This window comes from Neptunomonas sp. ABH4_499, from assembly GCF_056160565.1.
On record NZ_JBSWXK010000011.1, the window covers coordinates 1 to 112260 of the forward strand.

The 112260-nt window shown below is 50.0% G+C and carries 124 protein-coding genes, 5 tRNA genes and 1 pseudogene (1 of these 130 only partly in view); 114 read left to right on the forward strand and 16 right to left on the reverse strand.

Annotation, left to right across the window (positions count from 1 at the left end; genetic code table 11):
• Positions 1-170: 170 nt before the first annotated feature.
• The 4 genes from ACXAF9_RS12170 to ACXAF9_RS12185 all read left to right on the forward strand — a co-directional run bounded on the left by ACXAF9_RS12170 (position 171) and on the right by ACXAF9_RS12185 (position 4049).
• A complete protein-coding gene (locus ACXAF9_RS12170; protein WP_475074520.1) occupies positions 171-1571 on the forward strand; it encodes a hypothetical protein in 1401 nt (466 codons plus the stop codon).
• A complete protein-coding gene (locus ACXAF9_RS12175; RefSeq protein WP_475074522.1) occupies positions 1568-2545 on the forward strand; it encodes a hypothetical protein in 978 nt (325 codons plus the stop codon). Before ACXAF9_RS12170 ends, ACXAF9_RS12175 begins: the two co-directional genes overlap by 4 nt.
• A 14-nt stretch (positions 2546-2559) precedes the next feature.
• On the forward strand, positions 2560-3522 hold the full coding sequence (locus tag ACXAF9_RS12180) for a hypothetical protein (protein ID WP_475074525.1): 963 nt from the start codon (positions 2560-2562) through the stop codon (positions 3520-3522).
• A 119-nt stretch (positions 3523-3641) separates the two neighbouring features.
• Positions 3642-4049 (forward strand): CBS domain-containing protein, encoded by a 408-nt coding sequence (locus tag ACXAF9_RS12185; RefSeq protein WP_475074528.1) that lies wholly within the window; start codon positions 3642-3644, stop codon positions 4047-4049.
• A 3-nt stretch (positions 4050-4052) separates the two neighbouring features.
• Here the strand turns inward: ACXAF9_RS12185 and ACXAF9_RS12190 are convergent, their stop codons facing one another.
• Both ACXAF9_RS12190 and ACXAF9_RS12195 read right to left on the reverse strand, forming a co-directional pair.
• On the reverse strand, positions 4053-4592 hold the full coding sequence (locus ACXAF9_RS12190) for a DUF924 family protein (RefSeq protein WP_475074530.1): 540 nt from the start codon (positions 4590-4592) through the stop codon (positions 4053-4055).
• Between the two features lie 38 nt (positions 4593-4630).
• On the reverse strand, positions 4631-5284 hold the full coding sequence (locus ACXAF9_RS12195; protein ID WP_475074532.1) for a histidinol-phosphatase: 654 nt from the start codon (positions 5282-5284) through the stop codon (positions 4631-4633).
• A 146-nt stretch (positions 5285-5430) separates the two neighbouring features.
• Here ACXAF9_RS12195 and ACXAF9_RS12200 point away from each other — a divergent pair.
• The 13 genes and pseudogenes from ACXAF9_RS12200 to ACXAF9_RS12260 all read left to right on the forward strand — a co-directional run.
• Positions 5431-5910 (forward strand): annotated as a pseudogene (locus ACXAF9_RS12200) (RNA pyrophosphohydrolase); the annotation flags it as partial.
• Positions 5911-6032: 122 nt separating this feature from the next.
• On the forward strand, positions 6033-8309 hold the full coding sequence (gene ptsP, locus ACXAF9_RS12205) for a phosphoenolpyruvate--protein phosphotransferase (protein ID WP_475074534.1): 2277 nt from the start codon (positions 6033-6035) through the stop codon (positions 8307-8309).
• Between the two features lie 88 nt (positions 8310-8397).
• Positions 8398-9213, forward strand: a complete 816-nt coding sequence (locus ACXAF9_RS12210) for a sulfite exporter TauE/SafE family protein (protein ID WP_475074536.1) — start codon at positions 8398-8400, stop codon at positions 9211-9213.
• A gap of 26 nt (positions 9214-9239) precedes the next feature.
• Positions 9240-10055 carry a prolipoprotein diacylglyceryl transferase gene (lgt, locus tag ACXAF9_RS12215; protein ID WP_475074537.1) on the forward strand — a complete coding sequence of 272 codons (816 nt, stop codon included), beginning with the start codon at positions 9240-9242 and terminating at the stop codon, positions 10053-10055.
• Between the two features lie 3 nt (positions 10056-10058).
• Positions 10059-10910, forward strand: coding sequence for a thymidylate synthase (locus ACXAF9_RS12220; RefSeq protein ID WP_475074539.1), 852 nt, complete (start codon positions 10059-10061; stop codon positions 10908-10910).
• 50 nt (positions 10911-10960) lie between these two features.
• Complete coding sequence (locus tag ACXAF9_RS12225) at positions 10961-11362, forward strand: hypothetical protein (protein ID WP_475074541.1); 402 nt, start codon at positions 10961-10963, stop codon at positions 11360-11362.
• Between the two features lie 144 nt (positions 11363-11506).
• Positions 11507-11923, forward strand: a complete 417-nt coding sequence (locus ACXAF9_RS12230) for a DUF2169 domain-containing protein (RefSeq protein WP_475074543.1) — start codon at positions 11507-11509, stop codon at positions 11921-11923.
• Positions 11924-12209: 286 nt separating this feature from the next.
• Positions 12210-12404, forward strand: a complete 195-nt coding sequence (locus tag ACXAF9_RS12235) for a hypothetical protein (protein ID WP_475074544.1) — start codon at positions 12210-12212, stop codon at positions 12402-12404.
• A 49-nt stretch (positions 12405-12453) separates the two neighbouring features.
• Positions 12454-12915, forward strand: coding sequence for a hypothetical protein (locus ACXAF9_RS12240; RefSeq protein ID WP_475074545.1), 462 nt, complete (start codon positions 12454-12456; stop codon positions 12913-12915).
• Positions 12916-12941: 26 nt separating this feature from the next.
• Entirely contained in the window at positions 12942-13298 is a 357-nt protein-coding gene (locus tag ACXAF9_RS12245; protein ID WP_475074548.1) for a hypothetical protein, read from the forward strand.
• On the forward strand, positions 13274-13516 hold the full coding sequence (locus ACXAF9_RS12250; protein WP_475074551.1) for a hypothetical protein: 243 nt from the start codon (positions 13274-13276) through the stop codon (positions 13514-13516). Before ACXAF9_RS12245 ends, ACXAF9_RS12250 begins: the two co-directional genes overlap by 25 nt.
• Positions 13517-13530: 14 nt before the next feature.
• Positions 13531-13971: a hypothetical protein gene (locus ACXAF9_RS12255; protein ID WP_475074553.1), complete on the forward strand. Its 441-nt coding sequence runs from the start codon at positions 13531-13533 to the stop codon at positions 13969-13971.
• Positions 13972-14042: 71 nt separating this feature from the next.
• Positions 14043-14984 (forward strand): hypothetical protein, encoded by a 942-nt coding sequence (locus ACXAF9_RS12260; protein WP_475074555.1) that lies wholly within the window; start codon positions 14043-14045, stop codon positions 14982-14984.
• A 65-nt stretch (positions 14985-15049) separates the two neighbouring features.
• Here ACXAF9_RS12260 and hmuQ read toward each other — a convergent pair whose 3' ends face one another.
• Together hmuQ and ACXAF9_RS12270 are read right to left on the reverse strand one after the other, a co-directional pair.
• On the reverse strand, positions 15050-15352 hold the full coding sequence (gene hmuQ / locus ACXAF9_RS12265) for a heme-degrading protein HmuQ (RefSeq protein WP_475074557.1): 303 nt from the start codon (positions 15350-15352) through the stop codon (positions 15050-15052).
• A gap of 283 nt (positions 15353-15635) precedes the next feature.
• A complete protein-coding gene (locus ACXAF9_RS12270) occupies positions 15636-17810 on the reverse strand; it encodes a 4Fe-4S binding protein (RefSeq protein ID WP_475074558.1) in 2175 nt (724 codons plus the stop codon).
• 143 nt (positions 17811-17953) lie between these two features.
• Between ACXAF9_RS12270 and hypF the strand changes: the two genes are divergently transcribed.
• The 5 genes from hypF to ACXAF9_RS12295 all read left to right on the forward strand — a co-directional run bounded on the left by hypF (position 17954) and on the right by ACXAF9_RS12295 (position 24736).
• Positions 17954-20371, forward strand: coding sequence for a carbamoyltransferase HypF (hypF, locus tag ACXAF9_RS12275; RefSeq protein WP_475074560.1), 2418 nt, complete (start codon positions 17954-17956; stop codon positions 20369-20371).
• 222 nt (positions 20372-20593) lie between these two features.
• Positions 20594-21685, forward strand: coding sequence for a hydrogenase small subunit (locus ACXAF9_RS12280; protein ID WP_475074562.1), 1092 nt, complete (start codon positions 20594-20596; stop codon positions 21683-21685).
• Positions 21682-23496, forward strand: coding sequence for a nickel-dependent hydrogenase large subunit (locus ACXAF9_RS12285; RefSeq protein ID WP_475074563.1), 1815 nt, complete (start codon positions 21682-21684; stop codon positions 23494-23496). Before ACXAF9_RS12280 ends, ACXAF9_RS12285 begins: the two co-directional genes overlap by 4 nt.
• Before the next feature lie 60 nt (positions 23497-23556).
• The gene (gene cybH, locus ACXAF9_RS12290; protein ID WP_475074566.1) at positions 23557-24288 is read left to right on the forward strand and encodes a Ni/Fe-hydrogenase, b-type cytochrome subunit; all 732 of its coding nucleotides are present in this window, start codon (positions 23557-23559) and stop codon (positions 24286-24288) included.
• 106 nt (positions 24289-24394) lie between these two features.
• Positions 24395-24736 carry a HigA family addiction module antitoxin gene (locus tag ACXAF9_RS12295; RefSeq protein ID WP_475074570.1) on the forward strand — a complete coding sequence of 114 codons (342 nt, stop codon included), beginning with the start codon at positions 24395-24397 and terminating at the stop codon, positions 24734-24736.
• Here the strand turns inward: ACXAF9_RS12295 and ACXAF9_RS12300 are convergent.
• Positions 24733-25002 carry a ribbon-helix-helix domain-containing protein gene (locus ACXAF9_RS12300; protein WP_475074571.1) on the reverse strand — a complete coding sequence of 90 codons (270 nt, stop codon included), beginning with the start codon at positions 25000-25002 and terminating at the stop codon, positions 24733-24735. The two genes, ACXAF9_RS12295 and ACXAF9_RS12300, sit on opposite strands and share 4 nt — an antisense overlap.
• 122 nt (positions 25003-25124) lie before the next feature.
• A complete protein-coding gene (locus ACXAF9_RS12305) occupies positions 25125-25703 on the reverse strand; it encodes a DJ-1/PfpI family protein (RefSeq protein ID WP_475074572.1) in 579 nt (192 codons plus the stop codon).
• 262 nt (positions 25704-25965) lie between these two features.
• On the opposite strand from ACXAF9_RS12305, the gene ACXAF9_RS12310 reads away from it, so the two are divergent.
• The 65 genes from ACXAF9_RS12310 (at position 25966) to rplQ (ending at position 74700) form a co-directional block, all read left to right on the forward strand.
• Positions 25966-26604 (forward strand): HyaD/HybD family hydrogenase maturation endopeptidase, encoded by a 639-nt coding sequence (locus tag ACXAF9_RS12310; RefSeq protein WP_475074574.1) that lies wholly within the window; start codon positions 25966-25968, stop codon positions 26602-26604.
• Positions 26605-26606: 2 nt separating this feature from the next.
• Positions 26607-26963, forward strand: a complete 357-nt coding sequence (locus ACXAF9_RS12315; protein ID WP_475074576.1) for a HypC/HybG/HupF family hydrogenase formation chaperone — start codon at positions 26607-26609, stop codon at positions 26961-26963.
• 3 nt (positions 26964-26966) lie between these two features.
• Complete coding sequence (locus tag ACXAF9_RS12320; protein WP_475074580.1) at positions 26967-27401, forward strand: hypothetical protein; 435 nt, start codon at positions 26967-26969, stop codon at positions 27399-27401.
• A gap of 14 nt (positions 27402-27415) precedes the next feature.
• Positions 27416-28315, forward strand: a complete 900-nt coding sequence (locus tag ACXAF9_RS12325) for a hydrogenase expression/formation protein (protein WP_475074584.1) — start codon at positions 27416-27418, stop codon at positions 28313-28315.
• Positions 28312-28527 carry a rubredoxin gene (locus ACXAF9_RS12330; protein ID WP_475074587.1) on the forward strand — a complete coding sequence of 72 codons (216 nt, stop codon included), beginning with the start codon at positions 28312-28314 and terminating at the stop codon, positions 28525-28527. Before ACXAF9_RS12325 ends, ACXAF9_RS12330 begins: the two co-directional genes overlap by 4 nt.
• Complete coding sequence (hybE, locus tag ACXAF9_RS12335; RefSeq protein ID WP_475074591.1) at positions 28524-29000, forward strand: [NiFe]-hydrogenase assembly chaperone HybE; 477 nt, start codon at positions 28524-28526, stop codon at positions 28998-29000. The genes ACXAF9_RS12330 and hybE overlap by 4 nt, the downstream gene beginning before the upstream one ends.
• Positions 28997-30157, forward strand: a complete 1161-nt coding sequence (locus ACXAF9_RS12340) for a hypothetical protein (protein WP_475074595.1) — start codon at positions 28997-28999, stop codon at positions 30155-30157. The genes hybE and ACXAF9_RS12340 overlap by 4 nt, the downstream gene beginning before the upstream one ends.
• Positions 30150-30491 (forward strand): hydrogenase maturation nickel metallochaperone HypA, encoded by a 342-nt coding sequence (gene hypA / locus ACXAF9_RS12345; RefSeq protein WP_475074597.1) that lies wholly within the window; start codon positions 30150-30152, stop codon positions 30489-30491. The genes ACXAF9_RS12340 and hypA overlap by 8 nt, the downstream gene beginning before the upstream one ends.
• On the forward strand, positions 30491-31393 hold the full coding sequence (hypB, locus tag ACXAF9_RS12350) for a hydrogenase nickel incorporation protein HypB (RefSeq protein ID WP_475074599.1): 903 nt from the start codon (positions 30491-30493) through the stop codon (positions 31391-31393). The genes hypA and hypB overlap by 1 nt, the downstream gene beginning before the upstream one ends.
• Positions 31394-31420: 27 nt before the next feature.
• Positions 31421-32899: a sigma-54-dependent transcriptional regulator gene (locus tag ACXAF9_RS12355; protein WP_475074601.1), complete on the forward strand. Its 1479-nt coding sequence runs from the start codon at positions 31421-31423 to the stop codon at positions 32897-32899.
• 42 nt (positions 32900-32941) lie between these two features.
• Entirely contained in the window at positions 32942-33232 is a 291-nt protein-coding gene (locus ACXAF9_RS12360) for a HypC/HybG/HupF family hydrogenase formation chaperone (RefSeq protein WP_475074604.1), read from the forward strand.
• A complete protein-coding gene (gene hypD, locus ACXAF9_RS12365) occupies positions 33229-34389 on the forward strand; it encodes a hydrogenase formation protein HypD (protein WP_475074606.1) in 1161 nt (386 codons plus the stop codon). Before ACXAF9_RS12360 ends, hypD begins: the two co-directional genes overlap by 4 nt.
• On the forward strand, positions 34386-35429 hold the full coding sequence (gene hypE, locus ACXAF9_RS12370) for a hydrogenase expression/formation protein HypE (RefSeq protein WP_475074608.1): 1044 nt from the start codon (positions 34386-34388) through the stop codon (positions 35427-35429). Before hypD ends, hypE begins: the two co-directional genes overlap by 4 nt.
• A gap of 177 nt (positions 35430-35606) precedes the next feature.
• Positions 35607-37157 (forward strand): sensor histidine kinase, encoded by a 1551-nt coding sequence (locus tag ACXAF9_RS12375; RefSeq protein ID WP_475074609.1) that lies wholly within the window; start codon positions 35607-35609, stop codon positions 37155-37157.
• Positions 37157-38155 carry an NADH-quinone oxidoreductase subunit B family protein gene (locus tag ACXAF9_RS12380; protein ID WP_475074610.1) on the forward strand — a complete coding sequence of 333 codons (999 nt, stop codon included), beginning with the start codon at positions 37157-37159 and terminating at the stop codon, positions 38153-38155. Before ACXAF9_RS12375 ends, ACXAF9_RS12380 begins: the two co-directional genes overlap by 1 nt.
• A 42-nt stretch (positions 38156-38197) precedes the next feature.
• Positions 38198-39658: a nickel-dependent hydrogenase large subunit gene (locus ACXAF9_RS12385; protein WP_475074612.1), complete on the forward strand. Its 1461-nt coding sequence runs from the start codon at positions 38198-38200 to the stop codon at positions 39656-39658.
• Positions 39659-39779: 121 nt separating this feature from the next.
• A complete protein-coding gene (gene folA, locus ACXAF9_RS12390) occupies positions 39780-40283 on the forward strand; it encodes a type 3 dihydrofolate reductase (RefSeq protein ID WP_475074614.1) in 504 nt (167 codons plus the stop codon).
• 4 nt (positions 40284-40287) lie between these two features.
• Positions 40288-41268 (forward strand): bifunctional biotin--[acetyl-CoA-carboxylase] ligase/biotin operon repressor BirA, encoded by a 981-nt coding sequence (birA, locus tag ACXAF9_RS12395; protein WP_475074615.1) that lies wholly within the window; start codon positions 40288-40290, stop codon positions 41266-41268.
• Complete coding sequence (locus tag ACXAF9_RS12400; protein WP_475074617.1) at positions 41258-41977, forward strand: type III pantothenate kinase; 720 nt, start codon at positions 41258-41260, stop codon at positions 41975-41977. The genes birA and ACXAF9_RS12400 overlap by 11 nt, the downstream gene beginning before the upstream one ends.
• 483 nt (positions 41978-42460) lie before the next feature.
• Positions 42461-42536, forward strand: a tRNA-Thr gene (locus tag ACXAF9_RS12405).
• Positions 42537-42551: 15 nt separating this feature from the next.
• Positions 42552-42635 (forward strand) — tRNA-Tyr (locus tag ACXAF9_RS12410).
• 15 nt (positions 42636-42650) lie between these two features.
• A tRNA-Gly gene (locus ACXAF9_RS12415) sits at positions 42651-42725 on the forward strand.
• Between the two features lie 72 nt (positions 42726-42797).
• Positions 42798-42872, forward strand: a tRNA-Thr gene (locus ACXAF9_RS12420).
• 80 nt (positions 42873-42952) lie between these two features.
• Positions 42953-44176 carry an elongation factor Tu gene (gene tuf, locus ACXAF9_RS12425; protein WP_475074619.1) on the forward strand — a complete coding sequence of 408 codons (1224 nt, stop codon included), beginning with the start codon at positions 42953-42955 and terminating at the stop codon, positions 44174-44176.
• 73 nt (positions 44177-44249) lie between these two features.
• Positions 44250-44325: transfer RNA gene (locus ACXAF9_RS12430), tRNA-Trp, on the forward strand.
• 79 nt (positions 44326-44404) lie between these two features.
• Entirely contained in the window at positions 44405-44776 is a 372-nt protein-coding gene (secE, locus tag ACXAF9_RS12435) for a preprotein translocase subunit SecE (RefSeq protein ID WP_475074620.1), read from the forward strand.
• Between the two features lie 10 nt (positions 44777-44786).
• Positions 44787-45320, forward strand: a complete 534-nt coding sequence (gene nusG, locus ACXAF9_RS12440) for a transcription termination/antitermination protein NusG (RefSeq protein ID WP_475074622.1) — start codon at positions 44787-44789, stop codon at positions 45318-45320.
• Positions 45321-45427: 107 nt separating this feature from the next.
• The gene (rplK, locus tag ACXAF9_RS12445; RefSeq protein ID WP_475074624.1) at positions 45428-45862 is read left to right on the forward strand and encodes a 50S ribosomal protein L11; all 435 of its coding nucleotides are present in this window, start codon (positions 45428-45430) and stop codon (positions 45860-45862) included.
• Complete coding sequence (rplA, locus tag ACXAF9_RS12450) at positions 45862-46557, forward strand: 50S ribosomal protein L1 (protein ID WP_475074627.1); 696 nt, start codon at positions 45862-45864, stop codon at positions 46555-46557. The genes rplK and rplA overlap by 1 nt, the downstream gene beginning before the upstream one ends.
• A gap of 199 nt (positions 46558-46756) precedes the next feature.
• Positions 46757-47248, forward strand: a complete 492-nt coding sequence (gene rplJ / locus ACXAF9_RS12455) for a 50S ribosomal protein L10 (protein WP_475074629.1) — start codon at positions 46757-46759, stop codon at positions 47246-47248.
• Between the two features lie 68 nt (positions 47249-47316).
• Entirely contained in the window at positions 47317-47688 is a 372-nt protein-coding gene (gene rplL / locus ACXAF9_RS12460) for a 50S ribosomal protein L7/L12 (protein WP_475074630.1), read from the forward strand.
• 173 nt (positions 47689-47861) lie between these two features.
• Positions 47862-51959: a DNA-directed RNA polymerase subunit beta gene (gene rpoB / locus ACXAF9_RS12465; protein WP_475074633.1), complete on the forward strand. Its 4098-nt coding sequence runs from the start codon at positions 47862-47864 to the stop codon at positions 51957-51959.
• 63 nt (positions 51960-52022) lie between these two features.
• The gene (gene rpoC / locus ACXAF9_RS12470) at positions 52023-56243 is read left to right on the forward strand and encodes a DNA-directed RNA polymerase subunit beta' (protein WP_475074635.1); all 4221 of its coding nucleotides are present in this window, start codon (positions 52023-52025) and stop codon (positions 56241-56243) included.
• 146 nt (positions 56244-56389) lie between these two features.
• Complete coding sequence (gene rpsL, locus ACXAF9_RS12475) at positions 56390-56764, forward strand: 30S ribosomal protein S12 (RefSeq protein ID WP_475074638.1); 375 nt, start codon at positions 56390-56392, stop codon at positions 56762-56764.
• Positions 56765-56920: 156 nt separating this feature from the next.
• On the forward strand, positions 56921-57391 hold the full coding sequence (rpsG, locus tag ACXAF9_RS12480) for a 30S ribosomal protein S7 (RefSeq protein ID WP_475074641.1): 471 nt from the start codon (positions 56921-56923) through the stop codon (positions 57389-57391).
• Positions 57392-57407: 16 nt separating this feature from the next.
• Positions 57408-59501 (forward strand): elongation factor G, encoded by a 2094-nt coding sequence (fusA, locus tag ACXAF9_RS12485; protein ID WP_475074644.1) that lies wholly within the window; start codon positions 57408-57410, stop codon positions 59499-59501.
• Positions 59502-59530: 29 nt separating this feature from the next.
• Positions 59531-60754, forward strand: coding sequence for an elongation factor Tu (tuf, locus tag ACXAF9_RS12490; RefSeq protein WP_475074647.1), 1224 nt, complete (start codon positions 59531-59533; stop codon positions 60752-60754).
• A gap of 172 nt (positions 60755-60926) precedes the next feature.
• On the forward strand, positions 60927-61238 hold the full coding sequence (gene rpsJ / locus ACXAF9_RS12495; protein WP_475074650.1) for a 30S ribosomal protein S10: 312 nt from the start codon (positions 60927-60929) through the stop codon (positions 61236-61238).
• A gap of 113 nt (positions 61239-61351) precedes the next feature.
• Positions 61352-61990 carry a 50S ribosomal protein L3 gene (gene rplC / locus ACXAF9_RS12500; protein ID WP_475074653.1) on the forward strand — a complete coding sequence of 213 codons (639 nt, stop codon included), beginning with the start codon at positions 61352-61354 and terminating at the stop codon, positions 61988-61990.
• Between the two features lie 11 nt (positions 61991-62001).
• Positions 62002-62607: a 50S ribosomal protein L4 gene (rplD, locus tag ACXAF9_RS12505; protein WP_475074658.1), complete on the forward strand. Its 606-nt coding sequence runs from the start codon at positions 62002-62004 to the stop codon at positions 62605-62607.
• Positions 62604-62900: a 50S ribosomal protein L23 gene (gene rplW, locus ACXAF9_RS12510; protein ID WP_475074662.1), complete on the forward strand. Its 297-nt coding sequence runs from the start codon at positions 62604-62606 to the stop codon at positions 62898-62900. Before rplD ends, rplW begins: the two co-directional genes overlap by 4 nt.
• A 13-nt stretch (positions 62901-62913) precedes the next feature.
• Positions 62914-63738 carry a 50S ribosomal protein L2 gene (gene rplB, locus ACXAF9_RS12515; protein WP_475074665.1) on the forward strand — a complete coding sequence of 275 codons (825 nt, stop codon included), beginning with the start codon at positions 62914-62916 and terminating at the stop codon, positions 63736-63738.
• 19 nt (positions 63739-63757) lie between these two features.
• A complete protein-coding gene (rpsS, locus tag ACXAF9_RS12520) occupies positions 63758-64036 on the forward strand; it encodes a 30S ribosomal protein S19 (protein ID WP_475074668.1) in 279 nt (92 codons plus the stop codon).
• Between the two features lie 10 nt (positions 64037-64046).
• Positions 64047-64379 (forward strand): 50S ribosomal protein L22, encoded by a 333-nt coding sequence (gene rplV / locus ACXAF9_RS12525; RefSeq protein ID WP_475074672.1) that lies wholly within the window; start codon positions 64047-64049, stop codon positions 64377-64379.
• Between the two features lie 24 nt (positions 64380-64403).
• The gene (gene rpsC / locus ACXAF9_RS12530; protein WP_475074676.1) at positions 64404-65090 is read left to right on the forward strand and encodes a 30S ribosomal protein S3; all 687 of its coding nucleotides are present in this window, start codon (positions 64404-64406) and stop codon (positions 65088-65090) included.
• An 11-nt stretch (positions 65091-65101) separates the two neighbouring features.
• Positions 65102-65515: a 50S ribosomal protein L16 gene (gene rplP / locus ACXAF9_RS12535; RefSeq protein ID WP_475074679.1), complete on the forward strand. Its 414-nt coding sequence runs from the start codon at positions 65102-65104 to the stop codon at positions 65513-65515.
• Positions 65515-65709: a 50S ribosomal protein L29 gene (gene rpmC / locus ACXAF9_RS12540; RefSeq protein WP_475074681.1), complete on the forward strand. Its 195-nt coding sequence runs from the start codon at positions 65515-65517 to the stop codon at positions 65707-65709. The genes rplP and rpmC overlap by 1 nt, the downstream gene beginning before the upstream one ends.
• Positions 65706-65969 carry a 30S ribosomal protein S17 gene (gene rpsQ / locus ACXAF9_RS12545; RefSeq protein ID WP_475074685.1) on the forward strand — a complete coding sequence of 88 codons (264 nt, stop codon included), beginning with the start codon at positions 65706-65708 and terminating at the stop codon, positions 65967-65969. The genes rpmC and rpsQ overlap by 4 nt, the downstream gene beginning before the upstream one ends.
• A gap of 74 nt (positions 65970-66043) precedes the next feature.
• Positions 66044-66412, forward strand: coding sequence for a 50S ribosomal protein L14 (rplN, locus tag ACXAF9_RS12550; RefSeq protein WP_475074688.1), 369 nt, complete (start codon positions 66044-66046; stop codon positions 66410-66412).
• Between the two features lie 100 nt (positions 66413-66512).
• The gene (rplX, locus tag ACXAF9_RS12555) at positions 66513-66830 is read left to right on the forward strand and encodes a 50S ribosomal protein L24 (protein ID WP_475074690.1); all 318 of its coding nucleotides are present in this window, start codon (positions 66513-66515) and stop codon (positions 66828-66830) included.
• Positions 66831-66841: 11 nt separating this feature from the next.
• The gene (gene rplE, locus ACXAF9_RS12560; protein WP_475074693.1) at positions 66842-67381 is read left to right on the forward strand and encodes a 50S ribosomal protein L5; all 540 of its coding nucleotides are present in this window, start codon (positions 66842-66844) and stop codon (positions 67379-67381) included.
• A gap of 15 nt (positions 67382-67396) precedes the next feature.
• Positions 67397-67702, forward strand: a complete 306-nt coding sequence (rpsN, locus tag ACXAF9_RS12565; protein ID WP_475074695.1) for a 30S ribosomal protein S14 — start codon at positions 67397-67399, stop codon at positions 67700-67702.
• An 81-nt stretch (positions 67703-67783) separates the two neighbouring features.
• Positions 67784-68176, forward strand: coding sequence for a 30S ribosomal protein S8 (gene rpsH / locus ACXAF9_RS12570; protein ID WP_475074701.1), 393 nt, complete (start codon positions 67784-67786; stop codon positions 68174-68176).
• Between the two features lie 13 nt (positions 68177-68189).
• A complete protein-coding gene (rplF, locus tag ACXAF9_RS12575; protein WP_475074704.1) occupies positions 68190-68723 on the forward strand; it encodes a 50S ribosomal protein L6 in 534 nt (177 codons plus the stop codon).
• Between the two features lie 9 nt (positions 68724-68732).
• The gene (rplR, locus tag ACXAF9_RS12580; RefSeq protein WP_475074706.1) at positions 68733-69083 is read left to right on the forward strand and encodes a 50S ribosomal protein L18; all 351 of its coding nucleotides are present in this window, start codon (positions 68733-68735) and stop codon (positions 69081-69083) included.
• Between the two features lie 11 nt (positions 69084-69094).
• Positions 69095-69595, forward strand: a complete 501-nt coding sequence (gene rpsE, locus ACXAF9_RS12585) for a 30S ribosomal protein S5 (RefSeq protein ID WP_475074709.1) — start codon at positions 69095-69097, stop codon at positions 69593-69595.
• A 6-nt stretch (positions 69596-69601) separates the two neighbouring features.
• Complete coding sequence (rpmD, locus tag ACXAF9_RS12590) at positions 69602-69784, forward strand: 50S ribosomal protein L30 (protein ID WP_475074711.1); 183 nt, start codon at positions 69602-69604, stop codon at positions 69782-69784.
• Between the two features lie 13 nt (positions 69785-69797).
• On the forward strand, positions 69798-70232 hold the full coding sequence (gene rplO / locus ACXAF9_RS12595; protein ID WP_475074714.1) for a 50S ribosomal protein L15: 435 nt from the start codon (positions 69798-69800) through the stop codon (positions 70230-70232).
• Positions 70233-71561, forward strand: a complete 1329-nt coding sequence (secY, locus tag ACXAF9_RS12600) for a preprotein translocase subunit SecY (protein WP_475074716.1) — start codon at positions 70233-70235, stop codon at positions 71559-71561.
• An 18-nt stretch (positions 71562-71579) separates the two neighbouring features.
• Entirely contained in the window at positions 71580-71696 is a 117-nt protein-coding gene (rpmJ, locus tag ACXAF9_RS12605) for a 50S ribosomal protein L36 (RefSeq protein WP_007021200.1), read from the forward strand.
• Positions 71697-71829: 133 nt separating this feature from the next.
• Entirely contained in the window at positions 71830-72186 is a 357-nt protein-coding gene (gene rpsM, locus ACXAF9_RS12610) for a 30S ribosomal protein S13 (protein WP_475074720.1), read from the forward strand.
• Between the two features lie 25 nt (positions 72187-72211).
• Positions 72212-72601, forward strand: coding sequence for a 30S ribosomal protein S11 (rpsK, locus tag ACXAF9_RS12615; protein ID WP_127695129.1), 390 nt, complete (start codon positions 72212-72214; stop codon positions 72599-72601).
• 15 nt (positions 72602-72616) lie between these two features.
• Complete coding sequence (gene rpsD, locus ACXAF9_RS12620) at positions 72617-73237, forward strand: 30S ribosomal protein S4 (RefSeq protein ID WP_475074722.1); 621 nt, start codon at positions 72617-72619, stop codon at positions 73235-73237.
• A 26-nt stretch (positions 73238-73263) separates the two neighbouring features.
• Entirely contained in the window at positions 73264-74268 is a 1005-nt protein-coding gene (locus ACXAF9_RS12625; protein WP_475074726.1) for a DNA-directed RNA polymerase subunit alpha, read from the forward strand.
• Between the two features lie 39 nt (positions 74269-74307).
• Positions 74308-74700 carry a 50S ribosomal protein L17 gene (rplQ, locus tag ACXAF9_RS12630; protein ID WP_475074728.1) on the forward strand — a complete coding sequence of 131 codons (393 nt, stop codon included), beginning with the start codon at positions 74308-74310 and terminating at the stop codon, positions 74698-74700.
• 134 nt (positions 74701-74834) lie between these two features.
• On the opposite strand, the gene uvrA is transcribed toward rplQ, so the two are convergent.
• Entirely contained in the window at positions 74835-77657 is a 2823-nt protein-coding gene (gene uvrA / locus ACXAF9_RS12635) for an excinuclease ABC subunit UvrA (protein ID WP_475074732.1), read from the reverse strand.
• A gap of 257 nt (positions 77658-77914) precedes the next feature.
• Between uvrA and ssb the strand changes: the two genes are divergently transcribed.
• From ssb to ACXAF9_RS12670, 7 genes are all read left to right on the forward strand, one after another.
• Complete coding sequence (gene ssb, locus ACXAF9_RS12640; RefSeq protein WP_475074735.1) at positions 77915-78442, forward strand: single-stranded DNA-binding protein; 528 nt, start codon at positions 77915-77917, stop codon at positions 78440-78442.
• Between the two features lie 227 nt (positions 78443-78669).
• Complete coding sequence (gene rfbD, locus ACXAF9_RS12645; RefSeq protein WP_475074737.1) at positions 78670-79590, forward strand: dTDP-4-dehydrorhamnose reductase; 921 nt, start codon at positions 78670-78672, stop codon at positions 79588-79590.
• 23 nt (positions 79591-79613) lie between these two features.
• Positions 79614-80843 carry a molybdopterin molybdotransferase MoeA gene (locus ACXAF9_RS12650; RefSeq protein ID WP_475074740.1) on the forward strand — a complete coding sequence of 410 codons (1230 nt, stop codon included), beginning with the start codon at positions 79614-79616 and terminating at the stop codon, positions 80841-80843.
• 64 nt (positions 80844-80907) lie between these two features.
• The gene (locus ACXAF9_RS12655) at positions 80908-82065 is read left to right on the forward strand and encodes a 1-acyl-sn-glycerol-3-phosphate acyltransferase (protein ID WP_475074744.1); all 1158 of its coding nucleotides are present in this window, start codon (positions 80908-80910) and stop codon (positions 82063-82065) included.
• Positions 82062-82550, forward strand: coding sequence for a cyclic pyranopterin monophosphate synthase MoaC (moaC, locus tag ACXAF9_RS12660; RefSeq protein WP_475074748.1), 489 nt, complete (start codon positions 82062-82064; stop codon positions 82548-82550). The genes ACXAF9_RS12655 and moaC overlap by 4 nt, the downstream gene beginning before the upstream one ends.
• Positions 82543-82791 carry a MoaD/ThiS family protein gene (locus ACXAF9_RS12665; protein WP_475074752.1) on the forward strand — a complete coding sequence of 83 codons (249 nt, stop codon included), beginning with the start codon at positions 82543-82545 and terminating at the stop codon, positions 82789-82791. Before moaC ends, ACXAF9_RS12665 begins: the two co-directional genes overlap by 8 nt.
• A 5-nt stretch (positions 82792-82796) precedes the next feature.
• Complete coding sequence (locus tag ACXAF9_RS12670; RefSeq protein ID WP_475074754.1) at positions 82797-83540, forward strand: lysophospholipid acyltransferase family protein; 744 nt, start codon at positions 82797-82799, stop codon at positions 83538-83540.
• A 64-nt stretch (positions 83541-83604) separates the two neighbouring features.
• Here the strand turns inward: ACXAF9_RS12670 and fabB are convergent, their stop codons facing one another.
• The 3 genes from fabB to ispB all read right to left on the reverse strand — a co-directional run bounded on the left by fabB (position 83605) and on the right by ispB (position 86557).
• Positions 83605-84822: a beta-ketoacyl-ACP synthase I gene (gene fabB, locus ACXAF9_RS12675; protein WP_475074756.1), complete on the reverse strand. Its 1218-nt coding sequence runs from the start codon at positions 84820-84822 to the stop codon at positions 83605-83607.
• Positions 84823-84909: 87 nt separating this feature from the next.
• Complete coding sequence (gene fabA, locus ACXAF9_RS12680) at positions 84910-85425, reverse strand: bifunctional 3-hydroxydecanoyl-ACP dehydratase/trans-2-decenoyl-ACP isomerase (RefSeq protein WP_475074760.1); 516 nt, start codon at positions 85423-85425, stop codon at positions 84910-84912.
• A gap of 163 nt (positions 85426-85588) precedes the next feature.
• Positions 85589-86557, reverse strand: a complete 969-nt coding sequence (ispB, locus tag ACXAF9_RS12685; protein WP_475074763.1) for an octaprenyl diphosphate synthase — start codon at positions 86555-86557, stop codon at positions 85589-85591.
• A gap of 224 nt (positions 86558-86781) precedes the next feature.
• Between ispB and rplU the strand changes: the two genes are divergently transcribed.
• The 4 genes from rplU to proB all read left to right on the forward strand — a co-directional run bounded on the left by rplU (position 86782) and on the right by proB (position 89833).
• Positions 86782-87093: a 50S ribosomal protein L21 gene (gene rplU / locus ACXAF9_RS12690; protein ID WP_475074767.1), complete on the forward strand. Its 312-nt coding sequence runs from the start codon at positions 86782-86784 to the stop codon at positions 87091-87093.
• A 24-nt stretch (positions 87094-87117) separates the two neighbouring features.
• Positions 87118-87375: a 50S ribosomal protein L27 gene (gene rpmA, locus ACXAF9_RS12695; protein WP_475074770.1), complete on the forward strand. Its 258-nt coding sequence runs from the start codon at positions 87118-87120 to the stop codon at positions 87373-87375.
• A 100-nt stretch (positions 87376-87475) separates the two neighbouring features.
• The gene (gene cgtA / locus ACXAF9_RS12700; protein ID WP_475074772.1) at positions 87476-88684 is read left to right on the forward strand and encodes an Obg family GTPase CgtA; all 1209 of its coding nucleotides are present in this window, start codon (positions 87476-87478) and stop codon (positions 88682-88684) included.
• A 24-nt stretch (positions 88685-88708) separates the two neighbouring features.
• A complete protein-coding gene (gene proB / locus ACXAF9_RS12705; protein ID WP_475074774.1) occupies positions 88709-89833 on the forward strand; it encodes a glutamate 5-kinase in 1125 nt (374 codons plus the stop codon).
• Between the two features lie 125 nt (positions 89834-89958).
• On the opposite strand, the gene rpsT is transcribed toward proB, so the two are convergent.
• On the reverse strand, positions 89959-90222 hold the full coding sequence (rpsT, locus tag ACXAF9_RS12710; protein ID WP_475074777.1) for a 30S ribosomal protein S20: 264 nt from the start codon (positions 90220-90222) through the stop codon (positions 89959-89961).
• A 179-nt stretch (positions 90223-90401) separates the two neighbouring features.
• On the opposite strand from rpsT, the gene murJ reads away from it, so the two are divergent.
• From murJ to thiO, 13 genes are all read left to right on the forward strand, one after another.
• Positions 90402-92012, forward strand: coding sequence for a murein biosynthesis integral membrane protein MurJ (gene murJ / locus ACXAF9_RS12715; RefSeq protein ID WP_475074780.1), 1611 nt, complete (start codon positions 90402-90404; stop codon positions 92010-92012).
• A 74-nt stretch (positions 92013-92086) separates the two neighbouring features.
• The gene (ribF, locus tag ACXAF9_RS12720; protein WP_475074782.1) at positions 92087-93019 is read left to right on the forward strand and encodes a bifunctional riboflavin kinase/FAD synthetase; all 933 of its coding nucleotides are present in this window, start codon (positions 92087-92089) and stop codon (positions 93017-93019) included.
• 15 nt (positions 93020-93034) lie between these two features.
• Positions 93035-95863, forward strand: coding sequence for an isoleucine--tRNA ligase (gene ileS, locus ACXAF9_RS12725; protein WP_475074787.1), 2829 nt, complete (start codon positions 93035-93037; stop codon positions 95861-95863).
• A gap of 38 nt (positions 95864-95901) precedes the next feature.
• The gene (gene lspA, locus ACXAF9_RS12730; protein ID WP_475074890.1) at positions 95902-96420 is read left to right on the forward strand and encodes a signal peptidase II; all 519 of its coding nucleotides are present in this window, start codon (positions 95902-95904) and stop codon (positions 96418-96420) included.
• A gap of 4 nt (positions 96421-96424) precedes the next feature.
• Positions 96425-96856, forward strand: coding sequence for an FKBP-type peptidyl-prolyl cis-trans isomerase (locus ACXAF9_RS12735; protein WP_475074791.1), 432 nt, complete (start codon positions 96425-96427; stop codon positions 96854-96856).
• 206 nt (positions 96857-97062) lie between these two features.
• The gene (locus tag ACXAF9_RS12740) at positions 97063-97557 is read left to right on the forward strand and encodes a GspH/FimT family pseudopilin (protein ID WP_475074793.1); all 495 of its coding nucleotides are present in this window, start codon (positions 97063-97065) and stop codon (positions 97555-97557) included.
• 29 nt (positions 97558-97586) lie between these two features.
• Positions 97587-98090 carry a type IV pilus modification protein PilV gene (pilV, locus tag ACXAF9_RS12745; protein ID WP_475074796.1) on the forward strand — a complete coding sequence of 168 codons (504 nt, stop codon included), beginning with the start codon at positions 97587-97589 and terminating at the stop codon, positions 98088-98090.
• Positions 98090-98791, forward strand: coding sequence for a PilW family protein (locus tag ACXAF9_RS12750; RefSeq protein ID WP_475074800.1), 702 nt, complete (start codon positions 98090-98092; stop codon positions 98789-98791). The genes pilV and ACXAF9_RS12750 overlap by 1 nt, the downstream gene beginning before the upstream one ends.
• Positions 98792-98808: 17 nt before the next feature.
• Positions 98809-99447, forward strand: a complete 639-nt coding sequence (locus ACXAF9_RS12755) for a pilus assembly PilX family protein (RefSeq protein ID WP_475074804.1) — start codon at positions 98809-98811, stop codon at positions 99445-99447.
• A gap of 9 nt (positions 99448-99456) precedes the next feature.
• Positions 99457-102705, forward strand: a complete 3249-nt coding sequence (locus ACXAF9_RS12760; RefSeq protein WP_475074806.1) for a pilus assembly protein — start codon at positions 99457-99459, stop codon at positions 102703-102705.
• Positions 102706-102721: 16 nt separating this feature from the next.
• A complete protein-coding gene (locus ACXAF9_RS12765) occupies positions 102722-103123 on the forward strand; it encodes a type IV pilin protein (protein WP_475074809.1) in 402 nt (133 codons plus the stop codon).
• Positions 103124-103168: 45 nt separating this feature from the next.
• The gene (locus ACXAF9_RS12770) at positions 103169-103723 is read left to right on the forward strand and encodes a GspH/FimT family pseudopilin (RefSeq protein ID WP_475074811.1); all 555 of its coding nucleotides are present in this window, start codon (positions 103169-103171) and stop codon (positions 103721-103723) included.
• 81 nt (positions 103724-103804) lie between these two features.
• Positions 103805-104899, forward strand: a complete 1095-nt coding sequence (gene thiO, locus ACXAF9_RS12775) for a glycine oxidase ThiO (RefSeq protein ID WP_475074813.1) — start codon at positions 103805-103807, stop codon at positions 104897-104899.
• A gap of 48 nt (positions 104900-104947) precedes the next feature.
• Here thiO and nadE read toward each other — a convergent pair whose 3' ends face one another.
• A complete protein-coding gene (nadE, locus tag ACXAF9_RS12780; protein WP_475074814.1) occupies positions 104948-105781 on the reverse strand; it encodes an ammonia-dependent NAD(+) synthetase in 834 nt (277 codons plus the stop codon).
• A gap of 28 nt (positions 105782-105809) precedes the next feature.
• The gene (locus ACXAF9_RS12785) at positions 105810-106718 is read right to left on the reverse strand and encodes an outer membrane protein assembly factor BamD (protein WP_475074816.1); all 909 of its coding nucleotides are present in this window, start codon (positions 106716-106718) and stop codon (positions 105810-105812) included.
• A gap of 144 nt (positions 106719-106862) precedes the next feature.
• Between ACXAF9_RS12785 and rluD the strand changes: the two genes are divergently transcribed.
• Both rluD and pgeF read left to right on the forward strand, forming a co-directional pair.
• Complete coding sequence (gene rluD, locus ACXAF9_RS12790; protein ID WP_475074817.1) at positions 106863-107828, forward strand: 23S rRNA pseudouridine(1911/1915/1917) synthase RluD; 966 nt, start codon at positions 106863-106865, stop codon at positions 107826-107828.
• A gap of 15 nt (positions 107829-107843) precedes the next feature.
• The gene (gene pgeF, locus ACXAF9_RS12795; protein ID WP_475074819.1) at positions 107844-108575 is read left to right on the forward strand and encodes a peptidoglycan editing factor PgeF; all 732 of its coding nucleotides are present in this window, start codon (positions 107844-107846) and stop codon (positions 108573-108575) included.
• A gap of 96 nt (positions 108576-108671) precedes the next feature.
• Here the strand turns inward: pgeF and lhgO are convergent, their stop codons facing one another.
• Entirely contained in the window at positions 108672-109895 is a 1224-nt protein-coding gene (gene lhgO, locus ACXAF9_RS12800) for an L-2-hydroxyglutarate oxidase (protein ID WP_475074821.1), read from the reverse strand.
• 74 nt (positions 109896-109969) lie between these two features.
• On the reverse strand, positions 109970-110929 hold the full coding sequence (gene glaH / locus ACXAF9_RS12805) for a glutarate dioxygenase GlaH (RefSeq protein WP_475074824.1): 960 nt from the start codon (positions 110927-110929) through the stop codon (positions 109970-109972).
• A gap of 185 nt (positions 110930-111114) precedes the next feature.
• On the opposite strand from glaH, the gene csiR reads away from it, so the two are divergent.
• Positions 111115-111807 carry a DNA-binding transcriptional regulator CsiR gene (gene csiR, locus ACXAF9_RS12810; RefSeq protein ID WP_475074827.1) on the forward strand — a complete coding sequence of 231 codons (693 nt, stop codon included), beginning with the start codon at positions 111115-111117 and terminating at the stop codon, positions 111805-111807.
• An 80-nt stretch (positions 111808-111887) separates the two neighbouring features.
• Here the strand turns inward: csiR and ACXAF9_RS12815 are convergent, their stop codons facing one another.
• A protein-coding gene (locus tag ACXAF9_RS12815) for a TRAP transporter substrate-binding protein (protein WP_475074829.1) crosses the window boundary here: on the reverse strand, positions 111888-112260 show its end. 650 nt of this gene lie beyond the right edge of the window; the window shows 373 of its 1023 coding nt (coding positions 651-1023); the start codon falls outside the window, past its right edge; it ends in the stop codon at positions 111888-111890.

The following is a 112260-nucleotide window of genomic DNA, read 5'->3' on the forward strand; positions in this document are numbered from 1 at the left end:
GTATTTGATCGGGTTATTGGAAAGAAGAGAAATGAACGCACAGAGCCTGAGTTTGGTCCGTGCGTAAAGGGTGTTTTTCAGGGACGACTAATTACAATAAGAATCTTATAAGGAGTATAGGACGTTTTCTGTCGGTTTTTAAATACCCCTTTGTTCAGTCATACAACAACATGGATGCCGCGGTACATAAATTCGTAACTGTGTTTTTTAAAAGCGGTCCGGTAAAGGTTAATTATATAACAGATGTCAATAAGGCGTTTGCCGATATTTTTGCAAATGGTGACCTAAAAACCACTGAATATATCCTAAAAGCATGGCGTGAGGAGGCCGCTACCCGCAGTAAAACAGGTGCCTTTCGAGAAAACCCTTATGTGTTTGAAAAGCCCATAGATCTGCACGTTGTTAAACCGAATGTCGATTTAAACTCTAGAGGCGTTAATAACGTATCAAATATTCCGTTTGAGGAAATGTTTTCTCAAGCTGCTAATGGTTTTTGCTTTTTAGCCGCTTTGTTAACCATTGCAGATAGCGTTAATAGCTTCAATAAAGAAATGACGAGTGATAATGACTTCGTCAACGTTATGCTACACCCCGCAACGCAAATTTTAGGTGCCGGATTGGATATTGGATCTGCTGTAATTGGTATGCAGCAAAACAGTATGGCTCTAAATTTAAAAGGAAAAATAGTCGGGGAGTGGCTTGATAAAATAACAGCGGGAGCTATCGATACAACAGCAAAAAGTGGCCTCAGTAAAGTTGGTATCGCTATTGTAGGCTCGGCTGCATTGGCCACCATATTGATAGCGGGTGCCTCTTTAATCGATAGTGTCGATAAAAAAGACCGGGCTGGCATTATTGGCAACTCAATGTGGTTAGCATCCCCTATGTTAATCACAACAGCGATGTATAACTTAGGTAAAGAGCGAGTAGTACTAACACTGGCCGGTATGGCGTTACCTTGGGCGTGGGTCAATATATTTGGTTATATACTCTTGTTTGCGGGTTTTGTGGTGCTGTTCTTTCAACGGAACGATCTGCAAAATTGGGTTCGCGACGGTTTTTGGGGTACGAATGAGGATATATTGGATGATGAAGAACGACCTAAAAAGGCCAGTTTTATGATTGAGTGTTATGTTAATTATAATACAGAAGATCATTTTAATTTTATTAAAGATTATCAAGATAATTTTTATGATAAAGACGTAACTCGCCTTTATCAATTATCTTCCTATATTAAATTGGAAGATGATATTAAGTTGGATGGTAAGGTGGGTGTAGTATCCAATTTGATATATGAAGAGAAAAGTTTGGATCGTTTTTCAATTCTCTTAGAAGTGGCGGATGCCCCAGTTGGGGATATGATGGAATTTAGGCAAGTTGTTGAAGGTGGCGCTTTTTTAGAGTATCTCGATAAAGATAAAGCCTATCTTAAAGTGGATAAAGAAGTGTGTAAAAAAGTTGCTCGATTTGCTGGTAATCGTCGTATTTATGTACGGGTGAAGTTGTTTTATAAAGATGTGAACTTTTCGAATACCAGTGAATGGTTGTCTTTAGCGTTGAGTGATGTGTGATGCAAATTTTTTATATGAATGGAAAAAAACTCTACTCTGGTGATGCGCTTCTCAAATTTGATGAGTTTATTCAGTATTTTGGTTTAAAACGCAGCTTTCGATATGTAAATGGATGCGTTGTACTAGAGCCCTTTATGCAGATGTGGCTCAGGTCTATTTTTGTAATGCTGTTTATTGTCGGGATGACATTTCTGATATTAAGTGGATCTTTTGGGTCGCAACGTGGTTCTATTATTAATGAACTAAGATGGTATTATGATTTCGAAGACAGAGCATATGAAGAGTATATTAGATTTGATGGTGATTTTGATCCAAGAAAAGAGTCAGATTTGAGGCGATTTGATAGTGTAAAAGAAAACTATAAAACCCACAGTCATATTCCTTCCGAATTGGCCCCCCTTCTAATTGCTACTATTCCTTTACTCATCAGCTTCTTCCGCCGTCGAGAAGCTTTAGTGGTCTTCGATAAAGAGCGCCGTCTTATTTATACAGTGAAAGAGGGTAAGGTTTACTATCATAAAGTATACGACCTTAACTATCTTCCTTTTACAACAAATACGGGTGCTATATCGGCCAGTTCGCTGATCATTCCATTAAACGTAGGTTTATATCAGTGGCAAAACGAAAAATGCTTGATGCAGAAAGAGGTGTTCAGTACAGGTATCTTTTACCCCGACAGCAATTGCCAGCAGCAGTTTTTATGTATTTTGCTGAATGCTTATTTTAGTAACCAAAATAGAGGCAGCAATGATGAATGGCTTACCTCTATTCTAACTACTGGGCCTTCCAAAAATTTTTTAGAATACTTAGATAAGATTGTTCTGTTTAGCTTTAGAAAGCGAGAAGACCCATTCGCACCAGAAGTGCAAGCGGTTGTCGATCAGATCATGGATCAGTTTAAAGACTTAGAGGAGGGTGATATGGATTTTGAAGCGTTTGATTTTAGCTACCGCAAGCCGCTGGGTACGCAATGATCTCTATTTTCTACATGAATGGAAAAAAACTCTACTCTGGTGATGCGCTTCTCAAGTTTGATGAGTTTATTCAGTACTTTGGTTTAAAGCGCAGCTTTCGATATGTAAATGGATGCGTTGTACTAGAGCCCTTTATGCAGATGTGGCTCAGGTCTATTTTTGTAATGCTGTTTGCTGTTGGGATGACATTTCTGATATTAAGTGGATCTCTAGGGACGCAACGTGGTTCTATTATAAATGAATTGCGCTGGTATTACGATTTTGACGATCGTGCTTATGAGGAGCTTATGTATAAGCCATATATTGATTATGATTTAAATAATGATTTTCATGTTGAGATTTTTGAAAATAAAAAGCGTTCTTGGAAAAAGCATAGTCATATCCCTCCCAATCTAGCTCCTCTACTAATCGCTACCGTTCCTTTGCTTATCAGCTTCTTCCGCCGCCGAGAAGCTTTGGTGGTCTTCGATAAAGAGCGCCGTCTTATTTATACAGTGAAAGAGGGCAAGGTTTACTACCATAAAGTCTATGATCTTAACTATCTGCCTTTTACAACAAATACGGGAGCTATATCGGCCAGTTCGCTTATCATTCCATTAAACGTAGGTTTGTATCAGTGGAAAAACGAAAAATGCTTGATGCAGAAAGAGGTGTTCAGTACAGGTATCTTTTATCCCGATAGCAACTGCCAGCAGCAGTTTTTATGTATTTTGCTGAATGCTTATTTTAGTAACCAAAATAGAGGCAGCAATGATGAATGGCTTACCTCTATTCTAACTACTGGGCCTTCCAAAAATTTTTTAGAATACTTAGATAAGATTGTGCTTTTTAGCTTTAGAAAGCGAGAAGACCCATTCGCACCAGAAGTGCAAGCGGTTGTTGATCAGATCATGGATCAGTTTAAAGACCTAGAAGAGGGTGATATGGATTTTGAAGCGTTTGATTTTAGCTACCGCAAGCCATTGGGGACTAAGTAGCGATTTTTGAGGTTTTTTTAATAATCTTTGGCTATGACGCATATTGCTAATCGTCATTGGGAATGGCGTTTGTATCGCGCAATACTGGTTGCAACTAACCAACCCGTTCGAGGTGCACCATGCAAAAGGTCAAACAGATTATGGCAAAGAACGTCACACCACTGCGGGTATCCACTCCGCTGGTGGATGCGGTGGATCTATTGATCAAAAGCGGATACTTAGGCTTGCCAGTTGTCGATGACAAACGCCAACTGGTGGGGTTCCTCTCTGAGCAGGATTGCATCAAGGCCCTGATCAACGACTCTTATCACTGTGAGTCGCACATGGTCGTGTCCGACATCATGCACAAAAAGCCGTTGTTCGTATCCCCAGAGCTGTCGGTGCTGGAACTTGCCACCATCATGGGGCGCGATAAACCCAAGCTCTTCCCGGTGGTTGATGATATCCAGCGTGTTGTCGGCGTGGTCAGTCGTGCGCAGGTGATGAGTGCTTTGAATCAGTCACTTAAGGCGTGTCGGGTGGCCTAACCTTCAAAAACTCGAGTTAGGCTCTTTCAAAAAGGCGAGCTCTTCCTCTGTTGAGGTTCGCCCGAGTATCTCGTTTCGGTGTGGGTAGCGTCCAAAGCGGTCGATGATCGCTTTGTGGCGCAGCTCCGAATCGTAGAATGGCTTTTCGCCAAGCTCCTTGAATAGGCGTTCTGCCGTTTCGTGTATCTTTTTTGATTCGCTGTGCATAAACGGCATGTACATAAAGCAGCGTTGCATGGATGTCAGCGATTGGTCGGCGCTCTGTTGTAATGCCTCCTGAGCAAGAGCTAGCGCTTGGGCATCCTGAGCAAAGGCGGCAGGTGTGTCGCGGTGAAGGTTTCGAGAAAACTGATCCAACACGATGATTTCAGCAAGGCGACCTTCTGGGCTTTCACGCCAAAAGGCCAGCTCGTTCATGCAGGCCTTGTGGTGAAGATCGCCAAAGCGAGATTCGATGGTGCGATCGAGCGTTTCATCCTTAATAAACCATTGCTTGGGTTCGAGTTCCTGATACCAAAAGTTGAGTACGGTTTGTGGTGTCATGATCGCTCCTTAATCGTTGGATGAAACGCTGTGTCAGATCAACGCAAACTGATGACCGGCCAGCCGCGCTCGTTCGCGATCTGGGTCAGTGTTGGGTCGGCATCGACGGCCACTGGGTTTTCGACCACTTCGAGCAACGGAAGGTCATTACGGGAGTCGCTGTAAAAGTAGCTGCCTTCCAGTGCATGGTCGTTATCGGCTAACCAAGCGTGCAGGCGTTTGACTTTGCCCTCTTGGAAGCATGGGGTGCCGGCCACTTTACCGGTGTACAAGCCGTCGATCTGTTCTGGGTCGGTGGCGATGATCTCATCCACACCCAGGCGTGCTGCAATCGGGGCGGTTACAAAGCGGTTGGTGGCGGTGATGATCAGCAGATAATCGCCACGGGCTTTGTGGTCTTGCAGTAAGGCGAGCGCTTTATCGGTGATCATCGGCTCGATCTTGGTGGCCATAAACTCCTGATGTAAGGCATCCAGTTGATCGTTGGGGAACAGGGTCAGTGGCTTTAAGGCAAACTCCAGAAACTCATAGATATCGAGCGTGCCATCCACGTACTGTTGATAGAAGCGGTCATTGGCGTCTTTATACACAGTGCGGTCGACTATCCCTTTTTCGCACAAAAACTCGCCCCACGCGTGGTCGCTGTCACCGTGTAACAATGTGTTGTCCAGATCAAAAATTGCCAGGCTCACAAGCCGTCTCCTCAGGTATGCCGTGAGATCGTTCACCGATCATTGGAAGCGCTATTGTACCTGCCAGAGTCGGGCGCTTGGCAAGCTATTTGCGGTTTGACCGAAGTATGGAACAATAGGGTTAATTAAAGTTTAGGATAACTATTGTGATCGATTCAGACGGGTTCAGACCGAATGTAGGTATCATTCTGGCAAACTCTCTGGGTCAAGTGCTTTGGGCGCGACGAATCGGACAGGATGCCTGGCAGTTTCCGCAAGGTGGCATCAACGATGATGAAACCCCGGAACAAGCCATGTTCCGAGAACTAAAAGAGGAGATAGGCCTCTCAGCGAACGATGTTGAAATCATAGCTGTAACGCGCGGCTGGTTACGCTACCGGCTACCCAAGCGCATGATTCGGAGACACTCGCACCCCATCTGTGTGGGGCAAAAACAAAAATGGTTTTTACTGCGAATGCTCAGCCAGGATGATGCGGTGACCATCGACCATACCGACTCACCAGAATTTGACGGTTGGCGCTGGGTCAGTTATTGGTATCCCCTAGGACAGGTCGTTTCGTTTAAACGCGAGGTGTACCGTAAGGCAATGAAAGAATTATCGCCTAAACTGTCTAAGGTGGTCGAAACTGACTACGAAGAGTTTACGGTGACAGATCGACGGCGTTTCTCCAATAAACGCAGCAGTCGAGGTCGCCCCTCGCATGATCGACATTGACGATGCGAGATCAATTTAACTAAGGAATCGCCATGCTGGAATTGCTGCGAAAAATCGTTCAGGAGGTCGGATCGGCACAAGATGTCGATACAGCCCTTGATGTGATTGTTCGCCGCATTCAGCGTGGTCTTCGCACCGACGTCTGTTCGGTGTATCTGTTTGATCACCCCACTCAACGTTATGTTTTACGTGCCTCGCAAGGTTTGAACGCCAACGCGATTGGGCGCGCTTCGCTCTCCTCCTCGGAGGGGATTGTCGGATTGGTCGCACGTCGTGCTGAGCCGATCAACCTTGAAGATGCCGAAACCCACCCAGCTTACTGCTACCTACCCGAAACGGGTGAAGAGCAATACCACGCCTTTTTAGGGGTGCCGGTCATCCACCGCCGTCAGGTGTTAGGTGTCTTGGTGGTACAGCAGAAAGCGATGCGCCGTTACGACGAAAGTGAAGAAGCTTTCATGGTGACTGTATCAGCTCAGCTGGCGGGTTTGATTGCTCACGCAGAGGCCAGCGGTACGGCCGATGAAGAGATCCAATCGCCTAAGCGGGTGGTCAGTCGTCGGTTTGATGGGGTGGCCGCGTCCGCGGGTATCGCGATAGGTCAGGTATCGGTCATGGCGCCGCTTGCGAATTTGGATGCGGTGCCAGATAAACAAACCCAAGACATTCAAGGCGAGATCGATCGCTTCAAAAAAGCCTTGGAGCGAGTCCGTTGTGATATTCGCGGCGTGAGCCAGCGACTGGAAAAGAAGCTGCGCGATGATGAAAAAGCGTTGTTTGATGCCTATCTAAAGATGTTGGATGACAGCACCATTGCCGGTGAAGTGATCAAGCTGATCCAGGCAGGGCATTGGGCGCAAGGGGCGTTAAGCCAAGTCATCATCGCCAACGCGAATATTTTCAGCATGATGGATGACCCTTACTTAAGAGAGCGCGGAACCGATGTTCGCGATCTGGGTAGGCGAGTGCTTACTTACCTTCAGCAGGTTGATAATCCGGGTGATGTGGAGTTGCCGGATAACGCGATTCTGGTCACCGATGAGCTGACCGCCACCATGATGGGCGAAGTCTCCATGGATAAGGTCGCGGGGCTCGTTTCGGTGAATGGTTCGGGTAACTCCCATGCGGCGATCCTAGCGCGCTCGATGGGGATTCCTACCGTGATGGGGATTACCGATCTGCCGTTTAGGCGATTGGATGGCCGCTTTGTGGTGGTCGATGGCTATTCTGGCCGCTTATACGTCGAGCCATCGGAGGAGCTCTTATCCTCTTATCAAGAGATCGTTCGTGAACAGGCCGAAGTGGCCGCAGGGCTTGAGATGCTGCGCGATCTTCCGGCGATTACTAAAGACGGTCATCGAGTGCCTTTGTGGGTCAATACCGGTTTAACGGCGGATGTTGCACGCTCCCTTGAGCGCGGTGCCGAGGGGATTGGGCTGTACCGTACCGAGATTCCGTTTATGGTGCGGGATTTCTTCCCAAGCGAAATGGAACAGACCCAAACCTATCGAAAACAGCTCGAAGCCTTTGCGCCTAGCCCGGTTACGATGCGTACACTCGATATTGGTGGCGATAAAGCGCTGCCGTATTTTCCCATCAAGGAGGACAACCCCTTCTTAGGATGGCGTGGTATCCGAGTCACGTTGGACCACCCCGAGATCTTCCTTGTGCAGATACGTGCGATGCTGCGCGCGAACGAAGGGTTGAATAACCTACGCATCATGTTGCCGATGGTGACCAGTGTCTACGAGGTGGATGAAGCCAATAAGCTGATCGACCGAGCAGTGCGTGAGCTGCAAGAAGACGGTCATCAGGTCAGCCGTCCCCACGTTGGGGTGATGATCGAAGTCCCTGCCGCCGTCTACCAAGTGCGCTTGTTTGCTAAACGGGTGGATTTTATCTCGGTTGGCTCCAACGATTTGGCTCAATACCTGTTGGCGGTGGATCGAAACAATCCGCGAGTCTCTGGCTTGTACGCCATGTACCACCCGGCGGTACTCAAAGCGCTGGAGTACATTGCACGTGAAGCGCACAAAGAGAAAATCCAAGTTTCGATCTGTGGCGAGATGGCGGCGGAACCCGCGGGTGCTTTGCTGTTGATGGCGATGGGGTACGACGTGCTGTCGATGAACGCCAATAACTTGCCACGGGTGAAATCGGCCATCCGCGGTGTGCGCATTGAGCAAGCCCGAACCCTCTTTTACAAGATTCGTCGGATGGATGACACCGATCGCATCAAGGCGTATATGGAAGAGGCGATCCGCCGCTTAGGCCTTGGGCAGCTCAGTCAGCCAGAGTTGCCAAGCTAAGGTCAGTTTGATCAACATTCCGTTGACCCGTCGGTATCGATTGGTAACTCTGCTACACTAGCGTTTTTTCACGACGGCACTCCTTTTCATGTTTGACGCACACATGTTGTTCACGATCCTTATGTACCTCGCCCTTGGGGTAGGCGCCGGCATTACCGCAGGGCTTTTTGGTATTGGCGGTGGGTTGTTGATCGTTCCGGTTTTGGTCTTCAGTTTCGGTTTGCAAGGCATCTCGCCGGATGTCTTAACCCATGCTGCGGTTGCGACCTCGCTTGCGACCATCGTGTTTACCTCGATCAGTTCGATCAAAGCACACCACGATCGCGGTGCGGTGCGCTGGTTTGTTTTCAAACCACTCGCCGTAGGTATCGCCATCGGGGCGATTTTAGGGGCCTTTACCGCAGATCAGATCAAAGGGCCGCACCTACAAATCATTATTGGTGTGTTTGCCATCGTGATCGGACTGCAAATGTGGTTCAACATCAAACCCAAAGGCGGAACCGAACTGCCCGGCAAAGCGGGACTGACCGGGGCCGGTGGCGTGATCGGTTGGGCGTCTGCTATTTTTGGGATCGGTGGTGGCTCGTTATCGGTGCCTTTCCTAACATGGAAATCGATGCCGATGCAGCAAGCGGTGGCCACCTCGGCCGCGTGTGGTCTGCCCATCGCGCTTATGGGGGCGGTAACGAACATCTACACCGGATGGCAATCCCCAGAGATGCCTGAGTGGAGTCTTGGTTATATCTACCTACCGGCGTTTATCGGCATTGTCATGAGCAGCGCGTACTGTGCCCGCATTGGCGCAAAATGGGCGCACAGCTTACCGGGCGATAAACTCAAACGGATTTTTGCGGTCTTTTTATTTCTTGTGGGTGTTCGCTTCCTGTTAGCGAACCTGCTGTAACCCAATTAATCGATTAAGGAAGCAGTATGTGGGTGCATGACATAAACCCAATCGCCATTGATCTTGGCTTTTTCCAAATCCACTGGTACGGATTGATGTACCTGATCGGCTTTGGTGCCGCATGGGGGTTAGGTATTTATCGTGCTCGTCGCGCCAACTCCGGTTGGAGTGAAGAGATGGTCTCTGACCTCGTGTTTTGGGGCGCACTCGGCGTGGTCGTCGGTGGCCGCGTAGGTTATGTTCTGTTCTATAATTTTGATCAGTTTCTCGATAATCCGCTCTCTTTATTTGCGGTCTGGGAAGGCGGAATGTCTTTCCACGGTGGCTTGATCGGCGTCTTGGTGGTGCTGGCTGTCTTTGCGCATAAATATCAAAAGACCTTCTTCCAGATCGGTGATTTTGTAGCGCCGCTTGTGCCGATAGGCCTTGGCGCGGGACGTGTGGGTAACTTTATCGGCGGCGAGTTGTGGGGGCGTCCAACGGATGTCTCTTGGGCGGTGATCTTCCCACGCGCGGGTGATGGCCTTGCGCGACATCCGTCCCAGTTGTACGAAGCGTTTTTAGAGGGTGTGGTGATGTTCACCGTCCTCTGGTTCTACACCGCTAAGCCTAAACCACGGGCGGCGGCATCGGGGCTGTTTTTGATCTTATACGGTTGCTTCCGCTCGTTTGTTGAGTTCTTCCGTGAACCGGACGAGCACATCGGATTTATCGCCTGGGGATGGCTCACCAAAGGGCAGCTACTCTCGTTCCCGATGATCGCCATCGGTCTGGTGATGATGATTTGGGCGTACAAACGCAACTTGATGCCAAGCGCTGAAGGCAAAGCGGTAAAAGGGTAAACCATGAAACAATATTTAGATCTGTGCCAACGCATCATCAACGAAGGCGAGTGGATTGAAAACAATCGCACGGGTAAGCGTTGCCTGACCGTAATCAACGCCGGAATGACGTACGATGTCGGCAATAACAATTTCCCGATGGTAACCACACGGAAAACCTTCTGGAAGTCGGCGATTGCCGAGTTGATCGGTTACTTACGGGGTTACGATAACGCCGCGGATTTTCGAAAACTAGGTACCAAAACGTGGGATGCAAATGCGAACCTGAACGACGCCTGGTTGAATAATCCTTTCCGCACAGGCGAAGACGATATGGGGCGCGTGTACGGTGTTCAAGGTCGGCGCTGGGCGAAACCGGATGGCGGTCACATCGATCAGTTGCGAAAAATCGTGGACGATCTTTCCAAAGGAGTCGATGACCGTGGCGAGATCCTGACCTTTTACAACCCAGGCGAGTTCCACATGGGGTGTTTGCGCCCTTGTATGCACACCCACACGTTCTCGTTACTGAACGACACCCTGTACTTAACCTCTTATCAGCGCAGCTGCGATGTGCCGTTGGGCTTGGTGTTTAACCAGATTCAGGTCTTCACCTTGTTGGCGCTGGTGGCCCAAATTACTGGTCGCAAAGCGGGCTTGGCGTACCACAACATTGTGAATGCGCATATCTATGAAGATCAGGTGGAACTGATGCGCGATGTGCAACTCAAAAGAGAACCATTTGATCCGCCGAAGTTACATATTAATCCGGACATCAAATCCCTAGAGGATTTGGAAACATGGGTAACGATGGATGATTTTGAAGTCGAAGGCTATCAACACCACGACCCCATTCAATATCCGTTTTCGGTGTGATTGATCCCAGAGTTAAGGCCGCCTAAGCGGCCTTGTCACAGGAGTCATCTATGAAAACGCGTGCGTTATTGCTTGCCTTACCTTTGCTCTTCTCATCAGCTGTCATGGCGGATGAAGCGGCCGATACCGAAGCGGCTAAAAACTTAAGAGCGTATCAATACATTGCGATGGCCGGGGCTTTTGCCAGTCAGTGCCAAGCAGCAGAAGGGGCGGAACACGCGGCTTTTGCAACCAACCTAAATCACGCTAAAGCCGCGACACTCGAGAGCATCACAACGGCGCAACCGAGCGTGACCTCCGACCAAGCTCGGGGTGAACTGAACCGTTTAACCGATGCAGTTAATGCGAAAGCCAAAGACGTGATCGCCAAAGAAACCTGCGATGGTGAAATGGCAAAAGATATGATCACCGCTTACCACCAGTTGGCCCAGCAGGATTTCTCGGATTTATAACCCCACTTCGTAGGGTGCGTTTTATGAGCGCACTCTACAGACCGCATTCTTGATCAGAGAGTGTTCAATTATACGTTTGCTCTGAAGGTTCTCATTAATTAAAGAATATGATTAACTGATTCAAAAACGCATTCAAGGATTGATATGTCGGCCCCCGATACGGCGTTGGAAAATCCGCTTCCTAAAGCAGAGCTTCCTGAGGTTCTGAACCATACAGGTTCTCCCAGTCAGTATTTCCAAACCGTTGATCCACACTCGGATGTTTACCACATCATTGCCCTTAAAGTGAGCTATGACATCACACGTGTCAGCGAGAATGGACAGCTTTACAAGTCGGATGTTCAAGCGCCTCTCGCTACGCAAGATATGTTTGAGGCAGAGGTGGATAAAAGCGATCTTCTTTTCGAAAATGATTTGTCACCCTATAAGCCCAAATGCGATTTTTATCTCTCTAACGCCATTAGCTATGCACCTGACAGCCAACGACAGACAGATTGGGTTGCCGGGATTTCTTTGGGTGAATATAAAAGGTCATTCGGATCATTGGCCCGAGCTATTTAGAGCGGCACTTTCTTGGGTATAAAGCGGCGGCTATCGAGCCCATACAGCTTTTAAACCTTCACCCGACTTGCCCAAAAATTCGCTTTTATTTACCCGCGCATCAATTTCGCTGCCTTATCCGACTGAACAACGGTGTGATGATGTTTAAACCCTTTCAATTAGACACCGTTCGTATTGATATGAAAACGCTGCAGCTTCATGGCACCTATCGGGTCGCGGTTCCTGCGTCTATTAATGTTAGAGTTCTGGAAACGCATCAAGTACTCGCCTTTAAGGATCGGCTCTGATGGCTAAAAATACCGCCAGCATCGCGACTCGGTACGTTGGGACTTACAATTACGTCACGCCTACCACTAAACCCTCGTCATTAGAGTGGGGTAACGTCGGCGAGTGGATCGATTTCGGGGTGAAGGGTGCAGGGCATGTCATCACGGATGTGGTGCCGTATGGGCTTGGTGGTAATGTTCGAGGGCCAAATTAAGATGAAAGGGCGTTTACTGGCATTACTGATTATTGTGGGGAGTGTATGTATGGCGTCGGGATGTCAAAGTGCTGAGGTGATCCAATTGGTGAATGATTACTCTGATCGAGTTGAAGCAAGCCAATACAAATCCGATCAATTTGAAGCAAAGTTCAGCGTCAATGGTGTTTACCCGACCATTGTGATTAAGCAAAAAGATTACGATCACTACGTCGTTTGGTTGACCTTGTACAGTGAGTCGAGTGAGAAATCGATACAGGTCAGTGATCTTTGGGTCAGCAGCGATGTTAGATTTGAATCACCAATGGACGATGTATCTGAAGCTCTGATGGCGAAAAGCGGCTTGTATGAATCGGTGAGTGCATTAACGCTTCTGGACGTTGATTCCGTGAAAAATACGCCTGATAAAACCTTTGATGTTGCGTTTACCTTGACGGTTGATGGAGAGGTGCAGCGAATCAAATTTTCGGTTAACAAAGTCATTAAACAGTTTAGCGTGACGCCGACCTAATCGTCCTTGAAAGGTTATGGATAACCATGAGAAAACCACGTAAAGGACGAGTCCATCCCAACCAATATGGCAGTCCCGGTACCATGGGAAATACCACAGGCATGATTGTGCCTGTGGATTCACCCATGGCGCAAAAAGCGACCATTAAGCCTGAGACGCCTGCCGAAAAAAGCTGGTGGGACAGTTGGGGAGACTCGGTGCATCTTGGATTGGACGTTGTCGGTATGATCCCCATCGTGGGTGAGGTTGCGGATTTAGCCAATGCGGCTATTTACGCGGCCGAGGGGGATTACGTTAACGCATCGATCTCGGCGGCCTCAGCCGTACCGGGTGTGGGTAATGCTGCAACGGCCGCGAAATGGATCCTCAAGATCACCAATTAACCTCAAGCCACGGGACACAAGGTTTAGCAGGGCAACAATACCGCTCGAAAATTCAAGCTTTGATTGATTCTGGTAAATGGCGGGAAGCGATGGCGACCGAGATTTTCGATATACGGGAGTTGCAACGCGCCTTAGGTGATCCTAAAAAATACAATGAAGCCATGCTGGAAATGCTGGAGTATTTCAAATGCTTAGAACAGCATGAGCTACTAGGATAAGAAGTGGATAAATAATGGATAAGTTCAAAGTACTATCAGGCGTTTCAGTAGGTAATATCGTGTTCGATAGCGAAAAGGCAGCTCTGTTAACCGCGATGGGTTCGCCGAAAATTGATCTTAATCTACGGGGTATTAACAATATGGTTTATGAATCATGTGTTGTACTTCTTGAAAATGAGAAGGTGGTTGAGGTGAGTTTTAAAGACTTCTCTCTCATTGATCTGATGGGGATCGATTTTGAATCCATGACCCATAAAGAGACCCTTACTGCGCTCTATGCATTGGATAAAAATGTGTATGAAAGTCTGGGATTTTTCGTTTTCACCGATCTTTGTGTATCGTTGACCGGTTTTGAAGCTCAAAATGGGGATACCTCTGATAAAGCGATCAACTTTTTTGCAAAAGGTCGCTGGGATTCACAGTTAGATCAGATGACCAAACGCTACGGTTTCTAAAAGGCCTGCCTCCTAAGTTATTCTTTTTTCATTATTTGTTGGCTTCTCCTTATCGTCGTGGATCGTACTCTATGCTTACTTATCAACAACTATCGGAATACTTAGGACAAGCGGTAACGTCACCGCAGATCACCTCTTTTTTTACAGAGCTCAATATCCAAGAACAGCCCGAAGCTGACGTAAGTGCAGATCGTTATCATGATTGGGTACTGATCAGCGATCTTGGCTTGGAGTTAGGCTTTTCAGATGCTCATTGCTTCCACGCGAAGCCCTATTCTTGGTGGGGAGAGGGTGAATTATTGCTAACTCAGCTCTACTTTTATCAGGGTGTAGAAGATGAGATTGCGCCCTTTACCGGTGTGATGCCGTTCGATATCGAGTTTACGGACGACCGAAACGCGGTTAGACAAAAGCTCGTTGATCATGATCATTGCCGTCGATCCTATCTTTCCGACACATGGGAATGGCCAACAACCTATCTAAACGTTCAATACGATGATGAAGGATGCGTCGAGAAACTGGCTTATTGCTTAAAATCAGAGTCTTTTCCTCCACAGGATCGGCCTCTGATATTAAATGCTGAGTTTTTAATGGGTTGTCTAGGACACGAAATCAATGACGTAATGGCGCAGCCTCCGTTTATGGCGTTAAGCGAAGAAGATCGAGCCGAATGCTTTGATGATGAGGAGATCGATCTTCGTCATCGAAACGGCGCCGAGCTTTATTTCCTAACTCAAGAGAAAACCCTTTGCACATCGGTGCTGTTTTACGCCGACCGTATGCTGGATGCTACACAGTGGACGGGAACACTTCCTTTTGGTCTGAAGTTCAATATGACACCCAACGAGCTGATGGAGCACATCGCTGAGCCACCATTAGAGCAGCGTGATTATGCACTGGATGGCTTTGCTATATGGGAAAAAGAGGGTGTCCGTTTGCATGTGCTATACAGCACATTGATGAATCAGATTTTGCGAGTGAAAGTCAGCTTGTATCAACCATCAATTTCCTAAAACCATATTAAGGTAGAGATGCTGTTCGCACTTCAGTCCTTAGCTGTTTTACCAAGCAAGAAGATCTATAAAACCTGAGTAAACCCTTCAAAGTGCGGTGGCCCAAGATAGACATCTTTGGAGCTACCAGCATTAGCGTGCGCTTTTCGAAACGCTTCTGAGCGGGTCCAATCGTAAAAGGCTTGTTCCGACTCCCAAATCGAGTGGGAGGCAAACAAGGTGCATTCGTCTGTGGTTGGACCTTGTAGCAGATGAAACTCTTTAAAACCCGGTACGTCGCTTAAGTGACTGTCGCGGTTTTTCCAAATCTCGATGAATTCAGCTTCTTTTCCCAGCGCAATTTTAAAACGGTTCATCGCAACATACATGGCGGCGCGTCCTTTCTTAGAGTGTGTCTGTAAGTGATACCACAGGCAGGCCAAAGGGGTAAAGCGGCTCTGTCTCTTTTACCGGATCACAATGTAAAAACTGCCAATGAGCCTGTTTGGATGAAGTGCTGTTTTGTTTTAAGTTATTGATTTATAAATCAAAAATAAATTGGCATGCCAGTTACTATATTCCTATTAACGCCACAACAGAGATGTCGGTTGTGAACACGAAGTGGTTACGCCTTTGTGAACAGCTTTTTTGATGCAAGTGCCGTCGGGGTGCTTACGGCGTATAAGTTCGAACCGAAGGGATGCGCTGCTCGGTTGCTCGTTTGGCCTTCTTTGCTTTAATCAACTTGTCTGCGCACTGAGTCTCATCATGCAAGATCACAATGCACTCTAAACATTGAATGCACTCGTTATAGTCGATCTCCCCATCGCGCTTTATCGCTTTTATCTCGCATCGACGATGGCAGGTTTGACAGGGATTTCCGCAAAACTCGATGCGTTTAAGCCACTCGAACCGTCTGAGTAAACCAATCACAGCAAGCCCAGCCCCAAGTGGGCACAAATATCGGCAATAGAACTTGTGGATAAACATACCGACCACCAGCAACAGCACGGCATAGAGGACAAACGGCCATGTCCGATCAAACACTAAAGTGATGCTGGTTTTAAAGGGTTCGACTTCGGCGAGTTTCTCCGCCCATGTGAGGGAGTAAAAGGAGATGCCGACCAAGCTGATCAGGATCAGATATTTGATGTGGATAAGTCGGCGGTGCCAAGCATCGGAGATGCGAATCTGCTTCACGTTTAGCGTTTTACCCAGCCATGATGTCATCTCCTGAAGGGCACCAAACGGACAGAGCCAGCCACAGAATAACCCTCGTCCCCAAATGAATAAGCTAACAAAGGTCACGCACCATAAAATGAAGATTACGGGGTCGAGTAGGAAGAGCGTGATGTCAAAGCCGTCCACCAGCGCGTGCAAAAGCGTATAAATATTAACGACTGAGAGCTGCCCTTGGGCATAAAAGCCGATGAAAAAGAGGGTAAAGAACAGGTAGGCCCAGCGGAACCGGTGAAAGTGGGGCGAGCGGCTCCATCGGTCTTGGCGGATAAACATCACCAGTAATATCACCAAGCCCACCCCTAAAATGGCGATGGATAACCAGCGGTCTATCCAGAGTTTTGCCCAAAGCGGCAAGGGTTTTTCAGCGGCCTCTATTGTTTGGGTTTCCCATTCGCTGCTTGGGAGTTGATAGGTGGTTTTGAATCTTGCGGTATCGTGCACCAGATGATTTCTGGCCAAATTGGCATGCAGGGTTAACAACCATTCGGTGCCCGGGTCAAAACCGGCGCTGCCTTTAATCCTAAAGATATGACTCGTCCACTCATCATCCAACGTCAGTTTTTGTCGCAGCGCGTCCGCCAAATCGGGGCTGTTGATGTCCCGAATCTCCATCGAGAGCCCCGCTTGTTCTAATGAGATTCGAGCCGGCACCGTGGCGGGGGTATAGTCGTCGCTGGCGTGAGGGTATAAGCCCTTCGAGGCGATCCAGATGAGATGATCACCGTCCGGTAAGGTGGCCAGCCATTCGCTAAAACTTGCTTCTCCCAGTAAGTTAGCACCTACTTGCCTCGCGTTTAGATAGGCGATTTTTACTTGAGTAAAAGGGGCTTCGGTATCAAGTGGGCCGTCGAGCTCTGGAAATTGATCTAACGAGCGGCCTAATGCGCTTTCGGCGTCCTCTTGGCTGATGGTCCATGTTTGGATCAACCCAGCTTTAGATAACTGCTCGGGCGTTTGTACCTCGAGTGGGCGGTCAATCAAACGGGTTTGCGTTGGCAGAGCAAAGCCATCGAGTTTGGCTCTGGCGACTTGTAGCGCGGTGGTCAACACCACATCGTTGATGATCATCACCGACACGGTGGCTTTGGTGACGCCATCAAAGATGACGGTACTGTTATCGCTTTTGCTGAGTGAGTCGTTTTGGGCGCTGCCGACGATGATCTGATCTTTAACGGATCGGCCTTTGTATTGTGCCAAAAACTGATGCAGGGCGTCGTTACCTAAGCCGTGCAGAAACACCGGTTCGTGATGATCGATCACCGTCACATCCTGAAACTCGCCGTTGGGTTTTAAGCCAATGAGGAGTTTGATCGGTTTGCCCGCAAAACCCGGCAGGTCGTTGATCTCATCGGACAGCCACGCGTAGCCGATCAGCTCATCCAGCTGATAAATCGGGTACACAGGCGGTTTGGATTGTTTATCGCCTACGCGGGTTAATTTGGGGAATAAGCCGCGAAGCGGCAGGCCATCCACCCGCTCGGACTCGACGTAGTGCGGCGCCATCACCGCATCGTTGGCATCGCTTGGGGCTGCTTGCATCAATATAAGCAGCATCAACAGCCACGCGCACAACCCAAATGCTTTGGTAATCCTTGACGATTGCATGTTCAACGGTTCTTATTATTTTCGTTTTAGGGGCGGTTCTTAGACTTCACTGTGAACCTGCACCCAAGCGGATGCAATTAGACCGGTGGGTGAGTACCAAAGTACTGAACACCGTGTCGGTTACTGTTTAAGGTAGATCAGGTTTGGAAAAGAGTCAGCGCTGGGTCGTCACGGGTGTGGTCCAAGGGGTGGGGTTTCGCCCGTGGATCTGGCAAGTCGCGCATCAATTGGGTATCAAAGGGACGGTATGTAATACCGCCGTTGGCGCGCAGATTGATCTTTATCAGCCGACAAGCGCGCAGTGCGATGCGTTTAGGCTCGCGCTAAGCTCGACACCGCCTCTGTGTCGGATTGATTCGGTCACGGTTCATCCCATAATTTTGCCCGAAGCTGTCGGGTTTGAGATCCAAACCTCACAAATGGGCGACCCGCACGCAGGCGTGCCCGCCGATGCCGCTACCTGTCAAGCTTGCTTGGATGAGATGAACGACCCAACCAACCGCCGCTACCAATACCCCTTTATCAACTGCACACACTGTGGGCCGCGCTTATCGATCATTCAGTCCATCCCTTACGATCGCGCCTCAACCACCATGGCAGCGTTTGAACAGTGTGATGCGTGCCTAGCTGAATACACCAACCCAGCGGACCGACGCTTCCACGCACAACCCAATGCGTGCCCTGTGTGTGGGCCAACGGTCTGGATCTGTGATCAAGAAGGCGAGCCTGTATCAACTCAGGATTGGGTGAGCCTAATGGTCGATGCATTAGAGCAAGGCCAGATCGTGGCGATCAAGGGCGTAGGTGGCTTTCACCTGTGTTGTGATGCGACGCAAGCTGAAGCCATCAAGCGGCTTCGTGCACTGAAACATCGACCCGATAAACCCTTAGCGGTGATGTTTGCCTCCCGATCGGCTTTATCGGAAACACCTTCTGTTAAAGCACTTTCTCACGATGCACAGTCGTTGCTGTGGGCAACCTTACAAAGCCCCATCGCACCGGTTGTTTTGGTACCTTGGAAACCTACGAGTCAACACGATGGGCAGAACGCAAATGACATCGCCTTCAACGAGCTCGCCCCACGCCAGCACCGTTTGGGTGTGATCTTGCCCTACAGCCCAATCCATCACCTAGTGATGCAGGCTTTTCAGCGACCTTTGGTGATGACCAGCGGTAATCGATCCGGTTTTCCACAGGCGATCACCAACGATGCGGCGCTGACCCAGTTACGCGGCATTGCCGACTTTTTTGTCCTCAATAACCGAGATATCCACAACCGTGTTGATGATTCGGTATTGGCGCTGAATGTTGGACTTACCGAAAGCTGCACACCTTCGACCGAGGTGCTCCGCCGCGCTCGGGGCTTATCGCCTTGGATGTCGCCGCTGCCTAACGGGTTTGATACGCAGCACGAGTGTGTGGCCCTTGGAGCAGAGCTAAAAGCGGCGCAGTGTTGGATTAAAGCGGGGCAGTGGATTGTCAGCCAGTATCTGGGCGATATGGATAACCCCGCCAATCAAGATGCCTACCAGCAAACGGCGGCTTTGTACCAAGGCTTGTATCGTCACTCCAATCAACATTGGGTGGTGGATCAGCACCCGGGCTATCGCACGGTTCAGTGGGCAGAACAAGCGAAGCAGTCGGGTGGGATTCGAACGGTGACGCAGGTTCAACACCATCATGCGCATCTGGCCTCTTTGTTGGCGGATCATCATTTACCCAAAGACACCGAAGTACTTGCACTGTGTTTTGATGGCACAGGGCTGGGTGTGGATAACACCTTGTGGGGCGGTGAATGGCTTTTGGGTGGGTATCGATCCGTTAAGCGGGTCGCCTCGCTTGCGCCCTTCGCCTTGATCGGCGGCACGGCGGCCATTCAATCCCCTTGGCGTTCTTGGTTAGGGCAATGGTTAGCGGCTGGGCTTTCGGGAGCCCCCAACAGTGCCTTTGCCTCACTGAGCGACAAACCGGTCGAGCCGTTAAAAGCGATGGCCCAAAAGGGCTTAAACAGCCCGATCACAAGCTCCATTGGTCGTTTGTTTGATGCGGCAGCGGCGGCGTTGGGTGTTGCACCCGATAAAGTCACCTACGAAGGGCAAGCGGCGATAGAGCTGGAAGCCCTTGCCATGCAATCGACGTGGGTTAAACGCCCCTTTGATCAGCAGCTAGCGTTCTGTCAAAAGGTGAGCCAAGCGTGGCCAATAGATATTTTAGAAGATCGCTTAACTCTGAACCCTGCGCCTTGGTGGCAAGACATTCAAGAGGCTCACGGGTTGACAGCACCGGATTGGGCATGGCTTTTTCATCTTCGCTTGGCGATCAGCGCCGTTGAGTTAACCACTCGTGTGCTAAAGCTTGAGGAGGGCTTACCTTTAACCATCGCGCTCACGGGCGGTGTAATGCAAAACGCTTCACTTCGGGAGTTGATCACCCTAACGCTTACATCGGCTCATCCTGAGGCCGTGGTGCTGACCCATCAGCAACTGCCTGCGAACGATGGCGGTTTGTGTGTTGGTCAAGCGCTGGTGGCGCTGGCAAATCATGAAGTGGATGGAAACTAACCTCTCGGTTGAAAACGATGAGTGGATAGGTGGTGTTCGATCGCCTTTGGGTGGGTTTTTATTAACGTATTGAAAATAAAGGAAATAAAGGTTTGGCCTAAAGATTGCTCCTACGGTGTCTGATAGAGAAACAATAATAAGCTGACACGACCAACGGTGCTTTGCGAGCAAAGGAGCATCAGGGACGTGGCTCTGCAGCAGAGACCCGCTCGGAGAAACCCAATGCCTCATATAGAAACCTTTTACGAAGTGATGCGGCGTCAAGGCATCACTCGCCGTAGCTTCCTGAAATATTGCAGTCTAACCGCCGCCGCACTGGGTTTAGGCCCAACGTTTGCGCCGCGCATCGCACATGCGATGGAAACCAAAGAGCGTACGCCGGTTATCTGGTTACACGGTTTAGAGTGTACCTGTTGTTCGGAATCCTTTATTCGCTCGGCACATCCCTTGGTGAAGGATGTGGTCTTGTCGATGATCTCTTTGGACTACGACGATACCTTGATGGCCTCCGCTGGGCATCAGGCGGAAGCGATCCTTGAAGAGACCATCCAAAAATACAAAGGCAAATACATCCTCGCGGTGGAAGGTAACCCGCCGCTCAATGAAGATGGGATGTTCTGTATCGTCGGCGGTAAGCCGTTTTTGGATCAGTTAAAACACGCGGCCAAAGATGCGGCTGCGATCATCGCGTGGGGCTCGTGTGCTTCATGGGGCTGTGTCCAAGCGGCCCGTCCTAACCCAACCCAAGCGGTGCCGATCCATAAAGTGATCACCGATAAGCCGATCATCAAAGTGCCGGGTTGCCCGCCCATTGCGGAAGTCATGACCGGTGTGATCACCTACATGCTGACTTTTGGTCGCGTGCCTGAGCTTGACCGCCAAGGTCGTCCGAAGATGTTCTACTCGCAGCGGATTCACGATAAATGCTATCGCCGTCCACACTTTGATGCGGGCCAATTCGTTGAAGAGTGGGATGACGAAGGCGCGCGTAAAGGCTACTGCCTGTACAAGGTCGGCTGTAAAGGCCCTACCACTTACAACGCCTGTTCGACGGTGCGTTGGAACGAGGGCACCTCCTTCCCGATTCAGGCAGGTCATGGCTGTATTGGCTGCTCCGAAGATGGCTTCTGGGATAAAGGCTCGTTCTACGACCGTCTAACCGACATCCACCAATTTGGTATCGAGAAAAACGCCGATGAGATCGGCATGGCGGTGGCCGGCGGTGTGGGTGCAGCCATTGCGGCACACGCGGCGGTCAGCGCGGTAAAACGATCTAAAAAAACAGTGACGCATGAAGAGGGGCGTGACGCATGACAACCGAACTGAACAGCCGAAACTTGGATAACTCCGGCCGCCGTATCGTGGTGGACCCGGTGACTCGGATCGAAGGTCACATGCGTTGCGAGGTTAACGTGGATGAGAACAACATCATCCGCAACGCGGTCTCCACAGGCACCATGTGGCGTGGCCTTGAGGTGATTCTAAAAGGGCGTGATCCGCGTGATGCTTGGGCCTTTGTCGAGCGTATTTGTGGTGTGTGTACCGGTACGCACGCGCTGACCTCGGTTCGCGCCGTTGAAGATGCGCTTGGTATTCAGATCCCGCTGAACGCGCACTTGATCCGTCACTTGATGGATAAAACTCTGCAGATGCACGATCACATTGTGCACTTTTACCACCTGCACGCGCTGGATTGGGTTAACCCGGTTAATGCGTTAAAGGCGGATCCGAAAGCGACCTCCGAGTTTCAGCAGATGATCTCTCCGAATCATCCAAAATCGAGCCCGGGTTACTTTAAGGATATGCAAACCCGCTTGAAGAAGTTTGTTGAATCCGGGCAGTTGGGGCTTTTTGCCAACGGCTACTGGGATAACCCTGCCTACAAATTACCGCCAGAAGCGGACTTGATGGCGGTGACCCACTACATGGAAGCGCTGGAACTGCAAAAAGATCTGGTTAAAATCCACACCATCTTTGGCGGTAAAAACCCACACCCTAACTACATGGTGGGCGGCGTAGCGTGTGCGATCAATATGGATGGCACGGGCTCCTCCGGTGCGCCGGTCAACATGGTCAGTCTGAACTTTGTGCTAGAGCGCATCAAAGAAGCGCGCGACTTTACCAAAAACGTCTACGTGCCGGATGTGCTGGCGATTGCGGGCATCTACAAAGATTGGCTCTACGGTGGTGGTTTGGCCGCTGAAAACGTGATGGCCTACGGCACCTATCAAAAAGTACCGTACGATGACTCGACCTTCCTGTTACCGGGCGGTGCGATCATTGGCGGTAACTGGGATGAGATTCATCCAGTGGATGTGCGTGATCCTGAGCAAGTTCAGGAGTTTGTCGATCACTCTTGGTACACCTACGAAGGTGAGCAAGCCGGTAAAGGCTTACACCCGTGGGATGGTGTGACCGAGCCTAAGTTTGAGCTTGGCCCGAACTTTAAAGGCACCAAAACCAACATCGAAGCCTTGGATGAGGCGGCGAAATACTCGTGGATCAAAGCGCCACGCTGGCGTGGTCATGCGATGGAGGTTGGGCCGCTGTCGCGCTACATCATTGCGTATGCTTCTGGCAAAGAGTACGTCCAAGAACAGGTGGATAAATCCCTCTCGGCGTTTAACCAAAGCACGGGGTTGGATCTGGGACTTAAACAGTTCTTGCCATCGACCTTGGGTCGAACGCTGGCGCGCGCGCTGGAATGCGAGTTGTGTGCCGATTCCATGTTGGATGATTGGCATCAGCTGGTGGATAACATCAAAAACGGCGACAGCTCCACCGCCAACATCGAAAAATGGGATCCATCCACATGGCCAAAAGAGGCCAAAGGCGTTGGCATCAACGAAGCACCGCGCGGCGCATTGGGGCATTGGATCAAGATCAAAGACGGCAAAATCGAGAACTACCAAGCGGTCGTGCCAACGACGTGGAACGGCTCTCCTCGTGATGCTGCCGGTAATATCGGTGCCTTTGAAGCGTCCTTGCTGGATACCCCGATGGAGCGCCCCGATGAGCCGGTCGAGATTCTGCGTACCCTGCACAGCTTTGACCCCTGTCTTGCGTGTTCAACGCACGTGATGTCAGAAGATGGTCAGGAGCTTACGCGAGTCACGGTTCGTTAATTAACTGGCAGGCAGGGCGAAGGCTCTGCCTCTGTCCCCGTTTAGCAGGGAGGATAAGTGATGCAGAAACAGGATCCATCATTGCCAGAGCATGAAGCGGACGAGCGCCCGATTACGCGCCGTCAAACCGCGGTGTATGTTTATGAAGCACCGCTTCGGTTGTGGCACTGGATAACGGTGTTTTCAATTTTTACCTTGTGCGTCAGTGGCTACTTTATTGGTGCGCCGCTGCCGACTCAGCCAGGAGAGGCCAGCGATAATTACTTGATGGGGTATATCCGCTTTGCGCATTTTGCGGCGGGTTACATTGTCAGTATTGCGTTTATTGGTCGTATCTACTGGGCATTTGCCGGTAACAGTCACGCCAAAGAGTTGTTTATGCCGCGCATCCACGACCCGGATTTTTGGGAAGGGGTGTGGCATGAGATGCGTTGGTATCTGTTTTTGGAAAAGACCCCACGTAAATACATCGGCCATAACCCGATGGGCCAGTTGGCGATGTTCTTCTTCTTTGTGCTGGGGATGATCTTCATGATCATCACAGGCTTCGCGCTCTATGGGGAGGGGCTTGGGCAAGACAGTTGGGCGGATCAACTCTTTGGCTGGGTGATTCCGCTGTTTGGTCAAAGCCAAGATGTGCACACCTGGCACCATTTGGGCATGTGGTATTTGATTACCTTCATCATGATCCATGTGTACGTCGCGGTGCGCGAGGACATCATGTCCCGTCAAAGTTTGATCTCCACCATGATCGGTGGATGGCGCATGTTTAAGGACGACCGCCCTGATTAGGGCGGCGAAGATTCTCCGAGCAAGGATGCTTGATTGTTGTGTTTGTCACATGTTTTTGGGGGCGTAATGCCCCCGTTTTTCATCCATTTTCGGGTGTGTATAACCGATGGCACGCCCTTTAAAAAGAGCGCTCTCTCTCAACATGGTACATACGCAATCCAATCCGCAACCATCTCAACGATACCGGATGCGAAAGCCGGAGCACCCGGGCGCGTTTCTTGAACGTGCGTATCTTACTCCGTTGAATATCAGTCAAACCCAGTTGGCGAAAGAGTTGGGTATATCACGGCGGCGGGTTAATGAGATTGTGAACGGGCAGCGCGCTGTTTCGGCGGCAACGGCCATTCAGTTAGCGCGGTATTTTAAAACCACCCCTATGTTCTGGTTAGAGAAGCAGGTACTGTGGGAGTTGTACTGGGCTGGGCGTACATCGGAATCTTCGCGTTAAGCCGGCAGTGTTTGCTGTGCATGAACACTGCAAATCACCCGAAGCAGTGAACTAAAGTTATCCACTTGGCCTTTTTCCTCGATCACTTCACGATACAGCTCGCTGAGGAATTTAGGCGTTGAGCGGCCCTCCTCGTGGGCGATCTGATCCAGCGTCTGCCAAAAATGGTTCTCCAATCGAATGCTGGTCACCACCCCTTCAATGCGTACTGAGCGCGTAGTGGACTCGTACCATTTAGCGGGTGTTGATGTGAAGATATGGCACATAACAGGCTCCCTCCGTTGAGCGAGCCTTTGTTATACGCCGTGGCGTAACACGGATCAAGATGCGTTACGCCGCGGCGTTAGATCGATCTTTTTTAACGCTTATTCCTAAGGGTGATAAGTCATTACAGCGTAATCTTGGCGCCCAATACTGCTAAAAACTGTCGCAGCCACTCTGGATGGGCAGGCCATGCAGGCGCTGTGACGAGATTGCCATCCGTGTAGGCTTGATCCACCGGGATCTCTTGATAGTGACCACCGCCTAACGAGACTTCTGGCTTACACGCAGGGTAGGCCGATACCTGTTTTCCTTCAATCACGCCAGCGGCTGCCAGCACCTGAGCACCGTGACAAACGGCCGAAATTGGCTTATTGGCGGCGGCAAAGGCGCGGGTAATCTCTAAAACGCGTTCATTTAAACGAATGTACTCGGGGGCACGGCCACCTGGCACCACCAAGCCTGCGTAGTCTTCCGGTTGGATGCGCTCAAAATCGGCGTTCAGCGTAAATAGGTGGCCCGGTTTTTCGGTGTAGGTTTGGTCGCCTTCAAAATCGTGGATGGCGGTTTTGATCGTATCTCCCGCTTTTTTATCAGGGCAAGCCGCTTCAACGGTATAGCCCACCATGGCAAGTGCTTGGAAAGGCACCATCACCTCGTAATCTTCGACAAAATCACCGACCAAAAACAGAATCTTTTTACTCATTGTTGTGCTTCCTTTGCTGTCAGGCATCTGGTTGTTCAATGAGCGTACGCCTTGCAAGATACGTGGGGTAATACCGGGGTACTACATTGAAAAACTCAATGGAAAGAAGCCGTCCGATAATTCTGATCTGCTGGAAGGTTGGTTTCCAGTAAGTGTTTTTGGTACTGCTTGGTTTCCTTTAAAAACAAGGGTTTATCATCTTGGCATGGTAGTTGTAACGGAGGGTGTAACACTAAAAATAATGCACAGATAAGAACCCAACATGGCATCTCCACGCGTTTTAATCCTCGGCATCGGGAATATTCTCTGGGCCGATGAAGGCTTTGGCGTTCGTTGCGTCGAGCTTTTAAATCAACAATACCGCTTTGATGAGTCCGTCACCCTGCTGGATGGTGGCACCCAAGGCATCTATCTGGTTCAGCACGTACAAGACGCCGATATTTTGGTGGTGTTTGATGCGGTCGATTACGGCCTGCCTGCGGGTACCCTCAAATTGGTCGAAAACGACGAAGTCCCCAAATTTATGGGCGCAAAGCAGATGAGCCTTCATCAAACCGGTTTCCAAGAGGTACTGGCACTGGCGGAATTTACCGGCCACTACCCAGAGCATCTGTTATTGATCGGTTGTCAGCCGGTGGAGCTTGAAGATTTTGGCGGCAGTCTTCGGGAGCCTGTCAAAGCGCAGGTGCAGCCTGCCATCGAGATCGCGCTTGATTACCTCGCCAAGCACGGTGTGATACCAGAGGGCGATAGCCACACGGCTGACCCGCTGGCGCCCGAAGAGTTGATGATGGACCGCTATGAAGCTGAGCGCCCAAGCGAAGAGCAAGCCTTTCGTAAAGGGGATCTTCGTTATTTGGTCGGTGCGCGCGCCAAAACAGTGACCGGCGTTGAGGAATAGTCATGTGCATTGGTATTCCCATGAAGGTGGATCGCTTGGTCACCGAATACAGCGCCCACTGCATTGAGCAAAACGGCTCCATTCATCTGATCGATACTCGCTTAGTCGGTGAAGCCTCTGAAGGTGAATGGCTGTTGGTGTTTCACGATGCAGCACGGGAGCGATTAAGCGATGAGCGAGCCGATCAGATCAATAACGCACTGGCGGCGCTTTTTTTAGTGAACGCAGGTTCTGATGCGCTGGGAGCCTCGGAAGCGATCGATCACCTTTTTGCTGATCTTGTATCGCGTGAGCCGGCCTTACCATCGCACCTTCAATCCGCCCTTCAACAACAGAACGCTTCACCGCACGAGGATTAATCGATGTCATCCCCTCTGATCGACCGTTTAACCGATGATTTGGGTTACCCAAAACTGGATGCCGAAGGCTTTGAGGCCTTTATTCAAGCCACGCCTTTCTCTGTTCTCTTTTTTACGGAAAACGCCGCGCGCTTCCCAGAAAGTAATGACGTGGCGGTGATTCTGCCAGAGCTGGTTAAGCGCTTTCCGATGCTGTCCGCTGCTGTGATTGATACCGCCTTCGAGAAAACCCTGCAAGGTCGCTACAACTTTACGGTGTGGCCAACCTTGGTGTTTTTAAAAGAGGGTCGCTATCTCGGTGCCATTCCTAAGGTACAAAACTGGGATGATTACGTGCGCGAAATCGAGATTTTGCTGACGCTTGAACCCCGTCGTGATCCGGGCATTGGTATCCCTGTCGTGTCGGTGGGCAGTGAGCCCACAGGCTGTGCCGGTTAACAAGGAGAGAGTCTATGTTTGATGCAAGTATCCCTACGTTGAACCTCTCGATTGGGCCAGGTTCACAGTCCGAAGGCGACATGGTGTTGGATTACATGAAGATGCCATCGGAGATGAACACCTACGATGTGCCAGTGTTACCAGAAGCCCATGAGATGGCCAGCTGTCCGCACGCCATGAGTGTGTTGAACACGCTGCAAACCATGCTGGATCGCTACCGTGTGGGGCAAAATACCGAAGTGCTCCCCCTTAACGAGATGCCAGACGCGGACCTAGAGATGCTCAACCAGATTTTGGGCGAGGGCGAGGTCAGTGTGTTGCTGATGATGAGTCAGCAGCGCCAGATCCGTATTCAGGAAACCGTGATGGCGGGTGTGTGGCGACTGCGTGAAGTGATGGCGGATCAAACTGTGCGTGAATCACTGGAAGTGGCGGACATTCCCGCAGCGGTGCGTCAATTTGCGTTCATTGCGGCCGATAAAAAGATCGATCTTAGCGCCATCCCTAAAACCGTGCTCAATGCGCCCTCTGTTTTGGTGGAGTTAGCAGACGCGTCGGCCAGCTACTCGAAAAAGAAAGCGACGGATCTGTTGGTCAGCGAAACCAACGATTATCCGGTGGTGAATTTAACCCTGTTGCCGTTCTCGCCAGAGGATCACTCGGTGCTGAATGATCAGCTTGGGACCGGCTCTGTGATGATGCTCTCGCGTGGCTACGGTAACTGCCGTATCACCTCGACTCAGATTCCGGGCATTTGGCGTGTGCAGTACTTTAACAGCACCGATCAACTGATCTTAGACACCTTGGAGGTGATCGATATTCCACTGGTGGCGTGTGCTGCTCAGGAGGACATCGACGATTCAACCGAGCGTCTGAACGAGATTCGAGAGGTGTTTGTGGAGCCGCACGCATGAGCCAAGGGTTTGAAGGAAGCTATCTTGGGAACAACGAGCGCATTGCCGATGATGCGGTGTTGGAGTGCAAAATCTGCTGGCACCAATACAACCCTGCCGAAGGGGATGATGTCTGGCAAATAGCCCCCGGCACACCGTTCAGTCAGTTGCCGGATCATTGGCGCTGCCCTGAGTGCGATGGCGATAAAGATCAGTTTATGGTGGTGGCGTGAGCGACGGCGCAACCGAGTGGTCCGAGTTCGAAGCTTTCTACCGTGAAGTGGATGCTCGAATGCAGGACCTGCCCATCTATCACCCACAGATCGATGTCGAGCTGGTGGTGGATGAGCGTGCGCCGCACCTAGCCATCTTGATTACCCCTTGGTGCATCAATGCATTGTGGCGTAATCTCTCAGGAAGTTGGGGCGCAGAATCGGTGGGTGAGCCGGTCGATGTTGCGTTACCCACCGGCGAGTACACCTTCACACTCGGGTTTCAGGAGAGGTTGGGGGCGTATGCCAGCTTATCGCTGCTCTCGCCCTTATCGGAGATCGAAACGATGAAGGATGCACACACCACCGCGAATGATGTCTTGCATACCCTGCTGGAAGTACCGTCTAAGGTCAGTCCAAAGCAGGACGCTGCACAACCGGTCAGTCGACGCGGATTTCTGCGCCGACTCTCAGGCATGGGGGATGAGTTATGAACACGGCCAACCCCTTAACTCAGATGGGCAGCTTGTCCGGCGAAATTGAGATCACCTTGCTGGTGCGAAAGCGCAAAGTAGAAGGCGTCAGTGTGCACTCCAAACGGCCTCGTGCGTTGAACCGCTTACTGATGGGACAAACCAGCCAAGCCGCGCTGGAGCGCTTGGAGTGGGTATACGGACTGTGCAAAGTGGCGCACACCTCGGCGCTGACACTGGCGTGGGCGGCCTGCCACGGCGGAGATGATCAGATCAGTGCAGGCTCGTACATGCGTTTTCAGCTGCTACTGGAGTCTGCCCGTGAGCTGGGCCTTCGCTTAGGTAAAGAAGTGTTAAATCTCCCATCCCATGCGCTCGCCAAGCTGATTCAGATTTGCCAGTGCCAAACGCCGGCGCTCACTGATGCACAACGCGCGATCGACCCCGAAGCGGGGATGCGACAGCTCAGCGAACTGACCGAATGGGTGGATCAGTATGTAAGGGGTACTCGTGTGGACCTTGGGCGTGTAGGGATGGGGCTTACGTACCAAGCTTCAGGTCAGTTGCAGTGTTTATCGCGCTCCCACATCACTCGCTTTCTAGAGGTGATGGATCAGCAGTTACAAACCGATGCCCAAACCCTCTGCCAAGCACCCACCTATCTTGGACACACCATGGAAACCGGTGTGCTGGCCAGAGCGCTGACCAATGGGGTCGAATTGAACAACACCGTGACCGGATCGCCCAAAGAGCGCGTCGAGTGCTTAATCGCCGAGATGCACAGCGTGATTCACCGGATGCGGCATGTACTGGCCGATTGCCCGCCAGAACCGGATTGTTTGGATTTGGGTGAAGGGGTGGCGATGAAGTGCTCGGCGCACTCGGCTATCGCCTGCATTGAGACGGCACGCGGGCGCTTGGTCCACCACATCGAGTGGGATACCACACACGACGGCATTCATGCCTACCACATCGTGGCCCCGACCGAGTGGAACTTCCACCCGCACGGCGAGCTGCAGCAGATGCTTAAACACTTAACCGGCGATGCCGAGACGATTGAGCACCAAACGCGTGCACTGGCTCAGTTGTGGGACCCGTGCGTCCCGATTCGAATCAATATCGCAGAAGACACCCTGATCGGGCCGTTATTACGAGCAGGACAAAAACGCCATGCATGAGATGTCGATTGCTGAAAGCTTAGTTTCCATCCTTGAGGATGAGGCCGTTAAACAGCAATACCAGAAAGTGAAACAGGTGTGGTTGGTGGTTGGGCCGCTCTCGGCCATCGAGCCTGAAGCCTTGGCGTTTTGTTTTGAGGCGGTCACAAAAAACACCCTAGCAGAGGGTGCCAAGCTGCACATAGAAGCCACACCCGGCGAAGCCTTTTGCTTGATGTGTTTGGACACGGTGCCGGTGACGCAACGATTTGATCAGTGCCCTAAGTGCGGGTCATACCAATTACAAGTCACCCAAGGTGACGATTTACGAATTAAAGAACTGGAGGTCGAGTAATGTGTACGGTTTGTGGATGCAGTGACGGCAATGTCACCATTGAAGGACAACCGCACTCTCACTCAGAGGGGCACACGCATACCAATGCGCACGATCATCACGCTCATGATCATGACCATAAAGAGCACAGCGCCGGCACCATTCACTTTGGCCAAGGCCCCGCCGGTGCGCACGCCCCGGGATTGACCCAAGCGCGCATGGTGCAGATCGAGCAAGACATCTTAGGGAAAAACAACCGCTACGCAGAGCTCAACCGCGCGCGCTTTTTCCGCGATGCGATCTTTGCCATGAACCTAGTATCAAGCCCAGGTTCTGGCAAAACCACCTTGCTGACCGAAACCCTAAAGCGTTTGGAAGGCCGACGCAAAATGGCGGTCATCGAAGGGGATCAACAAACCGCCAACGATGCCGATCGAATCCGCGCAACAGGCGTCCCTGCCATCCAGATCAACACCGGCAAGGGCTGTCATCTGGATGCGCACATGATCGGCCATGCAATGGACGATCTGCCAGAGCTTAACGGTGGTCTGTTGTTTATCGAAAACGTCGGTAACTTGGTGTGCCCAGCGGCGTTTGATTTGGGCGAAGCGCACAAGGTGGCGATTTTATCCGTGACCGAAGGCGAAGATAAACCGATCAAATACCCGGATATGTTCCATGCAGCCGATGTGATGATCCTGAATAAAGTGGATCTGCTGCCGCATCTGGATTTTGATGTAGAGGCCTGCATCGAATACGCCCGCCGTGTGAACCCAACCATCGAGGTGCTTCAAGTTTCTGCGCGTTCAGGTGAGGGGATGGATACATGGCTTGAGTGGATCGAATCGCGCCGTACCGCACGCATTCAAGAGCGCATCGCGCACCTGAAAGCGGATATCCACGCTTTAGAACATTGCCTGTAGCCGTGTAACGGATAAGGAGTCTGGTTGATGAACGCGATGCAGCGCCCGACGGTATTGTGCGTTGATGATGAGGTGCGCTCTTTAGAGACACTTGAGCGTACCCTTGATGAAGAGTTTGATGTCTTGACCGCCGCTAATGCGGATCAGGCATTAAGCCTTCTTGAGGCGCACGAAGTGAATGTCATGCTGTGTGATCAGCGTATGCCGGATCGTACCGGTGTTGATCTCTTGACCGAAGTGCGCGAGCGCTGGCCGCACATCGCCCGACTGATCTTATCCGGTTACACCGACTCCAACGACATCATCAAAGGGCTGAACGAAGCTGGTATTTTGCAATACGTGACCAAGCCTTGGCACCCGGATAATTTATTGATGATCATCCGAAGTGCCAGCCGCATGGTCACGTTGCAGCAGCAAAATGATCAGCTCTCGATGGAGATGCGCCTGACTGAGACGCAAGCCGAACAAAGCGTCGTGCGGAAAAAGGAGCAGTTGAAAAAAGCCTTCCAGATAGAAGAGATCCAACGCGCGGTTAACAGCCCGCTTAATGCGGTGTGCGAGCAAGCCGGTCAAATCGCCCCGTACGATGTATCGGTGCTGATCACAGGCCCTTCAGGTGCCGGTAAAGAGCTGTTTGCCCGTGCCCTTCATTACAACAGCCTTCGAAAAGATCAGCCGTTTGTTGTGGAAAACTGCGGTGCCATGCCCGATGAACTGCTGGCCTCGGAGCTGTTTGGTCACAAAAAAGGCTCGTTTACGGGGGCGGTTACTGATCACCGCGGTTTGTTCGAACAAGCCGATGGCGGCACCATCTTTCTGGATGAGATCGGCGATATCTCGCCTGCGTTTCAAGTGAAGTTACTGCGCGTCCTTCAAGAGCGCGAGGTGCGCCGCCTGGGGGATCATCAACGCCGACCGGTGAATGTGCGCGTGGTGGCATCGACCAACCGTGACCTAGAAGCGGAGGTCCGCGCAGGGCGTTTCCGTCAGGATCTGTATTTCCGGTTAGCCGAAGTTACGTTAGAAATCCCCGCGTTGAATAAGCGTGCGGTGGATATCCCTGTACTGGCCAACGCGTTTTTAGCGCGTGCCTGTAGCGATTTTGATAAGCCGATTGAGCGCATCCACCGCGAGACCTTGCTGTGTATGCAGCGCTATCCGTGGCCCGGAAACGTCCGTGAACTGCAAAACGAAGTGCGCAAAATGGTGGTGATGGCCGACAGTGATGAGCTGACCTCTCATTTGCTGAGCCCTCGCATTTTGCGTGCTGAACCCACCGATGAAAGTGAGATCGTCGATGATCGCCTGTGTGATCTTGAGGGCTCCTTGAAAGATCGGGTCGAGTTACTGGAAAAGCGCATTCTGCGCGAGACCTTGATTCGTCACCGTTGGAACAAAAGCCGAGCCGCGCAAGAGCTTGGATTATCGCGCGTTGGACTTCGCTCAAAGTTAGAGCGATACGAACTAGAGCCTGTACTGGACTCAAGCCCAAGCCAAGCGCACTGAATCAATAAGAACCACGACAAGAACACACGGGAGTAGCAACAAATGTGTTTGGGAATCCCCGGCCAGATTGTAGAGCTGTCTTTATCCGACCCGGCTATGGCGATTGCAGAAGTCTCCGGCGTGCGCCGTGAAGTCAATATCACCTGCGTTGCGCCTGTGGATAAACCACTGCAGAGCCTAATTGGCAGCTGGGTGCTGATCCATGTCGGCTTTGCCATGAGCCAAATCGACGAGGCGGAAGCGGCACGCACCTTGGCGTTACTGCATGAGCTAAACGAGCTGGACGAAGAACTAGACGCCTTCGGTTCTGCGCCGACAGGAGTCACCGTATGAAGCCTTCGATGCGATACGTTGATGAGTTTCGCGACCCGGTCGCGGCCAAAGCCATCATCGAAAAGATCCACTCCGTGGTGGAATCGATCCCGCTTGCTAAAGAGCGCCCTCTGCAAATCATGGAGGTGTGCGGCGGTCATACCCACGCTATTTTCCGCTACGGCCTTGAGTCCTTGCTCCCGAAAGAGATCGAATGGGTGCATGGCCCGGGTTGCCCGGTGTGTGTATTGCCGATGGGGCGTGTGGATGATTGTGTAGCGATTGCTGAACAACCCAATGTGATCTTCACAACCTTTGGCGATGCGATGCGTGTGCCTGGCTCTCGTAAAAGCCTGTTACAGGCCAAAGCTGAAGGGGCGGACATCCGCATGGTCTACTCGCCGATGGATGCGCTGGCACTGGCACGGCAAAACCCCGATAAACGCGTGGTGTTCTTTGGATTGGGGTTTGAGACCACCATGCCAAGTACGGCACTGACCCTCCAGCAAGCCAAACGGGAAGGGATCAGTAACTTTTATCTTTTCTGTAACCACATCACCATCATCCCGACCTTGCAGGCGATCTTGGATGATCCGGATCTTAAAATCGACGGTTTCCTAGGCCCTGGGCACGTTAGCATGATCATTGGCGAGGCGCCTTATCGCTTCATTGCCGAGCGGTATCAGCGCCCATTGGTGATCGCAGGCTTTGAGCCATTGGATGTGCTGCAAGCCTTGTTGATGTTGCTGGAACAGATGCGCGATCAGCGCTGTACCATCGAAAACCAGTACACACGCATTGTTCAAAGCGGTGGCAATAACCCCGCACTGACCGCGGTTCAAGATGTGTTTGAGCTGCGTGAAACCTTTGAGTGGCGCGGCCTTGGTGAGATCGAGCACTCAGGCGTACAGATCACCCAAGCGTACGCAGCCTTTGATGCCGAGCGCGCCTTTGCTTATACCGCCGCGCATGTGGCCGACCCAGAAGCCTGCCACTGCGGCGAGGTGTTAAAAGGGCAGAAAAAACCGTGGCAGTGCGATGCGTTTGGTCAAACCTGCACACCGCAAACCCCCATCGGCGCGTTGATGGTCTCGGCCGAGGGGGCGTGTTCGGCGTACTACAACTACGGTAAACCGGAGCGTCGCAGCGTACAACGGATCGAGGCAACGGCACTATGAGCACACAACGTACCTTAAAAGAACAAACCATTACGCTTGCCCATGGGGCGGGTGGTAAAGCGATGCGGGATTTGATCGAATCCGTCTTTGTCGAAGCTTTTGATAACGAAGACCTCAACGCCCTAGAGGATCAAGCGCGATTCTCACTGGATGGCTTCAAACCTCAAGGGGATCGCTTGGCTTTCACCACCGACAGTTACGTGGTGGATCCGATTGAGTTCCCAGGGGGGGATATCGGCACCTTAGCGGTGAATGGCACGGTGAATGATCTGGCGGTCAGCGGTGCCATTCCCAAGTATTTAAGCTGCGCGATGATTTTAGAGGAAGGGCTGCAGGTGGATCAGCTTCGCCGCATCGTCGCCTCGATGAAACGTGCGGCCGATGAGGCGGGCGTTCGGATTGTTACGGGCGATACCAAGGTTGTCCCTGCAGGCAAGGGCGATAAGATCTTTATCAACACCACAGGCATTGGCGTGATTCCCAAAGGGGTCGAGATATCGGCGCACCGCTGTGAAGTCGGCGATCAAATCATAGTCAATGGCTGGATTGGTGATCACGGCGCGGCCATATTAAATGCCCGAGGGGATCTGGCCTTAGATGTTGCACTAGAAACCGACTGTCAGCCATTGCACGACTTGGTACAAAGCATGTTAGCCGAGTGTGAGGATGTTCACGCGATGCGCGATGCCTCCCGTGGGGGCGTAGCAACGGTGGTGAATGAGTTTGCTGAATCCTCCGGTGTATCGATCACTCTGTTTGAGGAGGCGGTGCCAGTACGGGAGTCGGTGCGCGGTGTGTGCGAAATTCTGGGGTTGGATGCGCTCTATTTTGCCAACGAAGGGAAGTTAGTGGCGGTAGTGCCAAAGTCCCATGCCAAAGCGGTATTAGCGGCCATGCACGCGCACCCAGCTGGGAAGGAAGCGGCCATCATCGGTGAAGTCACCGAAGGTGTCGCGGGTCGGGTTGTGATGCAAACCGCGTTTGGTAGCGAGCGCATCCTAGATACGTTGGTGGGCGAGCAGCTGCCCCGTATCTGTTAAGCCTACAGCGCGGTAAAAAAATGGCCGGGAAAGTCCCGGCCGAGGTGGGGTGATGTAGCCTGCGATACAGGCTTAGTGCTTGAACGCTTATCGAAAAAGGCCGAACGCTCGGCCTTTGGGATATTCATTGGGTGATTAAGCAAGACTCAGAGATAGCAAATGCGGTGCCATCGCGGTATGTTGTGGCGAAAACCGCACCGCACTAAGCGTAAGATCGGTGTCTTTGCTGTGCTGAACAGAACGCAATGGAAAGGGCGTAACCAGTTAGAGGGTCAGGTGAAAGATCAGTCTCCACTTCGTACACGTATCGCGCAATCGACCGACTCGGTGGATGAGTTGCGCGTGATCGAAGAGGACGCACAACCGATGGAGGATGAAGCTTGGCTGAGTGTCATCCAAAAATTGGACGAAGCGTACGCCGAGCTTGTGCAAAGTCAGGTCGAGATCGAAGAGAAAAACCAAGCCCTAGAAGACGCCACCCGCTTTACCGACAGCATTCGACACGCCATGCACGATGCCTTGCTCGCGGTGGATCTGTCCGGCCAGATAGAACAAGTCAACCGCGCCCTAGAAACCCTGTTGGGTGTGGAGCAAAGCGCCCTGATTGGTTCGCGCTTAGAGCATTGGATCATCCCAAGCGATATCGACCGGTTTACCACCTGCATCGAACAGGTCAAACGTGGCGTGCAGCGCGATGTCGAGGTGATGCTGCAAGGCGCAAAAGAGGTCGTGCCGCTCTCGTTCAATGTCTCTGCACGGCTGGATCACCGCCAGCGCCTGATCGGTTTAGTGCTGGTGGGCCGCCCACTGGGTGAGCTGCAAAAAGCCTATAAAGAACTCAACGATGCCCACGCCGAGCTAAAGCTTGCGCAAGAGCGCTTGATCCAAGCTGAGAAAATGGCGTCTTTGGGCCGCTTAGTGGCCGGTGTGGCACATGAACTGAACAATCCTATCAGCTTTGTCTACGGCAACATGCACGCGCTTGAGCGCTATACGACTCGACTGATTCACTACTTTGATGCGATCCAAGAAGGCCAATCACGAGAATCCCTGCGTGAGCTTAGGGAGTCCATGCGGCTGGATAAAGCCGTTCGCGATCTCAACTCCTTGGTTGAGGGCACCAAAGAAGGCGCGGATCGGGTGCGGGAGATCGTCAACGACCTTCGTCAATTCTCGTCCACTCAAGAGTCAGCCAAAGCGCCATTTGATGTGGTGCATGTCGTAAAAACAGCCCTGCACTGGATCGTCAAAGAATCCAAAGTCTCAATCCAAAAGGACCTCGACCTACCCGATCAGCTTTGGGCGGTGGGTCATGCGGGGCAAATCCATCAAGTCGTTGTTAATCTGATTCAAAATGCAGTGGATGCGATGCAGCAAAGTGCGCATCCCGCCTTAATCGTTAAGGTGTTCCACAGCGCAAAAGCCCCACAGGAAGATCAGCCCGACACCGCGCTCTTTGGTGGGGTGCACCTGTGCATCAAAGATACCGGCACGGGGGTGGATCAAGCCAATATGGATAAGCTTTTTGATCCCTTCTTCACCACCAAACCGGTGGGGCAAGGCACCGGTCTTGGGCTTTCGATCAGCTATGGGATTGTGGCGCAGCACCACGGCGTATTAACCATCAAAAACCGAGCGGAACACGAAGGCGAATCGGGTGTGGAAGCTTGTTTAATCATCCCCGCGGCAGCGCCAAACCTTAATCAGAGTCAAACGGGGGGCGCATAATGCGAGTGCTGTGGTTACAGTCGGGCGGTTGTGGTGGTTGCACCATGTCCCTCTTAAACGCCGAAGGGCCGGATCTACTCACGCATCTTGACGCGATGGGGATTGAGCTCCTATGGCACCCCTCCTTAAGTGAAGCCACAGGCTCCGAGGTAATTGAACTGCTGACCGCTATCGAGCAAGGTGAGCAGGCGCTGGATGTGCTCTGCATTGAGGGCTCCATGATGATGGGCCCCAATGGCACCGGGCGTTTTCATCTGTTGGGCGGCACAGGGCGTCCGATGATCGATTGGGTGCAAGCCCTTGCGGCAAAAGCACGTTACACGGTAGCGGTCGGGAGCTGCTCTGCGTATGGCGGAATGACAGCCGCAGGCCTTAATGAGGTGGAGGCTACCGGGCTTCAATACGATGGCGAGTTGCCAGGTGGCTTACTGGGCGATGGTTATCGCTCGCGAAGTGGAGATCAGGTCATTAACATTGCAGGCTGCCCAACGCATCCTGATTGGATCACCGAAACCTTGAGCACGCTGGCCATGGATGAGTGGCAGCCTAAATTGGCCGACCCGCTTGGTCGACCGCGCAGTTATGCCGATCACCTTGTGCATCACGGTTGTCATCGAAACGAATACTACGAGTACAAAGCCAGTGCCGAGCAACCCGGTGATCGCGGTTGTATGATGGAGCACATGGGCTGTTTAGGCACCCAAGCGCACGCCGACTGCAATGTGCGGGATTGGAACGGTTTTGGCTCGTGCACCAGTGGCGGCTATGCCTGTATCAACTGCACCGCCCCAGAGTTTGAAGAGCCCGGACACGCGTTTATGCAGACCCCGAAGATTGCGGGTATTCCGGTCGGGTTGCCAACCGATATGCCCAAGGCGTGGTTTGTCGCGCTGGCGTCCTTGTCCAAAGCGGCCACCCCCGAGCGTCTAAAACAAAATGCCGTATCGGAGCAGTTGATCTACCCGCCGACGCTCAAAAGTACGCGGCGCAAACGTTAATGGCACAATACGTCTTCTGATCGAAGTGGAGAGCAGTATCCGATGAGTCGCACTCTGTTAGGCCCGTTCAATCGAGTCGAGGGGGATCTTGAGATCACACTGGAATCTGAGCAGGATCAAGTGGTCTCCGCCCGTGTGAACTCGCCGTTGTACCGTGGGTTTGAGCGAATGCTGGTGGGCAAGTCAGCGATGGATGCGCTGGTATACACACCCCGCATCTGCGGTATCTGCTCAGTGAGTCAATCCACGGCTGCGGCCAAAGCCCTTGGTTCAGCGATGGGGATTACGCCAACCCCCAACGGTCAGCTGTGTCATAACTTGATGCTGGCCACCGAGAGTCTGACGGATCTACTCACACACTTTTACCTGTTTTTCATGCCGGACTTTGCCCGCGATGTGTACCAAAACGAGCCGTGGTTCTTGGGGGCGCAAGCGCGATTTAAGGCGATCAAAGGCAACGCAGCCAAAGAGGTTTTGCCGGCACGTGCAGAGTTTTTGCACCTTTTGGGCATCATGGCTGGGAAGTGGCCTCATACGTTGAGTCTGCAGCCCGGTGGCAGTGCTCGACCCATCGAAGCGCAAGAGCGCATTCGTTTGTTGACCATCGTGCGAAGCTTTAGGGCGTTTCTGGAGCGCACCTTATTTGGTGACTCGTTAGAGGCGATCTTAGCGATCGACTCTCGGGAAGCGTTAATGCAATGGCAGCACGCCGAAACCTCGGGGGATCTTCGTCAGTTTCTGCACATCGCCGATGCCTTGTCACTGTGCACCTTAGGCCGTGCTACCGACCGTTTTGTCAGCTACGGCAACTACGATAATCCGATCACGCAGCAGGCCTCATTCAAAGCAGGTTTTAGCGTTCAAGGTGAGCATTACCCGCTCTCGCCTGAGTCGATTACCGAAGAGATCGCCTTCACTTGGATGGACGGTGTTTCGTTACCTGTGCATCCATCCGACCCTCGCGCGCAGCTAGCGGCCCCGACGATTGATCAAACCGACGCCTACAGCTGGTGTAAGGCACCGCGTTTTGCGCATCAAGTGGTTGAGGTTGGCGCGATGGCGCGCTGGGTCAATCAAGGTCATCCTCTGGTGCTGGATCTGCTCCAGAAAGAGGGGGCGAACGTGCGCAGTCGAGTCGTCTCGCGTTTGTTGGAGTTGGCCTACATCGTACCTGAGATGGAAAACTGGATACGCCACCTTGATGTGAACGCCCCGTTTTGTGATCACGCGTCAGTTTGTGATGAAGGTGAGGGCGTTGCCATGATTGAAGCCGCGCGCGGTTCGTTAGGGCATTGGTTAAAGCTCAAGGGCGGAAAAATCACGCATTACCAGATTATAGCGCCTACCACGTGGAATTTTTCCCCGCGTGATGAGCAGGCCGTTCCTGGGGCGCTGGAGCAAGCTTTGGTGGGGGCACTGATCCGTCAAGGCGAAAAAGAGCCTATCTCAGTACAACACATCATTCGATCTTTTGACCCATGTATGGTCTGTACGGTGCACTGATCCACCGCTATGGTGTACACTTGCCATCCCCAGAATGACAGCTGGTTAATAAAACGACACATGTTTTGCGGCATTGTTTGGGTTTCGACAATGCTGCGTTTGCCAAAGAGAGATGCTCCCCATGAAGGTTTCTTTGATTGTGGCCCAAGCGCAAAATCGCGTCATAGGGCGCAACAATGCCCTGCCTTGGTACTTACCGAACGATCTTAAATACTTCAAAAAGGTCACGCTGGGGAAACCCATCATAATGGGGCGAAAGACCTACGAATCCATCGGTCGACCACTGCCCGGACGTCCAAACATCGTGATCAGTCGACAAGCCGAATACGCGCCAGAGGGTGTCGGTGTGGTGGCTTCTTTAGAGGAGGCGATCTCGCTTGCAGAAAGTCTGGTCGAGATTAATGGCGGCGACGAGGTCATGGTCATCGGTGGCGCACAAATTTACGCGTTGGCTCTGCCAAAAGCGGACCGACTCTACATCACCCAAGTACACGCTGAGGTAGAGGGCGACGCGCACTTCCCTGAGTTTTCGCTCGAACAGTGGCGCGAGCTTGGACGCGAAGATTACAGCGCGCAAGAGCCTAACCCTTACGACTACAGCTTCATCGTATACGAGCGAGGATAAGCGCATGCTGGATGAGCGTTTATTAACCGCGCTGGCCGATGGGCAATTCCATTCGGGTCAAGAGTTGGGTGCCTTGCTGGGTGTTAGCCGAAGTGCGGTCTGGAAGCAGATGAAAACCCTAGAGTCTTTGGGGGTCGAGGTGTACAGCATACGGGGGCGTGGTTATCGCATCCCGGGTGGTTTGGAGCTCTTATGCGAAGAGCGAATCGCCAACGCGTGCAGTCAATCGGTCGTGGGTGATCTTCAAAAAATTGAAGTGCACCGTGTATTGGACTCAACCAACCTCCAAGCGATGCGCGAACTTCAGGCTGGCGCAAGCTCTGGGCAACTGTATTTGGCCGAATATCAAACGGCCGGTAAAGGGCGTCGTGGTCGTACATGGGTTAGCCCGTTTGGGCGTAATCTGTACTTTTCCTTGGTTTGGTCTTTTGCCGCAGGTGCCGCTGGGCTTGAAGGGCTAAGTCTTGTGGTGGGTGTCGCGCTTCATCGTGCATTAACCGACCTTGGTTTGGATCAAGTTGCCCTCAAATGGCCGAATGACCTGTTAGCCAATCAAAAGAAACTGGCCGGTATTCTGCTCGAGATGCAAGGTGATGCGTCTGGCGAGTGTCAGGTCGTGATCGGTGTCGGTGTGAACGTTCAGATGCCTGATGAAGCAGAGGAGCATATCACACAACCGTGGACGGATCTCACCCGCTTAGTGGGCCGATCGGTCTCGCGTAATCAATTAATGGCAACTGTGCTTAATCACTTAGTCCCCACGTTAAAGTTGTTTGCCGAGCAAGGGTTTGCTCCTTTTAAAGGTGAATGGCAAAGCCTGCATGCTCACCAAGGTCAGACGGTGACGCTGAGCTCTGCTCAGCAGGAAATTACCGGGGTTTGTTTGGGTGTCGATGATCACGGTGCGCTTGTGATTGAACATGCCAACGGGAAAGAAGCGTTTTACGCCGGTGAGGTTAGTTTGCGAGGCACACATGCGGCTTGAGATTGATGCAGGCAATACCTTTATAAAATGGCGCTGGGTGGGGGATGGATACCAGTCCGCGACGCTTCGATTGCTGAAAGAAAAGTTTTTCGATGAGTGGATTCAGCTGGAATCCCAAAACTACCCAGAGACGCTGCGCGAAATTTGGATCGGCTCGGTCGCGGGGGATCAATTCAATGATGCCTTGGCAGAGCGCATCTTACGAAGCTTTGGAGTCACCCCTAAGTTTGCTAAAACCACGCAAGTGGCCTCAGGCGTCACCAACAGCTACTCCGACCCCGAGCGAATGGGCGTGGATCGTTGGCTGGCGATGCTTGCGGCACGGTGTCAGGATGAAGCGCCTGCTATCATTGTCGATTGTGGCAGTGCCATTACCGTGGATTATCTGGACAGCGTTGGGCGTCATGAAGGGGGGTATATTTTACCGGGCCTTCAAATGATGCGTGCCACACTGTTACGGAACACCGCTTATGTTCGCTACGACGAGACCGATCAGGAGCAGCTTAAACCTGGCAAAAGCACCGGCGCGTGTGTGAACAATGGCACGCGCTTCTTATTAAGTGCACTTGGGCATGAGTTGGCCGGCCAATCGGGATATCAAATTTACATTACCGGTGGTGATGGGGATCTACTGCACAAAGATATCCCAGGCTCTTTGCTGATCCCTGATTTGGTTTTAGATGGTCTTCTATGGGCAGAAAAACAATGACCAAGTGGATCATTGTTTTTCTCGCGCTTGCGAATGGGTTGCTCTTTTATGTGATCTCCGGGCAATCCGCATCGACCCAAAATGAAAATGCCGAGCAAAATGCCGCGATTCAGCGCATAAAGTTGGTCTCGGAGGTGGGCTTGACCGATCCGGACCAAGTTGTGGGTCGAACGGATGGGGCTTCTGGTAATAAGCAGGCTACAAAAAAGTCGTGCTGGCTATTAATAGGGATTGAGCGAGAGCAAGATCAACAAGCTTTATCGGATTTTTTGGTAGAGCAGGCGTTTCAGCCGATATTGCGTCTACCCAATGCCAAGCATAAGGACTATCAAATCGCTTTAGGGCATCGTTTTGATCAGAAAACGAACGATGCTGTTCATCGATTGATCAAAGAGCGCTATCCATCTGTAAAAATTGAAAAAAAGTGTGTGAAGGGGTTGCATACTGAAAGTTCGATCATTAATATGTGCGCCACTTCGTTAAGCCGGTATAGCTCAGTTGGTAGAGCAACTGACTTGTAATCAGTAGGTCCCGAGTTCGACTCTTGGTGCCGGCACCACGAAGTAACCGATGAGGTGGGGTTCCCGAGTGGCCAAAGGGATCAGACTGTAAATCTGACGCGCAAGCTTCGGTGGTTCGAATCCACCCCCCACCACCATCACTGCTCGGTAGTGCGGGTATGGTATAGTGGCTATTACCTCAGCCTTCCAAGCTGAAGAGGCGGGTTCGATTCCCGCTACCCGCTCCAGAGTGTGGTAGTTATCATGGATAAATCTTTGGTAGCGACTCTGAAAGTTTAAAGCTGAAAAGCTTATGTTATGCTCAAGTAGCTCAGGGGTAGAGCACACCCTTGGTAAGGGTGAGGTCGGCGGTTCAAATCCGCTCTTGAGCTCCAGTTTGTGAAGGGTAGATGTAGTAATATGTCTGCCCTTTGTTGTATTTGTGATTCACAAATGACCGTTTAGGAATTTAACGATGGCAAAATCATCTTTTGAACGTAATCTGCCGCACGTTAACGTAGGTACAATCGGCCACGTTGACCACGGTAAAACAACTCTGACAGCAGCTCTGACTCGCGTATGCGCTGAAGTATTCGGTGGTGAAGCGGTAGCTTTCGACGGTATCGATAAGGCACCTGAAGAGCGTGAGCGTGGTATCACAATCTCTACTTCACACGTAGAGTACGAATCAAACACTCGTCACTACGCGCACGTCGACTGCCCAGGGCACGCTGACTACGTTAAGAACATGATCACTGGTGCTGCTCAGATGGACGGCGCGATCCTGGTATGTGGTGCGACTGATGGTCCTATGCCGCAGACTCGTGAGCACATCCTGCTTTCTCGTCAGGTAGGTGTACCTTACATCGTAGTATTCTTGAACAAAGCTGACCTGCTGGCTGAAGATTGTGGCGGTGTTGACTCTGAAGAATACGCTGAGATGCGTGAGCTGGTAGAAATGGAAATCCGTGAGTTGCTAGACACTTACGACTTCCCAGGCGACGACACTCCAATCATCTGCGGTTCTGCTTTGATGGCACTGAACGGCGAAGACGAGAACGAGCTGGGTACAACAGCGGTTAAAGCGTTGGTTGAAGCTCTGGATTCTTACATCCCTGAGCCAGTACGTGCGATCGATCAGCCATTCCTGATGCCTATCGAGGACGTATTCTCTATCTCTGGCCGTGGTACTGTAGTAACGGGTCGTGTAGAGCGCGGTATCATCAAAGTTGGTGAAGAGATTGAAATCGTTGGTATCAAAGATACTACGAAGACAACTTGTACTGGTGTTGAGATGTTCCGTAAGCTGCTTGACGAAGGTCGTGCAGGTGAGAACGTTGGTGCGCTGCTGCGTGGTACTAAGCGTGACGACGTTGAGCGTGGTCAAGTATTGGCTAAGCCGGGTACTATCAATCCGCACACTAACTTCGAATGTGAAGTATACGTACTGAGCAAAGATGAAGGTGGTCGTCACACTCCATTCTTCAAAGGTTACCGTCCACAGTTCTACTTTCGTACAACTGACGTAACCGGTTCTTGCGAACTGCCAGAAGGCGTTGAAATGGTAATGCCGGGTGACAACGTTAAGATGGTTGTTACTTTGATCGCTCCGATCGCGATGGACGAAGGTCTGCGTTTCGCGATTCGTGAAGGTGGTCGTACCGTAGGTGCAGGTGTTGTATCTAAAATCATCGCGTAAGTGATGAAAGTATTGCAATAAGGTGTTGCAATCGAACAGGGGTGCTTATATAGTATGCATCCCTGATTTCTACAGGCCAGTGGCTCAATTGGCAGAGCAGCGGTCTCCAAAACCGCAGGTTGGGGGTTCGAGTCCCTCCTGGCCTGCCACTTTACAAATCGATTAGGTCGATCTCTCAAGTAAAGTGGCATTCAAAGCGAAAGCTTAGATAAGCCGAGGCTATTAAGCGTGAGTTCTAAAGTTACAACATCTGAAGGATCTAAGCTCGACGGTCTTAAATGGCTTGTCGTAGTACTGCTGGTAGCAGTTGGTGTCGTTGGTAACTCGCTGTACTCAGAAGAATCTTTGTTGTACCGAGTATTAGCCTTGTTGGCGTTGGCAGTTGTGGCGGGTTTTGTTGCGCTGCAGACGGCAAAAGGTAAGGCGTTCTTTACGCTTTTTAAAGAAGCGAAAAATGAGATCCGCCGTGTAGTATGGCCAACGCGTCAGGAAACGCTGCAGACAACGGGTATGGTTGTTGTGGTTGTTTTGCTTATTGGATTATTTCTCTGGGGATTGGATTCGCTGTTAGCGTGGATTGTCTCCAGCGTAATCGGTTAGGAGAAAGGGCATGTCTAAAAACTGGTACGTCATTCATGCTCACTCTAACTACGAGAAGCGTGTTAAGTCCTCTCTCGAAGAGCGCATTGTATTAAATGGTCTGGAAGATATGTTCGGCCAGATCCTGGTTCCAACCGAAGAAGTGGTTGAAATCAAAGACGGTAAGAAGCGTAAGTCTGAGCGTAAGTTTTACCCAGGTTACGTGTTTGTCGAAATGGAAATGAACGACGAAACGTGGCACTTGGTTAAGTATACCGATCGAGTGTTAGGCTTTATTGGCGGTACAGCTGATAAGCCAGCGCCAATGACGCCGCGTGAAGCAACAGATATGTTGTCTCGTGTTCAAAGCGTTGGTGATAAACCGAAGCCGAAGACGGTGTTTGAGCCGGGCGAAATGGTTCGTGTTGCTGATGGTCCATTTGCAGATTTTGATGGTGTGGTTGAAGAAGTTGATTATGAAAAGAGTCGCTTGAAGGTGGCTGTAATGATCTTCGGTCGATCAACGCCAGTCGAATTGGAGTTCAGTCAGGTTCAGAAAACCTGATAGGGCTTGAAAGAAAAGCATAAAACTCTGCTCATCACTGAGCGGAGTTTTTGCGTCTTTGAAAACGGGTAGCTTTTTATAAAGCGATGACCCACTAGGAGAAACTAATGGCTAAGAAAGTCCAAGCTTACATTAAGCTGCAGGTTAAAGCCGGTCAGGCGAACCCAAGTCCACCAGTTGGTCCAGCACTGGGTCAACACGGTGTAAACATCATGGAATTCTGTAAAGCGTTCAATGCTGAAACACAAAGCATGGAATCTGGTTTGCCGATCCCTGTTGTGATTACTGTTTACAGTGACCGTAGCTTCACATTCATTACTAAGACTCCTCCAGCTTCAATCCTGTTGAAAAAAGCAGCAGGCCTGAAAAGCGGTTCTGGTCGTCCAAACACTGAGAAAGTGGGTACGGTTACTCGCGCTCAACTGGAAGAGATCGCAACCACTAAAATGGCGGATCTGACAGCAGCGGATATGGATGCAGCTGTACGTACCATCGCGGGCAGCGCTCGTAGCATGGGTCTTCTTGTGGAGGGTGAAGAGTGATGGCTAAGCTGACTAAACGCCAAAAGGCAATTCGTGAAGTTGTTGAAGCTGGTAAAGCTTACTCAATCACTGAAGCAGTTGATGTGCTTGCAAAAGTATCTGCTGTTAAGTTCAAAGAAACCATCGAAGTATCTGTAAACTTGGGCGTTGATCCACGTAAATCAGACCAAGTAGTTCGTGGTTCTACTGTACTGCCAAACGGTACAGGTAAAGACGTTCGTGTAGCCGTTTTTGCTCAAGGCGATAACGCTGAGAAAGCAAAAGAAGCTGGCGCTGATGTTGTAGGTTTCGAAGACCTGGCAGAAGCGATGAAAGGCGGCGATCTGAACTTTGGTGTTGTTATTGCAACTCCAGATGCAATGCGTGTTGTTGGTCAACTTGGTCAAGTGTTGGGTCCACGTGGTCTGATGCCTAACCCTAAAGTTGGCACAGTAACAACTGACGTTGCTACAGCGGTTAAAAATGCGAAAGCAGGTCAGGTTCGTTTCCGTACTGACAAAAACGGCATCATCCATGCTGGTGTTGGTAAGATCGAATTTTCTGCAGACGCTATCCGTGAAAACATCGAAGCGTTGCTGGCTGATCTGAAAAAGCTGAAGCCTGCTTCTGCTAAAGGCGTATACGTACGCAAAGTGACCTTGTCCTCTACTATGGGCCCAGGTCTTGTGATCGATCAATCGTCACTGAACGCTTAATCAATCACTCAAAAACGGTTTTTTGAGGGTCTTCGAGACCTGTTTAGACAGAGACGAAGGCCGTCAAAGACCGCAGGTGATGCCAAGCGCATCTTAATGGTGAATCCAGCCTGCGCAGACGGTGAAATACCACCGCACACTCATGGCCTGCTTCGGCAGGTTAGGTAAATAGTCGAAAGACTCAATCCAGGAGTTAATTGTGGCATTAGGACTAGAAGACAAAAAAGCGATCGTCGCTGAAGTCCAAGAAGCTGCTCAAGGCGCTCTTTCTGCAGTAGTTGCTGACTCTCGCGGTGTTACCGTGACAGACATGACTGCTCTGCGTAAGAAAGCGCGTGAAAACGGCGTATGGCTGCGTGTTGTTCGTAACACACTGGCTCGTCGTGCAGTAACTGGCTCAGATTTCGAATGCTTGTCTGAATCTTTCGTTGGCCCAACTATCATCGCTTTCTCTAACGAGCACCCAGGTGCTGGCGCGCGTATTTTGAAAGAATTCGCAAAAGAGAACGATAAGTTTGAGCTGAAATCCGCAGCGTTTGAAGGCGCCGTTGTAGACGTGAACATGCTGGCAAGCTTGCCAACATACGAAGAAGGTCTGGCGAAGCTGATGAGCTGTATGAAAGAAGCAGCAGCTGGCAAGTTGGTTCGTACCATCGCTGCCGTTCGCGATCAGAAAGAACAGGCTGCGTAATCTTTTATACGCACTCTGGAACGATTTTAAACGAGCATACGCTCCACTAGTTTTATAGGAAATAAGTCATGTCTCTGACTAAAGAAGATATCATCAACGCTATCGCTGAAATGTCTGTAATGGACGTAGTTGAACTGGTTTCAGCAATGGAAGAAAAATTCGGCGTTTCTGCAGCAGCTGCTGTTGTAGCGGGCCCTGCTGGTGACGCTGGTGCGGCTGCAGCTGAGCAAACAGAATTCGACGTAGTTCTGACTGCTGCTGGCGATAAGAAAGTAAACGTAATCAAAGCCGTTCGTGGCGCTACAGGCCTGGGTCTGAAAGAAGCTAAAGAAATGGTTGATGGCGCTCCTTCTACTGTTAAAGAAGGCGTTAGCAAAGACGAAGCTGAAGAGCTTAAGAAAGCTCTGGAAGAAGCTGGCGCTTCTGTTGAGCTTAAGTAATCTGACTGATGCTCAGCAAGCAGCTTAAACTGCTTGACACGTCAATGGCTGGTGGCAATTTGCCACCGGCCTTTTTCCGTTATTTATAGACAGCAAATAAATAGCGGCAGCACAGACCGGAAGCTCTCTTTCTGGACTGCTTCTCAACTTGGTGCACATGCTGGGGAACACTGATGGCTTACTCATATACAGAAAAGAAACGCATCCGCAAAGATTTCAGCAAATTGCTGCAAGTCATGGATGTACCTTACCTGCTGGCAATCCAGCTGGACTCTTATCGCAAATTCCTTCAGGAAGGTGTAGATGCGGCGCAGCGTAGAGAAGAAGGTTTACACGCTGCATTCAAATCCGTATTTCCAATTGTTTCTTATTCCGGCAATGCTGCTCTGGAATATGTTGGCTATCGTTTGGGTGAACCAGTATTTGACGTTAAAGAATGTCAACTGCGTGGTGTGACTTACGCTGCCCCTCTGCGTGTGAAAGTACGCTTGGTGATTTACGATCGTGAATCATCGAACAAAGCGGTTAAAGATATTAAAGAACAAGAAGTCTACATGGGCGAAATGCCTTTGATGACTGAAAACGGTACATTCGTTGTTAACGGAACTGAGCGTGTTATCGTTTCTCAGTTGCACCGTTCTCCGGGTGTATTCTTCGATCACGACAAGGGTAAATCGCACTCGTCTGGTAAGTTGTTGTATTCTGCGCGAATCATTCCTTACCGTGGCTCTTGGTTGGACTTCGAGTTCGACCCAAAAGATGCCTTGTTCGTACGTATCGACCGTCGTCGTAAACTGCCAGCAACGATTCTGTTGCGTGCGCTGGGTTACGAGGCAAACGAAATTCTGGATACCTTCTTCACTACGACCAACTGGACGATCAGTGAAGCGGGCGTCAAGATGGAACTGGTTCCTGAGCGCCTGCGCGGTGAAACCATGTCCTTCGATATCAAAGACCCTGAAGGCAACGTAATCGTTGAGCCAGGTCGTCGTATTACGCCGCGTCACATCAAGAAGATGACGGACGCTGGTATGACTAAGCTGGAAGTACCAAACGAGTACTTGATGGGCAAAGTCATCGGTAAAGACTTGATGGATCCTGCAACGGGCGAATTGATCTGCCCATGCAACACCGAAGTTACTGAAGATCTGATCAAGAAGTTACTGGCGGCGAACATCAGTGCGTTGGAAACTTTGTACACCAACGACCTGGATTGCGGTCCGTTCATTTCAGATACATTGCGTATCGACCCTACGCGCAGCCAGTTGGAAGCATTGGTAGAAATCTACCGCATGATGCGTCCTGGCGAGCCGCCAACGAAAGAGTCTGCAGAAGCCCTGTTCGAAAACTTGTTCTTCACAGAAGAACGTTACGACTTGTCTGCTGTAGGTCGCATGAAGTTCAACCGTCGTTTAGGCCGTGAAGACGAAACCGGTTCGGGTGTGTTGGATAAAGAAGACATCCTGTCCGTGATGAAGACATTGATCGACATCCGTAACGGTAAAGGTATTGTCGACGATATCGACCACTTGGGTAACCGTCGTATCCGTTCTGTAGGTGAAATGGCAGAGAACCAATTCCGTGTTGGTTTGGTGCGTGTTGAGCGTGCGGTTCGTGAGCGTCTGTCTATGGCTGAATCAGACAATCTGATGCCTCAGGATCTGATCAACGCGAAACCCGTTGCTGCTGCCATTAAAGAGTTCTTTGGTTCTTCTCAGCTGTCTCAGTTTATGGACCAAAACAACCCGTTGTCAGAAGTTACGCACAAACGTCGTGTCTCTGCATTAGGCCCAGGTGGTCTGACGCGTGAGCGTGCAGGCTTTGAGGTTCGTGACGTACACCCAACGCACTACGGTCGTGTATGTCCAATCGAAACGCCGGAAGGTCCGAACATCGGTCTGATCAACTCGTTGGCTACCTTTGCTCGCACTAACGACTACGGCTTCTTAGAAACACCTTACCGTAAGGTAGTGGACGGTGTTGTTACTGACGATATCCAATACCTGTCAGCGATCGAAGAAAACAACTTCGTTATCGCTCAGGCATCTGCAACTATGGACGAAAACAACCGCCTGTTGGATGAGCTGGTAACCGTACGTCACTTAAACGAAACAACGGTAATGGGCCCAGATAAAGTCGACTACATGGACGTATCTCCACGTCAGGTAGTATCGATTGCGGCGTCTTTGATTCCGTTCTTGGAACACGATGACGCGAACCGCGCATTGATGGGTTCCAACATGCAACGTCAAGCTGTACCTACTCTGCGCGCTGATAAGCCGTTAGTGGGTACCGGTATGGAGCGTTACGTAGCACGTGACTCAGGTGTATGTATCACGGCCCGTCGTGGTGGTGTGATTGAGTCTGTTGATGCGGCGCGTATCGTTGTTCGCGTACGTGAAGAGGAAGTAGCAGGTGACGCAGGTGTAGACATCTACAACCTGACGAAGTACACACGTTCTAACCAAAACACCTGCATCAACCAGCGTTCTATCGTAAACCCAGGTGACATCGTTCAACGTGGCGACATCATGGCAGACGGTCCATCGGTTGATATGGGTGAGCTGGCTTTGGGTCAGAACATGCGCATCGCGTTCATGCCTTGGAACGGTTACAACTTCGAGGACTCCATCCTGATCTCTGAGCGTGTCGTTCAGGAAGATCGTTTCACCACTATCCACATTCAGGAACTGACCTGTGTGGCGCGTGATACTAAGTTGGGGCCTGAAGAGATCACCTCTGATATCCCGAACGTAGGTGAGTCTGCACTGGCGAAACTGGATGAGTCCGGTATCGTTCACATCGGTGCGGAAGTTGGTCCTGGAGATATTCTGGTTGGTAAGGTAACCCCTAAAGGTGAAACACAGCTGACACCAGAAGAAAAACTGCTGCGTGCGATCTTCGGTGAGAAAGCCTCCGACGTTAAAGATACTTCTTTGCGAGTTAAGGGCGGTACAACCGGTAAAGTTATCGACGTTCAAGTATTCACCCGTGACGGTGTGAAGAAAGATGACCGTGCTCTGTCGATCGAAAAAGCGGAAATGGACGCAATCCGTAAGGATTTGAACGAAGAGTTCCGCATCGTTGAGCAAGCAACGTTCGAACGTCTGACGCGCGCTCTGGTTGGTCAAGTCGCCGACGGTGGTGCTGGTCTTCGCAAAGGCGAAACCATTTCTGAAGAGTTCCTAAACGGTCTGAAGCACGGCGAGTGGTTCAAAATCCGTGTGGCTGACGAAGCTGCGGCTGAAGCGCTTGAACAAGCGAAAACTCAGCTAGAAGAGCGTCGCGAAGAGCTGGATAAGAAGTTCGAAAACAAAAAAGGCAAGCTGCAAACGGGTGATGATCTTGCCCCTGGCGTCCTGAAAATTGTCAAAGTGTATGTTGCGACGAAGCGTCGTGTACAACCGGGTGACAAGATGGCAGGTCGTCACGGTAACAAGGGTGTTATCTCGGTTATCATGCCAGTTGAAGACATGCCTTACGACGAGAACGGCGAACCGGTCGATATCGTACTGAACCCACTGGGTGTACCGTCTCGTATGAACGTAGGTCAGATCCTTGAGACGCACATGGGTGCGGCTGCTAAAGGCCTAGGTATCAAAATTAATTCCATGCTGGAAGTTGAGCGCGAGAAAGCACAAACCGTTAAAGAGGTTCGTGAATTCTTAGATCGCATTTACAACAGCGAGCTGGATGGTTGGACAACGTCTCGTCGTGAAGATCTTGAGAACTTCACCGATGAAGAGATCCTAGAACTTGCACGCAACTTGCGTGGCGGTGTGCCTCTGGCAACGCCTGCATTTGACGGTGCGAAAGAAGCTGAGATCAAAGAGCTGTTGCGTTTGGCGGATATGAATGACACCGGTCAGGTTACCCTGTTCGATGGACGTTCTGGTGAGTCCTTCTCGCGTCCTGTAACGGTAGGTTACATGTACATGCTGAAGTTGAACCACTTGGTAGACGACAAAATGCACGCTCGTTCGACAGGTTCTTACAGCTTGGTTACTCAGCAGCCGCTGGGTGGTAAAGCACAGTTCGGTGGTCAGCGTTTCGGTGAGATGGAGGTATGGGCACTGGAAGCATACGGTGCGGCTTACACGCTTCAAGAAATGCTTACCGTTAAGTCGGATGACGTTAACGGTCGTACGAAGATGTACAAAAACATCGTCGATGGCGATCACAGAATGGAACCGGGTATGCCGGAATCCTTCAACGTATTGATCAAAGAGATTCGCTCTCTGGGTATCGATATCGAGCTTGAAAACGAATAAGGCATTACCGATTCACCGGGCTGGCTGAGGTCAGCCCACAACTCCCGTGAGGAGCTTTAAGTAATGAAAGATTTGCTGAATCTATTAAAAGCACAAAGCCAGAGCGAAGAGTTTGACTCGATTAAGATTACTCTGGCGTCACCGGAGATGATCCGCTCTTGGTCTTTCGGCGAAGTTAAAAAGCCAGAGACGATTAACTACCGTACGTTCAAGCCTGAGCGTGACGGTCTGTTTTGTGCCAAGATCTTCGGTCCAGTAAAAGACTACGAGTGCTTGTGTGGTAAATACAAGCGCATGAAACACCGCGGTGTTATCTGTGAAAAATGTGGTGTTGAAGTTACATTGACCAAAGTGCGTCGTGAGCGCATGGGTCACATCGAGCTGGCTAGCCCAGTTGCACACATCTGGTTCTTGAAATCGCTGCCGTCCCGTATCGGTTTGATGCTGGATATGACGCTGCGTGACATCGAGCGTGTTCTGTACTTCGAATCATTTGTCGTGATCGAACCAGGCATGACTACGCTGGAGCGTGGTCAGCTGCTGAACGATGAACAGTACTTTGAAGCGTTGGAAGAGTTCGGTGACGAATTCGACGCACGCATGGGTGCTGAAGCGGTTCAAATGCTGATGGCGTCTATCGATCTTGAAGAAGAGATCGAGCGTCTGCGTGAAGAGATGCCACAAACCAACTCTGAGACTAAGCTCAAGAAGCTGTCTAAGCGTCTGAAACTGTGTGAATCTTTCTACAAATCCGGTAACAAGCCTGAGTGGATGGTAATGTCTGTTCTGCCAGTGCTGCCGCCTGATTTGCGTCCGTTGGTACCTCTGGATGGTGGTCGTTTCGCAACATCGGATCTGAACGATCTGTATCGCCGCGTTATCAACCGTAACAACCGTCTGAAGCGCCTACTGGATCTGAACGCACCAGACATCATCGTTCGTAACGAGAAGCGTATGCTTCAAGAAGCGGTTGATGCGCTGTTAGATAACGGTCGTCGTGGCCGTGCGATCACAGGTTCTAACAAACGTCCTCTGAAATCTTTGGCTGATATGATCAAAGGTAAACAAGGTCGTTTCCGTCAGAACCTTCTGGGTAAGCGTGTTGACTACTCCGGTCGTTCTGTAATCGTAGTAGGTCCATACTTGCGTTTGCACCAGTGTGGTCTGCCTAAGAAAATGGCACTTGAGCTGTTCAAGCCATTCATCTTCTCTAAGCTTGAGTTGCGTGGTTATGCGACCACCATCAAAGCGGCTAAGAAGATGGTTGAGCGCGAAGAGCCACTCGTATGGGATATCTTGGATGAAGTTATCCGTGAGCACCCAGTTCTTCTGAACCGTGCACCGACACTTCACCGTCTGGGTATCCAAGCGTTTGAGCCTGTTCTGATCGAAGGTAAAGCGATCCAACTGCACCCATTGGTGTGTGCGGCCTACAACGCTGACTTCGACGGTGACCAGATGGCGGTACACGTACCGTTGACGCTGGAAGCTCAGCTTGAAGCGCGTGCGTTAATGATGTCAACGAACAACATCCTGTCTCCAGCAAACGGCGAACCGATCATCGTTCCATCTCAGGACGTCGTACTGGGTCTGTACTTCATGACACGTGATCGCATCAATGCGAAAGGCGAAGGCATGGTGTTCGCAGACTTGGATGAAGTTGAGCGCGCTTACGGTGCTAAACAAGTCGACCTTCAAGCACGCATTAAAGTGCGTCTTCACGAACTGATTCGTGACATCGAAGGTAACGAAACCGAAGTAACCGAAGTCAAAGAGACGACGGTCGGTCGTGCGATGTTGTTCTCTATCGTGCCGAAAGGTCTGCCATTCTCGCTGGTCAACCAAGCGATGAAGAAGAAGGCGATCTCTAAGCTGTTGAACGAAGCATACCGTCGTTGCGGTCTGAAAGACTGTGTCATCTTTGCTGACCAGCTGATGTACATGGGCTTCCGTCAAGCAACGCTGTCGGGCTCTTCTATCGGTGTTAACGACTTCGTAATCCCTGCTGAAAAAGCCACCATCGTGGGCGAGGCCGATGCGGAAGTAAAAGACATCGAGCGTCAGTTCGCAGACGGTTTGGTAACGCAAGGCGAGAAATACAACAAGGTTATCGATATCTGGTCGCGTGCCAACGAATTGCTGGCGAAGCGCATGATGGAAAACCTGAAAACCGATACGGTTCTTGACCGTGAAGGTAACGAAGTTGAGCAAGAATCGTTCAACTCGGTTTACATGATGGCCGACTCCGGTGCCCGTGGTAGTGCTGCACAGATTCGTCAGTTGGCGGGTATGCGTGGTCTGATGGCGAAGCCGGATGGATCGATCATCGAAACGCCAATCGTTGCGAACTTCCGTGAAGGTCTGAACGTACTTCAGTACTTCATCTCGACTCACGGTGCTCGTAAAGGTCTGGCCGATACGGCACTGAAAACAGCGAACTCCGGTTACCTGACGCGTCGTTTGGTAGACGTTGCACAGGACGTTGTTATCACTGAAGGTGATTGCGGAACAGATCAAGGTCTGGTTATGCAGCCGATGATCGAAGGTGGCGACGTTGTTGTTGCGCTGGGTGATCGTGTTCTGGGTCGTGTGGTTGCGCGTGATGTACTGAATCCTGCTGACCAGGATGTACTGATCCCTAAAGGCACTCTGATCGACGAGACTTGGGTTGCGAAGCTGGAAAACGACGAGCAATACTCATCGATCGATGAGATCGTAGTTCGCTCTGCAATCACATGTGATACGCGCTTTGGTATCTGTGCGGCTTGTTACGGTCGTGACTTGGGTCGTGGTCACTTGGTTAACCCAGGTGAAGCTGTCGGTGTTATTGCTGCACAGTCGATCGGTGAGCCAGGTACACAGCTGACCATGCGTACGTTCCACATCGGTGGTGCGGCATCTCGAGCGGCGGCTGTCGACAGTATTCAGGTCAAAAACGGCGGTGAAATTCGTCTGCACAACCTGAAATCAGTTGAAACGCCAGAAGGCAAACTGGTTGCTACCTCTCGTTCCGGCGAGCTGGGTGTAACCGATGAGCACGGCCGTGAGCGTGAGCGCTACAAGCTACCATACGGTGCAGTACTGACCGTAAAAGATGGCGATAAAGTCGAATCTGGCCAAATCGTTGCTAACTGGGACCCACACACACACCCAATCGTGTCTGAAGTGTCTGGTCGCGTTGTCTTCTCCGGTATGGAAGATGGCATCACCGTTAAGCAAACGATTGATGAGCTGACAGGTCTGTCGACCACTGAAGTCTTGGAATTGAAAGACCGTCCAGCGGCCGGTAAAGACATTCGTCCGATGATTAAGTTGGTTGATAACGCTGGTAACGAAATTTTGCATGAAGGTACGGACTCTCCAGCTCAGTACTTGCTGCCAGCGAAAGCGATCATCAACTTGGCAGACGGTGCAACCGTATCTGTCGGTGAAGTGCTTGCACGTATCCCGCAAGAAGGCTCTGTGAACAAGGATATCACCGGTGGTCTGCCGCGTGTTGCTGACTTGTTCGAAGCGCGTAAGCCGAAAGAATCTGCGATTCTTGCGGAAATCACGGGTGTCATGAGCTTCGGTAAAGAGACAAAAGGTAAGAAGCGCTTGGTGATCACACCACGCGATGCTGATCCTTACGAGGTTATGATCCAGAAATGGCGTAACGTTAACGTCTTCGAAGGTGAAACAGTCGAGAAGGGTGAGGTCATCTCCGATGGTCCATCTAACCCGCACGATATCTTGCGAGTGCTTGGTGTTGAGCGTTTGGCTGAATACATCGTCAATGAAATCCAAGAGGTTTACCGCCTCCAGGGTGTAATCATTAACGATAAGCACATCGAAGTTATCGTTCGTCAAATGTTGCGCAAAGTTGAAGTAACGTCTGCTGGCGACTCAACTCTGATCCCAGGTGAACAGGTTGAATACTCGCAAGTTGTTACTGAAAACGAAGCGCTGGAAGCCGATGGTAAGATCCCTGCGAAGTTCGAACGCGTACTTCTGGGTATTACCAAAGCGTCCTTGGCAACTGAGTCGTTTATCTCAGCGGCATCCTTCCAGGAGACTACACGTGTCCTAACAGAAGGTGCGGTGACTGGTAAGCAAGACTTCTTGCGTGGTCTGAAAGAAAACGTTGTGGTAGGTCGTCTGATCCCAGCCGGTACCGGTCTGGCTTATCACTCTGAGCGTAAGCGTAAGCGTGCATTGACCCAAGGTACTGAAACTGTAAGTGCAGAAGAAGTACAAGAGGCTTTGACCGCCGCGCTGAATGCATCTTTGTCAGATGCTGATTAAAATCTGATCAGCGATTGACGAATACGGGTGGAATTGATTAAAATTCCGCCCCCTTAGTGCCGGATTCACAAGAATCCGGTTTTGGTGTTTATAAGTGACTTAACCACTTATAAGTTAAATAACGTGAAAACGTGGAGTTTGCTTAAATGGCAACTATTAACCAATTGGTTCGCTCGCCACGTAAGCGCAAAGTACAAAAGAGCGATGCTCAAGCCCTTCAGGCTTGCCCACAGCGTCGTGGTGTTTGTACTCGTGTTTACACTACTACTCCGAAGAAGCCTAACTCGGCTCTTCGTAAAGTATGCCGTGTTCGTTTGACGAACGGCTACGAAGTGACTTCCTACATCGGTGGTGAAGGTCACAACCTGCAAGAGCACAGTGTTGTATTGATCCGTGGCGGTCGTGTAAAAGACTTGCCAGGTGTTCGCTACCACACAGTACGTGGTGCTCTGGACTGTTCAGGTGTTAACGACCGTAAACAGGCTCGTTCTAAGTACGGTACTAAACGTCCTAAGTCTTAATCACCGTTTAATCACGGTGAGAGCTTTAATCTAGTAGTGGGTCAGTTTTAGAACCAATACTGTTTTTAGCTAGGCCGGAGACGGTAAGAGTAAGGTCAGGTAGCCGAAATCTACCTGAAGTTCCTGAAGACCTTTAATTAATTATGAGGGCTTATCATGCCTAGAAGACGCGTCGCTGCAAAGCGCGAAATTCTGCCAGATCCAAAATTCGGTAACATTACACTGGCAAAATTCATTAACCACGTTATGGTCAGCGGTAAAAAATCTGTTGCTGAGCGTATCGTGTACGGTGCACTGCAAAAAGTTGAAGAACGCACTAAAGCTGATCCGCTTGAAATGTTCGATAAAGCTCTGGAAAGCATCCAGCCTACCGTTGAGGTTAAGTCTCGCCGTGTAGGTGGTGCTACTTACCAAGTTCCTTGCGAAGTTCGTCCATCACGTCGTATGGCTTTGGCTATGCGTTGGTTGGTAGATGCTTCTCGTAAGCGTGGTGAAAAATCGATGGCTCTGCGCCTGGCTGGTGAAATGCTGGACGCTGCAGAAGGCCGTGGTGCTGCTGTTAAGAAACGTGAAGACGTGCACCGTATGGCTGAAGCTAACAAAGCTTTTGCACACTATCGCTTCTAATATTGAGGATTGAGTTGTGGCTCGTAAAACTCCTATCGCACGTTACCGTAACATCGGTATCTGTGCACACGTAGATGCTGGTAAAACCACCACCACTGAACGTGTACTGTTCTACACAGGTCTTTCTCACAAGATCGGTGAAGTACACGATGGCGCTGCTACCATGGACTGGATGGAGCAGGAGCAAGAACGTGGTATCACGATCACATCTGCTGCGACTACCTGTTTCTGGAAGGGTATGAACCAGCAGTTCGAAGAGCACCGTGTAAACATCATCGATACTCCTGGGCACGTTGACTTCACAATCGAAGTAGAACGTTCTTTGCGTGTATTGGATGGTGCAGTCGTTGTACTGTGTGCATCTTCTGGTGTTCAGCCTCAGACTGAAACTGTATGGCGTCAAGCGAACAAATACGAAGTTCCTCGTATGGTGTTCGTAAACAAGATGGACCGTGCAGGTGCAGACTTCTTCATGGTCGTTGAACAGCTGAAAAAGCGTCTGAACGCTAACGCTGTACCAATCAACTTCCCAATCGGCGCTGAAGACGAGTTCAAAGGCGTGGTTGACTTGATTCGCATGAAAGCCATCATGTGGAATGAAGCTGACCAAGGTATGACCTACGAGCTGGAAGACATCCCAGCTGATCTGCAAGACAAAGCTGACGAATTGCGTGAAGCAATGGTTGAAGCTGCGGCTGAGTCTTCAGAAGAGTTGATGGAAAAATACCTGGAAGAAGGTGAGCTGAGCGAAGACGAGATCAAACAAGGTCTGCGTGCGGGCACTCTGGCTAACGAAATCGTTCTGATGCAGGCTGGTTCTGCGTTCAAGAACAAAGGTGTTCAAGCGGTACTGGATGCTGTAATTGAATACTTGCCTTCTCCTGTTGAAGTTAAAGCGATCGAAGGTACGCTGGACGACAAAGATGAGACCGTTGCTACTCGTGAAGCAGACGACGATGCTCCATTCGCGGCGCTGGCATTTAAAATCGCAACTGACCCGTTCGTTGGTACTCTGACGTTCGTACGTGTTTACTCGGGTATCCTGAACTCTGGTGACAGCGTATACAACTCTGTTAAAGAGAAGAAAGAGCGTATCGGTCGTATGGTGCAAATGCACGCTAACAGCCGTGAAGAGATCAAAGAAGTTCGTGCAGGCGATATCGCTGCGATGATCGGTCTGAAAGACGTGACTACAGGTGACACTCTGTGTGATCTGAACAACAAGATCGTTCTTGAGCGTATGGAATTCCCGGATCCGGTAATTTCTGTTGCGGTTGAGCCTAAGTCGAAAGCTGACCAAGAGAAAATGGGTATTGCGCTGGGTAAACTGGCTCAAGAAGATCCATCTTTCCGTGTTGAAACTGACGAAGAATCAGGTCAAACCATCATCTCTGGTATGGGTGAGCTTCACCTTGAGATCATCGTTGACCGTATGAAGCGTGAGTTTAAGGTTGAAGCGAACATCGGTAAGCCTCAGGTTGCATACCGTGAGAAAATCCGTAAAGCCGTCGATGCAAACCACAAGTTTGCTCGTCAGTCTGGTGGTCGTGGTCAATACGGTCACGTTGTGGTTGAGTTTACTCCATCGGATGAAGAAGGCTTAGAGTTCATCAACGAGATCGTGGGTGGTGCGATTCCTAAGGAATACATCCCAGCGGTTCAGAAGGGCATCGAAGAGCAGATGAAAAACGGCGTTATCGCTGGTTATCCTCTGATCGGCCTGAAAGCCCGTCTGTATGATGGCTCGTTCCACGATGTTGACTCGAACGAAATGGCGTTTAAAATTGCTGCATCCCAAGCGTTGAAAAAATACGCAATGCAGGCGGACCCTGTTCTGCTGGAACCTATGATGAAAGTCGAGGTTGTTACTCCAGAAGAATACATGGGTGACGTGATGGGTGACCTTAACCGTCGTCGCGGTCTGATCCAAGGTATGGAAGACACGTCTTCAGGTAAGGTGATCAACGCTCAAGTTCCTCTGGGTGAAATGTTTGGTTATGCAACTGATCTGCGTTCTGCAACGCAGGGTCGTGCAACCTACTCAATGGAATTTGAAAACTACGCCGAAGCTCCGAACAACATCGCTGAAGCGGTGATGAAGGATAACTAATTTTCGCCAGAACAAAGAGGTAAATTCTCGTGGCAAAATCATCTTTTGAACGTAATCTGCCGCACGTCAACGTAGGTACTATCGGCCACGTTGACCACGGTAAAACAACTCTGACAGCAGCTCTGACTCGCGTATGCGCTGAAGTATTCGGTGGTGAAGCGGTAGCTTTCGACGGTATCGATAAGGCACCTGAAGAGCGTGAGCGTGGTATCACAATCTCTACTTCACACGTAGAGTACGAATCAAACACTCGTCACTACGCGCACGTCGACTGCCCAGGGCACGCTGACTACGTTAAGAACATGATCACTGGTGCTGCTCAGATGGACGGCGCGATCCTGGTATGTGGTGCGACTGATGGTCCTATGCCACAGACTCGTGAGCACATCCTGCTGTCTCGTCAGGTAGGTGTACCTTACATCGTAGTATTCTTGAACAAAGCTGACCTGCTGGCTGAAGACTGTGGCGGCGTTGACTCTGAAGAATACGCTGAGATGCGTGAGCTGGTAGAAATGGAAATCCGTGAGTTGCTAGACACTTACGACTTCCCAGGCGACGACACTCCAATTATCTGCGGTTCTGCTTTGATGGCACTGAACGGCGAAGACGACAACGAGCTGGGTACAACTGCGGTTAAAAACCTAGTTGAAGCTCTGGATACTTACATCCCTGAGCCAGTACGTGCGATCGATCAGCCATTCCTGATGCCTATCGAGGACGTATTCTCTATCTCTGGCCGTGGTACCGTAGTAACGGGTCGTGTAGAGCGCGGTATCATCAAGGTTGGTGAAGAGATTGAAATCGTTGGTATCAAAGATACTACGAAGACAACTTGTACTGGTGTTGAGATGTTCCGTAAGCTGCTTGACGAAGGTCGTGCAGGTGAGAACGTTGGTGCGCTGTTGCGTGGTACTAAGCGTGACGACGTTGAGCGTGGTCAAGTATTGGCTAAGCCAGGTACTATCAACCCGCACACTAACTTCGAATGTGAAGTATACGTACTGAGCAAAGATGAAGGTGGTCGTCACACTCCATTCTTCAAAGGTTACCGTCCACAGTTCTACTTCCGTACAACTGACGTAACCGGTTCTTGCGAGCTGCCAGAAGGCGTTGAAATGGTAATGCCAGGTGACAACGTTAAGATGGTTGTTACTTTGATCGCTCCGATCGCGATGGACGAAGGTCTGCGTTTCGCGATTCGTGAAGGTGGTCGTACCGTAGGTGCAGGTGTTGTATCTAAAATCATCGCGTAATCGATGATTTGAACTAAAAAAGCCCTCTTCGGAGGGCTTTTTTTATATCTGTTCAAAAAATAAGCGATTGTGCTTGACTGAAAAAAGTCGTCTGAGTAGAATTTGCGTCCCCTTGTATCAAGGGGTGGTCGGCATATGCCGTTAATAAACATTTTGAAAAAGTGTGATCAGAATGCAAAACCAGAAAATCAGAATTCGTCTGAAAGCGTTTGATCATCGCCTGATCGACTCTTCTACGCAAGAAATCGTTGAAACAGCGAAGCGTACTGGAGCTCAGGTGCGTGGTCCGATCCCGCTTCCAACACGCAAAGAGCGTTACACTGTACTGATTTCTCCGCACGTCAACAAAGACGCGCGTGATCAGTATGAAATTCGTACGCACAAGCGTGTTCTGGACATCGTTGAGCCAACTGAAAAAACAGTTGACGCATTGATGAAGCTGGATCTCGCAGCAGGTGTTGAAGTACAGATTAGCTTGGGCTGATTCTCGTACTGGCGTTTTTATTATTTAATGAAGCGCTGCTTGTGGAATGCTCCTGAAATGGGCAGCCGTAGTGGGTAACAGCCCCGTACACAACTGGCAAGAGGTGTTAACAAATGTCTGTAGGTTTAATCGGACGCAAAGCGGGTATGACTCGCATCTTCACAGAAGATGGCGTATCCGTGCCAGTCACGGTCATCGAGGTGGATCCGAACCGCGTTACGCAGGTTAAAACTGCTGAGAAGGATGGCTACACAGCTATCCAGGTGACTACTGGTTCTGTTAAGGCTAACCGCCTGACTAAGCCAGAAGCTGGACACTACGCGAAAGCAAGTGTTGAAGCAGGTCGTGGTTTGTGGGAGTTCCGTCTGTCGGGTGATGAAGAAATCAACGTAGGTGATTCACTTACAGTTGAGCGCTTCGAAGCAGGTCAGAAAGTAGACGTTACTGGTCAATCTAAAGGTAAGGGTTTCCAAGGCGGCGTTAAGCGCTGGAACTTCCGTACTCAAGATGCGACTCACGGTAACTCTCTGTCTCACCGTGCTCCGGGTTCTATCGGTCAGTGTCAGACTCCTGGTCGTGTTTGGAAAGGCAAGAAAATGGCAGGTCACATGGGTGCTGAGCGCGTTACTGTTCAGACTCTGGAAGTTGTGCGCGTAGACGCAGAACGCAACCTGTTGTTGATCAAAGGTGCTGTTCCAGGCGCAACTGGCGGTGACGTCATCGTTAAGCCAGCCGTTAAAGTTGGCGCGTAAGGGGGCCTGAAATGAATCTGAATCTCGTTGGAACCAAGGGATCGGTCGAAGTATCCGATCTAGCATTTGGTAAAGAATATAACGAAGCACTGGTTCACCAGGTAGTTACAGCTTACCTGGCTGGTGCTCGTCAAGGCACGAAAGCACAAAAGACTCGCTCTGAAGTAGCTGGCGGTGGCGCTAAGCCATTCCGTCAAAAGGGTACTGGTCGTGCTCGTGCAGGTACAATCAGCTCGCCAATCTGGCGTAGCGGTGGTGTTACTTTTGCTGCGAAGCCACGTAGCCATGCGCAAAAAGTAAACAAGAAAATGTACCGTGCAGCTCTGCGTTGCATCTTCTCTGAACTGGTTCGTCAAGAACGTCTGGTAGTGGTTGAGAGCTTCTCTATGGAGGCTCCAAAAACTAAGCAGTTCGTTGCAAAAATGAAAGAACTGGATCTGGCTAACGCTTTGATCGTTACAGAAGATGTGGAAGCAAACCTGTATCTGGCGGCTCGTAACGTACCACACGTTGATGTGCGTGATGTTGCAGGTGTTGATCCGGTAAGCCTTGTTGGTTTTGATAAGGTTGTAATTACAGTACCTGCTCTGAAGAAAATCGAGGAGGCGCTGGCATGAACCAGGAACGTCTGTACAAAGTTCTCTTAGGTCCTCATATCTCTGAGAAAGCGACTATCGTAGCTGATAACTCTCAGCAGGTAGTTTTCCGTGTGGCAAAAGATGCTACCAAACAGGAAGTTAAAGAAGCCGTTGAGAAACTGTTTAACGTCAAAGTTGATGGCGTAAACGTTCTTAATGCTAAAGGCAAGACCAAGCGCACTGCGCGTGGTATGGGTAAGCGTAGCGATGTTCGCAAAGCTTACGTACGTCTTGCTGAAGGCTCTGAAATTGACTTCCTAGGTGGCGAATAAGAGGGGTTAAATCATGGCAGTTACTAAAACAAAGCCAACCTCTGCTGGCCGTCGTCATGTTGTAAAGGTTTCTTCTTCTGATCTGCACAAAGGCAAGCCTTTTGCTGCTTTGCTGGAAAAGAAAAGCAAAAGCGGTGGTCGCAACAATAATGGTCGAATCACAACTCGACACATTGGTGGCGGTCACAAGCAACATTACCGACTGATCGATTTCCGTCGTAACAAAGATGGAATCCCTGCAGTTGTTGAGCGTTTGGAATACGATCCAAACCGTTCTGCTCACATCGCATTGGTGAAATACTCTGATGGTGAGCGTCGTTACATTATTGCACCTAAGGGTATCGCTGCTGGCGATAAAGTTATCTCTGGTGAAACAGCTGATATCAAAGTAGGTAACACTATGACACTGCGCAACATGCCAGTTGGTAGCGTTATCCACTGTATCGAACTGAAGCCGGGTAAGGGTGCTCAAATCGCTCGTTCTGCTGGTGCTTCTGCACAGCTGGTTGCTCGTGAAGGTGCGTACGCTACTCTGCGTCTGCGCTCTGGCGAAATGCGTAAAGTCCTCGTTGACTGTCGTGCAACTCTGGGTGAAGTCAGCAACAGCGAACACAGCCTGCGTCAACTGGGTAAAGCCGGTGCTAAGCGTTGGAAAGGTGTTCGTCCTACCGTTCGCGGTGTTGCAATGAACCCAGTAGATCACCCGCATGGTGGTGGTGAAGGCCGTACTTCTGGTGGTCGTCATCCGGTTACTCCATGGGGTATTCCGACTAAAGGTCATAAAACTCGTAAGAACAAGCGTACTGATAAATTAATCGTACGTCGTCGTTCCAAATAATTAGAGTGAGGATACAGCTGTGCCACGTTCACTGAAGAAAGGTCCATTTATCGACCTTCACCTGCTGAAAAAGGTAGAAGCTGCAATTGAGAAAGGCGATCGCAAACCAATCAAAACTTGGTCTCGTCGCTCTACTATCTTCCCACACTTCGTTGGGTTGACAATTGCAGTTCACAACGGCCGCCAGCACGTTCCAGTTTTCGTTACTGAAGACATGGTTGGCCATAAATTAGGCGAATTTTCTGCTACGCGTACTTATCGTGGTCACGCAGCGGATAAGAAAGCCAAAAAGCGCTAATAGGGGATAAATGATGGAAGTCGCTGCTAAATTAAAAGGCGCCCGCATTTCTGCTCAGAAGGCGCGTTTGGTTGCTGATCAAATACGCGGTAAGTCTGTAGCGGAAGCTTTGGACATTCTTGCATTCAGCCCTAAAAAAGGTGCTGAGCTGGTTAAGAAAGTACTTGAGTCTGCTATTGCTAACGCTGAGCACAACGACGGTGCTGAAATCGAAGAGTTGCGTGTGTCTGCTATCTTTGTTGATGAAGCTATGACCATGAAGCGTATCAAGCCGCGTGCTAAGGGTCGTGCTGACCGTATCCTTAAGCGCAACTCCCACATCACCGTTAAGGTGTCTGACTAAGGCTGAGTGCTAGGAGAGTTCGTTATGGGTCAGAAAGTACATCCGACCGGTATTCGACTTGGTATCGTTAAAGATCACACTTCTGTGTGGTACGCGGACAAGAACGAATACGCACAAAAATTGTTAAACGACCTGCAAGTACGTGAGTACCTGGAAGGTCAATTGAAGAACGCGTCTGTAAGCCGTATCGAAATCGAACGTCCGGCTCAAAACGCTAAAATCACCATCTTTACTGCACGTCCTGGTATCGTGATCGGTAAAAAAGGTGAAGATGTTGAGAAACTGCGCAACACTGTTTCAGAAATGATGGGTGTTCCTGTTCATATCAACATCGAAGAGATTCGCAAGCCTGAGCTGGATGCTCAATTGGTTGCTCAAAGCGTAGCTAACCAGTTGGAGCGTCGTGTTATGTTCCGTCGTGCTATGAAGCGTGCGGTACAGAACGCTATGCGTCTTGGTGCTAAAGGTATCAAGATTCAGGTTAGCGGTCGTTTGGGTGGCGCTGAAATCGCGCGTGCTGAGTGGTACCGTGAAGGTCGTGTACCTTTGCACACTCTGCGTGCAGATATCGATTACGCTACTTACGAAGCGCACACTACTTACGGTGTGATTGGCGTTAAAGTCTGGATCTTCAAAGGTGAAGTTCTTGGTGGTATCGAACAGGTACGTGCTGAGAAGAAAAGCCCACCTAAGAAGAAAAATTCTAAGTGAGGTAGACGTCAATGTTGCAACCTAAACGACTGAAATTCCGTAAAGTGCAAAAAGGCCGCAACCGTGGTCTGGCGCAGCGCGGTAGCAAGGTAAGCTTTGGTGAATATGGTCTGAAAGCAACGGGTCGTGGTCGTATCACAGCTCGTCAGATCGAAGCCGCTCGTCGTACCATGACTCGTCACGTTAAGCGTGGTGGTAAAATTTGGATCCGTATCTTCCCAGATAAGCCAATTACCACTAAGCCGCTTGAAGTACGTATGGGTAAAGGTAAGGGTAACGTTGAATACTGGGTAGCTCAGATTCAGCCAGGTCGTGTACTGTTCGAAATGAGCGGTGTACCTGAAGAATTGGCTACTGAAGCGTTCAACTTGGCTGCTGCTAAGCTGCCGATCTCTACAACTGTTGTAAAACGGACGGTGATGTAATGAAAGCTACTGAACTGCGTGAAAAGTCATCTGAAGAACTTCAGCAAGAATTGCTGAATCTTCTGAAAGACCAGTTCAATCTGCGTATGCAGAAAGCAACTGGTCAGCTGGCGCAGACTCACCTCCTGGGCCAAGTTCGTCGCGACATCGCTCGCGTTAAGACTGTACTAAATCAAAAGGCAGGTGAAAAATGAGCGCTGAAAAACGTACTCGTACTGTGACTGGTCGTGTTGTTAGCGACAAGATGGATAAAACCATCACAGTTCTGGTTGAGCGCAAAGAGAAGCACCCTATTTACGGTAAATTCGTAAAGCGCTCCTCCAAGCTCCACGCTCACGATGAGAAAAATGAGTGTAATGTAGGTGATCTGGTAACCGTTAAGGAAACCCGTCCTTACTCCAAGAGCAAAACTTGGGCACTTGTATCTATTGAAGAGCGTGCTGCGAAGGTGTAATATATGCGCCTTCGCTCCATTTGACGGTTTGCCCGTTAATAAAGACGGGCAGCTTATAAGTTTTGGAGTAGACCATGATTCAAACTGAAACTATGCTTGACGTTGCTGATAACAGCGGTGCTAAGCGTGTACAGTGTATTAAGGTCCTGGGTGGTTCCCACCGTCGTTACGCCGGTATCGGTGACGTTATTAAGGTGACTGTTAAGGAAGCAATTCCACGCGGTCGCGTTAAAAAAGGTCAGGTCCTTAAGGCTGTTGTAGTACGTACCCGTAAAGGTGTACGTCGTCCAGACGGTTCTGTAATCCGCTTTGATACAAACTCTGCGGTATTGCTGAACGCAAACGATGCCCCAATGGGTACTCGTATTTTTGGCCCAGTAACTCGTGAACTTCGCTCTGAGAAGTTTATGAAAATCATTTCCCTGGCGCCTGAAGTGCTGTAAGACCTTAATTCTTAAGAATTTTTGTCTTAAAAACGCCACTCCCGAAAGGGTTTGGCGTTTTTCAGCATGAGAGGGTAGTAGGAAAGGATATAGGTATAACATGCGTAAGATTAAACGTGACGACGAAGTAATCGTCATCGCTGGTAAAGATAAAGGCAAGCGCGGCACTGTTCTGCGTGTCCTGAATGATGATCGCCTGATCGTTTCTGGCATCAACATGGTGAAGAAACACACTAAGCCTAACCCTTATCAGGGTAAGCCAGGTGGTATCGTAGAGAAGGAAGCAGGTATCGCTACCTCTAACGTTGCTATCTTTAACCCAGCAACGGGTAAAGGCGATCGTGTAGGCTTCAAGACGCTTGAAGACGGTACAAAGGTTCGCTTCTTTAAATCTAACGGCGAAGTCGTCGGTAAATAAGGAGCAGAATCATGTCAAGATTGAAAGCGCTTTACGCAAACGAAGTTAAGCAAAAGCTCAAAGAAGAGTTGAACAGTCCTAACATCATGGCGGTTCCACGTGTCACTAAAATCACCCTGAATATGGGTGTTGGTGAAGCTCTGGGCGACAAAAAACAGCTGGAAAATGCAGTAAATGATTTGACTGCAATTGCAGGTCAAAAGCCAGTTGTAACGAAAGCTCGTAAGTCAATCGCAGGCTTTAAAGTCCGTGAAGGTTGGCCGATCGGTTGTAAAGTAACTCTGCGCGGCGAGCGTATGTGGGACTTCTTGGATCGTTTGGTAGATGTTTCTATCCCACGTATCCGTGACTTCCGTGGTCTGAATCCTAAGTCTTTTGACGGTCGCGGTAACTACAGCATGGGTGTTAAAGAGCAGATCATCTTCCCTGAGATCGAATACGATAAAGTTGATAAGCTGCGTGGTCTGGATATTACTATCACAACTACCGCTCAGACTAACGAAGAGGGTCGTGCTCTGTTGGCTGCCCTGGACTTTCCTTTCAAGAAATAAGGCAGGGATCAAAGAATGGCTAAGACATCCATGAAGGCGCGTGAAGACAAGCGTGCAAAACTGGTTGCAAAGTTCGCTGAGAAGCGTGCTGCACTGAAAGAAATCATCCGCAACCCTAACTCTTCAGAAGAAGAGCGTTGGGATGCACAGGTTGCGTTGCAAAAATTGCCACGTGACGCTAGCCCATCACGTCAGCAACGTCGTTGTCAGCTGACTGGTCGTCCACATGCGGTTTACCGTAAGTTCGGCCTAAGCCGTATCAAGCTGCGTGAAGCGGCAATGCGCGGTGACGTACCGGGTTTGAAGAAGGCAAGCTGGTAATAGCTTGTTAAACGGTAAGCGCAGTGGCCAGGGCTAAATTTTAGCTACCGCACTGCGCTGCACAATGAGGAAGTAAAAAGCATGAGCATGCAAGATACTCTTGCGGATATGTTTACTCGTATCCGTAATGGTCATATGGCTGGTAAAACAGCTGTTTCTATGCCGTCTTCCAAAATGAAAGTTTCAGTTGCTGAAGTACTGAAGAACGAAGGTTTCATCACTGCCTACTCTGTAGAAGGTGATGCGAAACCCGTTCTGAGTGTAGAACTGAAATATTTCGAAGGTAAGCCGGTTATCGAAGAGATTAAACGTGTTAGCCGTCCAGGTCTGCGTATTTATAAAGGCGCAGGTGATTTGCCATCTGTAGCTGGCGGTCTGGGTGTTGCTATTGTCTCTACCTCCAAAGGTGTGATGACTGATCGTGCTGCACGCGCTGCCGGTATCGGCGGTGAAGTCGTTGCAACGGTATTCTAAGGGGATTTTTACTATGTCACGTATTGCTAAAAATCCTGTTGTTGTACCGGCTGGTGTAGAACTGAAACTTGACGGCAACTCTGTAAGCGTTAAGGGTAAAAATGGTCAGCTTGCTATCGACCTGCACCCATCCGTTGAAATTTCACAAGACGGTGGCGAAGTTAAATTCGCTGCACGTGACGGTTCTAAGCTGGCGCGCGCTATGTCGGGTACAGCTCGTTCCCTGGTTAACAACATGGTTGTTGGTGTTAGCACAGGTTTTGAAAAAACGTTGTTGCTGCAAGGTGTTGGTTACCGTGTTGCTGCTAAAGGCAACGTATTGAGCCTGACACTGGGTTTCTCACACCCAATCGATTATGAATTGCCTGAAGGCGTAACAGCTGAGACTCCTAACCAAACAACAATCGTTGTTCGTGGTGCTGATAAGCAGCGCATCGGTCAGGTAGCCGCTGAGATTCGTGCATTCCGTCCACCAGAGCCTTACAAAGGTAAAGGTGTTCGTTACGCTGACGAATATGTTCGTCGTAAAGAGGCTAAGAAGAAGTAAGGCAGGGTTATGAACGCTAAGAAACAAGCTCGTATTCGTCGCTCACGCCGTGCTCGCCTGAAAATGCGCGAACTGGGTGTGGCTCGTTTGTGCGTCAATCGCACTCCTCGTCACATTTACGCTCAGCTGATTTCAGCTGACGGTGGCAAGGTTCTGGCTTCTGCATCAACCGTAGAACAAGCACTGCGTGCTAACGCTACTGGTAACGTTGAAGCGGCTGGCAAAGTTGGTCAGTTGATTGCTGAACGTGCAAAAGATGCAGGTATCACAAAGGTTGCTTTCGACCGTTCTGGTTTTAAATACCATGGACGTGTTAAAGCACTCGCTGACGCAGCCCGTGAAGGCGGCCTGGAATTCTAAAGGGGTCGATGATGTCAAATCACGAACAAAAAGATGGTGAACTGCAGGAGAAGCTGGTTCAAGTAAATCGTGTCGCTAAAGTTGTAAAAGGCGGCCGTATTTTTGCTTTTACTGCCCTGACAGTTGTAGGTGATGGCAAAGGCCGTGTTGGCTTTGGCCGTGGTAAAGCACGTGAAGTGCCTGTTGCTATTCAAAAAGCAATGGAGCAAGCACGTCGTAACATGATCCGTGTTGAACTGAACGGTGATACTTTGCAGTATCCTGTTAAAGCTCGTCACGGTGCGTCTCGCGTTTACATGCAGCCAGCTTCTGATGGTACTGGTGTAATCGCAGGTGGTGCTATGCGTTCCGTTTTGGAAATCGCAGGTGTCCACAACGTATTGGCTAAGTGCTACGGGTCTACAAACCCTGTAAACGTAGTACGCGCGACTATCAAAGGTTTGCAGCAAATGCGCTCTCCTGAAGATGTAGCAGCTAAGCGTGGCAAGACTGTTGAAGAGATCTTGGGGTAATCAATCATGGCGAATACTGTAAAAGTTACATTGGTTCGTAGTCCGATTGCTACTCTTCCTAAGCACAAACTGTGCGTAAAGGGTCTTGGTCTGCGTCGTATCGGCCATACTGTTGAACTGGAAGATACTCCAGCTGTTCGCGGTATGATCAATAAAGTCAACTACATGGTTCGTGTAGAAGGCGAGTAAGGGAGAGTTCATCATGCGTCTGAACACTCTAAGCCCAGCTGCTGGTTCTAAGCAGGCTCCAAAACGCGTTGGTCGCGGTATTGGTTCTGGCCTAGGTAAAACTGGTGGTCGTGGTCATAAGGGTCAAAAGTCCCGCTCTGGCGGTACTGTTAAGCCGGGTTTTGAAGGTGGTCAAATGCCACTGCAACGCCGACTACCTAAGTTCGGTTTCACTTCCCGTCAAGCTCGTTACGTTGCTGAGATTCGTCTGAACGAATTGAACAGCGTAGAAGCTGAAGTTATCGATCTGGCAGCGTTGAAAGCTGCAGACATCATCTCTGAAGAGATCAAGTCTGCTAAAGTCATCCTGTCTGGTGAATTGAAGAAAGCAGTTAACATCAAAGGTCTTAAAGTGACTAAAGGTGCTTTAGCTGCAATCGAAGCTGCTGGCGGTAAAGTCGAGGCGTAAATGGCAAAGCAAGGAACAATACCAGCAGGTGTTCAAAGTGGTTTAGGTGAGCTTTGGTCTCGTCTACGCTTTGTACTGTTGGCGATCATTGTATACCGTATTGGCGCGCATATTCCGGTGCCTGGTATCAACCCTGATCGTCTAGCTGCACTGTTCGATCAGAATCAAGGCACGATCTTGAGCCTGTTCAACATGTTTTCAGGTGGTGCGCTTGAGCGCATGAGTATTTTAGCTTTAGGTATCATGCCTTACATCTCTGCATCGATTATCATGCAGTTGATGACAGTCGTGAGCCCGCAACTGGAACAGTTGAAGAAAGAAGGCGAAGCAGGTCGTCGCAAAATCAATCAGTACACGCGCTACGGTACTGTTATACTGGCGACGGTTCAGTCGTTTGGTATGGCGGTCGGTTTGGCTAACCAAGGTGTCGCTTTCTCAGCATCGTTCCACTTCTACTTTGTAGCGGTTGTTACGTTGGTTGCAGGTGCGGTCTTCTTGATGTGGTTAGGCGAGCAAGTGACTGAGCGTGGTATCGGTAACGGTATCTCTATTCTGATCTTTGCAGGTATTGTTGCCGGTCTTCCTGGTGCGGTTGGTCAATCTTTTGAAGCTGCGCGTCAAGGCGATCTAAACATTCTGGCGTTACTTGCCATCGCACTTTTAGCGGTAGCAACGGTAGGATTTGTTGTGTTTATGGAGCGTGGACAACGCCGTATCACGATAAATTATGCGAAACGTCAGCAAGGTCGTCAGGTGTTTGCAGCTCAGACGAGCCACCTGCCTCTGAAGGTCAATATGGCCGGTGTTATCCCGCCAATTTTCGCTTCAAGTATTTTGCTGTTCCCTGCATCAGTCGGCCAATGGTTTGGTCAGACTGAAGGGATGGAGTGGTTGCAAGACGTTGCCATGGCATTAAGCCCGGGTCAGCCTTTGTACATCATTCTGTTCGCAGTGTGCATCGTGTTCTTCTGTTACTTCTACACGGCGATTATGTTTAATCCTCGTGAAGTTGCAGACAACCTTAAGAAGTCAGGGGCATTCATCCCAGGTATTCGTCCTGGTGAGCAGTCTGCACGCTACATTGATTCTGTATTGGGTCGCTTAACATTGTTTGGTGCTCTTTACATAACCGCTGTTTCCTTGATGCCGCAATTCCTTGTGGTGGCTTGGAACGTACCCTTCTATTTTGGTGGTACGTCGCTGTTGATCGTTGTAGTTGTTGTGATGGACTTCATGGCTCAGGTGCAATCTCATTTAATGAGTCACCAGTATGAGTCTCTGATGAAGAAATCTAATCTCAAAGGTAGCGGCGCAGGCTTGCTGCGCTAAGCACCCTAGGAGTGGATCATGAAAGTACGTGCATCTGTTAAAAAGATTTGCCGTAACTGCAAAATCGTACGTCGTAACGGTTCCGTCCGCGTGATCTGCAAAGTGGAACCTCGCCACAAGCAGCGTCAGGGCTAAGAACCTGATTGGGGCATAGAAGGCCGCTATGCGGTTATTGATTTAATTTTAATCAGGGCGTATAATTGCGCGCCTTCTATGTACATATTATAGATATTAGTGCCAATGGCACGTATTAGATGGAGTAAGTTGAATGGCCCGTATAGCTGGCGTCAATATTCCTGACAATAAGCATGCGGTTATTTCTCTGACTTACATTTATGGGATTGGCCGCACTACTGCTAAGAAAGTCTGTGCTGCATCCGGCATCGCTGAAGATGTAAAAATCGGCGAATTGTCTGATGAGCAACTAGACGTAGTTCGTGGTGAAGTAGGTAAGTTTACTGTTGAGGGTGACCTGCGTCGTGAGCTCACATTGAGCATCAAACGTTTGATGGACCTTGGTTGTTTCCGTGGCATCCGTCACCGTCGTAACTTACCTGTTCGTGGACAGCGTAGTAAGACCAATGCGCGTACGCGTAAGGGTCCACGTAAACCGATCCGTAAATAAGTGTTAAGCGATAGGAATTTCCAATATGGCTAAGCCAGGTAATCGCACACGTAAAAAGGTTAAAAAGCAAGTTGTGGATGGGTTCGCGCACATCCATGCTTCTTTTAATAACACAATTATCACCATTACCGATCGCCAAGGTAACGCTCTTTCTTGGGCAACCTCCGGTGGCTCAGGCTTCCGTGGTTCTCGTAAGAGTACTCCGTTCGCAGCTCAGGTTGCTGCTGAACGTGCCGGTCAGGCAGCTTTGGAATATGGTTTAAAAAATCTTGACGTTTTTGTAAAAGGTCCTGGACCTGGTCGTGAATCTGCTGTGCGAGCATTGAACGGCTGTGGTTACAAGATCACAAACATTACAGACGTAACGCCGATTCCACATAACGGCTGTCGTCCACCTAAAAAACGTCGTGTATAAACTGGAGTCGGTATAATGGCTAGATACCTTGGACCTAAGTGCAAGCTGTCACGCCGTGAAGGTACAGATCTATTCCTGAAGAGTGGTGTACGCGCTCTGGACAGTAAGTGTAAAGCTGAAACTGTTCCTGGTGTACACGGTGCTCGTCGTGGTCGTCTGTCCGATTACGGTTTGCAGCTACGTGAAAAGCAAAAAGTACGTCGTATCTACGGTGTACTGGAACGTCAGTTCCGTAACTACTACAAAGAAGCGGCTCGTCTGAGCGGTTCTACAGGTGAAAACTTGTTGCAACTGTTGGAAGGTCGTCTGGATAACGTGGTATATCGTATGGGCTTTGGCGCTACTCGTGCAGAAGCTCGTCAGGTCGTATCACACCGTCAAATCACTGTTAATGGTCAAGTTGTGAACATTCCTTCTTACCAAGTGAAAGCGGGTGATGTGGTCGCAGTTCGTGAAAAAGCTAAGAACCAGCTGCGTATCAAAAACGCTCTGGATTTGGCTTCTCAGCGCGCTCCTATTGAGTGGGTTGCTGTGGACGCAAGCAAAATGGAAGGTACTTTCAAGTCCGTTCCTGAGCGTAGCGAACTGTCAGCCGATATCAATGAGCAGCTGATTGTTGAGCTGTACTCTAAGTAATTCATGAACTCTTGATTGGTGGAACTATGCAGCGTTCTGTAAATGAGTTTCTGAGTCCTCGCCACATTGATGTGCAGGAGATCAGTAACACACGTGCGAAAGTCACATTAGAACCTCTGGAGCGTGGTTTCGGTCACACTCTAGGGAATGCGCTTCGTCGTATCCTTCTTTCTTCGATGCCAGGTTGTGCTGTATCTGAAGTTGAGATCGACGGTGTTCTGCATGAGTACAGCACTATCGAAGGTGTGCAGGAAGACGTTATCGAAATCCTGCTTAACCTGAAAGGTGTTGCTATTGCTCTGCATAACGCTGACGAAGCTACCCTTACGCTGACCAAAACCGGCGAAGGCCCTGTAACAGCTGGTGATATCCAGTTGACTCAGGATGTTGAAGTTGCGAATCCTGATCACGTGATCGCTCATCTGAACAGCGGCGCAACTTTAAACATGCAACTTAAAGTGACTCGTGGTCGTGGTTACGTCCCTGCTGACAGCCGTGTAAGCGATGAAGACGAGACTCGTGCTATTGGCCGTCTACAATTAGATGCGTCTTATAGCCCGGTTCGCCGTGTTTCATATGTAGTTGAAAGCGCTCGTGTGGAGCAGCGTACTGACCTCGATAAGCTGGTTATTGATATCGAGTCAAACGGTACGATTGATCCAGAAGAGTGTATCCGTCGTGCAGCTACGATCCTTCAGCATCAACTGTCTGTATTTGTTGATCTGGAAGATGCGGCTGATCAGGCGAAAGATGAACCAGCAGAGCCGGAAGTTGATCCGATCCTGCTGCGCCCAGTTGATGATTTGGAACTGACAGTACGTTCTGCGAACTGTCTGAAAGCTGAGCAAATCTACTACATTGGTGATCTGATCCAACGTACTGAAGTTGAGCTGCTGAAAACACCAAATCTGGGTAAGAAGTCGCTGACAGAGATCAAAGACGTATTAGCATCTAAAGGCTTGTCCTTAGGCATGCGTCTAGAGAACTGGCCACCGGCTAGCCTGAAAAATGACGATAAAATCGCATCGTAAGATGCGGTTTTAACTCACCAAGTTGGTAAGGAATTTACAATGCGTCATCGTAAATCTGGCCGCCATCTGAATCGTACGAGCTCACACCGCAAAGCGATGTTCAAGAGCATGGCTAACTCTCTGTTCGAGCACGAGCTGATCAGAACTACGTTGCCAAAAGCGAAAGAACTACGTCGTGTAGCTGAGCCGCTGATTACACTGGCGAAAGAAGATTCGGTTGCTAATCGCCGTCTGGCATTCGACCGTACTCGTAATAAAGAAATCGTTGGTAAGTTGTTCAACGAACTGGGCCCTCGCTACGCGAACCGTCCAGGTGGTTACATTCGCATCATGAAATGCGGTAACCGTCCAGGTGACAACGCTCCAATGGCATATGTTGAACTGGTTGACCGTAAGGTTGCTGGTGCTGCTGACGAGTCTACTGAAGACTAATCAACAGAAGTAACATAAAAAAAACCCGGCCTCGGCCGGGTTTTTTATTGCCTGCTCAAAAAAGTAATTGCGCATAAAAAAGCCGCTGTTGAGCGGCTTTTTCGTTGGTGGCGCTTACCATTTCGGTAATATAGCTACTTAAGCATCTCTTTTAAGAAGCGTCCAGTATGGGATGCTTTGCATTCGGCTACATCTTCGGGCGTACCTTCGATTAAGATTTCACCGCCGCGCACGCCACCTTCTGGGCCTAAGTCGACTATCCAGTCAGCGGTTTTGATCACATCTAGGTTGTGCTCAATAATCACCACGGTGTTGCCGTGATCCCGTAAGCGGTTTAACACAGATAATAATTGCTCTATATCGTAGAAATGAAGACCTGTGGTTGGCTCATCCAATATATAGAGTGTCTTACCGGTATCGCGTTTGGATAGCTCTTTGGCAAGCTTCACCCTTTGTGCCTCACCACCTGACAGCGTAGTAGCTGACTGTCCTAATCGTATGTAGGAAAGACCTACATCGATCAAGGTTTGGAGCTTTCGGGCAAGGGCTGGAATGGCATCAAAGAAGCTTCTTGCTTCCTCAATGGTTAGGTCTAATATTTCGTCTATCGATTTACCCTTGTATTTAATCTCAAGGGTTTCACGGTTGTAGCGCTTGCCCTTACACACATCACAAGGTACGTAGATGTCTGCAAGGAAGTGCATCTCTACCTTGATAACTCCATCACCTTGGCAGGCTTCACAACGACCGCCCTTTACGTTGAAGCTGAAACGTCCCGGTTTGTAACCTCGGGAGCGTGCCTCTTGTGTTCCAGATAGCAATTCACGAATCGGAGTAAAAATACCGGTGTAGGTCGCTGGGTTTGAACGTGGTGTCCGTCCAATCGGGCTCTGGTCAATATCAATGACTTTATCAAAGTGTTCTAAGCCCTTAATCGATTTGTGAGCCGCTGCTTCCAAGGTGGTGGCATTGTTAAGTGCAGTCGCCGCTAACGGATACAGCGTGTTGTTGATCAGTGTTGATTTGCCCGAGCCTGACACACCCGTCACACAGGTCATCAAGCTAACAGGAAGCGTAAGCGTGACGTCTTTAAGGTTGTTGCCCGTTGCGCCCGAAAGTATCAACTGTTTTTTAGGGTCAGGCGCATTTCTCTTTTCTGGGATTTGTATGGCGCGCTCGCCTGTAAGGTATTTACCGGTAAGGGAGTCTGGATTGGCCATGACTTCTTTTGGTGTACCTGCGGCCACCACTTGGCCTCCGTGAACGCCAGCACCTGGGCCTATATCGACGACATAATCGGCCAGTCGAATGGCATCTTCGTCGTGTTCAACCACAAGTACCGTGTTGCCCAAGTCTCGTAAGTGCGTAAGCGTGTTTAACAGTCGCTCGTTATCGCGTTGGTGCAAACCAATGGACGGTTCATCCAGAATGTACATCACTCCCACTAAACCTGCGCCAATCTGGCTAGCAAGCCTGATACGCTGGGCTTCGCCACCTGATAAGGTATCGGCTTTTCGATCCAACGAGAGATAATCCAAACCGACGTTCACCAAAAAGGTTAATCGAAGGCGGATCTCTTTTAGGATCTTGTCGGCAATCTCCCCGCGCTTACCGGTCAAATTAAGCTCATCAAAGTAGGCTAAACAGTCGCCAATGGGTTTGATGACGACATCGGGCAGTGTTAGGTCTTCGATATAGACATGGCGTGCGTCGCGACGCAGTCGAGTACCGTGGCACGAAGGGCATGGCTGCATATTCAGGTATTTGGCCAAGTCATCGCGGACCATTTCCGATTCTGTTTCACGGTAACGGCGTTCTAAATTGTTCAGCACCCCTTCAAAGGGATGGGGCTTGGTGATCTGGTCACCACGGTCATTCAGGTATTTGAAGGGGACAGTTTCTTTACCCGAGCCCTTTAAGATCAGCTCTTGATGTTTTTTAGTCAGTGCCTCAAAGGGCGTATCCATATCAAAACCAAAATGGTTCGCTACGGCCTTTAATTGCTGAAAATAGTACAGCGCACGACGATCCCAACCGCGGATAGCGCCTTCAGATAGCGTCAAGGTCGGGTCATGAACCACCTTTTTAGGGTCAAAATATTGCTTAACCCCTAAACCATCACAGCTTGGACATGCGCCATGTGGGTTGTTGAACGAGAACAAGCGCGGCTCGAGTTCCTGAATGCTGTGTCCGCACTCTGGGCAGGCGAAACGTGCCGAAAAGACCATATCTTCTTGATCGCCATCCATATAGGCAATTCGAGCGATACCGTCGGTCAAGTTCAATGCGGTTTCAAAGGATTCGGCCAAACGTATCTGAAGATCCTCACGTACTTTAAACCGATCGACGACGACTTCTATCGTATGTTTTTTGTTCTTATCGAGTTCTGGCGCGGAGTCGAGATCCACCACCAAACCATTGATACGAGCACGCACAAAACCCTGAGCACGCATCTCTTGAAAGGTATGTAAGTGCTCACCTTTACGGCCTTGGACTACCGGTGCGAGCAGCATCAGCTTGGTGTCTTCCGGTAATGCCAGTACCTGATCGACCATTTGGCTTACCGTTTGCGCTTCAAGCGGCAGATCGTGATCTGGGCAGCGAGGCTCACCCGCACGGGCGTAGAGCAAACGTAGGTAGTCGTAGATCTCGGTAATGGTACCTACGGTTGAACGCGGGTTGTGCGAGGTGGATTTTTGCTCAATGGAGATCGCAGGGGATAACCCCTCGATGTGATCGACATCGGGTTTCTCCATCATCGACAAGAATTGGCGCGCATAAGTAGAAAGCGATTCTACGTAGCGACGTTGCCCCTCAGCATAGAGTGTGTCAAACGCCAACGAGGATTTACCAGAGCCTGAAAGGCCAGTAATCACAACAAGTTGGTCGCGAGGGATGGTTAAATCGATGTTTTTCAGGTTGTGGGTGCGAGCACCGCGAACCAGAATAGAATCCATGACATCTCCATGAGTCTGAAAGGCAAAGATGGGATTATAGAGTACCGGAAAGAGCCAGCGCTATGTTATGCTTATACGCATAATTTTTAGACAATCTCAGTGGATGAGATCCGTCTTTTGCATCGAGTAATCGGTCTACAATAGACGAGCTCTTTGGGCTTTTGTTCCGAGTTTGGTGCGTTTTGTACGCCCATCGAGCAAGAATGGATTGAACAGACAGTAGGGGAGTCATCCCCCGACAACGAAGTGGAGTAATCATGGCGCGTGGTATTAACAAAGTAATCCTGGTTGGTAATTTAGGCGGTGACCCAGAGGTGCGTTACATGCCTTCTGGCAATGCAGTTACCAACATCACTATTGCAACCAGTGAGTCTTGGAAAGATAAACAAACAGGACAAAACCAGGAACGTACCGAGTGGCACCGCGTGGTTTTCTTCAACAAGCTGGCTGAGATTGCCGGTGAATACCTGCGTAAAGGTTCGCAAGTCTATGTTGAAGGGTCGCTGCGCACACGTAAGTGGCAAGATCAGAACGGCCAAGACCGTTACACCACGGAAATCGTTGCCAGCGAAATGCAAATGATGGGTGGTCGCGGTGGCGACGGCGGTAATGCTGGCGGCTACAACCAAGATCCAGGTTATGGCATGTCGGCGCCTCAGCAATCTCGCCCTCAGGCTCAACAGCCGATGCAACAAAATCGTCCAGCTACAACGCAGCAAGCGCCACAACAACAGGCACCTGCAGCACCGAACTTTGACGATTTTGATGATGATATCCCGTTCTAAAAACGAATAGGCCCGATAAGTCATCTCATTAAGCGATGGACTCATCAGCGTTTGAAAGAGGCCCCAGTGATGGGGCCTTTTTTATGGCTATGACCGGTCCCGAAAAATCGCCAATGGTGAACCGGACGCGTAAAAAGCATGTCATCCGTGTGACAATGCTATCTAGGTGGTTTCGGTTCAGTCTTTTTTGATTATACTCAGGGGCATAGCTTGAGAATTGAGGTGTTATGTCGAACTGGATTCCTAGTGGGCCGATTAAACTGTTGGTAACCGGCGCCGGTGGCCAAATTGGCTCAGAGTTAGTACGTATGGGGGCGAATGATCCTTTCTTTTCGATCATTGCTATGGATCATCAAGGGCTCGACATCACACAACCGGAAGCGGTTCGACAAACCTTGGACCATCATCTGCCTGATTACGTGATTAATACCGCGGCGTTTAACCGAGTGGATGCGGCGGAGTTTGATCACAAACGGTGTTACCAAGTAAATACCGACGGTGTTGGTATTCTGGCGCAAGCCTGCAGCGATCTGTCCATCCCAGTAGTGCACCTATCAACCGATCACGTGTTTGATGGTCACTATGCCAGTGGCTACAGCGAAGACGATGAAGTATCCCCGCTTGGGGTGTTTGGTGACAGTAAATACCAAGGCGAACAGCTGCTTGAGCAGCATCAGCCTAAACATTTGATCTTACGTTTGAGCTGGGTGTTCAGTGCCCGCGGCTACAACTACGTGCTTCGTACTTTGGATAAAGCGCGCGAGCAAAAAGCGATTGAAGCGGCGGATGACCGACAAGGCTGCCCAACTTCTGCTAAGGACGTCGCGCGTGTCATTTTGGCCATGCTTAAGCAGGTAGAAAACGGTGCGGATGCGTGGGGTACTTATCACTACTGCGGTGCCGAGATCACCACGCGATACCGATTCACTGAGGCCATCTTGGCCGGAGCTGGCCAATACGAAGCGCTGCAGACGGAGGTGATCGTCCCCGTCCCCTCGAAAGAGTTGCACACCGAAGTCGAGCGACCAGCGTCCTCCGTGCTTAAGTGTCAGAAAATACTGAGAAGCTTCGGTATTAAGCAGAAACCTTGGCGCTCGGAGCTGGTGGCTGTGTTGAAAGAGATCTACTCCAAACCAATTCCCCGTTAATTGATCTACGAGAGCGTCACTCTATGAGCGCACCCCATCAGTCAGGATGTGACACGCAAGGGCTAATGGCGGTCGAAACCGCATTGGAAACCGTTTTATCCTTTGCTGAGCCTTCTGAACGAGCATCCGAGACTGTGTATCTAGAGCAGGCGTTAGGTCGGGTACTGGCTGAGGATGTCTTAGCCAGTGTGGCTGTGCCTCCGCGCAATAACAGTGCGATGGATGGGTATGCGATGATCGCCGCAGAGATCACCGAAGATACGGAATATCGGATTTCGCAGCGCATTACTGCTGGCTCAGCACCAGACCCTTTATTATCCGGTAGTGTGGTTCGGTTATTCACAGGTGCTGAGTTGCCCGAGGGGGCTGACTGTGTGATCCCGCAGGAGGCTGCCGAGCTGATCACCGATGGGGTGGTTCGATTTACCGAGTCTCCCAAGGTGGGGCAATGGGTGCGTAAGCAAGGCCAAGATGTCATGTTGGGTCAGTGTGTCTGCACAGCTGGAACGGTGCTGAGTGCCGCGGATCTGGCCTTGATCGCATCCGTGGGTGTGGATTCGGTATCGGTATGGCCAACGCTTCGTGTGGGTGTGTTATCCACAGGTGACGAGTTGGTTAACCCAGGCGAAGCCTTACCGCCAGGTAAGATCTACAATTCAAACCGTTACCTTTTAAGCAGTCTGATTGAGCGTCTGGGTTTGGTGCCTGTGACCTTCAGTTGTAAGGATACCTATGAGGCCAGTGTGGATGCCCTTGAAGAGGCGGCCGAGCAGTGCGATGTGGTGATCTCGACCGGCGGTGTCTCCGTTGGTGAGGAAGATCACATTCGTGATGCGGTAGAGGCACTTGGGGCGCTCTCTTTATGGCGCATTGCGCTAAAACCCGGCAAGCCGTTCGCGTTTGGTCAGGTTAAAGGTAAGCCTTTCTTTGGTCTCCCTGGTAACCCTGTGTCGGCCTTAATTACCTTTGCAGTGTTTGTCCGCCCGTTTTTGGCGATTCATGGTGGAGGCCATCAACCTAAGGTGGTCAGCTACCCATTGCCGCTTGGCTTTTCAGCCAAGACCGGGCCGCGTCAGGAGTACATCCGAGTGCGTTATCACAACGGTGTGTTGGAGGCACATTCCAACCAAAACTCGGGGGTGCTGAGCTCTTTGCAGTGGGCGGATGGCGTGGTGGTGGTTCCTCCCTTTACAGAATATTCCGAAGGTCAGGTGGTTGATTACTTGCCGTTTGATCAATGGTTGGCCGGTTAGCGATTGGGTTTCCGACGCCGAAACAGGTAGAATATGCCCTTTCATTTTTCGGTACCGTTTCCCGATGGACAATCAGGTTATAGACGATCCTTTTCAGGCGATTCGTCCTTATCACGACCGCGAAGTTGAGGCGGTCCTTCAACACCTTTTACACGACGACGAATTAATGAGCGCTCTGGCGCACTATCAGTTTCCCCGTTTGCCGATCTGGATGGCGCGTTGGTTGAAACCGGTTGTGCGCATTGCATTGGCGCGCGAATTTGGCGAGATTGAAACCGTTCGCGGCTTTCAGATGACCGTTGCGCGCTACATGTCCAAAATGATTGCGCGCACCACCACAAAATTACACAGCACAGGTATCGATTGCATCTACGAAGATGAAGCGTATCTGTTTGTCTCGAACCACCGAGACATCGCGATGGACCCTGCGTTTGTGAACTGGGTGCGTCATCAATGCAACATGGATACCGTACGGATCGCGATCGGTGATAACCTGCTGAAAAAGCCCTACGTGTCGGATCTGATGCGCTTGAACAAAAGCTTTATCGTCAATCGATCCGCAAAAGGACGCGAGATGATGACGGCACTGACGCAGCTGTCTGAATACATCCATCACAGCATTCGTGTGGATAACTCCTCCATTTGGATTGCGCAGCGCGAAGGTCGCGCCAAAGACGGTAACGATCGTACCGATCCTGCGTTGCTTAAAATGTTCTACATGAGTCAGCGCAAAAAAGGCAGCTTTGCCGAGATGTCGAAAAAGCTGAACATTGTTCCTGTGTCGATCTCGTATGAGTTTGATCCGTGCGATCAGGCCAAAGCTCGTGAGTTGGCTGCCAAAGAGTCGCAAGGCGATTATCAAAAAGGCCAGTACGAAGACATCGAAAGCATTGTGCAGGGGATTACAGGCTTTAAAGGGCATGTGTATGTTAATTTCGGGAATGTGATCGAAAACGACTTCGAGTCGCCCGAGGCTCTTGCCGCTGAAATCGACCGCCAAATTCACCTTAACTACCAATGCCAACCGTCCAACTACATTGCGGCCGGTGAGCTTGATGGGATATCTCAAGAGCAGATTCAGCGCTTTAACGAGCGCCTCGAAGGCTTAAATGCGCTGGAGCAAGAGAAGCTCAAAGCGATGTACGCCAATCCGGTCATTAATCAGCGTAAGGCTCAAGCCATGCCAGAGCCGAGCCCTGTTGTTGAAGGGGTCGCCGAATGAGCCAGTTTACGCACCTAGATGAACAAGGCCGAGCACAGATGGTGGATGTGACGGAAAAGTCCGTGACCTCTCGCATTGCAAAAGCCTCGGGTAAGGTGCTGATGAAACCGGACACCTTATCGATGATCGTTGAAGGTCGTCATAAAAAAGGCGATGTGTTAACCGTTGCTCGTATTGCCGGTATTCAGGCCGCGAAAAAGACCAGTGATTTGATCCCTTTGTGTCACCCCTTAATGCTGACCAAGGTTAAGGTGGAGTTGACTGCTTTGGCTGAAGGCAATGGCATTTTGATTGAATCGGAATGCCGTTTAAGTGGTCAAACGGGCGTTGAGATGGAAGCGCTGACGGCCGTATCGGTTGCGGCGCTCACTTTGTACGACATGTGCAAAGCCGTCGATAAAGGCATGGTGATTACCGAGATTGAGTTGATGGAAAAACGCGGCGGTAAAAGCGGTGATTGGCACAAAGGAGTCGTAGATGCTTGATGTGCGTTGTTTTGCTGCTCTACGCGAGCGCTTAGGTGAGCAGCATAATGTGCCTTATTCCGATCAAGTGGGCACGGTTGAGCAGTTGCTCGTTTGGCTGGTGGCCGAGAAAGGGGAGGCGTGGTCTGATGTGGCCAACCCTAAAAATTTAGTGGCCGTCAATCAAGAGATGGCCAGTCGTAACACTGTCCTTAACGACGGTGATGAAGTGGCATTTTTCCCACCGGTGACAGGAGGTTAGTTCAGGTGTTATCGCACAATCCGTTGATAGCAGGCGCGCGCGCCCTGCTGTATTACACAGGTTTTTATCTTGCGACCGTCCTTTACAGTGTTGTCTGTCTGACGTTGGGTGCGGCCTTACCCTTAAAGCCTCGCTTTAAAGTGGTGACGCAAATTAACTTTTTCTACGTGTTCTGGTTACGAGTGTGTTGTGGGGTTAAGTTGCGCATCAAAGGTGCTGAAAACCTCCCGAAAGACCAGGCCTATGTTGTGGTCGCTAACCACCAGAGCGAGCTGGAAACGATTTTTCTGCAAACCATTGTTCGTCCGCAGTGCGTGGTGTTGAAAAAAGAGCTATTGAAGATCCCATTCTTTGGCTGGTGCTTAGCTTTGTTAAAACCCATCGCATTGGATCGCAGCCAAAAGCGTGGAGCCTTAAAACAGCTGTTGCTTCAAGGTAAATCCCGTTTAGTCGATGATGAAGTGCCGGTGGTGATCTTCCCGCAAGGGACGCGTGTTCCGGTCGGTCAGGACGGTAAATTCAATAAAGGCGGCGCTATGCTAGCGGTCAGTGCATCGGTACCCATGATTCCGTTGGCTCATAACGCAGGTGTCTGTTGGCCGGGTAAAGGCTTTTTGAAATACCCAGGGGTTGTTGAGATTGAGATTGGCGAGCCGATCTCTACGGTGGATGCATCAGTGGACGAAGTTCACGAGCAAGCGGTTGGTTGGCTTGTGAATAAAATGAAGGCTATGCCTAATACGCCATAAAGGTATTTAGAGTTTCAGAAGCAAAAAAACCGCCCAGTGGGCGGTTTTTTTAGGGCTGGTGGACTTAGCCTTCGTAACGTTGGAATATCAACGTTGAGTTTGTACCACCAAAGCCGAAGCTGTTCGACATAACACGGTTCAGAGTGACATCATCTTTGCGAGTTTGAACCACAGGAAGGCCATTGGCTTCTGGATCTAGCTCTTCGATGTTAGCCGATGCGCAGATGAAGTTGTTTTCCATCATCAATAAGCTGTAGATCGCTTCTTGTACGCCAGTCGCGCCAAGGGAGTGACCGGTCAACGATTTAGTAGAGCTGACTGGTGGCATGTTGTCACCGAATGTCTCTTTCATCGCTTTCAGCTCTTGGATGTCACCTGCCGGTGTAGACGTACCGTGCGAGTTGATGTAATCCACACCACCGTCAACGGTGCTCAGAGCTTGCTTCATGCAGCGTACTGCGCCTTCACCAGAAGGAGCGACCATGTCGTAACCATCGGATGTTGCGCCGTAGCCGACTAACTCACCATAGATCTTCGCGCCACGCGCTTTGGCGTGCTCAAGATCTTCAAGCACCAGCATGCCAGCGCCGCCAGCGATAACAAAACCATCGCGGTTCGCGTCATACGCACGGGATGCTTTTTCTGGCGTTTCGTTGTACTTGCTGGACAGAGCGCCCATGGCATCAAACATCACAGTCAATGACCAGTGCAGCTCTTCACCGCCACCGGCAAAGACGATGTCTTGTTTGCCCAGTTGGATTTGCTCCATTGCGTTACCGATGCAGTGTGCGCTGGTCGCACAGGCCGAGGTAATGGAGTAGTTAACGCCTTTGATTTTGAACGGCGTCGCCAAACATGCGGATACGGTGCTGCCCATGGTGCGTGTTACGCGATATGGGCCAACACGACGAACGCCTTTGTCGCGCAGAATATCGGCGCTTTCAACGATGTCCGCAGACGACGCGCCACCAGAACCTGCAATCAAGCCGGTACGTACGTTTGATACCTGATCTTCGCTCAGGTTAGCGTCTTTGATGGCTTGGTCCATCGCAATGTACGAGTACGCAGCAGCGTTACCCATAAAGCGGCGAAGCTTACGATCAATCAATTGATCCAGATCTAGGTCGATGCTGCCCGCTACGTGGCTGCGAAAACCCATTTCTTTGTACTCTTCTTGGAATTTGATCCCTGAACGACCTTGTTTCAGAGCGTCGACAACGGTTTCTTTGTCGTTACCCAGGCATGAAACGATGCCCATTCCCGTCACTACAACGCGTCGCATATGCTGTATCTCCTGTTAAAGGATCGTCTTCTTATCGTTATATTGGTTAGTGTACTTCACTTGTGGGCCAGCCAAGCTGGCACTCACTTAGAAAGAATCTGTCGTGGTAAATAGACCCACGCGCAAATCTTTCGCAACGTAAATCTCGCGGCCGTCTACCGAAACGGTACCGTCGGCAATACCCATGACCAGCTTGCGCTCGATCACGCGCTTAAGTTGGATGTGGTAAGTGACCTTCTTCGCCGTTGGCAGTACTTGGCCTGTGAATTTAACTTCGCCAGAACCCAGAGCTCGACCACGGCCTTTGTTGCCGCGCCAGCCTAGGTAAAAGCCTACGATCTGCCACATGGCGTCAAGGCCTAAGCAGCCAGGCATCACAGGGTCAGTTGGGAAGTGGCAATCGAAGAACCACAGGTCAGGATGGATATCCAGCTCGGCAATGATCTCGCCTTTACCGTATTCACCGCCGTCGTCGTTGATCTCAACGATGCGATCCATCATCAACATATTACCGACCGGCAAGCGTGCATTGCCTGGTCCGAACATTTCACCGTGACCGCATTTGAGCAAGTCTTCACGGTCGAAAGAAGAAGCTTTAGTCATGTGGAAAACTGTTTATCCAATAAATTTCAGTCAAAATATCCGGTGATTATACCGATTTGGCCTTCTGTAATCACGAAGTGAATCGGGAAAAATGACGAATATGTTCAATCCTTCGCCAAAAGAATCATCGGATGTCGTTGTTAGAAAGGGGAACCGAAACGCACTAAACGTTTCGGTTGGCCGCGATATTGGCCAAAGTGACCAAGGTTTCTTTGAAGGATGTATCAGGAAGGGCGCTTAAGGCCGCGATGGCATCATCGGCTTGCTGCTGGGCGCATTGCTTGGTGTATTCGATGGCCCCAGTTGAACGAACGATCTCCATAACGGGGTTTAAATCGTCCAAGCCGCCTTCGCGAATCGCTTTACGAATCAGTTTACGACCCTCGTCGTCGGCTTTTCGCATCGCTTCAATTAAAGGCAAGGTTGGTTTGCCTTCGGCCAAATCATCGCCTACGTTCTTGCCCATCTCTTGCGCGCTGGATTCATAATCCATCACATCATCGATCAGCTGGAAGGCGATGCCTAAATGACGGCCGTATAAACGCAGGGCATCTTCTTGCTCCGCATCGGCACCGGCCAAAATAGCGCCGGCTTGCGTGGCGGCTTCAAACAACATCGCTGTTTTACCGATGATGACCTGCATATAGGCGTCTTCGGTGGTATCAGGGTTGCGGCAGTTGAGCAGTTGAAGTACTTCGCCTTCGGCAATGACGTTGGTTGCGTTGGAGATCACATCCATAATCGGCAAGCTGCCAATCTCGACCATTACCTGAAAGGCGCGTGAGTATAAGAAATCGCCCACCAGAACGCTGGGTGCATTGCCCCATTTAGCGTTGGCGGTGTCCTTGCCACGTCGAAGGTCAGAGTTATCCACAACGTCATCGTGTAAAAGCGTTGCGGTATGAATAAACTCAATGATAGCAGCCAACGGGATGTGCTTATCGCCTTGGTATTGGCAAGCATTAGCGGCTAAAAGAACCAACAGTGGACGGAGGCGTTTGCCACCACTTTCCACGATGTAATGGCCGATTTTTTCAACCAAAGGAACATTGGAGCCCAAGTGATTGATGATGTAGTCATTCACGGACTCAAACTGAGGGACGATAGCAGGGTTTAACTGATATGGCTGCATGCGTTAATACGGGTTACGTTTAGTAAGTTAGCGGCATGCTAGAGAGTGCAACCTGTGGTGTCAAGAAATCGCATTTTTGCACGGCGTATACTTGAGTTTAATTCGGTGTTCCTATAGAATTGCGCGCCCTAGACTTGTCCAAAAATCGCTCCCTACCATATGGGTTGGCCATTAGAAGTAGGTTTTCGTTTAGTAGCTGGGCAAGTAAAACACTGGAGAAAAACATGTTTGCAGTTATCGTAAGCGGTGGTAAGCAGTACCGTGTACAAGAAGGTCAAACGTTGAAGCTGGAAAAACTGAAGGCTGAAGCGGGCGCTAACATCGAATTCGACCGCGTTCTGCTGGTAGGTGAAGGTGACGACGTTAAAGTTGGCCTGCCTACAGTAGAAGGTGCTAAAGTGACTGCTGAGGTTGTGGACCACGGTCGTGCTGATAAAGTTACGATCATCAAGTTCCGTCGCCGTAAGCACCACATGAAACGTCAGGGCCACCGTCAGTGGTTCACTGAAGTTAAAATCACTGGTATCAGCGCGTAAGCTGAGAACAACAGGAGATAAATAATGGCTCACAAGAAAGCTGGCGGTTCAACGCGTAACGGTCGCGACTCACAATCCAAGCGCTTGGGTGTTAAACGTTTCGGCGGTCAAGCTGTAAGCGCTGGTAACATCCTGGTTCGTCAACGTGGTACTAAGTTCCACGCTGGCACTAACGTAGGTGTCGGTAAAGACCACACTCTTTTTGCAACCGCTGATGGTGTTGTAAAATTCGAAGTGAAAGGTCCTAACAACCGCAAATACGTAAGCATCGTAACTGCTTAATCGCGGTTTGTAATGCTTTAAAAAAGCTCCGCCTTTGCGGGGCTTTTTTTGTTTATGATCACGGGTTCTACTGTCATTAATGGCCAATTAGGAGGTGTAAATGAAGTTTGTAGATGAGGCGACAATCACTGTTGAAGCAGGTAAGGGCGGCAATGGGTGCTTGAGTTTTCGTCGTGAGAAATACGTCCCTAAAGGTGGTCCTGACGGTGGAGATGGTGGCGACGGCGGTTCAGTATACGTTGAAGCCGATTCGGGTTTGAACACCTTGATCGACTACCGTTACACTCGTAGCTATAAGGCGCAAAACGGTGAAGGCGGTATGGGGCGTAACTGTACCGGCGCAAAAGGTGAGGATCTCACCTTGATGGTGCCTGTAGGTACGACCGTCATCGATCTGGATACGGACGAAGTCCTCGCGGATATGACCGAGATTGGTCAGCGCGAGAAAATTGCTCAAGGTGGATTCCATGGTTTGGGGAATACGCGCTACAAAAGCAGTGTTAACCGCACGCCGCGTCAAACCTCTAATGGTACGCCGGGTGAGTTTCGTAACATCAAGCTTGAGTTGAAAGTCTTAGCGGATGTGGGTTTGTTGGGCTTGCCAAATGCGGGTAAGTCGACTTTTGTTCGCTCTGTTTCTGCAGCGACACCAAAGGTGGCGGATTATCCGTTTACCACTTTGGTGCCGAGCTTGGGTGTGGTACGTACCGAGCGTAACCGCAGTTTTGTGGTCGCGGATATCCCTGGAATTATCGAAGGGGCATCGGAAGGTGCGGGTCTTGGTATTCGGTTCTTAAAGCATTTGGCTCGAAATCGTGTGCTTTTGCACTTGGTGGATATGGCGCCGTGGGATGAGCAGACCCCGGCAGAAGCGGCGGTCGTGGTGGCGGAAGAGTTGGCTAAGTTCAGTCCGACACTGGCTAATCAGCCTCGCTGGTTGGTGTTGAATAAGATCGATATGGTGCCTGAGGATGAGCTTGAGGCGCGTTGTCAGTCGGTGATCGATGCGTTGGAGTGGGATGGCCCTGTCTATCGTATTTCGGCGTTAGCCAAAGAGGGCTTGCAGCCGTTGCTGATGAATCTGCAAACCTTCTTGGGTGAGCGCGCTGAAGCGATGGAAGCGGATCCTGATCTGCTGGATGAAGAGAATGAGATTCGCGATACCATCAGTGCAGAGGCGCGTGATCACATTGAGCGCTTGCGCGAGCAAGCTCGTCTTCGTCGTAAAGGGGTTCAGGAATCGCAAGAAGATGATGATGACTTCAATGATGATGATTACGATGTTGAGGTTGAATATGTTCGAGGTTAACAATCGCTGAGGGTTGAGGTTGCTGTGACAGCAGGACGTGAAAAATTACAAAAAGCGCGCCGTCTGGTCGTAAAGATTGGCAGTGCGCTGCTCACCAATGATGGTGAGGGCTTGGATGGCGAGGCGATCGATCGTTGGGTTGATCAGCTCGCTCAGTTGCGCTCGAGTGGTTTGGAGATTGTTTTGGTCTCATCGGGTGCGGTAGCTGAAGGTATGACGCGTCTTGAGTGGTCGGAGCGACCGGCGGATTTATCTCGATTGCAAGCCGCTGCAGCGGTAGGTCAGACGGGGCTTGTGGAGGCTTGGCAGGCCAGTTTTCAGCGTCATGGTACGCATACTGCGCAGGTGCTCTTAACGCATGATGATTTAACGCATCGTAATCGTTACTTGAATGCGCGAGCGACGATGAAGACCTTGCTGGGTTACGGTGTTGTTCCTATCGTGAATGAGAATGATACTGTGGTGACGGATGAATTCCGCTTTGGGGATAACGATACCTTAGCGGCGCTTGTGGGTAACTTGCTTGAAGCGGATGGAGTCATTTTGCTGACAGATCAGCTGGGCTTGTTTACTGCGGACCCGCGATCAAACCCTGAAGCAAGGCTGCTGCACGAGGTGCGCGCTGAGGATGATTCGTTGGCGGCGATGGCAGGCGGTGGTGGTCGCTTAGGTCGCGGAGGTATGGCAACGAAGGTTCGAGCGGCGCGATTGGCGTCTCGCTCTGGTGCGGTCACGGTTATTGCTAGCGGTCGTGTCGAAAATGTTTTGCTCGGGCTTCGAGCGGGTGAGGAGATCGGTACCTTGTTGGTGCCAGAGCGCTCGCCGCAGGCTGCACGAAAGCAGTGGATTGCAGGGCATCTCCAAGCGCGTGGCTCATTGGTGTTGGATGCCGGTGCGGTTCAGGCGGTGCTTAATCGCGGTAAAAGCTTGTTGCCGGCCGGTGTTAAAAGTCTGAGTGGTCATTTTACGCGTGGTGAGATGGTCTTGATGACGGATGAGTCAGGTAAGATTGTTGCGCGTGGTTTGGTGAATTACAGCGCCGCGGATGCTCAGAAAATTATGGGGCAGCCGAGTTCGTCGATTGTGGATATCTTAGGTTACATCAGCGATGAAGAGTTGATCCATCGAGATAATTTGGTCTTGGCTTGATATGGTCTTGGTCTCAAGAAGCGCCCTTTGGGGCGTTTTTTTTTGTGCCTGGGTGGTTGAAAGGGGCTGAAAGGTGGGTATAAAAAAACCGGCAAAAGCCGGTTTTTTTAAAAGCGATGATCTGATTACGCCAATGCTTTGATGCGGGCGTTCAGACGGCTTTTGCTGCGAGCGATCTTGTTTTTAGGGAAGATGCCTTTGTTTACAGATGAATCCAGAATAGGCTGAGCTACTTTGAATGCTTCTGTAGCAGCGGCTTTATCACCTGATTCGATTGCTGCAACAACTTTTTTAACGTACGTGCGAACCATGGAGCGGAGGCTAGCGTTATGCTGGCGACGCTTTTCCGCCTGGCGAGCACGTTTACGGGATCCTGCGGAGTTAGCCACGATCCGGCTCCTTATAAAATAGATTAAACGGATATATAAACGTACTCTGGTAATACACCAGAATTTGAGACGCGAAATTATTCATATTTATGCGAAAGATGTCAATAAAAAGAGGGGAATTTTTCTGGCCACTCCTTTAAGATCTGCATTCTTAGTGCAACTGCGATCAAGGAAACACGGTGACGGACCCTTCTAAGCCTCAGACATCACACGAGATCAGCGAGTCGGCAAAGGATATTCAGCGCTCGCAGCGCGCTCCGGCAGGGCTACTTCGGTCAAGCGGTATCGTGGGTATCATGACCATGCTTTCAAGGGTGTTGGGCTTGGTCCGGGATGTGGTCATTGCCAATCTATTCGGAGCCTCGGGCAGTGCGGATGCCTTTTTCGTAGCCTTCAAAATACCGAATTTTTTACGACGCTTGTTTGCGGAAGGGGCATTTTCACAAGCCTTTGTGCCCGTCTTGTCCGAATATCGAACCCAGCGAACTCTAAAAGAGGTTCAGGTGCTGGTCAATCAAGTAGCGGGTACCCTTGGTGGCATACTTTTATTGGTCACCCTTTTGTGTGTTGCGGCTTCTCCCTTGGTCACGGCGGTGTTTGCTCCGGGGTTTTACATGCATGAGGGGGATAAGTTTGATCTGGCCTCCGATATGCTTAGGATCACCTTCCCTTATCTGCTGCTGATCTCCATGACTGCTTTTTGCGGTGCCATCCTCAATTCGTATGAGCGGTTTGCGGTACCGGCCTTTACGCCTGTGCTCCTGAACATCTGTTTGATCGGCTCAGCCTATTTCTTAACGCCCTACATGGAGGTGCCTGTGATGGCGCTGGCGTGGGGTGTGCTGATGGCCGGTGCAGTTCAGTTGGTCTTTCAGCTGCCGTTTTTGGCGCACATTCGCTTGTTGCCAAAACCCGTGTGGGGTTGGAAAGACCCGGGTGTCCAGCGCATCTTGGTGTTGATGGTGCCTGCTTTGTTTGGGGTGTCGGTGGCGCAGATCAATTTGCTATTGGATACGGTGTTGGCGTCCTTCCTACAGACCGGCAGTGTGTCTTGGTTGTATTACTCCGATCGTTTGTCTGAGTTGCCGCTGGGTGTGTTTGGTATCGCGATCTCAACCGTGATCTTACCGAGCCTCTCGCGTAAGCACGCATCGGCTTCTGTGGATGCGTTTGCGAAAACCCTCGATTGGGCGGTTCGGATGATTTTGTTGATTGGGCTGCCATCGGCGATGGCGTTAGTCATGCTGGCGGAACCCTTAATCATTACCTTGTTCAAATACGGTGCTATGACCGAGCGCGATGTTGCTATGTCGGCGATGAGTTTGCGTGCTTACGGTGTTGGCTTGCTGGCTTTTATGTTGATTAAGGTGTTGGCGCCTGGGTACTTCTCGCGTCAGGATATGAAAACCCCCGTTTCGATCGCCATTAAAGCCATGATTGCCAATATGGTGTTTAACCTTTTGTTGATCGGCCCTTTAGATCACGTAGGGTTGGCGTTGGCAACGTCACTGTCGGCGTTTTTGAATGCAGGTTTGTTATTGCATGGTTTGATAAAGGCCAAGGTGTTCCATTGGCAGGCGGGCTGGACGCTGTATCTAGTGCGGTTGTTGGCTGCGTTAGCGGTTCTGGCGGGGATTATCCTCTGGTTGAGCCCAGATGAGTCGGCTTGGATGCAAGGGGGGCTCTGGTTTCGTGTTCAGTCGATGGCCTTGGTGGTCGGGGCTGGGGTTGCGGCCTATTTAGGCGCCTTAGTGATCTGCGGGTTGCGTTTGAGGCATATTCGCGCCTAAACGGGGCGTGATGGGTACTCGTTAATCAACAGTTGCGCTATAATTCTGCGCTTGTTTCAAAGGCTGGACCACTGATGGAAGTTATACGCGGATTACATAACCTTCGTGATAAGCATCGCGGCTGCGTAGCGACCATCGGTAATTTTGATGGGGTTCATCTTGGCCATCAAAAAGTGCTGGAACAGGTGGCGCACAAGGCCAAAGCGTTGGGTTTGCCAACGACGGTAATCATTTTTGAGCCTCAACCACGCGAGTTTTTTGGTGGTGAACAGGTGCCAGCGCGTTTAACGCGGTTCGACGAAAAGGTTCGACTCCTGTGTCAGTTTGGGATTGATCGGGTCTTATGTTTGCCGTTTAACGAGGCACTGAGATCCATGACAGCCCGCGAGTTTATCGATGCTCTGTTACTAGAAGGGCTGGCGATTCGACACTTCGTGGTGGGTGATGACTTCCGGTTTGGATGCGATCGAACGGGTGACTACGCCATGCTGGAACAGGTGGGTGCAGAGAAGGGCTTTACGGTGGAACATACCGTAACTCATACCGTTGATGATAAACGTGTCAGCAGTACTCGTATTCGCATCTCCCTTAAGAACCATGATTTTGAACATGCGAAGACCTTGCTAGGTCGAACCTATCGCATCAGTGGACGTGTGATGCACGGCCAAAAACTGGGGCGTCAGTTGGGTGTACCCACCGCGAATGTGCGGATGCATCGATTTGCGGCGCCCCTCAACGGTGTGTATGCCGTCAAGGTGTACGCTGCCGATGGTGCTTTTTTGGGTAACGGTGTTTGCAACATCGGGATTCGTCCTACGGTAGGCGGGACTCGACCGGTGCTGGAAGCCCACATATTTGATTTTAATGGCGACCTCTATGGGCAGTTGCTCAGTGTAGAGTTTGTCGAGTTCATTCGTGAAGAGCGAAAGTTCTCTGGGTTGGATGAGCTCAAAGCAACGATTTCTAACGACATACAGACTGCGCGTACTTTGTTTGGCGCAGCATAAGACTGGAAACTAGGCATGACCGATTACAAAGCGACATTGAATCTGCCGGATACGGCTTTCCCGATGCGCGGCAATCTCGCCAAGCGCGAACCCGATATGCTCAACGCATGGCAGGAGAAGGGGCTGTATCAGAAAATTCGTGAGATTAGCAAAGGTCGCCCAGTTTTCATTCTGCACGATGGTCCTCCCTATGCGAATGGCAATATCCACTTGGGTCATGCGGTAAACAAGGTGTTAAAAGACATCATCATCAAAGCGAAAACGCTGGATGGTTATGATGCTCCTTATGTACCTGGCTGGGACTGCCATGGCTTACCGATTGAACACAAGGTCGAGGTCACCTACGGCAAAGATATGGGCGCCGACAAAACTCGTGAGCTGTGCCGAGAGTACGCGCAAACGCAGATCGATGGTCAAAAATCCGACTTCATCCGTCTGGGCGTGTTCGCCGACTGGGATAATCCGTATAAAACCATGGATTTTGCCAATGAAGCAGGCGAGATCCGCGCGCTTGCGAAAATGGTTGAAGGCGGTTACGTCTTTAAAGGTTTGAAGCCGGTTAACTGGTGTTTCGATTGTGGTTCGGCGTTGGCTGAGGCAGAAGTTGAATATCAGGATAAGAAATCACTCGCCATTGATGTGGCGTTTGAATGTGTTGAGACGGACAAACTTGCCGCCGCATTTGGTGTTGATTTGGATAAATCCGCCTTTGCGGTCATCTGGACGACGACTCCTTGGACCATCCCTGCTAACCAAGCGATGAATGTCCACCCAGAGGTAGAGTACGCCTTGGTGGATACCGGCCGTCGATATTTGATCTTAGCAAGCGAGCTGGTCGAGAGTGCGTTGGAGCGCTTTGATACCGAAGGTAAGGTGGTGGCGACCACCACAGGCGCAACGCTTGAGCTGATTCGTTTCCAGCACCCGATTTACGATCGCACGTCCCCTTTGTATTTAGCCGATTACGTCGCGGTGGATGCTGGTACCGGTATTGTTCACTCGGCACCTGCGTACGGTGAAGATGACTTTGTGAGCTGCCGTAACTACGGTATGGCGTTTGATGAGATCCTGAATCTGGTTAAATCCGACGGCGTGTATGTGGATGATCTGCCGTATTTTGGTGGTCAGAAAATCTGGGACGCAAACTCCGAGATCGTCACTAAGTTAAACGAAGCGGATCGTCTGCTGGCCTGTAAAACCATCAAACACAGCTACATGCATTGCTGGCGTCACAAAACGCCGCTGATCTACCGCGCAACGGCGCAGTGGTTTGTTGGCATGGACAGCGAAGTCACCGGTGGCACCTTGCGTGAAAAAGCATTGAATGCGATCGAAGAAACTCAGTTTGTTCCTGCGTGGGGTAAACCCCGTTTGCACAGCATGATTGCTAATCGCCCAGATTGGTGTATCTCGCGACAACGTAACTGGGGTGTACCGATTCCGTTCTTCCTGAACAAGCAATCCGGTGAGTTGCACCCTCAAACCGTTGAGTTGATGGAGCAGGTCGCGCAACGTGTTGAGCAAGAGGGTATCGAAGCTTGGTTTAAGCTGGATGCCGCCGAATTGTTGGGCGCAGACGCGGATCAGTACGAGAAAGTGACCGATACGCTGGATGTCTGGTTTGACTCTGGTACAACGCACTGGCATGTACTGCGTGGATCGCACCCGATGGGGCATGATCTAGGCCCGCAGGCTGATCTTTACTTAGAAGGTTCTGACCAGCACCGTGGTTGGTTCCACTCATCATTGTTGACCGGTTGCGCCATTGACGGTCACGCGCCGTATAAAGCCCTTTTGACGCACGGTTTTACCGTGGATGAGAAAGGCTACAAGATGTCAAAATCCTTGGGGAATGTCATCGTTCCTCAGGAAGTGACTGATACCTTAGGTGCCGATATCCTGCGTTTGTGGATCGCATCGACCGATTACTCAGGTGAGATGGCGGCCTCTAAACAGATTCTACAACGTACAGCCGATGCGTATCGTCGTATTCGTAACACGTCACGTTTCTTGCTGGCGAACCTAAATGGCTTTAACCCAGAGACGGATCTGGTTGCACCTGAGAACATGTTGGCTCTGGATCGTTGGGCGGTGGATGCGGCGGCTCAATTGCAAAAGAAAGTGATCGAGTCTTATAACGCGTACCGTTTCTTGGATGTGTACCAGCAAGTGCATCACTTCTGTGTTCAAGAACTCGGTGGTTTTTATCTGGACATCATTAAAGATCGCCAATACACCACAAAAGCGGACAGTGTGGTTCGCCACTCTTGCCAGACAGCGCTTTATCACATTGCTCAGGCGTTAACGCGCTGGGTAGCACCTATCCTGAGCTTCACCGCTGATGAGATTTACGAAGCCCTACCAGGCAGTGATAAGGCTGACAGCATCTTCTTGACTACGTGGTATGAAGAGCTGTTCGAGTTAACAGCGGATGATGCGTTTGGTCGTGACTTCTGGAATCGCATTCTGGATGTCAAAGCTGCCGTCAACAAATCATTGGAAGAGGCGCGTAACGAGAAGCTCGTCAAAGCGTCCTTGTCGACCGAGGTTGAGCTGTTTGTGAATGATCAGATCAAAGCTGATCTAACCCGTCTGGGGGATGAGCTTCGTTTTGTGCTGATTACCTCGGAAGCGGGTGTTCAATCACTGGCAGCGGCACCTGAATCGGCTCGTAGCACTGAGCTTGATGGGCTTAAGTTGACGATCAAAGCCTCTGAGCAGCCAAAATGTGAGCGCTGCTGGCACCATCGTCCTGATGTTGGCCAGCACGCGGATCATCCAGAGCTGTGTGGCCGCTGTGTCGAAAACGTATCTGGCGAAGGTGAAACAAGACAGTTCGCATGATGAAACGAAGCGCAGACTTAACTCAATCCGAGTCCTCAATGCAGGTGACCCTTCAAGGGTCATCTGACACTCAGTGGGGGGCGCTTAGGTGGTTATGGCTCGCGGTTGTTGTGATCGCGTTGGATCTGATCACCAAATACATCGCGAATACTCAGCTCAATTACGGTGAACCAAATCCGGTCTTGTCCGTATTGGATATGACGCTGCTCTACAATACCGGGGCTGCATTCAGCTTTTTATCGGGAGCCAGTGGCTGGCAACGTTGGCTGTTTGTCCTGATTGCTGTGGTGATCAGTGTCATGCTGGTGCTCTGGTTAAAGCGCACGGACCGTCATCAATGGTGGTTAGGCATGGGGCTTTCGCTGATTTTGGGTGGCGCGTTAGGGAATCTATATGACCGAATCATTCATGGCTTTGTTGTGGATTTTATATCGGTTCATTATCAGAACTACTACTTCCCTGCGTTTAACTTGGCCGATACCGCCATCACCATTGGTGCGGCTTTACTCATCATCGATATGTTGTTTTTCGAAAAACAACGTGATTCGGAGCAGTAATTAGATGACGACAGCAGTAGGACCGGAAACAACCGTAACGCTCTTTTTTGAGATGCGTCTCGAAAATGGCGATGTGGTGGACTCAAATTTTAACGCCAAACCTGCCACCTTTACCGTGGGTGATGGCAATATGCTGGTGGGGTTTGAGGCGGCGATGTTTGGTTTAACCGCGGGTGAGCGTAAGGTTTTGACGATCGCGCCTGAGCAAGGTTTTGGTATGCCAAACCCCAGTAATATCCATAAGATTGACCGTAGTCAGTTTGATGGAATGGACTTGGAGCCAGGCTTGGTGGTCTCGTTCCAAGACCCGACTGGTGAGTTGCCTGGCGTGGTAAAGTCCTTTAATGATCGATTCGTTGAAGTCGACTTTAATCACCCGCTGTCTGGACAGTCATTGCAGTTCGAAGTTGAAATCCTCCAAGTTATCCAAGCTTAAGCGTCTGATCTTAGGCTGATTCCCTCTTTTTCCGAACAAAAAGCCTCTTCAGTGTGGCAACTTTGAGTTGCCATGCATATACTTCAGTAGTTCTGTTCGGTTTTCGTACAGTTTTGATCTGTACAATCCTCCTTCGTCAAGGCAGGCAAGAGCAGCAAGACAGGATGTAGGCTTTCTCTTAAAACGTAATTTGACGGTCTTTGGTTATGCCAGATAATCGTGGTTTTTCTCTTATCGAGCTTGTGGTCGCTGTTGCGGTCTTGTCCATTTTGACAACCGTTGCGATTCCTGGCTTTAGTCGGCTTATTGAATCAACACGGCTGACATCCGCTACCAATGCGTTAACGACCGCGCTTCAGCTAGCTAGAAGCGAAGCAATTAACCGAAACGCCGGTGTGCAAGTGTGTCCGGGGGACGACCCTACTGACTGCACGCAGAGTTGGGCGTTGGGATGGCAGGTAACACTGACAGCAGATAACTCGGTGATTAAACAGTGGGAAGCGCCGCCTTCGGATGTCACCTTAGTGCAGCAAGGCGGGAGTGCGTTCATTCAATTTCGTGGCAATGGCCAATCTCAAGCAGCCGCACAGGTTGGTTTGAAGCGTTATGGCTGCACGGGTACCGAGTCCGATGGACGCCAGATCAGTATCTCGGCCATCGGTCGTGCGTCTGTTAGGGATGTAGCCTGTTCAAGTATTTGATGCTAGCTGTTGGAAGAAAGGAAGTAGTCATGGCTCAACCACAATCTATTCTTGGTCGACAGGCGCATCAAACCGGGGTTGGTTTGATCGAGGTGTTGATCACCTTGTTAATCTTATCCATCGGCTTATTGGGCTTTGCAACTTTGCAAATGCGCTCAATGCAGCTCAATCAGAGCGCAGGCTTTCGCACACAAGTCTCTGCGATGGCGGCCGATATTGTAGATCGTATGATGGTCAACCGATCCGCTGTCGATGATTATATGATTGGTATAGGCGATGCTGCACCAACAACGGCTATAACATCCGGCGACAATGATGAGGTCATGGCCTCTCAAGATATGCTGGCCTGGTTCACTAATGTATCAGCCCTGCCTTCCGGGGATGCCAGTATCGCTCAGTCTTCTGATGGCAATCAGGTGATTGTGACCATCTGTTGGGATGATCAGCGCGGTGGTGATGAAGATGTAACTGCGGATACTACTATCTGCGGTGACAAAACACTTAACTTCTTTCAATTTTCGGCGGATATATGATGCGATCTCATAAACAATCCGGCTTCTCGCTTATTGAGTTGATGATCGCGATGGTGCTAGGCCTCGTGTTGGTCGGTGCGCTGATCAATACCTTCATCAGCTCAAATCGCACCTATCGTGTTCAAGAAGGCTTGGCACAATCCCAAGAGTCAGCGCGTTTTGCACTCGAAATCCTAGGCCAGGAATTGCGTATGGCGGGCTACGATTTGCCGCGTGGGCAGACCTACCTTGAAAGTAAAGGGATGGCCGATGCTGCCAGCATTACGGAAGTTCTGGATACCTGTAACTCAGAGATTCTAAGGGTAGTGGATCACGGTGCCATTGCAGCAGACCGCTACTTCTACATTGCGCCTGACGGGCAATCGGGCATCAATACGCTCTATATTAACGGACAACCGAGTGTTGAGGGCATTGAGGGGATTCAGTTCACCTATGGAGAATCGGACGGTGATGACTTGAACTCGGTGATCTCCTATTCGGATTCAGCGAACGTCAGCGATTGGGGAAATGTGATCGCTGTACGGATTAATTTATTAGTCGCCGGTGGCGAGCCTGGTTTTATGGATCAAGCGGTGAATCTTAACCGCAGTGATGATACCGCTGAGCCGTTTGAGGACTTTGATACGTCGGATCGCAGAATGTATCAGGTGTACTCAACTACGGTCGCGTTGCGAAATGCTATGCTGGATAAAGCGGAATGATGGATATGATGAACAGGATGAATCAGAAAGCTCAGAGCGGCGCCGCCTTAATCGTTGCGTTGATTATGTTACTGCTTATGGCGGTGATCAGCGTGTCCGCCATTCAGAATGTCGGCCTACAAGAGAAAATGGCCGGTAATATGCGCGATACTCAAACTGCCTTGATGGCGGGTGAAGTGGCTTTAAGTTATGCCGAGTCGGGTATACGCTCCCTGTCCAGTCGACCGGACGGTGAGGCTTATGATGATTGCACCAGCGATTGTGACATTATTGAGTCCAGTGCCGGGGATGCCAATGCTTCAGAGACGATACTGACCAGCGGCGATGATACAAAGATCAAAGCGTGGGAAGGCCGTGCGATAACGTACCAAGATAAAGCCTTCTTTGATGTTGAGGCGGACACTATAGAGCACATCGCTGCGCAACCCGAATTTTTGGTGGAGTATCTGAAAGTCGATAGCTCTTACTCGGCCGAGGATGTATTTAGTGATGACGGGGTGGATCTAAGTGCCAAAGGCTCGACGCCGGATTCAAACAATGTAGGTGAAGATAATCCATCCATGGATCATCGTTATAAAATTACAACGTTAGTTCGCGGGGCCAGCGCTCAGAGTCAGGCCATCTTGCAAACTGAATATGTTCAGCGTTTTGATTGAGGGTGAGTGATGCGTAACGTGAAGTACACCTGGGTCGGATTATTACTGCTGGCACTGAGCTCGTTTGCTAGTGCAGCGCCACTGAATTTGTCGTCGGCACCATTGAGTGTTTCGTCTAATGCGTTGCCGAATATTATGCTGCTGGTGGATAACTCGGGCAGTATGAATGCATTGATTGAAGAGAGTGGTTATACAGGGCCTAGCTCGGATGTTAATCAATGGCAGTCTATTATTCGCTATCAAGGCAACTATTATTGGTCAAATATAGACTTGATCCAAGGGTATTTGACGGTTGGGGCTGTTTATGGCTTGAACGTTACCGGCCAAAACTGTGATAACAGCAATGGCTGGAAAACCTTTAGACGGATAAGTACAAATACAATTAAATGCGTTAGGTTACCAACAGGTGTTGGGGATGATGGGCAAAACGCTATAAACGGGATTACCCGATATGCTAGTGGTTATATTACATATCTTCTAAACACGTACGCTGGATCAAGTGGTAGTTTTTATATTGACTTAACAGGTATCGGTCTTCCTACTGATTACCGCATGAATGTAGCTCGAACTGTCGCTAAGCAAATAATCGAACAGACAAATAATGATGGTGTACAAAGTGTTAGGTTCGGCCTTTCGAGTTTTGAAGCTCAATCAAGAGGTTCTATCATTAATGCTGAATGCGGGGCTCCAAACTCTGAGCTGACATCTGCTATAGACTCATTAAATGCGATGACTTCGACTCCACTAGCTGAATCTTTATATGAAATAACTCGCTACTTTAGGGGGATGAGGCATTTTTACACTAATACGGGGCAAACTTATTCAAGTCCAATTCAATACCGTTGCCAACAAAACTTTGCAATTATAATTACAGATGGTTTCCCAACATATGACTCGGAATTTCCATCGAATCAGACTGAAGAGCCTTTCTTATCTGATGGTGATTTACCTGATTGGGATGGACTAAGTCCTGGAACTAATTACAATCAATATCCGAGCTTTCCGCAATTTTCCGATGGATGGGGCACAAACGGGCAGAGTATCGGTGCTGAAGGCTCAACTCTCTACTTGGATGATATTGCTAAATTTGCAAACGATATCGACTTCTTTGATGGCAACAGTAATGACTTGGATGGCAAGAGTTTTGATGATGCGGGGTTCGCCCAACAAAACCTCAATACCTATGTGGTAGGCTTTGCGACCAACAATACCATGCTGCAAGATGCGGCGGATTATGGCGATGGCGAGTATTATCAAGCAACAAATGCTGATCAGCTCTTAACAGCACTCAACCAAGCCGTACGAAGCATCATATCGCGTGCTGCCGGTGCGGGTTCCGCTGCATCTAGCTCAGGCAGCATCCAAGAAGGCACCCTCATATACCAAACACGCTTTAACAGTGGCGATTGGTCAGGACAGTTATTGGCGTTTGATGTGGAAGAAGACGGCTCGCTTGCGTCGGATGCTGATCTCGATAATCTGGGCGCAAAATGGGAAGCCTCGGAGCTTATCCCTGACGCTTCGGATCGGCGGATTTACTCCAGGAAGCCGACGTATAACGGTGCTGGTGTGTTGACCGGATATCAAGGAGTAGATTTTACTTATACTAATTTCTCGGACGTGACTTCATTAATTGAAGATTATTTCGATTACATCCGAGGTGAAAATGTTGATGGGTTTAGAGAGCGTGCTTCTAAATTAGGCGATATTGTCAACTCAACGCCTAAATACGTCGGGGCGCCAGACAGTGACTACGATGATACGGATTACGCATCCTTTGTATCGGATCACCAAGACCGAGATCCAATGATTTATGTGGGTGCTAATGACGGTATGCTTCACGCCTTTGATGCGGAAACGGGCGTTGAAGAGTTTGCCTTCATCCCAAACGTAGAAGGCTTTGCCAATAAGTTTGTCTCGTACGCTGATGAGTCCTATAACCATACCTATTTTGTAGATGGCACTCCAACAGTATTGGACGCCAAGGTTGATGGTGATTGGAAAACGGTATTGGTGGGTGGTCTTAATTACGGTGGTAAGTCGATCTACGCGTTGGATGTAACCAACCCTACCACGGTAAATGCCTCTGAATTGTTCATGTGGGAGTTCTCCCATGACGATCTTGGTTTCACGTTCAGTCAGCCATTGATTGTTAAGATGAATGATGGAAAGTGGTACGTAGTCTTTGGTAGCGGCTACAACCCTGATAACAGCGATGGTGATGGTCGCATCTTCATTGTTGATATCGACGATGGATCATTAGTCGCCACTTTATCCACCGATACGGGTATTAATGAAGACCCAACAGGGCAAGGCCGACCAAACGGAATTGCCAAAATCGCCCCTGTAGATCTCAATAACGATGGTATGGTTGATTACATCTACACGGGAGATCTCTTTGGTAATCTTTGGAAGTTTAAGCTGACATCGTCCAACAAAAATAATTGGGATTTAGCGTATAAGTTGTTCAGTGCTTGCGCGGATGACAGCTGTACATCCGATAATGTTCAAGCCATCACTACTCAGCCAGTCGTCAAAGTTCATTCATCCGGCCGCGGTGCTATGGTGTATTTCGGTACGGGTAAGTACCTAGAAATCACTGATAATAATGGTGCTGATGGTGGTGTACAGACAATTTACGGTATTTGGGATCTGGGTGGGACGGTCTCTGGACGTGATCAGTTAACTGAGCAGACGATCGATTTCGAGGGTGATGTCACCTACACCAATGACACAGAGTCCAATACTTACACGATGCGGGTGGTTTCAAACAATGAAATGGCCGATAGCAGCTATGGCTGGTATTTGGATTTAGTATCGCCCACTTATGGAGAGCAGGGGGAGCGCCTGATTACGGATATGGTGCTTCGTCGTGGCTATCTGTATTTCTATACGAGCATTCCTGAGGCAGATACTTGTAACCCATCCGGCGATTCGTGGTTCTTTATTTTGGACGCAGAATCAGGGGCAAGCCCAAGTAAATCACAATTTAAAATGGATGAGTGTGAAGGGCCAAGCTGTGAGGTTGAGTGCAGCGGAAATGATTGCCCGGCTAATCCATCGGTCTGTAAAAATAACTGCAGTAACGATGATTCAAGTGGCGGAGCGTCCAAGCCGGTAATTTTGCCAAACCGTTACAGTCAAACGGAAGATGATTGTGGCGATGCCGAAGTGTACAGCGGGAGCTCAACAGCAAGCATGACCGTTGATTGTGGTGCAGGTCTAGGTCGTCAGTCTTGGCGTCAATATTTTCAGTAGTAAGTGATCAATAAAGATGCAAAGACAACCAAAAGGTTTTACGTTAATTGAGCTGATGATCGTTGTTGCGATCATCGGCATCTTGGCGGCGATTGTGTATCCCAGCTATGTAGAATACGTTCAGCGAAGTTGGCGGGGGACGGCGCAGGGGTGTTTGCTTAATGTTGCACAGTCTATGGAACGGCTTTATACCACTAATACGCCTATGGCGTATCCCTCAACGCTGCCGACAACGACATGCATTAACGAAAACGGATTAAATACCAGATATACAATTTCATTAGCTTCGACAAACACAACTTTTACTCTGAGTGCCGCTCCAACAGGTGCCCAATCAGGTGATCGCTGCGGTACATTAACCATTAATCAGGCAGGAGTGAAAGGGACTACTGCTTCAGGTGGTAACGCCTGTTGGTAATTTGATCTAAATTCATTGGTTCATCGACGTCAGGGAGGATATCAGATGAACACTAAGACTTATTCAAAGCGCGAGTCGCGCTTGAAAATGTACTTGCTGGGGTTTTCATTAGTTGAACTGATGGTGACCCTTGTTCTTTCATCGGTATTGCTCTTTCTGGCATTGCCGACCTTCCAGGATTGGATCGCTCAAACTCGGCTTTCCACCCAAAGCATCACGTTAAGAAACTTACTGTCGACAGCGCGTTCTGAAGCGATTAAACGCAGTGAACCCGTTCGGTTGTGCAATGCCAATGTTTTGGGGCAATCATGTGAGTCCACATCACTGCAGGGTGTACAGAATTGGGATAATGGATTGTTATTGTTTGTGGATAAAAACGATAACCGTCAGTTGGATGCCAGTACGGACCTGTTGATTAAGCGAATAGAGTTGGAGCCGAGTGTTCAGATTCAATGGAACCGCGGTGATAGCTTGTCATTCCTACCTACGGGTCGAATGGATTGGGGATCCAATGGCACATTTACTCTGACGGACAATACCCGTCAAGAAACCATAAATTTGGTGATCAGTATCCAGGGCCGTGTCCGAATGCAAGACTAGGACACTGCGTTCTTATTCAATCCCACATAGCATCGCATAACCTCCCGTTGGTACACTTTACCTTATCAACAGGAGGGGGTGATGAGTGACTTTTTGATAGTGGGTGGTGGTGTGATTGGTATGATGTTGGCGCGAGAGTTGGCGTTGGGCGATGCTAAGGTTACTTTGGTTGAAGCGCAGCAATGCGGACGTGAGAGCACTTGGGCAGGTGGCGGTATTGTCTCGCCGCTCTATCCATGGCGTTACACTCCTGCGGTTACTCAGCTGTCCACTTGGTCTCAATCCTCGTACATCGAGTTGGCTGATGCGTTAAAAAGTGAAACCGGCATAGACCCAGAACTTCGCCAAAAAGGGATGTATATGGTTGAGGTCGACGATGAGGCGGATGCACTTGATTGGGCCAAGACTTTTCAACGTCCGTTGGTCAAAGTGGATGGAGATCATCTTTACCGTAATGAGCCAAATCTTGCTAAGGGGGTTGAAAGCGCATTATGGATGCCAGAGGTTGCCAGTATTCGAAATCCACGACTGGGGCAATCGTTAAGGGCTTGGTTGCACAATCACCCAAGCATTCAGTTGCACGAACACACTCGCGTAGAAAAGCTTGCCCTCAATAATGAGGCGGTCATCGGTGTTATCTCCGCGACGGGGGAAACATTGAGTGCCGATCACACCATTATCTGTGCGGGGGCATGGAGTGGCGGTTTATTGAATGCCTTGTCCCTTCAGTTACCAGTTGAGCCGGTGAAAGGCCAAATGATGGTGTTTAATACACAACCTGGTTTGGTGAATCGCGTGGTTTTAAAAGCGGGAAGATATGTTATTCCACGTAACGATGGACGTGTTCTTGTGGGCAGCACCTTAGAGCGGGTCGGCTTTGATAAAGAAGCGACGGATGCCGCATACGCATCACTGTATGAAACCGCGCTCTCGATTGTGCCAAGCTTGGCAGAGTACCCTGTTGAGCATCATTGGGCGGGACTGCGTCCTGGCTCGCCTGAAGGGGTGCCCTTTATTGGCGAGGTCCCAGGTTTTAAAGGGCTTTCTGTGAACGCTGGGCAGTTCCGCAATGGCCTCGTTTTGGCGCCAGCCTCTACAAGGCTTCATGCTGATTTGTTGTTAGGGCGTGCGCCTGTAATCGATCCAACCCCTTATCAATTGGTCGGTCGAATTTAGCCTATAAAAAACGCCTCATCAGAGGCGTTCTTTTTACACAGCTCAAGTTCAGTCGTAGATCGTCGGGATCGGCTGTCGTTTGTGCTGGGTTTTAACAAAGATACTGATGATTTTTGCTTCGGCCTCGGCAGATACCGGTTTGCCTTCAAGGAAGTCATCGATGGTATCGTAGGTTAACCCGAGGGCATCCTCGTCAGTTTTTTGAGGGTTTAGGCACTCTAGATCGGCCGTCGGTGTTTTAAGGGCCACTGACTCTGGCGCACCTAAGTGCAACGCAACCGCGCGAACCTGTCGTTTGCTTAATCCAAACAAAGGCACTAAGTCACAGGCACCGTCACCCCATTTGGTATAGAAGCCTGTGATGTTTTCTGCGGAGTGATCCGTCCCGAGTACTAACCCGCCTAAGATACCAGCGACCTTGTATTGGATCACCATTCGTGTGCGAGCTTTCACGTTACCCTTGGCAAAGTCGATCGCTTCTTCGCTGGCGGTCAGTAGGTGTTTCTCATGCAACGCCGAGGTTACAGAATCGTGGATGCCATCGGCACCAGGCTTTACGTTAACCGTCAGTGTTTCGCTGGGTTGAATGAAGCTCAGTGCACGCTGAGCATCGTCCTCGTCCTGCTGGATGCCGTAAGGTAAGCGCACGGCAATAAAGCGATACTCCGATGAGGTGTGTTCGGCGTTGAGTTCTTCCACTGCCAACTGAGCTAAGCGCCCGCAGGTCGAAGAGTCGACACCGCCACTGATACCAAGCACAAGGGTTTTCATGCCCGATTGCGTGAGACGTTGCTTGATAAAATTGACGCGCTTGCGTACTTCATCAGCGGGGTTTATCTCAGGTTGTACCTTCATCTCGGCACGTATGGCATCAGCGTTCATGTCCTTAATCTCTCCTTAGTGTGGTGACTTATTCAAAGATACCGAATGTCGCCTTGTGATACCACGGGCGCTCATTTACCGGTTCATCTTGAATGTAAGGCTCGTCTTCAAGTTCCGTCACCTTATCGCCACCGCCGACCAAACCGAACGTCACGGTTTCCAAGAAGGTGTGGTTTTCTTCTTGGTAGGTGCGCACACGATAGTTAGGGTAGTTGGCTGTGAGTACTTCTTTGGAGTTGCCGGCCAGTTGATCCATACCCAGCTCTGTATAAGCTTGATACATGATCTCCAATGCACGTGGGACAGACGGGGTGTCTTTTAGATTTTCCACCACATAGCGACCACGGTTTGCCGCGGCCACAAAGGCTTCGCGACGCAGATAGTATTCAGCCACGTTGACTTCGTGTTGCGCCAAACGGTTTTTCAAAAACACCATACGTTTGCGGGCATCCGGCGCGTATTGGCTATCGGGATAGCGACTCAGCAGTGTCGAGAAGCTATCGAAGGACTCGAGGGCAGCACCTGGGTCTCGTTGGGAGACATCAATCGGCAAGTAGCGCTCAAGGAAAGTACGATCCTGCTCAAAGGCAGACACCCCTTTTAGATAGTAGGCGTAATCGATGTTCTCGTGATTTGGGTGTAGGCGGATAAAACGGTCGGCCGCCGCACGTGCCGCTTCTGGTTGATAATCTTTATGATACGCATAGATCAGCTCAAGTTGAGCTTGCTCAGAGTAGCGACCGAATGGATAGCGCGCTTCTAGAGTTTCGAGCTGCTTAACGGCTTGGCCGTATTCGCCTTCTTCAAGGGCGGTGATCGCCTCTTGGTAGAGCTGATCTTCTGGAACATCGGGTTCTTCTTTATCGCCGCCAAACCAAGAACACGCCGACAGCACAGCACTGATGGTTAAGATCCCTACACATTTTGTAAAACGCATCGATTTGTAATCCTGTAATCACCGACCGAACAGTCTCGGCGGGCTTCGTCGTATCAGTTATACTGACGAGTATGTTTATTCGACGGCTAATTAAAACACAACCGCCGTCCAATCAAAATCATCGTGTAACAGATCGGTAAATTGATGTCTGAAAAGATTAAGTTAGAGGCCATTATATCGGCAGAGTTCACAGGAATGCGTCTGGATCAGGCGGTTGCTCAGCTCTTTCCCGATTACAGCCGCTCCCGCCTTCAGGGCTGGATTAAAGATGGCTCCATCACCTTGGATGAAAAGCCGGCCAAACCGCGTGATAAGGTCTTTGGTGGCGAGCGCATTCAGGTCAATGCAGAGCTTGAAGCCATGGAAGGGCATCAAGCCGAAGCGATGGATCTGGATATTGTCTATGAAGATGACGATATCTTAGTGGTGAATAAACCCGCAGGACTCGTGGTGCATCCGGCTGCAGGCCACAGAGACGGTACCTTGATGAATGCGCTGTTGCACCATGTACCGGACATTGATGTGGTTCCCCGTGCCGGCATTGTGCACCGCTTGGATATGGAAACGACGGGTTTGATGGTGGTTGCTAAGACGGTTCAAGCGCAAACTGAATTAGTAGCACAACTGCAAGAGCGCAGCATGGGGCGTGAGTACGAGGCGGTAGCGCTAGGGGTGATGACCGGTGGCGGCTGCGTAGAGGAGCCGATTGCTCGTCACCCTCGTAATCGCCAAAAGATGGCGGTTGTACCCAATGGAAAAGAGGCGGTTACCCATTATCGGGTGCTGAAAAAGTACCGCGCTCATACTCATATCCGCTTAAAACTGGAAACAGGTCGTACGCACCAGATTCGTGTGCACATGTCACATATCAATTACCCATTAGTTGGGGATCCTCTTTATGGCGGCCGCTTTAAAATGCCAAAAGGAATGAGCTCCAATATGCAAAATACGTTGAAAGAGTTTTCGCGTCAGGCACTGCATGCGAAAAAATTGGAGTTGTTCCATCCTGTCAGTGGTGAGCTAATGAGCTGGGAAGTACCTTTGCCTGACGATATGCTGCACCTATTGGAAACATTAGAAGCGGATTTTGTCGAACATCAAAACGACTAATACAAGGAAGCGAGCATGATCCCCCTGATTACCCCAACGTGGCCAGTCGCTAAAAATATCCACGTTGTCTCGACCACTCGGTTGGGCGGCGTCAGTGAGGGAGCCTATCAAGGTTTGAATCTTGGCGATCATGTTGGAGATAAGTCTGCCGATGTTGGCGAAAACCGTAAGCGTCTATTGGATCAACTAGGTTTAGATCAGGCGCAATGGTTAACGCAGGTACATGGTGTTGAGTGTGTCCCTGCGCTTACAAATAACACCTTGCAAGAAGCCGATGCCTGTTGGACGGATCAAGCAAACCTTGCGTGTGTTGTGATGACTGCAGATTGTCTACCGGTGGTGATGACCGATGGTCATCGAGTGGCCGCATCCCATGCTGGCTGGCGTGGCTTAGCCGATGGGGTGTTAGAAAAAACCGTCGCGTGTTTTGACGCCCCTTTTGATCAGCTTCATGTTTGGCTTGGCCCTGCGATTGGACCATTGGCCTTTGAGGTTGGAGATGAGGTTAAAGATATTTTTGTTAATTACTTGCCGCAATCCGTTGAGTGCTTTAAGCCATCTCTTCACGAAGGTAAATGTTTGGCTGATCTATATGAGTTAGCGCGCTTAAGATTACATGCTATGGGTGTAGTGCATGTAAGTGGTGGGGAGTACTGTACGTTCAGTGACGCTGAGCAATTTTACTCATATCGACGAGATGGAGTAACAGGGCGGATGGCGACCTTGATATGGCGTACAGATTCTTGAAGAGTATTAAAGGCCTAACTTCAACCCAGCCGCATGAGAGCATCAACAAAGAGTGCTTTCATACAGCCAGTTAATAAAAAGAGAGCCTATCAAGCTTTAGGCTGTATGCCGTAAATCAGTCTTCGCTAAACCAAACTGTTCGCAGGCAGTGCTTATAATGTGCCTTCCTATTGGTAATGCTGAGGTTGCTGCAGGAGAGGGCGCATTGCAGACGTTGATTGTTCGATTGGTATTTACAAACAGAAAATCATCCACCAGCTTACCTTCTTTTGAAACCGCCTGAGCCCGAACTCCAGCAGGATAAGGCAGTAGGTCAGACTTTTGTATTTTAGGACAGTACTTGTTCACTTCTTTGAGGTATTGGCCTTTGAAAATTGAGTTTTTCATCTCAATCAGACCCGGTTTCAGATTTGTTTTCAGTACTTTTAAAATGCCTGGATACGTCAGCGCTTCGAGGCTGTCTTTGATTGAAAAGTCTGTCTTTTTATAGCCTTCGCGTTTCCAGGCCATAACCGCATTTGGACCGACCGTGACGGTGCCATCGATCATGCGCGTTAGATGCACGCCTAAAAAAGGCATATTCGGATCGGGTATGGGGTAAATCAGGTGATTAACGACTGTATTATGTTCGGGCTGTAAAAGATAATATTCGCCACGGAACGGACAAATTTTGAAATTAGGCTCAATACCCAGCATTTTCACAATTCGATCTGCCATCAAGCCAGAGCATGATATTAAGTACTTGGATGAAAAAGTCCCTTTTTGTGTGCTCACATCGATGTGTGAAGAGTGTTCTTGGATCGCAGTGATTTCCTGATTGTAATGAAGGACACCGCCCATTTGGGTAAATTTCTCACCCATGACTTCGGTAATACGCTTGTAACTGACTATGCCACTTGAAGGAACGAAAATACCTCCTACTCCAATGATATTGGGCTCTCGTTCATTGAGTTCATCCGCACTGAGCCAGTAACGCTCTAAACCATTAGCCGCCGTGCGCTCCCAAAGAGCTTTCATGCGTTCCATCTCGAGTTCATTGGTTGCCACTAAGAGCTTACCGCATTCATCAAATGGTATATTATTTTCGGTACAAAACGCCTTCGTGTCTTGATTGCCTTCTAAACAAAATTTCGCTTTCAAACTGCCAGGGGTATAGTAGACACCTGCATGAATGACACCGCTGTTATGGCCTGTCTGATGCTGTGCAGCGCTACTCTCTTTTTCAAGTACCAGCACTTTCTTTTCGGGCATTTGCTGCAGTAATTGCATGGCCGTTGACATGCCTACGATGCCGCCGCCAATGATAATGAAATCGTACACCCTATACCTCTTGGAACTGTTTTATAAGAAAGGCCACTTCAGTGCTGTGGCCTGAGATAGCTGTGTTGATCTGTTTATTGTGTTGGTTTTCGTAGGGTTTTCTTGTGCGTAAAGTACCCTCTTTGGCGCATCAGCTCACGACGAAGACCTTGATGCGCTGTGAACTTATCACGTCCATGCAACCAGAAATGGTTGTTAATGAGTAAGAAGTTACCCACTGGGATGCGCACTGACTGAATGTGTGAACTGCTTTCCAATGAATCTGATAAGTCAGCGAGCCAATTCCCTTCGGAGTAATCAGCAGGTTGAACAAACTGGTCGATATAGGACATGACCGGTTTGCCATCAACATCCAAGTCAAAAACTGGGTGATATACGTCTTTGGTGGTTTTTTTACTTGGAGGAGCTGCCCAACGCATTTGACGATAAGCCATGGGATGTGTCGAAAAAGCCTCCAAATCTTCCCAATCGTCTAAATGTAAGAGTAGAGAGTTCCCTCCCTCCATATTTTGCTCGTCAATTTTTAGCATAAGGACATAGTCGGTATCCTGCTCGACAAATGTGCCATCGTTATGGAGTTCCATAACACGGTGGGGCTGTCGAAGGTAGCTGTCAGAGTTATCTTCATTCTTAACGACAAAGCGCGCGTAATATTGCCCACTCATTGCATCGTAATTAGATCGTCCAAATAGATGGGCAATGGCCGTTGTGAATTTCACCATATCTTCTGCACGGTTTGCATCATCTAAACCTTCTGGGTTCAACAGAATTGCTCCGGTGTTTCGATCAACCAGCGTATCGACCAAGATGGCTTGTAGCTGGTTGCCACATAGCTCATTCAGAATCTTAGCGATGCGAAAACGCAGAAGAGATTTGTATTCTAACGCTTGAACGGGCCAATCCACAGTAGCTTTCAGGAATGCGTCAACGGTTGCTTTATCAAATGTGATCTCAAGAATTCGCTCCGGTGATTGAGCGCAAGCCTGGATCGAGAAACCCTGATACGTCATGTCTAACTTTGCGATGCTATTCATAATGCCCACCTTCGGGATTGTTCATTCTAGATGGGGAGATATTATCTACAAAGTATAAAAATATCTACATTTTATTTTATTGAAAATATTTTTGATGGTGGTGCGCCTAGTTTAAAGCGTTATAATCGATGCCCTTGTGGTGGTTATGGGGAAGCGTTGTGGGTGACGCACGTGGGAATAAAACAGTGGATGATGCAGCAACAGTCAGTTTAGTTACGCAAGCTTATCGCCGATTGAAAGCCGATATTATTTCGGGTAATTGGCGGCCCGGTGAAAAATTGTTAATGAGCCATCTTAAAAGTCACTATGACATTGGCGCTGGTCCTATGCGTGAAGCGCTCTCACAGTTAGTTTCAGAAAGACTGGTTACAGTGATCACCCAGCGTGGTTTTAGAGTTGCTGAAATGTCTTTAGATGAGCTGCGTGATATCTACGATGCCCGTGCTCATTTAGAAGCCCTTTTAGTCAAGTTGGCTGTCACCCGTGGTGATGATGGTTGGGAGGCTGAGTTCGTGGGCAAAGCTCACGCTTTGGCTAGGGTGGACGAGGTTCATTCTCCAGAGGATATGCTGGAGTTATGGGATGCTCGCCATAAAGCGTTTCATACGGCCGTGGTCAGCGGTTGTCGATCCCCAAAGTTATTGGAAATGCGTTCAGCTCTTTCAGACCAAGCCGAGCGGTATCGTCAGTTGTGGCTTAAGAAAACCGTTTTTTCTAAAGAAGCTTTAAGTCAAAAGCGCGATGAACATCAAACTTTAGTGGATGCATTGCTTGCGCGAGATGCAGACACTGCTGCTCATTTTGTTCATGAGCATTTGATGTCGCCTGTTCCTATCATTACCGAAATACTTGGGTTGTTGGATCAGAATCGCATGTGAAATTAAACTGATCTTTCGTTTAAAAAGGAGCTTTCATTTAGAAAGGCTCCTTTGTTTGTTATGTTAAGAGCTTGATTGCATTACGGCTGCTTTAAGATATCAATAAGCTCTTTGCTGTATTTATCTTGTGTTGAGTACTCTTCCCATAATGATTCTCCGGCTTTTTTCCAAGCTTTCTTATCTGCCTCACTTGGTTCTGGACTCCACTTCATACCCATTGCCTGCATATCTGTAACGGCGTGTGCTTCCCAAAGACGCGATTTTGTCATTTGATCACGAGCATGAACAGCTGTAGCGGCCTTAACAATGGCTTGTAAGTCAGCGGGCAACTTATCCCACGCTTTCTGGTTAACAAAAACAGGAAGAACCTGTGCGCCTGCAAGTGGCAATGGATACATATACTTAGCGACTTCTACGTGATTCCCGTCTCGGTGATCAATTAGGTTAGAGCCA

What these genes read in the sequence shown, in the direction of transcription:
- ACXAF9_RS12170 (WP_475074520.1), top strand. Translation starts at nt 171, where the DNA reads ATGGATGCCGCGGTACATAAATTCGTAACTGTGTTTTTTAAAAGCGGT.
- ACXAF9_RS12180 (WP_475074525.1), top strand. Translation starts at nt 2,560, where the DNA reads ATGAATGGAAAAAAACTCTACTCTGGTGATGCGCTTCTCAAGTTTGAT.
- ACXAF9_RS12185 (WP_475074528.1), top strand. Translation starts at nt 3,642, where the DNA reads ATGCAAAAGGTCAAACAGATTATGGCAAAGAACGTCACACCACTGCGG.
- ACXAF9_RS12190 (WP_475074530.1), bottom strand. Translation starts at nt 4,592, where the DNA reads ATGACACCACAAACCGTACTCAACTTTTGGTATCAGGAACTCGAACCC.
- ptsP (WP_475074534.1), top strand. Translation starts at nt 6,033, where the DNA reads ATGCTGGAATTGCTGCGAAAAATCGTTCAGGAGGTCGGATCGGCACAA.
- ACXAF9_RS12210 (WP_475074536.1), top strand. Translation starts at nt 8,398, where the DNA reads ATGTTTGACGCACACATGTTGTTCACGATCCTTATGTACCTCGCCCTT.
- lgt (WP_475074537.1), top strand. Translation starts at nt 9,240, where the DNA reads ATGTGGGTGCATGACATAAACCCAATCGCCATTGATCTTGGCTTTTTC.
- ACXAF9_RS12220 (WP_475074539.1), top strand. Translation starts at nt 10,059, where the DNA reads ATGAAACAATATTTAGATCTGTGCCAACGCATCATCAACGAAGGCGAG.
- ACXAF9_RS12225 (WP_475074541.1), top strand. Translation starts at nt 10,961, where the DNA reads ATGAAAACGCGTGCGTTATTGCTTGCCTTACCTTTGCTCTTCTCATCA.
- ACXAF9_RS12230 (WP_475074543.1), top strand. Translation starts at nt 11,507, where the DNA reads ATGTCGGCCCCCGATACGGCGTTGGAAAATCCGCTTCCTAAAGCAGAG.
- ACXAF9_RS12235 (WP_475074544.1), top strand. Translation starts at nt 12,210, where the DNA reads ATGGCTAAAAATACCGCCAGCATCGCGACTCGGTACGTTGGGACTTAC.
- ACXAF9_RS12240 (WP_475074545.1), top strand. Translation starts at nt 12,454, where the DNA reads ATGGCGTCGGGATGTCAAAGTGCTGAGGTGATCCAATTGGTGAATGAT.
- ACXAF9_RS12245 (WP_475074548.1), top strand. Translation starts at nt 12,942, where the DNA reads ATGAGAAAACCACGTAAAGGACGAGTCCATCCCAACCAATATGGCAGT.
- ACXAF9_RS12250 (WP_475074551.1), top strand. Translation starts at nt 13,274, where the DNA reads ATGGATCCTCAAGATCACCAATTAACCTCAAGCCACGGGACACAAGGT.
- ACXAF9_RS12255 (WP_475074553.1), top strand. Translation starts at nt 13,531, where the DNA reads ATGGATAAGTTCAAAGTACTATCAGGCGTTTCAGTAGGTAATATCGTG.
- ACXAF9_RS12260 (WP_475074555.1), top strand. Translation starts at nt 14,043, where the DNA reads ATGCTTACTTATCAACAACTATCGGAATACTTAGGACAAGCGGTAACG.
- hmuQ (WP_475074557.1), bottom strand. Translation starts at nt 15,352, where the DNA reads ATGTATGTTGCGATGAACCGTTTTAAAATTGCGCTGGGAAAAGAAGCT.
- ACXAF9_RS12270 (WP_475074558.1), bottom strand. Translation starts at nt 17,810, where the DNA reads ATGCAATCGTCAAGGATTACCAAAGCATTTGGGTTGTGCGCGTGGCTG.
- ACXAF9_RS12280 (WP_475074562.1), top strand. Translation starts at nt 20,594, where the DNA reads ATGCCTCATATAGAAACCTTTTACGAAGTGATGCGGCGTCAAGGCATC.
- ACXAF9_RS12285 (WP_475074563.1), top strand. Translation starts at nt 21,682, where the DNA reads ATGACAACCGAACTGAACAGCCGAAACTTGGATAACTCCGGCCGCCGT.
- cybH (WP_475074566.1), top strand. Translation starts at nt 23,557, where the DNA reads ATGCAGAAACAGGATCCATCATTGCCAGAGCATGAAGCGGACGAGCGC.
- ACXAF9_RS12295 (WP_475074570.1), top strand. Translation starts at nt 24,395, where the DNA reads ATGGCACGCCCTTTAAAAAGAGCGCTCTCTCTCAACATGGTACATACG.
- ACXAF9_RS12300 (WP_475074571.1), bottom strand. Translation starts at nt 25,002, where the DNA reads ATGTGCCATATCTTCACATCAACACCCGCTAAATGGTACGAGTCCACT.
- ACXAF9_RS12305 (WP_475074572.1), bottom strand. Translation starts at nt 25,703, where the DNA reads ATGAGTAAAAAGATTCTGTTTTTGGTCGGTGATTTTGTCGAAGATTAC.
- ACXAF9_RS12310 (WP_475074574.1), top strand. Translation starts at nt 25,966, where the DNA reads ATGGCATCTCCACGCGTTTTAATCCTCGGCATCGGGAATATTCTCTGG.
- ACXAF9_RS12315 (WP_475074576.1), top strand. Translation starts at nt 26,607, where the DNA reads ATGTGCATTGGTATTCCCATGAAGGTGGATCGCTTGGTCACCGAATAC.
- ACXAF9_RS12320 (WP_475074580.1), top strand. Translation starts at nt 26,967, where the DNA reads ATGTCATCCCCTCTGATCGACCGTTTAACCGATGATTTGGGTTACCCA.
- ACXAF9_RS12325 (WP_475074584.1), top strand. Translation starts at nt 27,416, where the DNA reads ATGTTTGATGCAAGTATCCCTACGTTGAACCTCTCGATTGGGCCAGGT.
- ACXAF9_RS12330 (WP_475074587.1), top strand. Translation starts at nt 28,312, where the DNA reads ATGAGCCAAGGGTTTGAAGGAAGCTATCTTGGGAACAACGAGCGCATT.
- ACXAF9_RS12340 (WP_475074595.1), top strand. Translation starts at nt 28,997, where the DNA reads ATGAACACGGCCAACCCCTTAACTCAGATGGGCAGCTTGTCCGGCGAA.
- hypA (WP_475074597.1), top strand. Translation starts at nt 30,150, where the DNA reads ATGCATGAGATGTCGATTGCTGAAAGCTTAGTTTCCATCCTTGAGGAT.
- hypB (WP_475074599.1), top strand. Translation starts at nt 30,491, where the DNA reads ATGTGTACGGTTTGTGGATGCAGTGACGGCAATGTCACCATTGAAGGA.
- ACXAF9_RS12355 (WP_475074601.1), top strand. Translation starts at nt 31,421, where the DNA reads ATGAACGCGATGCAGCGCCCGACGGTATTGTGCGTTGATGATGAGGTG.
- ACXAF9_RS12360 (WP_475074604.1), top strand. Translation starts at nt 32,942, where the DNA reads ATGTGTTTGGGAATCCCCGGCCAGATTGTAGAGCTGTCTTTATCCGAC.
- hypD (WP_475074606.1), top strand. Translation starts at nt 33,229, where the DNA reads ATGAAGCCTTCGATGCGATACGTTGATGAGTTTCGCGACCCGGTCGCG.
- hypE (WP_475074608.1), top strand. Translation starts at nt 34,386, where the DNA reads ATGAGCACACAACGTACCTTAAAAGAACAAACCATTACGCTTGCCCAT.
- ACXAF9_RS12375 (WP_475074609.1), top strand. Translation starts at nt 35,607, where the DNA reads ATGTTGTGGCGAAAACCGCACCGCACTAAGCGTAAGATCGGTGTCTTT.
- ACXAF9_RS12380 (WP_475074610.1), top strand. Translation starts at nt 37,157, where the DNA reads ATGCGAGTGCTGTGGTTACAGTCGGGCGGTTGTGGTGGTTGCACCATG.
- ACXAF9_RS12385 (WP_475074612.1), top strand. Translation starts at nt 38,198, where the DNA reads ATGAGTCGCACTCTGTTAGGCCCGTTCAATCGAGTCGAGGGGGATCTT.
- folA (WP_475074614.1), top strand. Translation starts at nt 39,780, where the DNA reads ATGAAGGTTTCTTTGATTGTGGCCCAAGCGCAAAATCGCGTCATAGGG.
- birA (WP_475074615.1), top strand. Translation starts at nt 40,288, where the DNA reads ATGCTGGATGAGCGTTTATTAACCGCGCTGGCCGATGGGCAATTCCAT.
- ACXAF9_RS12400 (WP_475074617.1), top strand. Translation starts at nt 41,258, where the DNA reads ATGCGGCTTGAGATTGATGCAGGCAATACCTTTATAAAATGGCGCTGG.
- tuf (WP_475074619.1), top strand. Translation starts at nt 42,953, where the DNA reads ATGGCAAAATCATCTTTTGAACGTAATCTGCCGCACGTTAACGTAGGT.
- nusG (WP_475074622.1), top strand. Translation starts at nt 44,787, where the DNA reads ATGTCTAAAAACTGGTACGTCATTCATGCTCACTCTAACTACGAGAAG.
- rplK (WP_475074624.1), top strand. Translation starts at nt 45,428, where the DNA reads ATGGCTAAGAAAGTCCAAGCTTACATTAAGCTGCAGGTTAAAGCCGGT.
- rplA (WP_475074627.1), top strand. Translation starts at nt 45,862, where the DNA reads ATGGCTAAGCTGACTAAACGCCAAAAGGCAATTCGTGAAGTTGTTGAA.
- rplL (WP_475074630.1), top strand. Translation starts at nt 47,317, where the DNA reads ATGTCTCTGACTAAAGAAGATATCATCAACGCTATCGCTGAAATGTCT.
- rpoB (WP_475074633.1), top strand. Translation starts at nt 47,862, where the DNA reads ATGGCTTACTCATATACAGAAAAGAAACGCATCCGCAAAGATTTCAGC.
- rpoC (WP_475074635.1), top strand. Translation starts at nt 52,023, where the DNA reads ATGAAAGATTTGCTGAATCTATTAAAAGCACAAAGCCAGAGCGAAGAG.
- rpsL (WP_475074638.1), top strand. Translation starts at nt 56,390, where the DNA reads ATGGCAACTATTAACCAATTGGTTCGCTCGCCACGTAAGCGCAAAGTA.
- rpsG (WP_475074641.1), top strand. Translation starts at nt 56,921, where the DNA reads ATGCCTAGAAGACGCGTCGCTGCAAAGCGCGAAATTCTGCCAGATCCA.
- rpsJ (WP_475074650.1), top strand. Translation starts at nt 60,927, where the DNA reads ATGCAAAACCAGAAAATCAGAATTCGTCTGAAAGCGTTTGATCATCGC.
- rplC (WP_475074653.1), top strand. Translation starts at nt 61,352, where the DNA reads ATGTCTGTAGGTTTAATCGGACGCAAAGCGGGTATGACTCGCATCTTC.
- rplD (WP_475074658.1), top strand. Translation starts at nt 62,002, where the DNA reads ATGAATCTGAATCTCGTTGGAACCAAGGGATCGGTCGAAGTATCCGAT.
- rplW (WP_475074662.1), top strand. Translation starts at nt 62,604, where the DNA reads ATGAACCAGGAACGTCTGTACAAAGTTCTCTTAGGTCCTCATATCTCT.
- rplB (WP_475074665.1), top strand. Translation starts at nt 62,914, where the DNA reads ATGGCAGTTACTAAAACAAAGCCAACCTCTGCTGGCCGTCGTCATGTT.
- rplV (WP_475074672.1), top strand. Translation starts at nt 64,047, where the DNA reads ATGATGGAAGTCGCTGCTAAATTAAAAGGCGCCCGCATTTCTGCTCAG.
- rpsC (WP_475074676.1), top strand. Translation starts at nt 64,404, where the DNA reads ATGGGTCAGAAAGTACATCCGACCGGTATTCGACTTGGTATCGTTAAA.
- rplP (WP_475074679.1), top strand. Translation starts at nt 65,102, where the DNA reads ATGTTGCAACCTAAACGACTGAAATTCCGTAAAGTGCAAAAAGGCCGC.
- rpmC (WP_475074681.1), top strand. Translation starts at nt 65,515, where the DNA reads ATGAAAGCTACTGAACTGCGTGAAAAGTCATCTGAAGAACTTCAGCAA.
- rpsQ (WP_475074685.1), top strand. Translation starts at nt 65,706, where the DNA reads ATGAGCGCTGAAAAACGTACTCGTACTGTGACTGGTCGTGTTGTTAGC.
- rplN (WP_475074688.1), top strand. Translation starts at nt 66,044, where the DNA reads ATGATTCAAACTGAAACTATGCTTGACGTTGCTGATAACAGCGGTGCT.
- rplX (WP_475074690.1), top strand. Translation starts at nt 66,513, where the DNA reads ATGCGTAAGATTAAACGTGACGACGAAGTAATCGTCATCGCTGGTAAA.
- rplE (WP_475074693.1), top strand. Translation starts at nt 66,842, where the DNA reads ATGTCAAGATTGAAAGCGCTTTACGCAAACGAAGTTAAGCAAAAGCTC.
- rpsN (WP_475074695.1), top strand. Translation starts at nt 67,397, where the DNA reads ATGGCTAAGACATCCATGAAGGCGCGTGAAGACAAGCGTGCAAAACTG.
- rpsH (WP_475074701.1), top strand. Translation starts at nt 67,784, where the DNA reads ATGAGCATGCAAGATACTCTTGCGGATATGTTTACTCGTATCCGTAAT.
- rplF (WP_475074704.1), top strand. Translation starts at nt 68,190, where the DNA reads ATGTCACGTATTGCTAAAAATCCTGTTGTTGTACCGGCTGGTGTAGAA.
- rplR (WP_475074706.1), top strand. Translation starts at nt 68,733, where the DNA reads ATGAACGCTAAGAAACAAGCTCGTATTCGTCGCTCACGCCGTGCTCGC.
- rpsE (WP_475074709.1), top strand. Translation starts at nt 69,095, where the DNA reads ATGTCAAATCACGAACAAAAAGATGGTGAACTGCAGGAGAAGCTGGTT.
- rpmD (WP_475074711.1), top strand. Translation starts at nt 69,602, where the DNA reads ATGGCGAATACTGTAAAAGTTACATTGGTTCGTAGTCCGATTGCTACT.
- rplO (WP_475074714.1), top strand. Translation starts at nt 69,798, where the DNA reads ATGCGTCTGAACACTCTAAGCCCAGCTGCTGGTTCTAAGCAGGCTCCA.
- secY (WP_475074716.1), top strand. Translation starts at nt 70,233, where the DNA reads ATGGCAAAGCAAGGAACAATACCAGCAGGTGTTCAAAGTGGTTTAGGT.
- rpmJ (WP_007021200.1), top strand. Translation starts at nt 71,580, where the DNA reads ATGAAAGTACGTGCATCTGTTAAAAAGATTTGCCGTAACTGCAAAATC.
- rpsM (WP_475074720.1), top strand. Translation starts at nt 71,830, where the DNA reads ATGGCCCGTATAGCTGGCGTCAATATTCCTGACAATAAGCATGCGGTT.
- rpsK (WP_127695129.1), top strand. Translation starts at nt 72,212, where the DNA reads ATGGCTAAGCCAGGTAATCGCACACGTAAAAAGGTTAAAAAGCAAGTT.
- rpsD (WP_475074722.1), top strand. Translation starts at nt 72,617, where the DNA reads ATGGCTAGATACCTTGGACCTAAGTGCAAGCTGTCACGCCGTGAAGGT.
- ACXAF9_RS12625 (WP_475074726.1), top strand. Translation starts at nt 73,264, where the DNA reads ATGCAGCGTTCTGTAAATGAGTTTCTGAGTCCTCGCCACATTGATGTG.
- rplQ (WP_475074728.1), top strand. Translation starts at nt 74,308, where the DNA reads ATGCGTCATCGTAAATCTGGCCGCCATCTGAATCGTACGAGCTCACAC.
- uvrA (WP_475074732.1), bottom strand. Translation starts at nt 77,657, where the DNA reads ATGGATTCTATTCTGGTTCGCGGTGCTCGCACCCACAACCTGAAAAAC.
- ssb (WP_475074735.1), top strand. Translation starts at nt 77,915, where the DNA reads ATGGCGCGTGGTATTAACAAAGTAATCCTGGTTGGTAATTTAGGCGGT.
- rfbD (WP_475074737.1), top strand. Translation starts at nt 78,670, where the DNA reads ATGTCGAACTGGATTCCTAGTGGGCCGATTAAACTGTTGGTAACCGGC.
- ACXAF9_RS12650 (WP_475074740.1), top strand. Translation starts at nt 79,614, where the DNA reads ATGAGCGCACCCCATCAGTCAGGATGTGACACGCAAGGGCTAATGGCG.
- ACXAF9_RS12655 (WP_475074744.1), top strand. Translation starts at nt 80,908, where the DNA reads ATGGACAATCAGGTTATAGACGATCCTTTTCAGGCGATTCGTCCTTAT.
- moaC (WP_475074748.1), top strand. Translation starts at nt 82,062, where the DNA reads ATGAGCCAGTTTACGCACCTAGATGAACAAGGCCGAGCACAGATGGTG.
- ACXAF9_RS12665 (WP_475074752.1), top strand. Translation starts at nt 82,543, where the DNA reads ATGCTTGATGTGCGTTGTTTTGCTGCTCTACGCGAGCGCTTAGGTGAG.
- fabB (WP_475074756.1), bottom strand. Translation starts at nt 84,822, where the DNA reads ATGCGACGCGTTGTAGTGACGGGAATGGGCATCGTTTCATGCCTGGGT.
- fabA (WP_475074760.1), bottom strand. Translation starts at nt 85,425, where the DNA reads ATGACTAAAGCTTCTTCTTTCGACCGTGAAGACTTGCTCAAATGCGGT.
- ispB (WP_475074763.1), bottom strand. Translation starts at nt 86,557, where the DNA reads ATGCAGCCATATCAGTTAAACCCTGCTATCGTCCCTCAGTTTGAGTCC.
- rplU (WP_475074767.1), top strand. Translation starts at nt 86,782, where the DNA reads ATGTTTGCAGTTATCGTAAGCGGTGGTAAGCAGTACCGTGTACAAGAA.
- rpmA (WP_475074770.1), top strand. Translation starts at nt 87,118, where the DNA reads ATGGCTCACAAGAAAGCTGGCGGTTCAACGCGTAACGGTCGCGACTCA.
- cgtA (WP_475074772.1), top strand. Translation starts at nt 87,476, where the DNA reads ATGAAGTTTGTAGATGAGGCGACAATCACTGTTGAAGCAGGTAAGGGC.
- ribF (WP_475074782.1), top strand. Translation starts at nt 92,087, where the DNA reads ATGGAAGTTATACGCGGATTACATAACCTTCGTGATAAGCATCGCGGC.
- ileS (WP_475074787.1), top strand. Translation starts at nt 93,035, where the DNA reads ATGACCGATTACAAAGCGACATTGAATCTGCCGGATACGGCTTTCCCG.
- lspA (WP_475074890.1), top strand. Translation starts at nt 95,902, where the DNA reads ATGCAGGTGACCCTTCAAGGGTCATCTGACACTCAGTGGGGGGCGCTT.
- ACXAF9_RS12735 (WP_475074791.1), top strand. Translation starts at nt 96,425, where the DNA reads ATGACGACAGCAGTAGGACCGGAAACAACCGTAACGCTCTTTTTTGAG.
- ACXAF9_RS12740 (WP_475074793.1), top strand. Translation starts at nt 97,063, where the DNA reads ATGCCAGATAATCGTGGTTTTTCTCTTATCGAGCTTGTGGTCGCTGTT.
- pilV (WP_475074796.1), top strand. Translation starts at nt 97,587, where the DNA reads ATGGCTCAACCACAATCTATTCTTGGTCGACAGGCGCATCAAACCGGG.
- ACXAF9_RS12750 (WP_475074800.1), top strand. Translation starts at nt 98,090, where the DNA reads ATGCGATCTCATAAACAATCCGGCTTCTCGCTTATTGAGTTGATGATC.
- ACXAF9_RS12755 (WP_475074804.1), top strand. Translation starts at nt 98,809, where the DNA reads ATGAATCAGAAAGCTCAGAGCGGCGCCGCCTTAATCGTTGCGTTGATT.
- ACXAF9_RS12760 (WP_475074806.1), top strand. Translation starts at nt 99,457, where the DNA reads ATGCGTAACGTGAAGTACACCTGGGTCGGATTATTACTGCTGGCACTG.
- ACXAF9_RS12765 (WP_475074809.1), top strand. Translation starts at nt 102,722, where the DNA reads ATGCAAAGACAACCAAAAGGTTTTACGTTAATTGAGCTGATGATCGTT.
- ACXAF9_RS12770 (WP_475074811.1), top strand. Translation starts at nt 103,169, where the DNA reads ATGAACACTAAGACTTATTCAAAGCGCGAGTCGCGCTTGAAAATGTAC.
- thiO (WP_475074813.1), top strand. Translation starts at nt 103,805, where the DNA reads ATGAGTGACTTTTTGATAGTGGGTGGTGGTGTGATTGGTATGATGTTG.
- nadE (WP_475074814.1), bottom strand. Translation starts at nt 105,781, where the DNA reads ATGAACGCTGATGCCATACGTGCCGAGATGAAGGTACAACCTGAGATA.
- ACXAF9_RS12785 (WP_475074816.1), bottom strand. Translation starts at nt 106,718, where the DNA reads ATGCGTTTTACAAAATGTGTAGGGATCTTAACCATCAGTGCTGTGCTG.
- rluD (WP_475074817.1), top strand. Translation starts at nt 106,863, where the DNA reads ATGTCTGAAAAGATTAAGTTAGAGGCCATTATATCGGCAGAGTTCACA.
- pgeF (WP_475074819.1), top strand. Translation starts at nt 107,844, where the DNA reads ATGATCCCCCTGATTACCCCAACGTGGCCAGTCGCTAAAAATATCCAC.
- glaH (WP_475074824.1), bottom strand. Translation starts at nt 110,929, where the DNA reads ATGAATAGCATCGCAAAGTTAGACATGACGTATCAGGGTTTCTCGATC.